At 64.8% G+C, this 110,654-nt stretch carries 108 protein-coding genes, 2 tRNA genes and 2 pseudogenes (1 of these 112 running past the window's edge); 74 read left to right on the top strand and 38 right to left on the bottom strand.

The window, feature by feature from the left end; translation table 11 throughout:
- Together putA and ald are read left to right on the top strand one after the other, a co-directional pair.
- Positions 1 to 3,632: the 3' portion of a trifunctional transcriptional regulator/proline dehydrogenase/L-glutamate gamma-semialdehyde dehydrogenase gene (putA, locus tag AC1DOP_RS24230; RefSeq protein WP_477253819.1), read on the top strand. 16 nt of this gene lie to the left of the window's left edge; 3,632 of the gene's 3,648 nt are visible here — the last part of the coding sequence; its start codon lies off the left edge, out of view; its stop codon occupies positions 3,630 to 3,632.
- Positions 3,633 to 3,711: 79 nt separating this feature from the next.
- Positions 3,712 to 4,827, top strand: coding sequence for an alanine dehydrogenase (gene ald, locus AC1DOP_RS24225; protein ID WP_477253817.1), 1,116 nt, complete (start codon positions 3,712 to 3,714; stop codon positions 4,825 to 4,827).
- Here the strand turns inward: ald and AC1DOP_RS24220 are convergent.
- Together AC1DOP_RS24220 and AC1DOP_RS24215 are read right to left on the bottom strand one after the other, a co-directional pair.
- Positions 4,797 to 5,579: a 5'-methylthioadenosine/adenosylhomocysteine nucleosidase gene (locus AC1DOP_RS24220; protein ID WP_477253815.1), complete on the bottom strand. Its 783-nt coding sequence runs from the start codon at positions 5,577 to 5,579 to the stop codon at positions 4,797 to 4,799. The genes ald and AC1DOP_RS24220 overlap by 31 nt on opposite strands.
- Before the next feature lie 145 nt (positions 5,580 to 5,724).
- Positions 5,725 to 6,156 (bottom strand): hypothetical protein, encoded by a 432-nt coding sequence (locus tag AC1DOP_RS24215; protein ID WP_477253813.1) that lies wholly within the window; start codon positions 6,154 to 6,156, stop codon positions 5,725 to 5,727.
- A 762-nt stretch (positions 6,157 to 6,918) separates the two neighbouring features.
- On the opposite strand from AC1DOP_RS24215, the gene AC1DOP_RS24210 reads away from it, so the two are divergent.
- From AC1DOP_RS24210 to AC1DOP_RS24180, 7 genes are all read left to right on the top strand, one after another.
- Positions 6,919 to 8,580 (top strand): GMC family oxidoreductase, encoded by a 1,662-nt coding sequence (locus AC1DOP_RS24210; protein ID WP_477253811.1) that lies wholly within the window; start codon positions 6,919 to 6,921, stop codon positions 8,578 to 8,580.
- A gap of 75 nt (positions 8,581 to 8,655) precedes the next feature.
- A complete protein-coding gene (locus AC1DOP_RS24205; protein WP_477253809.1) occupies positions 8,656 to 9,423 on the top strand; it encodes an ABC transporter ATP-binding protein in 768 nt (255 codons plus the stop codon).
- Positions 9,423 to 10,139 carry an ABC transporter ATP-binding protein gene (locus tag AC1DOP_RS24200; RefSeq protein ID WP_477253807.1) on the top strand — a complete coding sequence of 239 codons (717 nt, stop codon included), beginning with the start codon at positions 9,423 to 9,425 and terminating at the stop codon, positions 10,137 to 10,139. Before AC1DOP_RS24205 ends, AC1DOP_RS24200 begins: the two co-directional genes overlap by 1 nt.
- Positions 10,140 to 10,168: 29 nt before the next feature.
- Entirely contained in the window at positions 10,169 to 11,380 is a 1,212-nt protein-coding gene (locus AC1DOP_RS24195; RefSeq protein ID WP_442123914.1) for an ABC transporter substrate-binding protein, read from the top strand.
- Positions 11,381 to 11,537: 157 nt separating this feature from the next.
- Positions 11,538 to 12,422 (top strand): branched-chain amino acid ABC transporter permease, encoded by an 885-nt coding sequence (locus tag AC1DOP_RS24190; protein ID WP_442123913.1) that lies wholly within the window; start codon positions 11,538 to 11,540, stop codon positions 12,420 to 12,422.
- A gap of 1 nt (position 12,423) precedes the next feature.
- Positions 12,424 to 13,407 carry a branched-chain amino acid ABC transporter permease gene (locus AC1DOP_RS24185; RefSeq protein ID WP_477253805.1) on the top strand — a complete coding sequence of 328 codons (984 nt, stop codon included), beginning with the start codon at positions 12,424 to 12,426 and terminating at the stop codon, positions 13,405 to 13,407.
- A 15-nt stretch (positions 13,408 to 13,422) separates the two neighbouring features.
- Complete coding sequence (locus AC1DOP_RS24180; RefSeq protein WP_442123911.1) at positions 13,423 to 14,256, top strand: alpha/beta fold hydrolase; 834 nt, start codon at positions 13,423 to 13,425, stop codon at positions 14,254 to 14,256.
- A gap of 55 nt (positions 14,257 to 14,311) precedes the next feature.
- On the opposite strand, the gene AC1DOP_RS24175 is transcribed toward AC1DOP_RS24180, so the two are convergent.
- Positions 14,312 to 15,469: an iron-containing alcohol dehydrogenase gene (locus tag AC1DOP_RS24175; RefSeq protein WP_477253825.1), complete on the bottom strand. Its 1,158-nt coding sequence runs from the start codon at positions 15,467 to 15,469 to the stop codon at positions 14,312 to 14,314.
- Positions 15,470 to 15,581: 112 nt separating this feature from the next.
- Here AC1DOP_RS24175 and AC1DOP_RS24170 point away from each other — a divergent pair, with 112 nt between their 5' ends.
- From AC1DOP_RS24170 to AC1DOP_RS24080, 19 genes are all read left to right on the top strand, one after another.
- Complete coding sequence (locus AC1DOP_RS24170; protein ID WP_477253803.1) at positions 15,582 to 16,352, top strand: sulfite exporter TauE/SafE family protein; 771 nt, start codon at positions 15,582 to 15,584, stop codon at positions 16,350 to 16,352.
- Between the two features lie 555 nt (positions 16,353 to 16,907).
- Positions 16,908 to 18,866, top strand: coding sequence for a tRNA uridine-5-carboxymethylaminomethyl(34) synthesis enzyme MnmG (gene mnmG, locus AC1DOP_RS24165; protein WP_477253801.1), 1,959 nt, complete (start codon positions 16,908 to 16,910; stop codon positions 18,864 to 18,866).
- Positions 18,863 to 19,513 carry a 16S rRNA (guanine(527)-N(7))-methyltransferase RsmG gene (gene rsmG, locus AC1DOP_RS24160; RefSeq protein ID WP_477253799.1) on the top strand — a complete coding sequence of 217 codons (651 nt, stop codon included), beginning with the start codon at positions 18,863 to 18,865 and terminating at the stop codon, positions 19,511 to 19,513. Before mnmG ends, rsmG begins: the two co-directional genes overlap by 4 nt.
- A gap of 87 nt (positions 19,514 to 19,600) precedes the next feature.
- Positions 19,601 to 20,371 (top strand): ParA family protein, encoded by a 771-nt coding sequence (locus tag AC1DOP_RS24155; RefSeq protein WP_442123907.1) that lies wholly within the window; start codon positions 19,601 to 19,603, stop codon positions 20,369 to 20,371.
- A gap of 29 nt (positions 20,372 to 20,400) precedes the next feature.
- Positions 20,401 to 21,282 (top strand): ParB/RepB/Spo0J family partition protein, encoded by an 882-nt coding sequence (locus tag AC1DOP_RS24150; protein ID WP_442123906.1) that lies wholly within the window; start codon positions 20,401 to 20,403, stop codon positions 21,280 to 21,282.
- 308 nt (positions 21,283 to 21,590) lie between these two features.
- Positions 21,591 to 21,932 carry an ATP synthase subunit I gene (locus tag AC1DOP_RS24145; protein WP_442123905.1) on the top strand — a complete coding sequence of 114 codons (342 nt, stop codon included), beginning with the start codon at positions 21,591 to 21,593 and terminating at the stop codon, positions 21,930 to 21,932.
- A complete protein-coding gene (atpB, locus tag AC1DOP_RS24140) occupies positions 21,932 to 22,765 on the top strand; it encodes a F0F1 ATP synthase subunit A (protein ID WP_442123904.1) in 834 nt (277 codons plus the stop codon). The genes AC1DOP_RS24145 and atpB overlap by 1 nt, the downstream gene beginning before the upstream one ends.
- Before the next feature lie 88 nt (positions 22,766 to 22,853).
- On the top strand, positions 22,854 to 23,096 hold the full coding sequence (gene atpE / locus AC1DOP_RS24135) for a F0F1 ATP synthase subunit C (RefSeq protein WP_052234347.1): 243 nt from the start codon (positions 22,854 to 22,856) through the stop codon (positions 23,094 to 23,096).
- A gap of 73 nt (positions 23,097 to 23,169) precedes the next feature.
- Positions 23,170 to 23,640 carry a F0F1 ATP synthase subunit B gene (locus AC1DOP_RS24130; RefSeq protein ID WP_442123903.1) on the top strand — a complete coding sequence of 157 codons (471 nt, stop codon included), beginning with the start codon at positions 23,170 to 23,172 and terminating at the stop codon, positions 23,638 to 23,640.
- Positions 23,641 to 23,642: 2 nt separating this feature from the next.
- Entirely contained in the window at positions 23,643 to 24,176 is a 534-nt protein-coding gene (locus tag AC1DOP_RS24125) for a F0F1 ATP synthase subunit delta (protein ID WP_442123902.1), read from the top strand.
- 71 nt (positions 24,177 to 24,247) lie between these two features.
- Positions 24,248 to 25,783, top strand: coding sequence for a F0F1 ATP synthase subunit alpha (gene atpA / locus AC1DOP_RS24120; RefSeq protein ID WP_442123901.1), 1,536 nt, complete (start codon positions 24,248 to 24,250; stop codon positions 25,781 to 25,783).
- Positions 25,784 to 25,845: 62 nt separating this feature from the next.
- On the top strand, positions 25,846 to 26,727 hold the full coding sequence (gene atpG, locus AC1DOP_RS24115) for a F0F1 ATP synthase subunit gamma (RefSeq protein ID WP_442123900.1): 882 nt from the start codon (positions 25,846 to 25,848) through the stop codon (positions 26,725 to 26,727).
- Positions 26,728 to 26,794: 67 nt separating this feature from the next.
- Positions 26,795 to 28,198 (top strand): F0F1 ATP synthase subunit beta, encoded by a 1,404-nt coding sequence (gene atpD / locus AC1DOP_RS24110; RefSeq protein WP_442123899.1) that lies wholly within the window; start codon positions 26,795 to 26,797, stop codon positions 28,196 to 28,198.
- Positions 28,199 to 28,221: 23 nt separating this feature from the next.
- On the top strand, positions 28,222 to 28,647 hold the full coding sequence (locus tag AC1DOP_RS24105; RefSeq protein ID WP_442123898.1) for a F0F1 ATP synthase subunit epsilon: 426 nt from the start codon (positions 28,222 to 28,224) through the stop codon (positions 28,645 to 28,647).
- Between the two features lie 130 nt (positions 28,648 to 28,777).
- A complete protein-coding gene (gene msrA / locus AC1DOP_RS24100; protein WP_477253793.1) occupies positions 28,778 to 29,290 on the top strand; it encodes a peptide-methionine (S)-S-oxide reductase MsrA in 513 nt (170 codons plus the stop codon).
- Positions 29,291 to 29,482: 192 nt separating this feature from the next.
- Positions 29,483 to 31,141 carry a serine hydrolase gene (locus AC1DOP_RS24095; RefSeq protein ID WP_477253791.1) on the top strand — a complete coding sequence of 553 codons (1,659 nt, stop codon included), beginning with the start codon at positions 29,483 to 29,485 and terminating at the stop codon, positions 31,139 to 31,141.
- A gap of 100 nt (positions 31,142 to 31,241) precedes the next feature.
- Positions 31,242 to 32,750 carry a sensor histidine kinase gene (locus tag AC1DOP_RS24090; RefSeq protein WP_477253789.1) on the top strand — a complete coding sequence of 503 codons (1,509 nt, stop codon included), beginning with the start codon at positions 31,242 to 31,244 and terminating at the stop codon, positions 32,748 to 32,750.
- 3 nt (positions 32,751 to 32,753) lie between these two features.
- Positions 32,754 to 33,500, top strand: coding sequence for a LytR/AlgR family response regulator transcription factor (locus AC1DOP_RS24085; RefSeq protein WP_477253787.1), 747 nt, complete (start codon positions 32,754 to 32,756; stop codon positions 33,498 to 33,500).
- A 129-nt stretch (positions 33,501 to 33,629) separates the two neighbouring features.
- Positions 33,630 to 34,565 (top strand): DUF4189 domain-containing protein, encoded by a 936-nt coding sequence (locus AC1DOP_RS24080; protein ID WP_477253785.1) that lies wholly within the window; start codon positions 33,630 to 33,632, stop codon positions 34,563 to 34,565.
- A gap of 14 nt (positions 34,566 to 34,579) precedes the next feature.
- Here AC1DOP_RS24080 and AC1DOP_RS24075 read toward each other — a convergent pair whose 3' ends face one another.
- Positions 34,580 to 35,194, bottom strand: coding sequence for a peptidoglycan recognition protein family protein (locus tag AC1DOP_RS24075; protein ID WP_477253783.1), 615 nt, complete (start codon positions 35,192 to 35,194; stop codon positions 34,580 to 34,582).
- 70 nt (positions 35,195 to 35,264) lie between these two features.
- Here AC1DOP_RS24075 and AC1DOP_RS24070 point away from each other — a divergent pair, with 70 nt between their 5' ends.
- From AC1DOP_RS24070 to AC1DOP_RS24060, 3 genes are read left to right on the top strand one after another with little or no spacing between them, the layout of a single operon-like run.
- Positions 35,265 to 35,693 carry a CoA-binding protein gene (locus AC1DOP_RS24070; RefSeq protein WP_477253781.1) on the top strand — a complete coding sequence of 143 codons (429 nt, stop codon included), beginning with the start codon at positions 35,265 to 35,267 and terminating at the stop codon, positions 35,691 to 35,693.
- Entirely contained in the window at positions 35,690 to 36,511 is an 822-nt protein-coding gene (locus tag AC1DOP_RS24065) for a PPK2 family polyphosphate kinase (RefSeq protein WP_442123890.1), read from the top strand. The genes AC1DOP_RS24070 and AC1DOP_RS24065 overlap by 4 nt, the downstream gene beginning before the upstream one ends.
- 32 nt (positions 36,512 to 36,543) lie before the next feature.
- Positions 36,544 to 37,134, top strand: coding sequence for a glutathione peroxidase (locus AC1DOP_RS24060; RefSeq protein WP_442123889.1), 591 nt, complete (start codon positions 36,544 to 36,546; stop codon positions 37,132 to 37,134).
- A gap of 7 nt (positions 37,135 to 37,141) precedes the next feature.
- Here AC1DOP_RS24060 and AC1DOP_RS24055 read toward each other — a convergent pair whose 3' ends face one another.
- The 4 genes from AC1DOP_RS24055 to AC1DOP_RS24040 are packed head-to-tail and all read right to left on the bottom strand — an operon-like array spanning position 37,142 to position 41,069.
- Positions 37,142 to 37,774, bottom strand: coding sequence for a DUF6058 family natural product biosynthesis protein (locus AC1DOP_RS24055; RefSeq protein WP_477253778.1), 633 nt, complete (start codon positions 37,772 to 37,774; stop codon positions 37,142 to 37,144).
- Between the two features lie 40 nt (positions 37,775 to 37,814).
- Positions 37,815 to 39,665: a chorismate-binding protein gene (locus AC1DOP_RS24050; RefSeq protein WP_477253776.1), complete on the bottom strand. Its 1,851-nt coding sequence runs from the start codon at positions 39,663 to 39,665 to the stop codon at positions 37,815 to 37,817.
- A gap of 13 nt (positions 39,666 to 39,678) precedes the next feature.
- Positions 39,679 to 40,257, bottom strand: coding sequence for a nucleoid occlusion factor SlmA (gene slmA / locus AC1DOP_RS24045; RefSeq protein ID WP_442123886.1), 579 nt, complete (start codon positions 40,255 to 40,257; stop codon positions 39,679 to 39,681).
- 32 nt (positions 40,258 to 40,289) lie between these two features.
- Entirely contained in the window at positions 40,290 to 41,069 is a 780-nt protein-coding gene (locus tag AC1DOP_RS24040; protein WP_442123885.1) for a pyrimidine 5'-nucleotidase, read from the bottom strand.
- An 82-nt stretch (positions 41,070 to 41,151) separates the two neighbouring features.
- Between AC1DOP_RS24040 and AC1DOP_RS24035 the strand changes: the two genes are divergently transcribed.
- Complete coding sequence (locus AC1DOP_RS24035) at positions 41,152 to 42,075, top strand: TraB/GumN family protein (RefSeq protein ID WP_477253773.1); 924 nt, start codon at positions 41,152 to 41,154, stop codon at positions 42,073 to 42,075.
- A gap of 32 nt (positions 42,076 to 42,107) precedes the next feature.
- Here AC1DOP_RS24035 and AC1DOP_RS24030 read toward each other — a convergent pair.
- The 4 genes from AC1DOP_RS24030 to argB all read right to left on the bottom strand — a co-directional run bounded on the left by AC1DOP_RS24030 (position 42,108) and on the right by argB (position 44,740).
- Positions 42,108 to 43,369 (bottom strand): IS3 family transposase gene (locus tag AC1DOP_RS24030; protein WP_477253771.1). Its coding sequence is split into 2 segments (ribosomal slippage): positions 42,108 to 43,022 and positions 43,025 to 43,369, totalling 1,260 coding nucleotides; the frame shifts between segments, so codons are not numbered across the junction.
- A 244-nt stretch (positions 43,370 to 43,613) separates the two neighbouring features.
- Positions 43,614 to 43,690: transfer RNA gene (locus tag AC1DOP_RS24025), tRNA-Asp, on the bottom strand.
- A gap of 3 nt (positions 43,691 to 43,693) precedes the next feature.
- Positions 43,694 to 43,768, bottom strand: a tRNA-Thr gene (locus AC1DOP_RS24020).
- A 42-nt stretch (positions 43,769 to 43,810) separates the two neighbouring features.
- Positions 43,811 to 44,740 (bottom strand): acetylglutamate kinase, encoded by a 930-nt coding sequence (gene argB / locus AC1DOP_RS24015; RefSeq protein WP_197416498.1) that lies wholly within the window; start codon positions 44,738 to 44,740, stop codon positions 43,811 to 43,813.
- A 108-nt stretch (positions 44,741 to 44,848) separates the two neighbouring features.
- Between argB and AC1DOP_RS24010 the strand changes: the two genes are divergently transcribed.
- The gene (locus AC1DOP_RS24010) at positions 44,849 to 45,058 is read left to right on the top strand and encodes a cysteine-rich CWC family protein (RefSeq protein ID WP_477253768.1); all 210 of its coding nucleotides are present in this window, start codon (positions 44,849 to 44,851) and stop codon (positions 45,056 to 45,058) included.
- Between the two features lie 11 nt (positions 45,059 to 45,069).
- On the opposite strand, the gene AC1DOP_RS24005 is transcribed toward AC1DOP_RS24010, so the two are convergent.
- A complete protein-coding gene (locus AC1DOP_RS24005) occupies positions 45,070 to 46,173 on the bottom strand; it encodes an extracellular catalytic domain type 1 short-chain-length polyhydroxyalkanoate depolymerase (protein WP_442123881.1) in 1,104 nt (367 codons plus the stop codon).
- 149 nt (positions 46,174 to 46,322) lie between these two features.
- Between AC1DOP_RS24005 and AC1DOP_RS24000 the strand changes: the two genes are divergently transcribed.
- The 4 genes from AC1DOP_RS24000 to AC1DOP_RS23985 all read left to right on the top strand — a co-directional run bounded on the left by AC1DOP_RS24000 (position 46,323) and on the right by AC1DOP_RS23985 (position 48,902).
- Positions 46,323 to 46,751, top strand: coding sequence for a thioesterase family protein (locus AC1DOP_RS24000; RefSeq protein WP_442123880.1), 429 nt, complete (start codon positions 46,323 to 46,325; stop codon positions 46,749 to 46,751).
- 2 nt (positions 46,752 to 46,753) lie between these two features.
- Positions 46,754 to 46,945: a DUF1289 domain-containing protein gene (locus tag AC1DOP_RS23995; RefSeq protein ID WP_442123927.1), complete on the top strand. Its 192-nt coding sequence runs from the start codon at positions 46,754 to 46,756 to the stop codon at positions 46,943 to 46,945.
- Complete coding sequence (locus AC1DOP_RS23990) at positions 46,945 to 47,850, top strand: MBL fold metallo-hydrolase (protein ID WP_477253823.1); 906 nt, start codon at positions 46,945 to 46,947, stop codon at positions 47,848 to 47,850. Before AC1DOP_RS23995 ends, AC1DOP_RS23990 begins: the two co-directional genes overlap by 1 nt.
- A gap of 95 nt (positions 47,851 to 47,945) precedes the next feature.
- Positions 47,946 to 48,902, top strand: a complete 957-nt coding sequence (locus tag AC1DOP_RS23985) for an NAD(P)H-dependent flavin oxidoreductase (protein ID WP_442123879.1) — start codon at positions 47,946 to 47,948, stop codon at positions 48,900 to 48,902.
- A gap of 33 nt (positions 48,903 to 48,935) precedes the next feature.
- Here the strand turns inward: AC1DOP_RS23985 and AC1DOP_RS23980 are convergent, their stop codons facing one another.
- Positions 48,936 to 49,541, bottom strand: a complete 606-nt coding sequence (locus AC1DOP_RS23980; RefSeq protein WP_442123878.1) for a hypoxanthine-guanine phosphoribosyltransferase — start codon at positions 49,539 to 49,541, stop codon at positions 48,936 to 48,938.
- Between the two features lie 170 nt (positions 49,542 to 49,711).
- Between AC1DOP_RS23980 and AC1DOP_RS23975 the strand changes: the two genes are divergently transcribed.
- The 7 genes from AC1DOP_RS23975 to AC1DOP_RS23945 all read left to right on the top strand — a co-directional run bounded on the left by AC1DOP_RS23975 (position 49,712) and on the right by AC1DOP_RS23945 (position 54,863).
- Complete coding sequence (locus AC1DOP_RS23975; RefSeq protein WP_477253765.1) at positions 49,712 to 51,541, top strand: aminopeptidase P family protein; 1,830 nt, start codon at positions 49,712 to 49,714, stop codon at positions 51,539 to 51,541.
- A gap of 1 nt (position 51,542) precedes the next feature.
- Positions 51,543 to 51,809, top strand: a complete 267-nt coding sequence (locus AC1DOP_RS23970; protein ID WP_442123876.1) for a hypothetical protein — start codon at positions 51,543 to 51,545, stop codon at positions 51,807 to 51,809.
- Positions 51,810 to 51,835: 26 nt separating this feature from the next.
- The gene (locus AC1DOP_RS23965; protein ID WP_442123925.1) at positions 51,836 to 52,579 is read left to right on the top strand and encodes an MgtC/SapB family protein; all 744 of its coding nucleotides are present in this window, start codon (positions 51,836 to 51,838) and stop codon (positions 52,577 to 52,579) included.
- A gap of 13 nt (positions 52,580 to 52,592) precedes the next feature.
- Positions 52,593 to 53,171: a DUF924 family protein gene (locus AC1DOP_RS23960; RefSeq protein WP_477253763.1), complete on the top strand. Its 579-nt coding sequence runs from the start codon at positions 52,593 to 52,595 to the stop codon at positions 53,169 to 53,171.
- Positions 53,171 to 54,004, top strand: a complete 834-nt coding sequence (locus tag AC1DOP_RS23955; RefSeq protein WP_477253761.1) for a Rossmann-like and DUF2520 domain-containing protein — start codon at positions 53,171 to 53,173, stop codon at positions 54,002 to 54,004. The genes AC1DOP_RS23960 and AC1DOP_RS23955 overlap by 1 nt, the downstream gene beginning before the upstream one ends.
- Positions 54,005 to 54,043: 39 nt before the next feature.
- Positions 54,044 to 54,421: an MAPEG family protein gene (locus tag AC1DOP_RS23950; protein WP_442123873.1), complete on the top strand. Its 378-nt coding sequence runs from the start codon at positions 54,044 to 54,046 to the stop codon at positions 54,419 to 54,421.
- Positions 54,422 to 54,500: 79 nt separating this feature from the next.
- On the top strand, positions 54,501 to 54,863 hold the full coding sequence (locus AC1DOP_RS23945; RefSeq protein WP_442123872.1) for a hypothetical protein: 363 nt from the start codon (positions 54,501 to 54,503) through the stop codon (positions 54,861 to 54,863).
- Between the two features lie 31 nt (positions 54,864 to 54,894).
- Here AC1DOP_RS23945 and AC1DOP_RS23940 read toward each other — a convergent pair whose 3' ends face one another.
- The gene (locus tag AC1DOP_RS23940) at positions 54,895 to 55,482 is read right to left on the bottom strand and encodes a putative pterin-binding protein (RefSeq protein WP_477253759.1); all 588 of its coding nucleotides are present in this window, start codon (positions 55,480 to 55,482) and stop codon (positions 54,895 to 54,897) included.
- Positions 55,483 to 55,543: 61 nt separating this feature from the next.
- On the opposite strand from AC1DOP_RS23940, the gene AC1DOP_RS23935 reads away from it, so the two are divergent.
- Both AC1DOP_RS23935 and AC1DOP_RS23930 read left to right on the top strand, forming a co-directional pair.
- Entirely contained in the window at positions 55,544 to 56,140 is a 597-nt protein-coding gene (locus AC1DOP_RS23935) for an alpha-ketoglutarate-dependent dioxygenase AlkB family protein (protein WP_477253757.1), read from the top strand.
- Positions 56,141 to 56,320: 180 nt separating this feature from the next.
- Entirely contained in the window at positions 56,321 to 56,842 is a 522-nt protein-coding gene (locus AC1DOP_RS23930) for a porin family protein (protein ID WP_442123869.1), read from the top strand.
- Between the two features lie 66 nt (positions 56,843 to 56,908).
- On the opposite strand, the gene AC1DOP_RS23925 is transcribed toward AC1DOP_RS23930, so the two are convergent.
- From AC1DOP_RS23925 to rarD, 3 genes are all read right to left on the bottom strand, one after another.
- Complete coding sequence (locus tag AC1DOP_RS23925) at positions 56,909 to 57,448, bottom strand: REP-associated tyrosine transposase (RefSeq protein WP_477253755.1); 540 nt, start codon at positions 57,446 to 57,448, stop codon at positions 56,909 to 56,911.
- Positions 57,449 to 57,665: 217 nt separating this feature from the next.
- Positions 57,666 to 59,333, bottom strand: a complete 1,668-nt coding sequence (gene ettA / locus AC1DOP_RS23920; RefSeq protein WP_442123867.1) for an energy-dependent translational throttle protein EttA — start codon at positions 59,331 to 59,333, stop codon at positions 57,666 to 57,668.
- A gap of 159 nt (positions 59,334 to 59,492) precedes the next feature.
- Positions 59,493 to 60,374, bottom strand: coding sequence for an EamA family transporter RarD (rarD, locus tag AC1DOP_RS23915; protein ID WP_477253752.1), 882 nt, complete (start codon positions 60,372 to 60,374; stop codon positions 59,493 to 59,495).
- A 177-nt stretch (positions 60,375 to 60,551) separates the two neighbouring features.
- Between rarD and AC1DOP_RS23910 the strand changes: the two genes are divergently transcribed.
- Both AC1DOP_RS23910 and AC1DOP_RS23905 read left to right on the top strand, forming a co-directional pair.
- Positions 60,552 to 62,429 (top strand): potassium transporter Kup, encoded by a 1,878-nt coding sequence (locus AC1DOP_RS23910; RefSeq protein ID WP_477253750.1) that lies wholly within the window; start codon positions 60,552 to 60,554, stop codon positions 62,427 to 62,429.
- A gap of 110 nt (positions 62,430 to 62,539) precedes the next feature.
- Positions 62,540 to 62,998 (top strand): FKBP-type peptidyl-prolyl cis-trans isomerase, encoded by a 459-nt coding sequence (locus AC1DOP_RS23905; RefSeq protein ID WP_477253748.1) that lies wholly within the window; start codon positions 62,540 to 62,542, stop codon positions 62,996 to 62,998.
- A gap of 15 nt (positions 62,999 to 63,013) precedes the next feature.
- On the opposite strand, the gene AC1DOP_RS23900 is transcribed toward AC1DOP_RS23905, so the two are convergent.
- Genes AC1DOP_RS23900 through AC1DOP_RS23885 form a run of 4 tightly spaced genes read right to left on the bottom strand, consistent with a single transcriptional unit; the run spans position 63,014 to position 69,859 of the window.
- Positions 63,014 to 65,428 carry an ABC transporter permease gene (locus tag AC1DOP_RS23900; protein ID WP_442123863.1) on the bottom strand — a complete coding sequence of 805 codons (2,415 nt, stop codon included), beginning with the start codon at positions 65,426 to 65,428 and terminating at the stop codon, positions 63,014 to 63,016.
- 7 nt (positions 65,429 to 65,435) lie between these two features.
- Positions 65,436 to 67,847 carry an ABC transporter permease gene (locus AC1DOP_RS23895; protein WP_477253746.1) on the bottom strand — a complete coding sequence of 804 codons (2,412 nt, stop codon included), beginning with the start codon at positions 67,845 to 67,847 and terminating at the stop codon, positions 65,436 to 65,438.
- 10 nt (positions 67,848 to 67,857) lie between these two features.
- A complete protein-coding gene (locus tag AC1DOP_RS23890) occupies positions 67,858 to 68,538 on the bottom strand; it encodes an ABC transporter ATP-binding protein (RefSeq protein ID WP_442123861.1) in 681 nt (226 codons plus the stop codon).
- Positions 68,539 to 68,575: 37 nt separating this feature from the next.
- Positions 68,576 to 69,859 carry an efflux RND transporter periplasmic adaptor subunit gene (locus tag AC1DOP_RS23885; RefSeq protein WP_442123860.1) on the bottom strand — a complete coding sequence of 428 codons (1,284 nt, stop codon included), beginning with the start codon at positions 69,857 to 69,859 and terminating at the stop codon, positions 68,576 to 68,578.
- Positions 69,860 to 70,165: 306 nt separating this feature from the next.
- Here AC1DOP_RS23885 and AC1DOP_RS23880 point away from each other — a divergent pair, with 306 nt between their 5' ends.
- From AC1DOP_RS23880 to AC1DOP_RS23870, 3 genes are all read left to right on the top strand, one after another.
- Positions 70,166 to 71,536: a sigma-54-dependent transcriptional regulator gene (locus tag AC1DOP_RS23880; RefSeq protein ID WP_442123859.1), complete on the top strand. Its 1,371-nt coding sequence runs from the start codon at positions 70,166 to 70,168 to the stop codon at positions 71,534 to 71,536.
- Entirely contained in the window at positions 71,526 to 72,761 is a 1,236-nt protein-coding gene (locus AC1DOP_RS23875) for a sensor histidine kinase (RefSeq protein WP_442123858.1), read from the top strand. The genes AC1DOP_RS23880 and AC1DOP_RS23875 overlap by 11 nt, the downstream gene beginning before the upstream one ends.
- A 141-nt stretch (positions 72,762 to 72,902) precedes the next feature.
- On the top strand, positions 72,903 to 74,207 hold the full coding sequence (locus AC1DOP_RS23870) for an MFS family transporter (protein WP_477253742.1): 1,305 nt from the start codon (positions 72,903 to 72,905) through the stop codon (positions 74,205 to 74,207).
- 6 nt (positions 74,208 to 74,213) lie between these two features.
- On the opposite strand, the gene AC1DOP_RS23865 is transcribed toward AC1DOP_RS23870, so the two are convergent.
- From AC1DOP_RS23865 to AC1DOP_RS23825, 9 genes and pseudogenes are all read right to left on the bottom strand, one after another.
- On the bottom strand, positions 74,214 to 74,675 hold the full coding sequence (locus AC1DOP_RS23865) for a GNAT family N-acetyltransferase (protein ID WP_477253740.1): 462 nt from the start codon (positions 74,673 to 74,675) through the stop codon (positions 74,214 to 74,216).
- Between the two features lie 31 nt (positions 74,676 to 74,706).
- Positions 74,707 to 75,621, bottom strand: a pseudogene (locus AC1DOP_RS23860) (histone deacetylase family protein); the annotation flags it as partial.
- Between the two features lie 47 nt (positions 75,622 to 75,668).
- Positions 75,669 to 77,264: a glutamate--cysteine ligase gene (gene gshA / locus AC1DOP_RS23855; RefSeq protein ID WP_477253738.1), complete on the bottom strand. Its 1,596-nt coding sequence runs from the start codon at positions 77,262 to 77,264 to the stop codon at positions 75,669 to 75,671.
- Between the two features lie 99 nt (positions 77,265 to 77,363).
- Positions 77,364 to 79,307, bottom strand: a complete 1,944-nt coding sequence (locus AC1DOP_RS23850; RefSeq protein WP_442123854.1) for a DUF885 domain-containing protein — start codon at positions 79,305 to 79,307, stop codon at positions 77,364 to 77,366.
- Positions 79,308 to 79,381: 74 nt separating this feature from the next.
- A complete protein-coding gene (prmC, locus tag AC1DOP_RS23845; RefSeq protein ID WP_442123853.1) occupies positions 79,382 to 80,233 on the bottom strand; it encodes a peptide chain release factor N(5)-glutamine methyltransferase in 852 nt (283 codons plus the stop codon).
- Between the two features lie 13 nt (positions 80,234 to 80,246).
- Entirely contained in the window at positions 80,247 to 80,717 is a 471-nt protein-coding gene (locus tag AC1DOP_RS23840; protein WP_477253735.1) for a disulfide bond formation protein B, read from the bottom strand.
- 72 nt (positions 80,718 to 80,789) lie between these two features.
- Complete coding sequence (gene prfA, locus AC1DOP_RS23835) at positions 80,790 to 81,866, bottom strand: peptide chain release factor 1 (RefSeq protein WP_477253733.1); 1,077 nt, start codon at positions 81,864 to 81,866, stop codon at positions 80,790 to 80,792.
- Positions 81,867 to 81,961: 95 nt separating this feature from the next.
- A complete protein-coding gene (hemA, locus tag AC1DOP_RS23830; RefSeq protein WP_477253731.1) occupies positions 81,962 to 83,248 on the bottom strand; it encodes a glutamyl-tRNA reductase in 1,287 nt (428 codons plus the stop codon).
- A gap of 66 nt (positions 83,249 to 83,314) precedes the next feature.
- The gene (locus AC1DOP_RS23825; protein ID WP_442123849.1) at positions 83,315 to 84,004 is read right to left on the bottom strand and encodes a response regulator transcription factor; all 690 of its coding nucleotides are present in this window, start codon (positions 84,002 to 84,004) and stop codon (positions 83,315 to 83,317) included.
- 214 nt (positions 84,005 to 84,218) lie between these two features.
- On the opposite strand from AC1DOP_RS23825, the gene AC1DOP_RS23820 reads away from it, so the two are divergent.
- Positions 84,219 to 84,764, top strand: coding sequence for a hypothetical protein (locus tag AC1DOP_RS23820; protein ID WP_442123848.1), 546 nt, complete (start codon positions 84,219 to 84,221; stop codon positions 84,762 to 84,764).
- A 28-nt stretch (positions 84,765 to 84,792) separates the two neighbouring features.
- On the opposite strand, the gene minE is transcribed toward AC1DOP_RS23820, so the two are convergent.
- Genes minE through minC form a run of 3 tightly spaced genes read right to left on the bottom strand, consistent with a single transcriptional unit; the run spans position 84,793 to position 86,678 of the window.
- Positions 84,793 to 85,044, bottom strand: a complete 252-nt coding sequence (gene minE, locus AC1DOP_RS23815) for a cell division topological specificity factor MinE (protein ID WP_379777435.1) — start codon at positions 85,042 to 85,044, stop codon at positions 84,793 to 84,795.
- 1 nt (position 85,045) lies between these two features.
- Positions 85,046 to 85,861, bottom strand: a complete 816-nt coding sequence (minD, locus tag AC1DOP_RS23810; RefSeq protein ID WP_442123847.1) for a septum site-determining protein MinD — start codon at positions 85,859 to 85,861, stop codon at positions 85,046 to 85,048.
- A gap of 43 nt (positions 85,862 to 85,904) precedes the next feature.
- Positions 85,905 to 86,678 carry a septum site-determining protein MinC gene (gene minC, locus AC1DOP_RS23805; RefSeq protein WP_477253728.1) on the bottom strand — a complete coding sequence of 258 codons (774 nt, stop codon included), beginning with the start codon at positions 86,676 to 86,678 and terminating at the stop codon, positions 85,905 to 85,907.
- Positions 86,679 to 86,948: 270 nt separating this feature from the next.
- On the opposite strand from minC, the gene AC1DOP_RS23800 reads away from it, so the two are divergent.
- The 9 genes from AC1DOP_RS23800 to AC1DOP_RS23760 all read left to right on the top strand — a co-directional run bounded on the left by AC1DOP_RS23800 (position 86,949) and on the right by AC1DOP_RS23760 (position 95,611).
- Positions 86,949 to 88,124: an acetyl-CoA C-acetyltransferase gene (locus AC1DOP_RS23800; protein WP_477253726.1), complete on the top strand. Its 1,176-nt coding sequence runs from the start codon at positions 86,949 to 86,951 to the stop codon at positions 88,122 to 88,124.
- 63 nt (positions 88,125 to 88,187) lie between these two features.
- A complete protein-coding gene (phbB, locus tag AC1DOP_RS23795; protein WP_442123844.1) occupies positions 88,188 to 88,928 on the top strand; it encodes an acetoacetyl-CoA reductase in 741 nt (246 codons plus the stop codon).
- A gap of 71 nt (positions 88,929 to 88,999) precedes the next feature.
- Positions 89,000 to 89,725, top strand: coding sequence for an AAA family ATPase (locus tag AC1DOP_RS23790; protein ID WP_477253723.1), 726 nt, complete (start codon positions 89,000 to 89,002; stop codon positions 89,723 to 89,725).
- Positions 89,726 to 89,802: 77 nt separating this feature from the next.
- Positions 89,803 to 90,195 (top strand): DUF2750 domain-containing protein, encoded by a 393-nt coding sequence (locus AC1DOP_RS23785; RefSeq protein WP_477253721.1) that lies wholly within the window; start codon positions 89,803 to 89,805, stop codon positions 90,193 to 90,195.
- Entirely contained in the window at positions 90,192 to 91,496 is a 1,305-nt protein-coding gene (locus tag AC1DOP_RS23780; protein ID WP_477253719.1) for an amino acid deaminase, read from the top strand. Before AC1DOP_RS23785 ends, AC1DOP_RS23780 begins: the two co-directional genes overlap by 4 nt.
- Positions 91,497 to 91,556: 60 nt before the next feature.
- Entirely contained in the window at positions 91,557 to 92,525 is a 969-nt protein-coding gene (pip, locus tag AC1DOP_RS23775; RefSeq protein ID WP_477253717.1) for a prolyl aminopeptidase, read from the top strand.
- Between the two features lie 12 nt (positions 92,526 to 92,537).
- Positions 92,538 to 92,987 carry a DUF2721 domain-containing protein gene (locus AC1DOP_RS23770; RefSeq protein WP_442123839.1) on the top strand — a complete coding sequence of 150 codons (450 nt, stop codon included), beginning with the start codon at positions 92,538 to 92,540 and terminating at the stop codon, positions 92,985 to 92,987.
- A 12-nt stretch (positions 92,988 to 92,999) separates the two neighbouring features.
- A complete protein-coding gene (locus AC1DOP_RS23765) occupies positions 93,000 to 93,455 on the top strand; it encodes a hypothetical protein (RefSeq protein WP_442123838.1) in 456 nt (151 codons plus the stop codon).
- Positions 93,456 to 93,565: 110 nt separating this feature from the next.
- The gene (locus tag AC1DOP_RS23760) at positions 93,566 to 95,611 is read left to right on the top strand and encodes a 2,4-dienoyl-CoA reductase FMN-binding domain-containing protein (protein ID WP_477253715.1); all 2,046 of its coding nucleotides are present in this window, start codon (positions 93,566 to 93,568) and stop codon (positions 95,609 to 95,611) included.
- A gap of 71 nt (positions 95,612 to 95,682) precedes the next feature.
- On the opposite strand, the gene AC1DOP_RS23755 is transcribed toward AC1DOP_RS23760, so the two are convergent.
- Complete coding sequence (locus AC1DOP_RS23755) at positions 95,683 to 96,132, bottom strand: hypothetical protein (protein WP_442123836.1); 450 nt, start codon at positions 96,130 to 96,132, stop codon at positions 95,683 to 95,685.
- Here AC1DOP_RS23755 and AC1DOP_RS23750 point away from each other — a divergent pair.
- From AC1DOP_RS23750 to AC1DOP_RS23700, 11 genes are read left to right on the top strand one after another with little or no spacing between them, the layout of a single operon-like run.
- Positions 96,125 to 97,123 (top strand): GHMP family kinase ATP-binding protein, encoded by a 999-nt coding sequence (locus AC1DOP_RS23750; protein WP_442123835.1) that lies wholly within the window; start codon positions 96,125 to 96,127, stop codon positions 97,121 to 97,123. The genes AC1DOP_RS23755 and AC1DOP_RS23750 overlap by 8 nt on opposite strands.
- Positions 97,123 to 98,127, top strand: coding sequence for a GDP-L-fucose synthase family protein (locus AC1DOP_RS23745; protein WP_442123834.1), 1,005 nt, complete (start codon positions 97,123 to 97,125; stop codon positions 98,125 to 98,127). Before AC1DOP_RS23750 ends, AC1DOP_RS23745 begins: the two co-directional genes overlap by 1 nt.
- Before the next feature lie 33 nt (positions 98,128 to 98,160).
- Positions 98,161 to 98,763 (top strand): thiamine pyrophosphate-dependent enzyme, encoded by a 603-nt coding sequence (locus AC1DOP_RS23740; RefSeq protein ID WP_442123833.1) that lies wholly within the window; start codon positions 98,161 to 98,163, stop codon positions 98,761 to 98,763.
- A gap of 9 nt (positions 98,764 to 98,772) precedes the next feature.
- On the top strand, positions 98,773 to 99,309 hold the full coding sequence (locus AC1DOP_RS23735; protein ID WP_442123832.1) for a hypothetical protein: 537 nt from the start codon (positions 98,773 to 98,775) through the stop codon (positions 99,307 to 99,309).
- A gap of 34 nt (positions 99,310 to 99,343) precedes the next feature.
- Positions 99,344 to 100,513, top strand: a complete 1,170-nt coding sequence (locus AC1DOP_RS23730) for a DegT/DnrJ/EryC1/StrS family aminotransferase (protein ID WP_442123831.1) — start codon at positions 99,344 to 99,346, stop codon at positions 100,511 to 100,513.
- A gap of 2 nt (positions 100,514 to 100,515) precedes the next feature.
- Positions 100,516 to 101,256: a nucleotidyltransferase family protein gene (locus tag AC1DOP_RS23725; protein ID WP_442123830.1), complete on the top strand. Its 741-nt coding sequence runs from the start codon at positions 100,516 to 100,518 to the stop codon at positions 101,254 to 101,256.
- The gene (locus tag AC1DOP_RS23720) at positions 101,253 to 101,840 is read left to right on the top strand and encodes a D-sedoheptulose-7-phosphate isomerase (RefSeq protein ID WP_442123829.1); all 588 of its coding nucleotides are present in this window, start codon (positions 101,253 to 101,255) and stop codon (positions 101,838 to 101,840) included. The genes AC1DOP_RS23725 and AC1DOP_RS23720 overlap by 4 nt, the downstream gene beginning before the upstream one ends.
- Positions 101,841 to 101,862: 22 nt before the next feature.
- A complete protein-coding gene (locus AC1DOP_RS23715) occupies positions 101,863 to 102,801 on the top strand; it encodes an NAD-dependent epimerase/dehydratase family protein (RefSeq protein WP_442123828.1) in 939 nt (312 codons plus the stop codon).
- The gene (gmhB, locus tag AC1DOP_RS23710) at positions 102,794 to 103,396 is read left to right on the top strand and encodes a D-glycero-beta-D-manno-heptose 1,7-bisphosphate 7-phosphatase (RefSeq protein ID WP_442123827.1); all 603 of its coding nucleotides are present in this window, start codon (positions 102,794 to 102,796) and stop codon (positions 103,394 to 103,396) included. The genes AC1DOP_RS23715 and gmhB overlap by 8 nt, the downstream gene beginning before the upstream one ends.
- Positions 103,393 to 104,550, top strand: a complete 1,158-nt coding sequence (locus AC1DOP_RS23705) for a glycosyltransferase (protein WP_442123826.1) — start codon at positions 103,393 to 103,395, stop codon at positions 104,548 to 104,550. The genes gmhB and AC1DOP_RS23705 overlap by 4 nt, the downstream gene beginning before the upstream one ends.
- 46 nt (positions 104,551 to 104,596) lie before the next feature.
- Positions 104,597 to 105,673 (top strand): methyltransferase domain-containing protein, encoded by a 1,077-nt coding sequence (locus AC1DOP_RS23700; protein WP_442123825.1) that lies wholly within the window; start codon positions 104,597 to 104,599, stop codon positions 105,671 to 105,673.
- Between the two features lie 73 nt (positions 105,674 to 105,746).
- Here AC1DOP_RS23700 and AC1DOP_RS23695 read toward each other — a convergent pair whose 3' ends face one another.
- From AC1DOP_RS23695 to AC1DOP_RS23685, 3 genes are all read right to left on the bottom strand, one after another.
- Positions 105,747 to 106,193, bottom strand: coding sequence for a hypothetical protein (locus tag AC1DOP_RS23695; RefSeq protein WP_442123824.1), 447 nt, complete (start codon positions 106,191 to 106,193; stop codon positions 105,747 to 105,749).
- A gap of 164 nt (positions 106,194 to 106,357) precedes the next feature.
- Positions 106,358 to 107,479, bottom strand: coding sequence for a beta-ketoacyl-ACP synthase III (locus AC1DOP_RS23690; RefSeq protein ID WP_442123823.1), 1,122 nt, complete (start codon positions 107,477 to 107,479; stop codon positions 106,358 to 106,360).
- 106 nt (positions 107,480 to 107,585) lie between these two features.
- Positions 107,586 to 109,019, bottom strand: a complete 1,434-nt coding sequence (locus tag AC1DOP_RS23685) for a S41 family peptidase (protein ID WP_442123822.1) — start codon at positions 109,017 to 109,019, stop codon at positions 107,586 to 107,588.
- Between the two features lie 144 nt (positions 109,020 to 109,163).
- On the opposite strand from AC1DOP_RS23685, the gene AC1DOP_RS23680 reads away from it, so the two are divergent.
- Together AC1DOP_RS23680 and AC1DOP_RS23675 are read left to right on the top strand one after the other, a co-directional pair.
- A complete protein-coding gene (locus AC1DOP_RS23680) occupies positions 109,164 to 110,228 on the top strand; it encodes a bifunctional UDP-4-keto-pentose/UDP-xylose synthase (protein WP_477253707.1) in 1,065 nt (354 codons plus the stop codon).
- 277 nt (positions 110,229 to 110,505) lie between these two features.
- Positions 110,506 to 110,654 (top strand): annotated as a pseudogene (locus AC1DOP_RS23675) (transposase); the annotation flags it as partial.

Raw genomic sequence — 110,654 nt, 5'->3', positions numbered from 1 at the left:
CCCCGGCCATCACCTTCGTTCCCTTCGACGCCCTGCAGGCCGAGACCAAACGCGAACAGACCCCGCTGCGCGCCGCGATCACCGCCGCCTACCGCCGCGACGAGGCCCAGGCCGTCGAATGGCTGCTGTCCCAGGGCGCAGCCGCTTCCGCCGACGCCTATATGCTGGCGCACCGCCTGGTCTCGGCCGTGCGCGAAAAGCGCACCCGCTCCTCCGGCGTGGACGCGCTGATGCACGAATTCTCGCTGTCGTCGGAAGAGGGCGTGGCCCTGATGTGCCTGGCGGAAGCCCTGCTGCGCATTCCGGACAGCGACACCGCCGACCGTCTGATCGCCGACAAGATCAGCAAGGGCGACTGGAAGAAGCACTTAGGCGAATCACCGTCGCTGTTCGTGAACGCCGCCACCTGGGGCCTGCTCATCACCGGCAAGCTGGTCTCGAGCAGCAGCGAAAAGGGTCTCGGTTCGGCGCTGACCCGCCTGATCGCCAAGGGCGGCGAACCGCTGATCCGCAAGGGCGTCGACATGGCCATGCGCATGCTGGGCAACCAGTTCGTGACCGGCCAGACCATCGCCGAAGCGCTGAAGAACAGCCGGGAGAATGAAACCCGCGGCTACCGCTACTCCTACGACATGCTGGGCGAAGCGGCGCTGACGGAACTCGACGCCGAGAACTACTACGCCTCCTACGAAGCCGCGATCCACGCGATCGGCAAGGCCTCGAACGGCCGCGGCATCAAGGACGGTCCGGGCATCTCGATCAAGCTGTCGGCCCTGCACGCGAGATACAGCCGCGCACAATACGCCCGCGTGATGGGAGAGCTGCTGCCGCGCGTGAAAAAACTGGTGCTGCTGGCCAAGCAGTACAACATCGGCATCAATATCGACGCCGAGGAAGCCGACCGCCTCGAGATTTCGCTGGACATGCTGGAAGCGCTGGCCTTCGACGCCGAACTGGCTGGATTCGAAGGCATCGGCCTGGTGATCCAGGCTTACCAAAAACGCTGCCCCTTCGTGATCGACTACGTGGTCGACCTCGCGCGCCGCAGCGGCCGCAAGTTCATGGTGCGCCTGGTGAAAGGCGCCTACTGGGACGCCGAGATCAAGCGCGCCCAAGTCGACGGCCTGCCCGGCTATCCGGTCTACACGCGCAAGGTGTACACCGACGTTTCGTACCTGACCTGCGCGAAAAAGCTGCTGGCCGCGACCGACGTCATCTACGCCCAGTTCGCGACCCACAACGCGCACACCTTATCCGTGATCTACACCTGGGCCAAGGCCGACGGTGTGTCGAACTACGAGTTCCAGTGCCTGCACGGCATGGGCGAAACCCTGTACGACCAGGTCGTGGGCGCCGATAAGCTCGGTAAGGCCTGCCGCATCTACGCGCCGGTCGGTTCGCACGAAACCCTGCTGGCCTACCTGGTGCGCCGCCTGCTGGAAAACGGCGCCAACTCGTCCTTCGTGAACCAGATCGTCGACGAGAGCGTGCCGATCGACACCCTGCTGGCCGATCCCTTCGAGCAGGCGCGCGCCGCCAAATGCCTGCCGCATCCGCGCATTCCGCTGCCGCTCGACCTGTACGGCGCCGAGCGCAAGAACTCCGCCGGCCTGGACCTGGCCAACGAAGACGTGCTGCGCGCCCTGGCGGCCGAGCTTGCCACGCGGCGCCAGTACCTGGCAGCGCCGCTGGTCGACGGTCCGCTGAATGCCGTGGGCGCCGTCAACGTGATCAACCCGGCGCAATCGGCCGATATCGTCGGCCAGGTGACCGAAGCGACGGTCGCCGACGTCGACACCGCGCTGCAGGCGGCCGCGCAAGCCTTCCCTGCCTGGGAGGGCCTGGGCGCCGGCGCCCGCGCCGACATCATCGCCAGGGTCGGCAGCCTGTTCGAACGCGATATGGGCGAGCTGATGGCCCTGGCTGTGCGCGAAGCCGGCAAATCGCTGCCGAACGCGATCGCCGAGATCCGCGAGGCGGTCGACTTCCTTCGCTACTACGCGAACGAGATCCGCGAAAACGGCGACGCACCGGCACTGGGTTCGGTGACCTGCATCAGCCCGTGGAACTTCCCGCTGGCGATCTTCACGGGCCAGGTGGCGGCTGCGCTGGCCGCCGGCAACGTGGTGCTGGCCAAGCCGGCCGAGCAGACCCCGCTGATCGCCTGGCGCGCCGTGCAGCTGTTCCACGAAGCCGGCGTGCCGGCGGGCGCGCTGCAGCTGCTGCCGGGCCGCGGCGAAACCGTGGGTGCCGCCCTGACCTCCGATGCGCGTGTGAAGGCCGTGATCTTCACCGGTTCGACCGAAGTCGCCCAGCTGATCAACCGCACCCTGGCCGAACGCGCCCAGCGCGAAGGCTATGACATTCCCTTGATTGCCGAAACCGGCGGCCAGAACGCGCTGATCGTGGATTCCTCGGCGCTGCCGGAGCAGGTGGTGCAGGACGTGCTGAGCTCGGCGTTCGACAGCGCCGGCCAGCGCTGCTCGGCCCTGCGCGTGCTGTTCCTGCAGGAAGACATTGCGGATAAAACCATCAAGATGCTGAAGGGCGCGATGCAGGAACTGCGCGTCGGCGTACCGGACCGCCTGGCCACCGACATCGGCCCGGTGATCGACCGCGAAGCCCAGCAAAACCTGCTGGCCCACATCGAACGTACCAAGGCCAGCGCCAAGGCCCATTTTGCGCTGGAGCTGCCGGCGGCGCTCGAGGCCCAGGGCACCTTCGTGCCGCCGACCGTGCTGGAAATCGGCTCGATGGCGGAACTGCAGCGCGAAGTCTTCGGTCCGGTGCTGCACATCGTGCGCTACCGCCGCGCGGACCTGGGCAAGGTGGTCGACACCATCAACGGCACCGGCTACGGCCTGACCTTGGGCGTGCATTCGCGCATCGACGAGACCATCGATTTCATCGTCTCGCGCGCCCACGTCGGCAATATCTACGTGAACCGTAACATCGTCGGCGCCGTGGTCGGCGTGCAGCCTTTCGGCGGCGAGGGCAAATCGGGCACCGGTCCGAAGGCCGGCGGTCCGCTCTACCTGAAGCGCCTGCAGAAGGAAGCCGCATCGCTGCTGCAGCGTGCGCGCCACAGCAACCCGGCGCTGGACGCCCTGATGGGCTGGGCGCAGGCGAACGGCCATGGCGATATCGCCGTGCTGGCCGAGCAATACGCCACCACGACCCTGGACGGCATCAGCCTCACTTTGCCGGGCCCGACCGGCGAGCGCAATGTGCTCGGCTTCGTGCCGCGCGGCGCCATCCTGTGCGCGGCCAGCGAGACGAAAGGCCTGCTGAACCAGCTGGCGGCGGTGCTGGTCACCGGCAACCGCGCCATGGTGCTGGCGGATGCGCGCGACCCGGTGCTGGCGACCCTGCCGGCGGAAGTGAGGGAGCGCCTGCGCTTCATCGGTGAAGCCGAGCTGGACAGCGTCGAGATCCAGATGGCGATGGTCGAACGCGGTTTGAAAGGAAATCTGCAGGCGATACTGGCGGCCCGTCCCGGCGCCATCGTCGGCATCGTCGATACCCAGCCGGACCGGCCGGCCGCCCTGTGGCGGCTGGTGGCAGAACGGGCCCTGTGCGTCAACACGACGGCGGCTGGCGGTAACGCAAGCCTGATGACGCTGAGCTTGTAATCATAAGAAGAAATGACCGGGGCGCACGCCCCGGTTTTCACATGCGCAGTCGTTTGAGTTGTTCAACTTGGAGGTAGACATGCTAGTTGGCGTTCCAAAGGAAATCAAAAACCATGAATATCGCGTCGGCCTGACCCCGCCCAGCGTCCACGAACTGGTGGCGCGTGGACATCAGGTCCTGGTCCAGGCCGGCGCTGGGGCCGAGATCGGCCTGACAGACGAGCAATACGTGGCGGCGGGCGCAAGCATCGTCGCCGGCGCGCAGGAGATTTTTGCGCGCGCGGACATGATCGTGAAGGTCAAGGAGCCGCAGCCACAGGAATGCGCGATGCTGCGCGAAGGCCAGATCCTGTACACCTATCTGCACCTGGCGCCGGATCCGGAGCAGACCGCGGCCCTGGTGAAGTCGGGCGCCGTCTGCATCGCCTACGAAACCATCACCGGCCCCGGGGGCGGCCTGCCGCTGCTGGCGCCGATGAGCGAGGTGGCGGGACGGATGTCGATCCAGGCCGGCGCCAGCCACCTGGAAAAATCGAAGGGCGGCATGGGCCTGCTGCTGGGCGGCGTGCCGGGCGTGGCGCCGGGCCACGTGGTGATCATCGGCGCCGGCGTGGTCGGTACGAATGCGCTGCAGATGGCGGTCGGCACCGGCGCCCGGGTCACCGTTCTCGATAAAAACGTCGATCGCCTGCGCCAGCTCGACCTGGTCTACGGCAACCGCATCGCCACCCTGTACTCGAACGCCCACGCGATCGAGGAAGCAGTGCTGACGGCCGACCTGGTGATCGGCGGCGTGCTGGTGCCCGGTGCGGCGGCGCCGAAGCTGGTGACGCGCAGCATGGTTTCGCGCATGAAGAAGGGCGCGGTGGTGGTCGACGTCGCGATCGACCAGGGCGGCTGCTTCGAGACCTCGCATCCGACCACGCACACCGATCCGACCTTCGTGGTCGACGGCGTGGTGCACTACTGCGTGGCGAACATGCCGGGCGCGGTGGCGCGCACCTCGACCTTCGCCTTGAACAACGCCACCATCGGCCATGCGGTCGCGCTGGCCACCAAGGGCTGGCGGCAGGCGCTGCGCGACGATCCGCACCTGAAAAACGGCCTGAACGTCTGCCAGGGCAAGGTGAGCTATGCGGCGGTGGCGAAAGACCTCGGCTACGACTACGTGCCGGCCGACACCCTGTTGGCCTGATTGCTCGCCTGACAGAACTGCCTGACGATGTAAAAGGCATACTGCGCGGCCACCGACTTCACGAAACGCATGAAGTCGGTGGCCGCGTTTTCATTGGCATTGTCGGAAATCGTGCGGATCACGCCGAAGGGGATGCCCAGCTCGAAACACACCTGCGCGACCGCGGCGCCTTCCATTTCCACCGCCAGCAGACCCGGCAGAGCCTCGCCAAGGGCCCGGATACGCTCCCTGTGGCTGACGAACTGGTCGCCGCTACCGACGAGACCACGGTGCACCCGCGGCGCCTGTAGCCCGAATACGGCCCTTTCCTGGGCATCGATGGCCTGGACGAGATCACGCTCGAGGAAGTACTGGGCGGCATGACCGAGTTCCAGCGCCATCTGGAGGTCGCTGGAAAAATGGCTCAGGCCCGTCAACGGTACCTCGTGACGCGGAAACAGTGGACTCGCATCCATGTCGTGCTGGACCAGGGATTCGGCCACCACGATGTCGCCGACACGCACCGAAGCATCGCCGGAACCGGCCACACCGGTAAAGAGGATGTGCGTAACTCCGAACTTCTCCACAAGCGTGGTGGCTGTCATGGCAGCCGCAACCTTGCCTATACGCGATAGAACGGCCACAGCGTCGATTTCCCAGAGTTTTCCTACCCAGTACTCACGCATACCGTGGATGAGCTTGTAGGGCCCTTCCATGGCTTCTACGAGCCCCTGCTGTTCTTCGTGCAAGGCACTGATGATCCCTAATCGCATGTTTTTTCTGTCCTGGATGGCCTGGATGGCGGGTTGACGGCGGTTTTGCTGCCCAGTGTTTTAATAAAACAAGATGTATATAAAAACTGGTAGTAGATAGTAAACGCCGCTTCTGCTGTGGATAAGAGGAGATTTGTCTACAGCGTCAACGGTTTACGTGCTGCCGGATGAGCTGGAAAAACATTGTATCCAGCTTGAACCGATCTTGGACAAAAACGCTTTGGCCAGCAAAAAACTGGCTTCTGCACATTTGCCGCTGTGGATATGCAGGCGTTTTTCCACAGACGAGGTGGTTTTGCAGCTGATTGGGCAGCTGAACTTGCCAGTTTTGCATGTGGTTCAGCAAAAGCTTCAGCAGAAACGGCTGTGCAGCGGCCGCGTTTGCCTGGTCCGCTGGCGTTCGCGTCGTCTCGTCATCTTTCCTGCTCGCTCTTCCTTGTCTGCAGTCCAGATTCGCCATTCCCTGCGATGGACGCCGCATCTCGTTCTTCCTGTAGACCAATCGGGCGTTTGCCGAGTAGCGGCCTTGCCATCTGTCGCCAGCGACAGCGAAGCGCGATTTTTCCGTCTTGTCCACGCAGAGTCGCTTCTTTGTTTTAGTTAACTTGAATAGATATATAAATTGGTAGTGATAGTAAACGCTGCCGGATCTGTGGATAAGGCCGATTTTCTCCACATGCTCAAGGGTTTACCTGTGATCGAAGCTGCTGAACAAGGCTTGTTTCCGGCGGGGACCAAAACTGGACAAAAAACCGGTTGTGGCCAAGTCGGGTGGTTTCGCACATTCGCTCCTGTGGATATTCATGGGTTTGTCCACAGAGCGGATGGTTTCGGTGTTTGCGGGCATGGTCGAAGCCGGTTTTTTCGGACGCTGAGGCGGCGTTGCCGGAGTCGGAAATTTTTTTAGCCAGGAAATGGTCGGCAAGACTGGATCATTTACCAGTCGTTGCGGTCGAAGCCGGGTGAGTCGTCGTGCTGTGGCCTGGCCGAAGTCGAAAATTTTTTTTTCGGCCAGGGCCGGCTTTTTGGAAAGGGTCCTCAGGTTTACCCCCAAAAGTATGTATACAGAATAGTGGTAATAGTTAACGGGGGGTCTCATCTGTGGATAAACCCGGTTTTGTCCACAAGATCAGGCGTTTACGCGCCGCATAAGGCGGTGGACCTGCCTTGTATGTGCCTGGTGGAAAATATGGATAAAAAATTCCGCTGTGCGGAAAGTGCGGTTTTCGCACATTCCGTACCTGTGGATATACAAAAGCTTATCCACAGTTGCCGCAGCTTGACGATCTGGTAAGCTTGATGAAGCGAAGCATCAACCGTGTGACATGGAGGGGGCAGCGTGGAATCGGCAGGGGAATACGACTACATCATCGTGGGCGCCGGCACAGCCGGTTGCGTGCTCGCCAACCGCCTGACCCGCAAGCCGGATGTCGAGGTCTTGCTGATCGAGGCAGGCGGCAAGGACGACTACCTGTGGATCCACATTCCGGTCGGCTATCTCTACTGCATCGACAATCCGCGCACCGACTGGCTGTTCCGCACCGAATCCGATCCCGGACTGGCCGGGCGCTCGCTGATCTACCCGCGCGGCAAGGTGCTGGGCGGGTCGTCTTCGATCAACGGCATGATCTATATGCGCGGCCAGGCCGGCGATTACGACCGCTGGGCCGAGGTCAGCGGCGATCCGTCCTGGCGCTGGGAAAACGTGCTTCCCCTGTTCCGGCAGAGCGAAGACCATCACGGCGGCGCCAGCGAGATCCACGGCAGCGGCGGCGAATGGCGGGTCGAGCGCCAGCGCCTGTCCTGGGAAATCCTGGATGCCTTCCGCGAGGCGGCCGCCCAGAACGGCATTCCGAAAGTTGCGGATTTCAACGGCGGCGATAACGCCGGCTGTGCCTATTTCGAAGTCAACCAGCGCCGCGGCATCCGCCTGAACACGGCCAAGGCCTTCCTGAAACCCGCTTCGCAGCGCCCGAACCTGACCATCATGACCGGCTGCCACGTGGAAAAGCTGCTCATCGAAGCGACCGAGCAGGGCAAGGTCTGCCGCGGCGTGCAATTTACCGGCGGCGGACGGGCCTTCAGCGCCAGCGCGCGCCGCGAAACCTTGCTTGCCGCCGGCGCGATCGGCTCGCCGCACATCCTGCAGCTGTCCGGCATCGGCCCAGCCGTCAGCCTGGCCAGGCAGGGCATCGAACCGCTGGTCGATTCCCCGGGCGTCGGCGAAAACCTGCAGGACCATCTGCAGCTGCGCATGGTCTACCGCATCACCGGCGCGCCCTCGCTGAACACGACGGCCTCGAGCTGGTTCGGCAAGGCGAAGATCGGCCTGGAATACATGCTGTTCCAGAGCGGACCGATGTCGATGGCGCCGTCCCAGCTGGGCGCATTCGCCCGTTCCGACGCGAGCCAGGTGTCGCCGAATCTGCAATACCACGTGCAGCCGCTGTCGCTGGACAAGTTCGGCGACCCGCTGCACGGCTTTCCCGCCTTCACCGCCAGCGTCTGCAACCTGCGCCCGAGCTCGCGCGGCCACGTACGCGCCGCCTCGAACGACAGCTACGCGCCGCCGAAAATCACGCCGAACTACCTGAGTACGCCGGAAGACCGGCAAGTGGCGGCGCAGGCGCTGGCGCTGACCCGGCGCATCGTGGCCTCGCCGGCGCTGGCCAAGTACCGGCCGGAAGAATTCAAGCCGGGTCCGCACTACCGCACGGAAGAGGAACTCGCCGAGGCTGCCAGCCTGATCGGCACCACGATCTTCCACCCGGTCGGCACCTGCAAGATGGGCAGGCGCGAGGATCCGATGGCGGTGGTCGACAGCGAATTGCGGGTCAAGGGCGTGCACGGCCTGCGCGTGGTCGACGCTTCCGTCATGCCTTTCATCACTTCCGGCAACACGAATTCGCCCACCCTGATGATCGCCGAGAAGACGGCCCAGCTGATCGCCGCGCAGGGTGCGCAAAAATGCACAACGGGTTTGCGTTTGTACAGTACGTGACACGGACGCAGCGGCAAACGATGTGTTGTATCTTGGGGAATCCTGAAAATATGTAAGTTTGGCAATGGAGGAGTGATGGCGGACGTCATTCTGGAGACGCGCGAGCTGACCAAGGAATTCAAGGGTTTTACGGCGGTCAGCAGCGTCGACCTGCAGGTGCAGCGCGGCCATATTCATGCGCTGATCGGCCCCAACGGCGCCGGCAAGACCACCTGTTTCAACCTGCTGACCAAGTTCCTGGTGCCATCCTCGGGCCGGATCCTGTTCAACGGGCGCGACATCACGGGCGCGAAACCGGCCCAGATCGCCCGCATGGGCATCATCCGTTCCTTCCAGATCTCGGCCGTCTTTCCCCACCTGACGGTGCTGGAAAACGTCCGCATCGGCCTGCAGCGCGCGCTGGGCACGAGTTTCCATTTCTGGCGCAGCGAACGCTCCCTCGACCAGCTGAACCAGCGCGCGATGGCGCTGCTCGAGGAAGTCGACCTCGGCAGCTTTGCCGATACGCTGACCGCCGATCTGCCCTACGGCCGCAAGCGCGCGCTCGAGATCGCCACTACCCTGGGCATGGAGCCGGAACTGATGCTGCTCGACGAACCGACCCAGGGCATGGGCCACGAAGACGTGCACCGGGTGACGGAACTGATCAAGAAGGTATCGGCCGGACGCACGATCCTGATGGTCGAGCACAATATGAACGTGGTGTCCGGCATCTGCGACCGCATCTCGGTGCTGCAGCGCGGCGCCATCCTGGCAGAAGGAAACTATGCCGAAGTCTCGCGTAATCCACAGGTGATGGAAGCCTACATGGGCACCGAGGCGCCACTCGAAGGAGCGCACTGATGGCGGCGGCACTGGAAATCCAGGACCTGCAGGCCTGGTACGGCGAATCGCACATCCTGCACGACGTCTCCCTGTCCGTCGACGAGGGCGAGGTCGTGACCCTGCTCGGCCGCAACGGCGCGGGACGCACGACGACCCTGCGCGCCATCATGGGCCTGACCGGCACGCGGCGCGGCTCGATCCGCATCCACGGCCTTGAAGCCATCCACCTTCCCACTTACAAGATCGCCCACCTGGGCATCGGCTATTGCCCGGAAGAGCGCGGCATCTTTGCCTCGCTGTCGACCGAGGAAAACCTGCTGCTGCCGCCCGTGCTGGCGGCCTCGAAGGGCAGGGCGGCCGGCATGTCGCTGGACGAGATCTACGAGATGTTCCCCAACCTGTACGAGCGCCGAAACAGCCAGGGCACGCGGCTGTCCGGCGGCGAGCAGCAGATGCTGGCGGTGGCGCGCATCCTGCGCACCGGCGCGCGGCTGCTGCTGCTGGACGAGATCTCGGAAGGCCTGGCGCCCGTCATCGTGCAGGCCCTGGCCCGCATGATCACGACCCTGAAAGCCAAGGGCTACACGATCGTGATGGTGGAACAGAACTTCCGCTTCGCGGCGCCGCTGGCCGACCGCTTCTACGTGATGGAGCACGGCCAGATCGTCAAGACCATCCACGCGGCCGAGCTGCAGGCCAGCATGCCCGAACTCACCGAATTGCTAGGCGTTTGAATAACAACTTTCATTAACGGAGACGACCCATGAAACGCACCGCCATTGCCACCGCCATCGCCGCCACCGCCGCGGCCGCCTTTTTGTCCATTCCCGCCCAGGCCCAGGTTTCGGGCGACACCATCAAGATCGGCATGATCACCGACCTGTCCGGTGTCTACTCGGACATCGACGGCAACGGCGGCGCCGAAGCGGTGCGCATGGCGATCGCCGACATGGGCGGCGCCATCAACGGCAAGAAGATCCAGTTCATCGTCGCCGACCACCAGAACAAGGCGGACATCGCCGCCAGCAAGGCGAGGGAATGGTTCGACCAGCAGGGCGTCGACATGCTGATCGGCGGCACCAACTCGGGCGCCAGCCTGGCGATGGCCAAGGTTGCCGCGGAAAAGAAAAAAGTCTTCATCGCCATCGGCGCCGGCTCCGCCAGGCTCACCAACGAGGAATGCTCGCCCTACACCGTGCACTACGCCTACGACACCGTGGCGCTGGCGCGCGGCACCGGCGCCACCATGGTCAAGCAGGGCGGCAAGAGCTGGTATTTCCTGACCGCCGACTACGCCTTCGGCCAGTCGCTGGAGAAGGACACCACCGAGGTCATCAAGGCCAACGGCGGCACCGTGCTCGGCAGCGTGAAGCACCCGCTGGGCGCCTCCGACTTCTCGTCCTTCCTGCTGCAGGCCCAGTCCTCCAAAGCCCAGGTGCTGGGCCTGGCGAACGCTGGCGGCGATTTTATCAACTCCGTAAAAGCCGCCAACGAATTCGGTCTGACCAAGAAGATGAAGGTGGCCGGCCTGCTGGTGTTCATCAACGATATCCACACCCTCGGCCTGAACACGACCCAGGGCCTGTACCTGACCGACGGCTGGTACTGGGACCAGAACGACGCCACCCGCGCCTGGTCGAAGCGCTACTTCGCCAAGATGAAAAAGCAGCCCTCGATGCTGCAGGCGGCCGACTACTCGGCCACGACGAACTACCTGAACGCAGTGAAGGCGGTCGGCAGCGATGATGCCGACAAGGTCATGGCCCACCTGAAAAAGACCAAGATCAATGACATGTTCGCCAAGAACGGCGAGATCCGCCCGGACGGCCGCATGGTCTACGACATGTACCTGATGCAAGTGAAAACGCCGAAGGAATCGAAGGGGGCTTGGGATTACTACAAGGTTGTGGCGACCATTCCGGGTTCGCAGGCTTACACGACCAAGGCGGAATCGAAGTGCGCGGCGTGGAAGTAATTCGTTAACTCTGGCGCCGTCGTCCCCGCGCAGGCGGGGACCCAAGTTTGTTGCGACCCACAAAAACTTGGATCCCCGCCTGCGCGGGGATGACGGGCATATGTTCGCGGGAATGACGTGCTTGTGTACGTTGCCGCAATTTTTAGCCTGAACTCATATGGAAATCTTCGGCGTCCCCCTGCAAGCCATGCTGAGCCAGCTCCTGCTGGGCCTGGTCAACGGCTCTTTCTATGCGATGCTGTCGCTGGGCCTGGCCGTCATCTTCGGCCTGCTCAACGTCATCAATTTCTCGCATGGCGCGCTATACATGATGGGCGCCTTTGCCGCCTTCATCGGCGTCACTTCCTTCGGCCTGAACTACTGGGTGATGCTGGTGCTGGCGCCGCTGCTGGTCGGGGTGTTCGGCATCCTGGTCGAGAAGTCGATGCTGCGCTGGCTGTACAAGCTGGACCATCTGTACGGCCTGCTGCTGACCTTCGGCATCACCCTGCTGCTGGAAGGCGTGTTCCGCTCCTTCTACGGCGTTTCCGGCCAGACCCTCGACGTGCCGGAGGCCCTGTCCGGCGCCACCGACCTCGGCTTCATGATCCTGCCGAACTACCGCGCCTGGGTGGTCGCGGCCTCGCTGACGGTCTGCCTGGCGACCTGGTTCGTGATCGAAAAGACGAGATTGGGCGCCTACCTGCGCGCCGGTACCGAGAACCCGAAACTGGTCGAAGCCTTCGGCGTCAACGTGCCGCTGATGGTGACCCTCACCTATGGCTTCGGCGTCGCCCTGGCGGGCTTTGCCGGGGTACTGGCGGCGCCCGTCATCAACGTCACGCCGCTGATGGGCTCCAACCTCATCATCGTCGTGTTCGCCGTGGTCGTGATCGGCGGCATGGGCTCGATCCTCGGTTCCATCGTCACCGGCCTGGGCCTGGGCGTGATCGAGGGCCTGACCCGCGTCTATTACCCGGAAGCGTCGGAGGTGGTGGTGTTCGTCGTGATGGTGATCGTGCTGCTGCTGCGTCCGGCAGGTTTGTTCGGCAAGGAAAAGTGATATGAATCGAAAACTCGGCTACACCCTGGCCCTGCTGGTCGCCCTGGCCGCGCCCTTCGTCGGCTATCCGGTGTTCCTGATGAAGCTGCTGTGCTTCGGCCTGTTCGCCTGCGCCTTCAACCTGCTGATCGGCTATACGGGCCTGCTGTCCTTCGGCCATGCCGCCTTCTTCGGCGGCGCCGGCTACGTGACCGGCTATGCACTGACGGCCTTGGGTCTGCCTTTCGAGGCCGGCCTCGTGCTGGGCGTGCTGGCGGCCGGCGCCATCGGCCTCGTGATGGGTCTGCTGGCGATCCGGCGCCAGGGCATCTATTTCTCGATGATCACCCTGGCGCTGGCCCAGATGGTGTACTTCGGCGCCTTGCGCGCGCCCTTCACGCACGGCGAGGATGGCCTGCAGGGCGTGCCACGTGGCAAGCTGCTGGGCCTGCTCGACCTCGGCAACGATTTGACCATGTACTACGTGGTGCTGGCGCTGTTCGTGGCCGGCTTCGCGCTGATCGTGCGCATCATCCATTCGCCTTTCGGCCAGGTGCTGAAGGCGGTCAAGGAAAACGAGCCACGCGCCATTTCCCTGGGCTACGACGTGGACAAGGTCAAGCTGCTGGCCTTCGTGCTCTCGAGCGCCCTGGCGGGCCTCGCAGGGGCCACCAAGACCGTGGTGCTGGGCTTCGAGACCCTCACCGACGTGCACTGGACCATGTCCGGCCTCGTCATCCTGATGACCCTGGTAGGCGGCATGGGCACGCTGGCCGGGCCGGTGCTGGGCGCCTTCCTGGTGGTCGCCCTCGAAAACAAGCTCGGCGACGTAGGGAACTTCCTCGTCGAAGCGACCCATGTAGAATGGTTTGCGTCACTCGGCGAATCGGTCGGCATCGTTACCGGGCTGATCTTTGTTGCCTGCGTGCTGCTGTTCCGGCGCGGCATCGTCGGCGAGATCGCGGCGGCTTTCAATGCCGCCAAGCGCGGGAGCAGGGCGGCCTAACACACAGGAGGGGCTGTGATCGACGAATCCCTGATGCTGGATGCGAACGGCATCCACATGCACGCCACCACGACCGGGCAGGGGCCGGTGGTCCTCCTCCTGCACGGTTTTCCCGATACCCACATCGTCTGGCGCAAGCAGATACCGGTGCTGGCCCAAGCCGGTTTCCGCGTGCTGGCGCCCGACCTGCGCGGCTACGGCCGCACGGATGCGCCGCCCCACGTGCTCGACTACACCCTCGACAAGATCCGGGCCGACATACTGGGTCTGCTGGATGCACTGAAGATCGACAAGGTGAGCATCGTCGGCCACGACTGGGGCGGCATCCTCGGCTGGCAGCTGGCGTCCATGGTGCCGCAGCGCGTCGAGCGCCTGGTGGTCCTGTCGACCGGCCATCCGAAGGCGATCGCCCACGCCGGCATCCTGCAGCAGTTGCGGATGGCCTATATCCCGCTGTTCTGCATGCCGGGCATTGCCGAAGCCACGCTGCGCGCGGCCGACTGGTTCGCGCTGCGCCAGTTCACCAGCGAGCCGGGCCAGGCCGATTTCTGGAAGCGCGATCTCGGTCCGCCGGGACGGCTGACTGCGGCGCTGAACTATTACCGCGCCAACCTCAAGCTGGCGCTGCCGCAGTCCTATCCACGCGTCAAAGTGCCGGTGATGGGCATCTGGAGCGACCGCGACCCGGCGCTGGGCGAAAAGCAGATGCGCGATTCGGCGCATTACGTGGATGGCGAATTCCGCTTCGAACGGATCCGCGATGCCGACCACTGGCTGCAGCTGACGGCGCATGAGCGGGTGAATGCCTTGCTGCTGGATTTTCTTGGGGCGAAAAGGAGTACCGTTTAGCTCGTCGTTCCCGGCAATTCCGGGAAGTCGTTTCCGGCAATGCCGGGAACGACAGTTAGAGCGCCGCCGCGTAAATCGCCCGCGCATCCTCGCGCGTCAGCTCCCGCGGATTGTTCCCCAGCAACCTGGTCTGCAGCATCGCATCGTCAGCCAAACGATCCAGGTCGCGTTCCGTAATGCCGACCTGCTGCAGCGTCGTCTCGACCCCCGTGATCTTGGCGATCTGCTGCATCGCAACAATCAAGGCCTGGGCGCGCGCCTCTTCGCTGCCGCTGGCGTGGGGCACGACGATGCCGGCCAGTTCCGCATAGTGCCCGCTGGCCGCCGGCAGATTGAAACGCAGCACGTGCGGCAGCACGAGCGAGTTCGACAGTCCGTGGGCAACGTGGAAGATGCCGCCGATCGGGTAAGCCAGCGCATGGACAGCGGCCACCGGGGCGTTGGAAAAGGCCTGGCCGGCCAGGCAGGCGCCCAGCAGCATGGCCTGGCGGGCGTCGAGGTCGTGGCCGTTCTCGCAGGCTTTGACGATGTGTGCCGACAGCAGGGACAGCGCCTGGCGCGCCAGCATATCCGACAGCGGATTCTTCTTGTGGCGGCTGGTATAGGCTTCGATCGCGTGCACCATGGCGTCGATGCCGGTGGCGGCTGTGACCACCGGCGGCAGGCCGACCGTCAGGCTCGCATCCAGCAGCGCCAGGTCGGCGTAGAGCTGGGGAGCGACCACGCCCATCTTGGTGCTCTCGCCGGTGGTGACGATGGCGATGTTGGTGACTTCCGAACCGGTGCCGGCGGTGGTCGGCACCTGCACCAGCGGCAGGCGCTTGCCGGCGACCTTGCCGATGCCGTACATCTCGGCCAGCGGCTGTTCGCTGCCGGCCAGCACCGCGACCAGCTTGGCGACGTCCATCGAGCTGCCGCCGCCCAGGCCGATCACCAGTTCCGTTCCCTGCCTGCGCGCGAAGCGGGCCGCGGCCTCGACCACGGCTTCCGGCGGATCGACGAGCACGTCCGAATAAACCATCACTTGCATGCCCTGGCGTTCCAGGCTGGCGCGCGGCGGCTCGACCAGGCCGGTGCGCAGGAAGCCGGGATCGGTGACGATCAGCACCCGACGCAGGCCCGGGAAACGTTCGGCGACGAGCTGTCCGAGCCTGAGCGAGGCGCCGGCTTCGGACACGATGCTGGACACGGTGCTGAAGCTGAATGCGGGGATGGCGGTACTCATCGACGGCGTCTCCTTGTTGGTTTTGCGTTTGCTCAAGCTTACACCAGCTGGCCTCTTTCATTACCGTACAATGGCGATTTCCCTCTATGCATTTGTTCCCATGTTTGATCTCGTCACCCTGGCCTGCGCGGCCTTTCTTGCCGGTCTAGTCGATGCTGTGGTGGGAGGGGGAGGGTTGATCCAGATCCCGGCGATCTTCGCCGTGTTTCCGAAGGAAGTGCCGGCGACCCTGCTGGGAACGAACAAGCTGGCATCGATGTGCGGCACCACGGTCGCGGCGGTGAAGTATGCGCGTCGGGTGCAGGTGGCCTGGAGCACGGCGGCGCCGGCAGCCGTCGCCGCCTTCGCCCTGGCCTTCATCGGCGCCTGGACCGTGACCCGCGTGCCGGGCGACTTCGTGCGCAGCCTGCTGCCGCTGGTCCTGCTGGCGGTGGCCGTCTACACCTTCAAGAAAAAGGACTTCGGTTCGGTCCATGCGCCGGTCCACAGCGGCATGACGGAGCGCCTGCTGGCGGTCGGGGTCGGCGCCGCGATCGGCTTTTATGACGGCTTCTTCGGTCCAGGGACCGGCAGCTTCCTGATCTTCCTGTTCGTGCGGTTTTTCGGCTTCGATTTCCTCGGCGCCTCGGCGGCGGCGAAGATCGTCAACGTGGCCTGCAATGTTTCGGCCCTGATCTGGTTCGGCTACAGCGGCCACCTGATCTGGAAACTGGCGGCGGTGATGGCGGTGTGCCAGATCGGCGGCTCGCTGGTCGGTACCCGGCTGGCGCTGAAGCACGGCAGCGGTTTCGTGCGCAAGCTCTTCCTGGTCGTCGTGTCCTTGCTGATTGTAAAGACAGCCTTCGATACCTTCCGCCACCTCGGCTGGTAATGTTTCACGTGAAACAGTGCGGCCTCATCATATCGGTTTGACGGTTGTAAGGAGAGTGGGCAACAGCCCGGCGCCGCCGGGCGCGATCAGCCGGCGCCTGCCGGTATCCCAGGCGGCGCTCTAGGCGTAGGCCTTGCCATCCCAGGTCCACCCGGCCATGCACCAGCAATCGCCGGGTCCATGGCCTTTTTGTTCGGACACCAGCTTGCCTTGTCGCAGGCGTTGGCATCGGTGGCGACGGGCAGCGGCGCATACGGCGGGTGGCTGTTGACGATCAAGTAGGTAGCGCCGCTAGTGCAGGCCGCGAGCCGGCAGCGTGTACCGACCAGCGTGCGCACCTGGACCGGCAGGGCCCTGACCTGGGCACCTTACCGGCCGCGATGGCGGGGAGGGCGGCGAACATTCCGTGAGCGGCGAGCAACTGTGGCCTCATCCGCCTTCCTCCAAAAAGGTTTCACGTGAAACAAAATTCTGTGGTTTTCGGGACCGACTTGAAGCTGCACGGAAAAAAGAATCTATAATCCCAGCTTAACTCTCCTCGCAGCACATTCCATCATGTTATTTCCGACAGAATTCGACGTGATCGTCGTTGGCGGCGGCCATGCCGGCACCGAAGCGGCGCTCGCGTCTGCACGCATGGGGCAAAAGACCCTATTGCTTACTCACAACATCGAGACCCTCGGTGCGATGTCCTGCAACCCGTCGATCGGCGGTATCGGCAAGGGCCACCTGGTCAAGGAAGTGGACGCCATGGGCGGCGCGATGGCAATCGCCACCGACGAGGCCGGCATCCAGTTCCGCATCCTGAACTCGTCCAAGGGCCCGGCCGTGCGCGCCACCCGCGCCCAGGCCGACCGTGTGCTCTACAAGGCCGCGATCCGCTCGCGCCTGGAAAACCAGCCGAACCTGTGGCTATTCCAGCAGTCCGTGGACGACCTGATGGTCGAAGGCGACCGTGTGGTCGGCGCCGTCACCCAGATCGGCCTGCAGTTCCGCGCCCGCGCCGTGGTGCTCACGGCCGGTACTTTCCTCGACGGGAAGATCCACGTCGGCCTGCAGAATTACACGGCCGGCCGCGCCGGCGATCCGGCGGCGGTGTCCCTTTCGAGCAGGCTGAAAGAGCTGAAGCTGCCGCAGGGCCGCCTGAAGACCGGCACGCCGCCGCGCATCGACGGTCGCAGCATCGACTTTTCCGCCATGAGCGAGCAGCCGGGCGACCTCGATCCGGTGCCGGTGTTCTCGTACATGGGCAATGTCGCCATGCACCCGAAGCAGGTGCCGTGCTGGGTCACGCACACGAATGCGCAAACCCACGAGATCATCCGTAACGGTCTGGACCGCAGCCCGATGTACACCGGGGTGATCGAAGGCGTCGGCCCGCGCTACTGCCCGTCGATCGAAGACAAGATCCACCGCTTCGCCTCGAAAGAATCGCACCAGATCTTCCTCGAACCGGAAGGGCTGACGACCAACGAGTTCTATCCGAACGGGATCTCGACCAGCCTGCCTTTCGACGTGCAGCTTGCCCTGGTGCGCTCGATGCGCGGCCTGGAAAACGCCTTCATCCTGCGTCCCGGCTATGCGATCGAATACGATTACTTCGACCCGCGCGGCCTGAAGGCGTCGCTGGAAACCAAGGCGATCAACGGCCTGTTCTTCGCCGGCCAGATCAACGGCACCACTGGCTACGAAGAAGCGGCGGCGCAAGGCATGCTTGCCGGTATCAATGCGGCACGCCAGACCCAGGGCAAGGAAGCCTGGACCCCGGGCCGCTCGGAAGCCTATCTCGGCGTGCTGGTCGACGACCTCACCACCCAGGGCGTGGCCGAGCCTTACCGCATGTTCACCAGCCGTGCCGAGTACCGCCTGTCGCTGCGCGAAGACAATGCCGACATTCGCCTGACGGAAATCGGCCGCAAGCTGGGCGTGGTCGGCGATGCGCAATGGGAAGCTTTCGAGCGCAAGCGCGAAGCAGTGGCCCTGGAGCTGGAACGCCTGCGCTCGACCTGGGTCAACCCGCGCATCCTGGCGGCCGTCGAATCCGAACGCGTGATCGGCCAGGCCATTGAACGCGAGTACAACCTGGCCGACCTGCTGCGCCGTCCCGGCGTCGAGTACGACAAGCTGATGACCCTGCAGGGCAACGAGGGCCAGGCCCTGGCCGGTCCCGGCGTCGAGGATCCGGCGGTGAAGGAACAGATCGAGATCCAGCTGAAGTATTCGGGCTACATCAACCGCCAGGCGCGGGAAGTGGAGCGCCACGACTACTACGAGAACCTGAAACTGCCGGAAAACCTGAACTACCTGGAGATCACGGCACTGTCGATCGAGGTGCGCCAGAAGCTCGATAAACAGCGTCCGGAAACCCTGGGCCAGGCGTCGCGCATCTCCGGCGTGACCCCGGCGGCGATTTCCCTGCTGCTGGTGCACCTGAAAAAACGGGGCGCCAAGGGCTTTACCAATGCGCCAGCGGAAGGCAGCGGCGAGGCGCCGCAGCAGGAGCTTGCCGAATGAAGAATTTCGACCGCAATGCCCTTGCTCAGGTACTGCGCGACGGCATCGCCGAGATGCAGCTCGACGTCAGCCCGGCCCAGCAGGAACAGCTGCTGGACTACCTGGCCCTGATGTTCAAGTGGAATTCCGTCTATAACCTGACTTCACTGCGCGATCCGATGCAGATGGTGACTCACCACCTGCTCGATTCCCTGGCCGCAGTACCTGCCTTCGCCGGTGCGAACAACGTGCTGGACGTCGGCGCGGGCGGCGGCTTGCCCGGGATCGTGCTGGCGGTGGTCCGTCCGGACATGAAAGTGTCGATGATCGACACCGTGCACAAGAAAACCGCCTTCCTCACCCAGGTGAAGGCGCAGCTGGGCCTGGCCAACGTCAGCGTGTACACCATGAAGGTGCAGGAGCTGGAGGTGAGCGACAAATTCGACGTCATCACCTCGCGTGCTTTTGCCGACCTCTCGGATTTCGTCGAGTGGTCTGCGCATCTGCTGGCGGAGCAGGGCAGATACATTGCCCTGAAAGGGGTGGCGCCGGAGGACGAGCGGCAGAGGCTGCCGGCCGAATGGAAGGTGACGAAAGTGGAACCCCTGCAGGTGCCCAGGCTGGGGGCGGAACGTCATCTGGTTTTCATCCAAAGGGTAACCAGCTAAACGATATAAACCGTTTATACCGTATTACCAAGTAAATCGTATAAATCGTTTTAATGGTATTAACGGTATGGCTTTTTGAAGGCATACATGGCGAAAATTTTTTGCGTAGCAAACCAGAAGGGCGGCGTCGGCAAGACCACCACCAGCGTCAACCTGTCCGCCGGACTGGCCAAGCTGGACCAGCGCGTGCTGCTGGTCGACCTCGACCCGCAGGGCAACGCCACCATGGGCGCGGGCATCAACAAGGCCGGCCTGAGCTCCTCGATCTATGAGGTGCTGCTCGGCGAGGCCGACGTCGAAAGCAGCAAGCTGCGCAGCGAAGCGGGGCGCTTCGACGTACTGCCGGCGAACCGCGAGCTGGCCGGCGCCGAAGTCGAGATGGTGGAACTGGAAAACCGCGAACGCCGACTGAAGGACGCTCTCGCCAAGGTCGACGCCGACTACGACTTCATCCTGATCGACTGCCCGCCGGCGCTGTCGATGCTGACCCTGAACGGCCTGGTGTGCGCGCACGGCGTGATCATCCCGATGCAGTGCGAGTACTACGCGCTGGAAGGCCTGTCGGACCTGGTCAACACGATCAAGAAGGTGCACGCCAACCTGAACCACGACCTGCGCATCATCGGCCTGCTGCGGGTGATGTTCGATCCGCGCATGACCTTGTCGCAGCAGGTGTCAAGCCAGCTCGAGCAGCACTTCGGCGACAAGGTCTTCAAGACCATCATCCCGCGCAACGTTCGACTGGCCGAGGCGCCCTCGTACGGCATCCCCGGCGTGGTGTTCGATCCTTCGTCGAAAGGGGCGCAGGCGTACATCGCCTTCGGCGCCGAGATGGTCGAGCGCATCAAGACCATGTAATCCACATATAAACAGAACAGTCCAACATCATGGCAACCAAAAAACTGAAGGGACTCGGCCGCGGCCTCGACGCCCTGCTCGGCGGCGACGCCCACGAGACCCCGGCCGCACCAAGCGGCAGCCCGTCCGCCCTGCCTGTCACCCGCATCCAGGCCGGCAAGTACCAGCCGCGCACCCGCATGGACGACGGCTCGCTGTCCGAGCTGGCCGCCTCCATCAAGAGCCAGGGCATCATGCAGCCGGTGCTGGTGCGTCCGATCACGGGGGCAGGGGAGATCGGCTACGAGATCATCGCCGGCGAACGGCGCTTCCGCGCGGCGCAACTGGCCGGCCTGGAAGAGATCCCGGTGCTGGTGCGCGAGGTCGACGACCAGAACGCGGCCGCGATGGCCCTGATCGAGAACATCCAGCGCGAAGACCTGAACCCCCTCGAAGAAGCGCAAGGCATCGCGCGCCTCATCTCGGAATTCGACTTCACCCATGAACAGGCCGCCAACGCGGTCGGCCGCTCGCGCAGTGCGGTGTCGAACCTGCTGCGCCTGGTGAACCTGGCCCAGCCGGTGCAGACCATGCTGATGGCAGGGGATATCGACATGGGCCATGCGCGCGCCTTGCTGGCGGTCGACGCCGCCAGCCAGATCGCGCTGGCCACCCAGGTGATCGCGAAACGCCTGTCGGTACGCGAAACCGAAAAACTGGTCGCCCGTACCCTGGAAGAGCAGAACGCGCCGGCGGCCACCGCGCGCCAGAAGGAAAAGTCGGGCGACATCGTCCGCCTCGAGGAAGAACTGTCCGACCGTCTCGCCACCCCGGTCGCCTTCAAGATGGGACCGAAGGGCAAGGGGCAGATGATCATCGATTTTGCCGACCTCGACGTGCTCGAAAGCGTGCTGACCCGCCTGCGCGACTGATCCCGCATCCGCATCGAAGCTGTGGGCAAGTGTCGAATTGCCCACAGTACACCCCCTCATCGATCGCCGGTATATGCATCTACAGGACTTTTGGTAGATCGCACTATGTTCCCTGTAATAGGCTGAATTTCGTAGGATTTTTCCGGGATTGACGTTAAATTTCTTTGTCGTTTTTACATCGTTGTAGACGCGATATAAGGACGGAAGAGTTTGACTCTGCACTTCATAAGCCCTTATAATCCCGCTGATTCATGTAATTACCATACCGTAACTCGGTTCCACACGGCTGGCGCGAAAGAACAAGAAAAATGCTGCGCTTGGTCTCCCTGCAAATGATGGCAACAATCGTGGCCGGCTTGATCGCCGGACTGATTGGGGGGTGGGCTGCGATGTTTTCGGCGGTACTAGGCGGCTTTTGTTGTGTCGTTCCCAACGGTGTCATGGCGATGCGCCTGTTTGCCGGTACGCAGAAGCCGGGCGGCGCGAATCCTGCCACGTTCTTCATCTGGGAATTTGTAAAGATTGCTTTAACGCTGGCGCTGCTGTACGTGACGGCGCGGCTTTACCACGATCTGAACTGGTTCGCCCTGTTGGGCGGCTTCATCGTGGCGCTGAAAAGTTACATCATCTTAATATTTAGGCAGAAATAATGACGAGTCCAACGGTAGAAACCGCCGCGGAGCATGCGCCCACCGCCGGCGAATACATTCAGCACCACCTGGGTCACCTGACCAATATCCATCAGGATTTCATCGTAAACTTCAAGGTCATCAACTACGATACCGTGTTCTGGTCGATCGTGATGGGCGTGATCGGCGTGTTCGTCATGTGGCTGGGCGCGCGCAAGGCGACTTCCGGCGTGCCGGGCCGCTTCCAGGGCCTGCTCGAAAGCGTCGTCGAGATGGTCGAAGACCAGTCGAAGTCGATCATCCACGGCGACCGCCGCTTCATCGCGCCGCTGGCCCTGACCGTCTTCATCTGGGTCTTCCTGATGAACTGCCTGGACTTCCTGCCGGTCGACCTGTTCGCCGCCATCCTGCGCACCATGGGCCTGGGTGAAATGCACTTCCGTATCGTGCCGACCGCCGACCTGAACGGTCCGATGGGTATGTCGCTGGGCGTGCTGGCCGTGGTCCTGTACTACAACGTCAAGGTCAAGGGCGTCGGCGGCTGGATCCACGAACTGTTCGCCGCACCGTTTGGCATTTACCTGGCTCCGTTCAACTTCCTGTTGAACATGATCGAATACGCAGCACGCACCGTGTCGCTCGGTATGCGACTGTTCGGCAACATGTACGCCGGCGAGCTGCTGTTCCTGTTGATTGCCCTGCTCGGCGCCTTGGCCGGCCCGTTCGGTATCGTCGGCCAAATCGTCGCAGGTTCGGCTTGGGCAATCTTCCACATCCTGATCGTGCTCCTCCAGGCTTTCATCTTCATGATGCTGACGCTGGTGTACATCGGTCAGGCCCACGAGAGCCACTGACCGACGCGATCGCAAGAACGAACAAGATAGTGGTAGTAAAGAAGTTGTAATTTTCTAGCTTTTTAAATTAACTTTTGGAGTAATTCTAATGACTGACTATTCTTACATTGCGCTGGCTTGCGGTCTGATCATCGGCCTGGGTGCAATTGGTGCCTGTATCGGTATCGCTCTGATGGGCGGCAAATACCTGGAAGCTTCGGCACGTCAGCCTGAACTGATGAACACCCTGCAGACCAAGATGTTCCTGCTGGCCGGCCTGATCGACGCGGCATTCCTGATCGGTGTTGGTATCGCCATGCTGTTCGCCTTCGCAAATCCGTTCCACGCCTAATCGACACGTCATTCGATTCTGAGCAGCCGAACCTACCCGGTTCGGCATCCGTTTTTGTGAGAAGGAATTTACCGTGAATCTGAACGCAACTCTGTTTGTTCAGTTCGTGGTCTTCTTCATCCTGGTGTTCGTCACGATGAAATTCGTGTGGCCGCCGGTGATGAAAGCGCTCGACGAGCGCGCCCAGAGGATCGCGAACGGCCTGGCCGCAGCTGACCGCGGCAAGGCAGAAATGGCTGCCGCCGAAAAACGCATCGCCGCCGAACTGGCGTCGACCCGCGAAGAAAGCGCCAAGCGCATCGCCGACGCCGAAAAGCGTGCCCACGCAATCATCGAAGAAGCCAAGCAGACCGCTGCCGTCGAAGCCGCCCGCATCGTCGAAGCTGCCAAGGCCGACGCCGAGCAGCAAGTGACCCGCGCGCGCGAAGAACTGCGCGGCCAGGTGGCAAGCCTGGCGGTGGCCGGCGCCGAGCAGATCCTCAAGCGCGAAGTGAACGCAGCGGCCCACGCCGACCTGCTGAACCGCCTGTCGACCGAGCTCTGATCATGGCTGAATTCGCAACCGTCGCCCGCCCCTACGCCGAAGCGCTGTTCCGTGTCGCCCAGAACGGCGACATGGCGGCCTGGTCCGGCATCGTCTCGGAACTGGCGCAAATCGGCGCCAATCCGGACGTGCAGGCTTTTGCCGGCAATCCGAACGTCACGGCGGCACAACTGGCCGAGACGATTGCGTCGCTGGTCAAGTCGCCGCTGAACGCCGAAGCGAAAAACTTCATCGTGATGCTGGCCGAAAACGGCCGTATCGCGTTGTTGCCGGAAATCGCCGCCCAGTTCACTGTGCTGAAGAATGCGCAAGAAGGTGCTGCCGACGCGACTGTCTACAGCGCCTTCGAGATGTCGGCCGACCAGGTGAATGCGCTGGCCGCCACGCTCGAAAAGAAATTTGGCCGCAAGCTGAACCCCACGGTCGAAGTCGACCCGTCGCTGATCGGTGGTGTGCGCGTGGTCGTCGGTGACGAAGTGCTGGATACCTCGGTCCGCGCGAAGCTGCAGCAGATGCACAACGCGCTGGTGGCCTGAGGATCTTTGCACCGTCTACCGCGTCCAAGCCCTTGCCCTACGCATCAAGAAACTATTAGGAGTTAGCACTCATGCAACTTAATTCGTCTGAAATCAGCGAACTGATCAAGAGCCGCATCCAGGGCCTCGAAGGTTCGGCTGATGTTCGTAACCAAGGCACGGTGATCTCCGTCGCCGACGGTATCTGCCGCATCCATGGTCTGTCGGACGTGATGCAGGGCGAGATGCTGGAATTCCCGGGTAACACCTTCGGTCTGGCGATGAACCTCGAGCGTGACTCGGTCGGCGCCGTGATTCTGGGTGCTTACGAGCACATCTCCGAAGGCGACACTGTCAAGACCACCGGCCGCATCCTGGAAGTCCCGGTCGGCCCGGAACTGCGTGGCCGCGTCGTCAACGCACTGGGCCAGCCGATCGACGGCAAAGGTCCGATCGACGCCAAGCTGACCGCTCCGATCGAAAAGATCGCCCCGGGCGTGATCGCGCGTGAATCCGTCTCGCAGCCGATGCAGACCGGTATCAAGTCGATCGACGCGATGGTGCCGATCGGCCGTGGCCAGCGCGAGCTGATCATCGGCGACCGCCAGACCGGCAAGTCGGCCGTGGCAGTTGATGCGATCATCAACCAGAAGGGTCAGAACATGACCTGCGTGTACGTGGCGATCGGCCAGAAGGCCTCGACCATCAAGAACATCGTGCGCTCGCTGGAAGAGCATGGCGCGATGGAGTACACCATCGTCGTCGCCGCTTCCGCTTCGGAATCGGCAGCCATGCAGTACATCTCGGCCTACTCGGGCTGCGCGATGGGCGAATACTTCCGCGACCGCGGCGAAGACGCGCTGATCGTGTACGACGACCTGTCGAAGCAGGCCGTCGCCTACCGCCAGATCTCGCTGCTGCTGCGCCGTCCGCCGGGCCGCGAAGCTTACCCGGGCGACGTGTTCTACCTGCACAGCCGTCTGCTGGAGCGTGCCGCTCGCGTGAACGCCGACTACGTGTCCGCCTTCACCAACGGCGCCGTGACCGGCAAGACCGGTTCGCTGACCGCACTGCCGATCATCGAAACCCAGGCTGGCGACGTCTCGGCCTTCGTGCCGACCAACGTGATCTCGATTACCGACGGCCAGATCTTCCTGGAAACCTCGCTGTTCAACGCCGGTATCCGTCCGGCGATCAACGCAGGTATCTCGGTGTCGCGCGTCGGTGGCGCTGCCCAGACCAAGGTCATCAAGGGCCTGTCCGGCGGTATCCGTACCGACCTGGCGCAGTACCGTGAGCTGGCTGCGTTCGCGCAGTTCGCATCGGACCTGGACGAGTCGACCCGCAAACAGCTGGACCGCGGTGCACGCGTGACCGAACTGCTGAAGCAGAAGCAGTACTCGCCGCTGCCGATCTCGCTGATGGCCGCATCGCTGTTCGCCGTCAACAAAGGTTATTTCGACGATATCGAAGTCAAGCGCGTGCTGGATTTCGAAGCCGGTCTGCACAACTTCCTGAAGTCCAGCCACGGTGCCCTGCTGTCGAAGATTGACGAGACCAAGGCCCTGGACAAGGACGGCGAAGCAGCGCTGGCCGCCGCCATCGCCGACTTCAAGAAGTCGTTCTAAGCGCGGCTATCTGATGGAATGCGGGACCGGGGCGACCCGGTCCCTATAAGGAGTAAGGGCTCATGGCAGCAGGCAAAGAGATACGTGGCAAGATCAAAAGCGTAGAAAATACGAAGAAGATCACCAAGGCGATGGAAATGGTCGCCGCGTCCAAGATGCGCAAGGCGCAGGACCGGATGCGCGCCGCCCGTCCCTACAGCGAGAAGGTCCGCAACATCACGGCCAACCTCGCCACTGCGAACCCGGAGTACACCCACGCGTTCATGGCGAATGCCAAGGACACGAAAGCGAAAGCCGTCGGCTTCATCGTCGTCACGACCGACAAGGGTCTGTGCGGCGGCATGAACACCAACGTGCTGCGCCAGGTGACGCAGAAGACCCGCGAGCTGGAAGCCGCGGGCAATCGCATTGAAGTCGTTGCAATCGGCAACAAAGGTCTGGGCTTCCTGAACCGCATCGGCGTGAAGGTCGTTTCGAGTGTCACGCAAATCGGCGACACCCCGCACCTGGAAAAGCTGATCGGCCCGATCAAGGTCATGCTCGACGCTTACCAGGATGGTCAGCTGGACGCGGTGTACCTGTGCTACACCAAGTTCATCAACACCATGCGCCAGGAACCGGTGGTCGAGCAGCTGCTCCCGCTGCCGGCCGGGCACCTGAAGGCGGACGAAGGCGGCCACTCGTGGGACTACATCTACGAGCCGGACGCGCAAGTCGTCATCGACGAGCTGCTGATGCGCTACGTCGAAGCGCTGATCTACCAGTCGGTGGCCGAGAACCTGGCGTCCGAGCAGTCGGCGCGCATGGTGGCGATGAAGGCCGCAACCGACAACGCGGGCAACGTCATCGGCGAGCTGAAGCTGGTCTACAACAAGACCCGCCAGGCAGCGATCACGAAAGAACTCTCCGAGATCGTGTCGGGCGCAGCTGCAATCAGCGCTTAAAAGCGGCAGCTAAGCTGAATCAACGACCTCTCGAAACGAAATTAAAACTATATCTGAAGGAACGAACATGGCTGATGGCAAAATCGTTCAGTGTATCGGCGCCGTGGTTGACGTGGAATTCCCGCGCAACGCAATGCCGAAAGTGTACGACGCACTGAAAATGGAAGGCTCCGAACTGACCCTGGAAGTCCAGCAGCAGCTGGGCGACGGCATCGTCCGTACCATTGCGCTGGGCAGCTCGGAAGGCCTGCGTCGCGGCATGATTATCCAGAACACCGGCAACCCGATCATGGTGCCGGTTGGCAACGCGACCCTGGGCCGCATCATGGACGTGCTGGGCAACCCGATCGACGAGCGCGGCCCGGTCAACGCCGAGCGCACCGCATCGATCCACCGCACCGCACCGGCCTACGACGAGCTGTCGCCGTCGCAGGACCTGCTGGAAACCGGCATCAAGGTGATCGACCTGGTCTGCCCGTTCGCCAAAGGCGGTAAGGTCGGCCTGTTCGGCGGCGCCGGCGTCGGCAAGACCGTCAACATGATGGAACTGATCAACAACATCGCTAAAGCGCACTCGGGTCTGTCCGTGTTCGCCGGCGTGGGTGAGCGTACCCGTGAAGGTAACGACTTCTACCACGAAATGGCCGATGCCAAGGTCGTCGATCTGGACAACCTGGGCAACTCGAAGGTCGCGATGGTCTACGGCCAGATGAACGAACCGCCGGGCAACCGTCTGCGCGTCGCGCTGACCGGCCTGACCATGGCCGAAGCCTTCCGTGACGAGGGTAAAGACGTTCTGTTCTTCGTCGACAACATCTACCGCTACACCCTGGCCGGTACCGAAGTCTCGGCACTGCTGGGCCGTATGCCGTCGGCAGTGGGCTACCAGCCGACCCTGGCCGAAGAGATGGGCCGCCTGCAAGAGCGCATCACCTCGACCAAGACCGGTTCGATCACCTCGATCCAGGCCGTGTACGTCCCTGCGGACGACTTGACCGACCCGTCGCCGGCAACCACCTTCGCCCACCTGGACTCGACCGTCGTTCTGTCGCGTGACATCGCTTCGCTGGGTATCTACCCGGCAGTGGACCCGCTGGACTCGACCTCGCGCCAGCTGGACCCGCTGGTCGTCGGTGAAGAGCACTACGCCACCGCGCGCGCCGTGCAGGGCACCCTGCAGCGCTACAAGGAACTGCGTGACATCATCGCGATTCTGGGCATGGACGAACTGGCACCGGAAGACAAGCTGGTCGTCGCACGCGCTCGCAAGATGCAGCGTTTCCTGTCGCAGCCGTTCCACGTCGCTGAAGTGTTCACCGGCGCACCGGGCAAGTACGTTTCGCTGAAAGACACGATCAAGGGCTTCAAGATGATCGCGTCGGGCGAACTGGACCACCTGCCGGAGCAGGCGTTCTACATGGTCGGCACCATCGAAGAAGCGATCGAGAAGGCCAAGAAGCTGGCTGCCTAAGCGGCCTCCTTTAAGGGACACACATGGCAAATACCATTCACGTTGACGTCGTCTCGGCCGAAGAGCAGATCTTTTCGGGCGAAGCCGAGTTCGTCGCGTTGCCGGGTGAATCGGGTGAGCTGGGTATCTACCCGATGCACACCCCCTTGATCACGCGCATCCGTCCGGGCGCCGTGCGCATCAAAGTGCCGGGCCGTACCGAAGAAGAATTCGTCTTCGTCGCCGGCGGCATCCTGGAAGTCCAGCCGAAAGGCGTGACCGTCCTGGCCGACACCGCCATCCGCGGCGCCGACCTGGACGAAGCGAAAGCCCAGGAAGCCAAGCGCCAGGCGGAAGAGCTGATGCTGAACAAGGAATCCGCGATCGACTACGCCAAGGCGCAAGCCGAACTGGCGGCCGCGATCGCCCAGCTGGCGGCCATCGCCAAGCTGCGTCACAAGGGCCGCTGATTTTAGCGGTTTCGTGTGATGAACAAGAAGGCAGCCCGCGGGCTGCCTTTTTTATTGCTGGCGGTTCTGGAAATACGGTCCCTCGTCCTCATCTAGCGTGGATCACAACGATCGCTTGAAAGGACGGACCATGAAACAAGAAACTGCGATCCTCGCAGGGGGCTGCTTCTGGGGCATGCAAGACCTGATCCGCAAGATGCCGGGCGTGCTGTCGACCCGGGTCGGCTATTCCGGCGGCGACGTGCCCAACGCCACCTACCGCAATCACGGCACCCACGCCGAGGCGATCGAGATCGTGTTCGACCCGGACCAGATCAGCTACCGGCGCCTGCTCGAATTCTTCTTCCAGATCCACGACCCCAGCACGGCCAATCGCCAGGGCAACGATATCGGCGCCAGCTACCGTTCCGCGATCTTTTATACCAACGACGCGCAGAAGGAGGTCGCGCTGGACACGATCCAGGACGTCGATGCCTCCGGCCTCTGGCCCGGCAAGGTCATGACCGAAGTGAAAGCTGCCGGCCCGTTCTGGGAAGCGGAACCGGAACACCAGGATTACCTGGTCAAGCATCCGAATGGCTATACCTGCCACTTCATCCGCAAGGACTGGCGCCTGCCTCATCGCGACGAGCGCGCCGCCTGAACCGTGGAGCGCCGGCCTGGCGACGCTGAAAAGGAAGGCAGCCTGCGGGTTGCCTTTTATTTTCAGTCCCATTCGCCCCGCCGATCCGACCGCTCATCTCCGGCGATCACCGCTCGTCGGAAAATCATTGCTTGACGTAATGACATCTCTTATCTTGTCTCGACCACAACCATCGAGAGAGAAGGAGCCGCCATGTTCAAGCCGTCCCCCGTCTGCGCCGCCATCGCCGTCCTGCTGGCGGCGCCCCTCGTCCACGCCGCGCCGGATGGCGGCCAGGATGTGGCGGCGCGCATCGACCAGGTACTGGCCGCCACCTATAAAGCCGATGCGCCGGGGGCCACCGTCATCGTGGTCAAGGACGGCAAGACCATCCTGCGCAAGGCCTACGGGCTGGCCGACGTCGAGCACAAGCAGCCGCTGGCCCCGGATACGCCGATGCGCCTGGGCTCGATCACCAAACAGTTCACCTCGACCGCGATCCTGATGCTGGTCGACGAGGGCAAGATCAAGCTGGACGACGACATCACCGTCTACCTGCCCGACTATCCGAGCCAGGGCAAGAAGGTCACCATCGAGCACCTGCTGACCCATACCTCGGGCATCGTCAGCTATACCGGCAAGCCGGACTACATGGCGAACATGCAGAAGGACCTCACGGTGCGGCAGATGGTCGACTCTTTCAAGAACGATCCGCTGGAATTCGCGCCGGGTTCGCGCTACCGGTACAACAACTCCGGCTACTTCCTGCTGGGCGCCATCATCGAGAAGGTGTCCGGCCAGACCTACGACAAGTTCGTCGAGCAGCGCATCTTCGTGCCGCTGGGGATGAAGCGCACCGCCTACGAGGGCCACGAGCGCGACAAGGCGGCGCGCGCGCTCGGCTATTCGAAGGCGTCGGATGGTTTCAAGCCGGCGGCGCCGCTCAGCATGACGCAGCCCTATGCGGCCGGCTCCCTGGTCTCCACCGTCGACGACCTGGCGCGCTGGGACGCCGCCGTCGGCAGCGGCAAGCTGCTGAAGTCCGCCAGCTGGCAGCGCGCCTTCACGCCCTATACCCTGAGCGGCGGCGCCAGCACCGGCTACGGCTACGGCTGGGAGACCGGCAAGCTGCGCGGCGCCCCGATGATCGGCCATGGCGGCGGCATCAACGGTTTCAATACCTTTGCGCTGCGCCTGCCGGCCGAGAAGCTGTATGTGGCGGTACTGAGCAATGTCGATTCCGGCCTGCCGCCGGCAGGGGAGGCGGCGTACAAGGCGGCCGCGATCGCGATCGGCAATCCCTTCCCCGAGTACAAGGAAGTCAAACTGGATGCGAAGACCCTGGATGCCTATGCCGGCGTCTATCGCGTCGAGGGGAACGACACCCGCACCGTGCGCCGCGACGGCGAGCGCCTGGTGCTGCAGCGCGCCGGCCGGCCGCCGGTGACCCTGCAAGCCTATTCCGAGACCGGCTTCTTCATCCCCGGTTCGCTGCAATCCCTCGAGTTCACCCGCGACGCCCAGGGCCGGGCGACCCAGCTGGTCGTGCACAATCCGACCGCCGACCAGGTCAGCCCGCGCACCGGCGACGCGCCGCCGCCGCGGGTGGCCGTCAAGATCGATCACACGAAATTCGATGCCTACGCCGGCCGCTACCAGCTGGCGCCGAACTTCGCGATCGAACTCAGCCGCGACGGCGACCGCTACTGGACCCAGGCCACCGGGCAGCCGAAGGTCGAGGTGTTCGCCTTGAACGAGCGGACTTTCTTTTCGAACCAGGTGGATGCCGAGCTGCGCTTCGACGATGCGACGCCCGGGCAGCTGGTGCTGGCCCAGGGCGGACGCGAGATCAAGGGGATGAAGCTGCCTTGATGCCGGCCGAATTCCCTGAAATCGGGCATCCGTCGGCATACGGGTGCCCTACGTCGCATCGAAGTGGAAGATAATGTTGCTGCATGCAAATATAGCTTCCATGTCCTCTTCCAAATCCCTTCCGCTCTTCCGGCTCCGCGGCAATACCGCAGTCACCCTTCGCAACGTCGGCCTTCTCACCGCATGGTCGCTGATCGTGGTGGTGGTATGGGGCATGATCATTCTCAGCCTGCGCAGCCTGTCTCCCATCGTCGCCGTACTCGGCTTCGTGCTGGTGCAGGCCGCGTATTTCGCCTTCGCCGTGCGTCTGGGGCGGCCGGCGCCCGCACGGACGGTCTGCCGTTATGCGGCTGCCCTGCAGCTGCAGGCCTTCATCGAGCACACGGCCTTCTGGCTGGTGGCGATCCTGACGCTGCTTGCGATCATCTTCATGAACAGCGATGTCGAGACGGAGGCCCGGATACGCCAGGCCGTCACCGCGCCCGACGCCCTGCAAGGCATGCTGGGCTATCTCGTGACCCTGCCGGCGCTGGCGCTGCTGACCGGCGTATGGCGCCTGCATCATCTCGGCTACACCACCGGCGCGCTGGCCGGTGTCGCCGACGGCAGCCTGCTGCGCAAGTCGGTCCGCCTGGCCGGCGACGCCAGCGAAGTCCACGATACGCTGGTACGCCGGCTGGAGCGCCTGATGGACAGCAGCACCCCCGGCCTCGATCGCCCGCTGACCGGAGGGCTTCCGCGCCTGGTCGCAGTGCGGGAAGCGAACGCGCTGCGCTACGAGCTCATATGGCCGAACTGCAGCCCGAACAAGCTGATGGTCTCGCTCCGCACCGGCGACGACGCGGTGCCGGAAGTGGAGGTGGTGTGCCGGCTGCGCGACGGCATCTATCGCTTCTACCTCTTCGCGCCGCCGGCCGACGCCGTGGCCCAGATGCAGTACATCGAAGCCCACCTGCTGCAGCCCCTGCGCGCCGAGCTCTCGATGCTGTCCGCCGAACGCCAGCGCGACGCCCTGCGCGAGCAGGCGGTGGAGGCCCAGCTGCGCATCCTGCAGGCCCAGATCGAACCCCATTTCCTGTTCAATTCCCTGGCCAACGTGCGCCACCTGTACCGCGAGGATGTCGGCGCGGGCGAGCACATGCTCGATCACCTGATCGCCTACCTGCGCTGCGCGATGGACGACCTGCGGGCCGAGCATTCCAGCGTGCGCAAGGAGATGGACCTGGCGCGCCACTACCTGACGATCATGCAGATCCGGATGGGCGAGCGCCTCGGCTACACCTTCACCGCCACCGACGCGCTGCTCGAGCACCCATTCCCGCCGGCGATGCTGATCTCGCTGGTGGAGAACGCGATCAAGCACGGCCTGGCCGATGCCGAGCGCGGCACGATCTCGCTGGCGGCCGCCGCGGACGACGCCTGCCTGCGCCTGACGGTGGCCGACGACGGCCGCGGCTTCTCGAGCGTCGGCGGCACCGGCGTCGGCCTGTCGAACATCCGCCGCCGCCTGGAAGCCATGTATGGCAACCGCGCCTGGCTGGAAGTCGGCGCGCCGCCATCCGGCGGCTTTGCCGCCACCATCGTCATTCCCCTCGAACCACCTCCGTAATCCATGCCCACAGCCCTGATCGCCGAAGACGAACCTTTATTGCGCGCCGAACTGAAACAGGCGCTGGCCGAACTCTGGCCGGAACTGCACATCGTCGCCGAGACCGCGGACGGCGCCGCGGCCCTGGCGGCGCTGCGCACCCACGCGCCCGACATCGCCTTCCTCGACATCAATATGCCCAAGGCCAGCGGCCTGGACGTGGCGCGCGTGCGGCCGCCCGGCACCGTCATCGTGTTCCTGACCGCCTACCACCAGCATGCCCTGGACGCCTTCGACGTCGGCGCGGTCGACTACCTGGTCAAGCCGCTCAACCGGGGCCGCCTGCTGGAGACGATCGCGCGGCTGCAGCTGCGCCGGCAGCCAACCGTGGCGCCCGCGCCCGCCGCCACCACCGATGCGCCCGCGGCGGCAGCGGCGCCGCGCTACCTGTCCTGGATCCAGGCCTCGGTCGGCAGCATCCTGCGTGTGATCACCACCGATGAAGTGATCTTCTTCCAGTCCGAAGCCAAGTACACCAAGGTCGTCACGCCGCAGACCGAGGCGCTGATCCGCATTCCCGTAAAAGACCTCGTGGAGCAGCTCGACCCGCAGGAATTCATCCAGGTCAGCCGCGGCGCCATCGTCAACCGGCGCCGGATCGATGCCGTCCACCGCCGCGAGGGCCAGATGCAGGTGCATTTGCGGGGCCGTGCCGAGGTGCTGAGCGTGAGCTCCGGCTACCAGGGCCAGGACGCCTTCCGCCAGATGTAGCGCCGCCGAATTCCCGGGAAAGCCGTATCCATTCCCGGGAATGCCGTGTTCGTCGCAAGCCTACTGGTGCCGGAAGTTGTCGGTTGGCAATATGCGGATGTCATCAAAACCAACCGACGAGAGCACACAATGAACTTCCCGCAGCTTATCCGTTCCTCCCTGTTTGCCGCCCTGCTGGGTGGCGCCGCCTCCACGGCCTTCGGCGCCGCCGCCGTGGCCGTCGGCGACGACAACTACACATATACCGTGACCAACGCCGCCAGCCTCGACGAAGCCAAGGCGGAAGCCCTCGAGGAATGCGGCAAACGCGTCAACAACTGCAGGATCCTGACCAGCCGGACCGTCCCCGGCGCGATCGCCCTGGCCAAGGGCGACGACGGCATGTTCTCGGCCACCGACGATACGCCCGAAAAAGCCCGCGCCCGGGCGATGGCGGATTGCCGCAAGAACTACAAGAACTGCAGGTTCACGGCCCTGTACTGGGAGTCGGGCGGCAGCTGGGGCGCCTGGGCTCATGCCATGGACGAGAAAGGACTGCTGGTCGCGACCCAGTTCAGCTACAACTTCGGCAACGAAGCCGACGCCAGGGCCGATGCCCTCGACGAGTGCGCCAAACAGCAGAAAGGCAAGCCGGTCAGGTGCGAAGTAAAGACCCACTTCGGTGAGTGGGGCTATGCGGTGGCCGAATCCGCAAGCTATGCGTCGGTGCGCATGGAAGCGAGCATGGAGGCCGCGGTTGCCGCCGTCATGGCGAATTGCAAGGAGGGGGCGAAACCCGGCGAAACCTGCAAGCTGACCGTTAAGGCCTTCAACAGGGGCATGAGCAATGCTCCCGCTTCCTTCGACAAGCTGGCCGCCCAGACCGAGGTCGCACGCAAGGCCAAGGCGCCTGCGCGCCAGGTCGCGACCCGCGCCGTCCAGGCCCTGAGCTGCACCAACCGCTGCGTGAACGGCAGCTGCGTACGCACCTTCGCCGATGGCCGCACCGAGAAATGGCAGGCGCCGCGCGTGTTCGACCCCTTCACCAACGACTGGAAGTGGAACACCAGCAGCTGCGGAGGCTGAGGCGCAGCGCGGTCCTAGCGCGTGCCGGGCTGCTCCTGCGCCAGCCGCAACGCCACCTTGTGCCGGAAGTAGCCTTCCTGCACATAGCGGTACAGGTTGGCGCCGGGGCACACGGTCTGTGTTGAAAAATCGCGGTGGCTGGCGATGTGGTCCAGCGGCACATCGTATTTATGCGCCAGCATCGCCATCAGCCGCACCACGGCGTCGAGCTGCTGCCGGTTCGGCTCGACCTCCTCGAAGTTGCCGACCACTTCGATCAGCGCATGCCCTGTCGGATCGTATTCCGTGTTGGTGTCGCCGGCGTAGTCGATCTTGCGGCCCTCGTAGATATTGCCGTCGAGGTCGATGATGTAGTGGTAGGGGATGTCCAGCCAGTGCTTGGTGTTGCGCGACCAGGTCTGCAGCTTGCGCAGGTACTGGCGCGGATCGGTGCCCGGCCTGAACGGCTCGCCCTGGTGGTGCAGGGTGATGTGGGTGATGGTCTGGCGATGCGCCAGCGCCGGGTCGGCCGGGGTGCCGCCCCAGGCGGCGACGGGGACGATGCTGCGCTCGACCTCGGGCAAGGTCTGGGCGAAGGCGGCGGTGGCGGCGAGCAGCAGGGAGAAGGCGAGGGCAGGGCGGATCGTCATTGCGGGTCATGCGCCGGAGCGCGATATAAAGCTGATAAGCTAGGCGCGACAATAACATAGCGAGCCCAGCATGCGAACCATCGAACAGATCCTGAAATCCGCCAAGACCGTTGCCGTGATCGGCATGTCGAACAAACCCGAACGCGCCAGCCACGAAGTGGCCGACTACCTGCAATCCCGGGGCTACGAGATCCTGCCCGTGAATCCGGCCTACGCCGGCCAGCAAATCCTCGGCCGCCCGGTCTACGCCACGCTGCAGGAAGCCGCCGATGCACTGGCGAAGGAGGGCCGCCGCATCGACGTGGTCGACGTCTTCCGCAAGTCCGAGGACGTGCCGCCGGTCGCCAAGGACGCCATCGAGGTGCGCGCCGGCGTGCTGTGGATGCAGCTCGGGATCGAGAACCAGGCCGCGGCCGACCTGGCGCGCGCCGCCGGCCTGGAGGTCGTCATGAACCACTGCATGCTGATCGAGCACCGCAAGCTCGACGCCCAGGCATGAACGCCCGCGAGCGCTTCCGCGCGCCGAAGAAGGTCGAGCTGCGCGACGAGGACGCCGGCCTGACGCCGCTGCGCGAGAAGAACGGCAACGGCGGCGCCAAGCAACGCGAGCGAGCGCTGACTGATGAGCTGATCGGCCAGGTGGCCCGCTTCCAGGAGATGCTGTACGCCAGCCGCAAGCAGAAACTGCTGCTGGTCCTGCAGGGCATGGACACCGCCGGCAAGGACGGCACCACGCGCGCGCTGTTTTCTCAGATCAGCCCCATGGGCATCCAGGCAACCGGTTTCAACGCACCGACCGAGCGCGAGCGGGCCCACGATTTCCTGTGGCGCATCCACGCCCATGTGCCCGGCAACGGTCTGATCGCGGTCTTCAACCGTAGCCACTACGAGGATGTGCTGGTGCCGCGCGTGCTGGGCGACATCGATGGCAAGGAGACCAAGCGCCGCTACGCCCACATACGCGACTTCGAGCGCATGCTGGCGGAATCCGGCACCACCGTGATCAAGATCTTCCTGCATCTGTCGAAGGAGGAGCAGAAGAAGCGGCTGCAGGAACGCCTGGATGACCCGGAAAAGCACTGGAAGTTCGACCCGACCGACTTGGCCGTGCGCTCGCAATGGGACGCTTACCAGCGCGCCTACGAGGATGCGATCGCCGCGACCGACCTCGGCCATGCGCCCTGGTACATCGTGCCGGCCGATTCCAAGACCCACCGCAACCTGATCGTCGCGCATTTGTTGTTGGAGACCATGCAGGCCATGAATCTGTCGTGGCCGGCGCCGAAGGCCGACCTCGCGAAGGTCAAGGTGGAATAGAATGGGATTTTATTAATCCTTTTCTCGCCGCCATGTCCAAGACCATCGCACTGCTGCTCTCCCTCGGCGCCGCCGCCGCCGCCACCGCACCTGTCCAGGCCCAGAACGCCGCCCCCGCGGCGGCGCCCGCGGCGGCCGCGGCATCCTGCCCGGCCGTGCTGAAGCACACCTTCAAGCGCCTGCAGGACGAGGCGCCGCAGGACCTGTGCCAGTACGCCGGCAAGGTGGTGCTGGTGGTGAACACGGCCAGCTACTGTGGTTTCACCCCGCAATACCAGGGCCTGGAAGCCCTGTACGCCAAGTACGCGGCGCGCGGCCTGGTGGTGCTGGGCTTCCCGTCGAACGACTTCAAGCAGGAATCGGAAGACGCCAAGAAGATCGCCGACCTCTGCTACAACACCTATGGCGTGAAATTCCCGATGTTCGCCAGCACCCAGGTGACCGGCGCGAACGCGAATCCGCTGTACGCCGAGCTCATCAAGGCAACCGGCAACCAGCCGAAATGGAACTTCAACAAGTACCTGATCGACCGTAACGGCAAGGTGCTCGAGTACTTCCCGAGCAAGGTGACGCCGCAGGATGCGGCGCTGGTGTCGAAGATCGAGCAGGCGCTGGGCGGCTGAGCCCGCGCTAGCGCAGCCAGGCGGCGCGTACCTCGTCGACGCAGCGCCGGCGCGAACTGCGCGCCACCTCGTGCGGGGCGAAGGGCGCGCTGACGCGGTCGAGCAGGTCGACCGCGGCCGCCAGCTGCCGGCGCTGTTCCTCATCCAGCCCCTGCTGCGCGCCCAACGCCGTCAGTTCGCGGATCAGGACGATGGCCGCCTCCTTGGCCGCGATCTCTTCCGGCAGCCCGGCGCGGGTGCACAGGCCATAAGTACCGTCCAGGAAGTGCCGCCACTCCGACGCGATGTGGGCATCGCCGTTCAATTGGTCAGCGGCCGCGGGCAGGCCGTCGTCGCCGAGCCGCGCCAGCCGGCGCCGGTAGCGCGAGGCGAAGATCGCGTAGGCCTCGCGCGGACCGTCCAGCGCTGCCAGCAGGCCGGCCCAGGCGGGCGCACCTTGCGGGTACCAGTCGATCACGTGCTGCTCGCCGTGCGGGCCGAAGAAGGAATCGCAGGAGAGCTCGACACGCAGGCGGTAGGCGGGCCGCGGCATCATGCCGCGTTCCTGCAGCTCGCCCAGGCGGACGTCGTCGATGCCGCAGCGCGCCAGCAGCTGCCCGCGGGTCAGGAAATGGGTGTTCAGGTAATCGATCAGTTTCATGCCCGCCATGCTAGGGCAGGCGGGCAGGACCATGCTTCGGTCAGCGCCGAATCGTTGCCCGCAACGGTCCGCGTAAAGCATTGCAGACCACGATCTCCTGGGCGCGCTCCAGGGTCTCGCGCGAGATCGGGCATTCGATCGCATTCCAGGCAGGATCGTCCAGCAGCACGGCCCGCATCACGCCGGGCAGCACGCCGGACGACAGCGGCGGCGTGTACCAGCGTTCGCCGACCCGCACGAACACGCTGCTGCGGCCGCCCTCGGCCAGTTCGCCGCGCTCGTTGAAGAACAGGGTGTCGAAGGCGCCTTCGTTTTCGGCCTGCTTCCAGGCGGCGTCGTAGCGGCTGCGGATGGTGGTCTTGTGGCGCGCGAACAGGGCATTGGAGTCGACCGGTTCGCTTGATAACAGCACCTCGACCGGGCCTTCCAGCGGCGTCAGCGGCGCCGTCTGCACGACGACCTCGCCGTCCGGCTGCAGCGCCAGGCGCAGGCGGTGCGGGGTGTGCTCGGGCAGCACGGCGCAGGCGGCGATTGCGCCGGCGCGCGCCAGTTCCTCGGCGAAGGGATAGCCGAAGTAGGCGCTGGAAGCCCGCAGCCGCGCCAGGTGGCGTTCCAGGTGGCGGCAGCCTTCCTCGCGGGTGGCGTACATGGTCTCGAAGATCTGGAAGCCGTTCGGCAGCCCGGTCAGGAAGCCCGCCTTCAGCCGGCACTCGGCATATTCGGCGGTGGGATCGCTGTCGTAGACGATGCCGGCGCCGACCCCGAGTTCGCCGTGGCGAACGCCGTTGTGCTCGGGCTGCAGCACCAGGGTGCGGATCGGCACGGACAGGCAGAAGTCGCCGAAGCGCGCGCCGGCCAGGGCAGCCGAGTGGGCGCCGAAGGCCGGCGGATCGATCCAGCCCAGCGCGCCCGTATAGATGCCGCGCGGGGCCGGCTCCAGCTCGTGGATGATCTCCATGGTGCGGCGCTTCGGTGCGCCGGTGATCGAGCCGCAGGGGTAGAGCGCGTCGAAGATGGCGTCCAGCCCGGTGCCGTCGGCCAGCTGGGCCTGGACGGTCGAGGTCATCTGCAGCACGCTGCTGTAGCGGCGCACCTCGAACAGGGCCGGCACGCCGACGCTGCCGGTGCGCGCGATCCGTCCGAGGTCGTTGCGCAGCAGGTCGACGATCATCAGGTTCTCGGCGCGGTTCTTCGGATCGGCCGCCAGCGCCGAGGAACGCACGGCGTCGATGTCCTGGTCGCCGCTGGCCGGTGCGGTACCTTTCATCGGCCGCGCCAGCAGGCGGCCGGCGTCGTGGCGCACGAACAGTTCCGGCGACAGCGACAGCACCGCACGGCCGTCCGGCAGGGCGATCAGGGCGCCGTAGGGCACCGGCTGGCGCTCGCGCAGGCGCGCGTACAGGGCGAAGATCGAACCGAAGGCGTCGAAGCGGATCCGGTAGGTGTAGTTGACCTGGTAGGTGTCGCCGGCGGCGATGTAGTCGCGGATGCGTCCGATGGCGCGGGTGAAGGCCGCCTCGTCGACGTTGCTGCGCACGTCGGCGATCCCGGCCGGGCCGCCGGCGCCGGCGCGTTCGTCCAGCCAGTTCTTCACTTCGCCCGCCGACAGCAGCTCGACGCCGCGGAACAGCAGTACCTGGGCCAGCGGCGCATCCTGGACCGCGGCCGGCGGCACGATGCCGAGCAGCTGTTCGCCGAGCTCATAGCTCAGCACCGGCACCGCGTACAGGCCGGTCGCCAGCGCTTCCTGCAGGCGCGCCAGCAGCGCCGGCCATTCCTGCACCGTGTGGCAGGCCAGCATACCGGCGTAGTCGCGGTACAGGCGCGAGCGGGAAGGCGGATTACCGTCTGCGCTCGCGTCGTCGAGCAGGGCAAAGATGCCGTCGTCCATTCGGGCTCCCGGGTCAGGCGGCCAGCAGCAGCGACAGTTGCAGGGCGCTGTTTTCCGCCGGGTGCTGGCGGAAGCCGCTCTTGGCAAAGCGGTGCCAGCGTCCGGTCACATAGGACACCAGCAGGCTGGCGCGCGCACCCACGTCTTCCTCGCGGCCGTGGCCCTGGGTGACGGCCACCCGCAGCGCGCCCTTGAACGCCAGTTCGACTTTGTCGTAGAACTGGTTCATGCGCAGTTGCAGGCGTTCGTCCTCGCCCACCAGGGCGTCGCCGATCAGTACCCGGGTCATGCCGGGATTATTCGCCGAGAACAAGAGCAGCATCTGCAGCATCGCATGCGCCTGGGCCACGCCGTCGTCTTCGCGTTCCGTGATCTGGTTGCACACGCCGAAGACGCTGGACTCGATGAACTCGATCAGCCCTTCGAACATTTGCGCCTTGCTGGCGAAGTGACGGTACAGCGCCGCCTCCGATACCGCCAGTTTCGCGGCCAGTGCCGCGGTCGTGATCTTCTCCCCCTTCGGGTGCTCCAGCATGGCCGCCAAGGCCTGGAGGATCTGCAGTTTTCGTTGTCCCGGCTTGGTGCTTGCCATGTTCTCGTGGTGCTCCGTATTCAGGTCGAAATTCAGGTCGATGAGCGCAGCCGGCGCAGGTGCGCCGGCAACTGAACTACGGATTTTACTTTGACATCGACATAGGCGGGTCGTTTTAGCATTTTCGGCAGGGGGGCTTTACCGCTCGGATCGGCGTAGCGCAGGTATTGCGTGACCCAGGCGGTGCGCATGCCGACGCGTTTGGCGTGCTTCAGGTTGACCAGGGTGTCCTCGACCAGCACGCAGCGCTGCGGTGCCAGCCGGTGCTTGCGCAGCAGGCGCCGCAGCATCAAGGTCGACGGCTTCGGCCGCAGCTGGCGGTGCACGTGCATGTCCTCGATCGCGATATGGTGGGCAAAGTGGCGCTGCAGGCCGATATGGCGCAGCACCTCGGTCGAATACGCGGTGGGCGCATTCGTCAGCAGGATCTTGCGGCCGGGCAGGCGCTTCAGCACGCGCGACAGGCCGCGTTCCCAGCGCATCATGTCCTGCAGGGCTTTCAGGTCGTGGGTCTCGCGCAGGAAGTCGGCGGCGTCGACCTGGTGGTGGCGGATCATGCCGAGCAGGGTCGCGCCGTAGCGCTTCCAGTAGCCGAGCCGGGCCGCATTCACCGCTTCCTGGCTGGCCGGCGTGGTGCCGTCGCCGAGCACGCGCGCGATATAGGTGTTCATGTTGGCGCTGATTGCCGGAAAGATCGCGTGGGAAGCGTCGTGCAGGGTGTTGTCGAGGTCAAACAGCCAGACGAGGGAGGAGGGAGTAGGCACGGCAAGCTTTGTAAGAGGAGGCAGCCTTGCATTATATCGACACCGCATGTGCGCATGCGCAGAGGGTCACTGTCGGGCAGTTCGATAATCAAATGACAAGTCCGATTATCCATGCCGACGAGGAGAGCGTATGCCTCCGCTCATGTCCCGCGTTGTCCCCGCCATTGTTTCGCGATCCTTCGCCTTGCTGTTCGGCCTGCTCTGGCTGGCCAGTCCCACGGCGACGGCGGCCGAGCGCGGCGCCCTGTTCCGGATCACGCTGGACGGCCACGAAATGCACCTGTTCGGCACCCTGCACGTCGGCCTGCCCGAGTTCTATCCGCTCGAGCCGCGCATCGCCGAGGCCCTGGACCAGTCGTCCACCCTGGCGCTCGAGATCGATCCCGCGCAGCCGCAGCGCGAACTGCTGCGCGCCCTGCACGAGCACGGCATGCTGGAAGCCGGCAGCGCCGGCTACGAGGGCATGGATCCCGAGCGCCGCGCCCTGCTCGAACGCCTGGTCGCGGAAGGCGGACTCGATCCCGCCAACGCCAGGACTTTCAAGCCGGTGCTGCTGGCAACCCTGCTGGCGATGGCCGAGTACACCAGGCAGGGCTACCGCAGCCAGCTGTCGAGCGAGGCCTGGCTGGCGCGGCAGGCGCGCGCGAAGGGCACCCGCATCCTCGAACTCGAATCCCTGGACCGCCAGCCGTCGCTGCTCGACCGCCTGAGCGAGCCCGAGCGCTGGCGCTTCCTCGACGAGACGATGGGCACGATCGTCTCCGGCGCCCAGCGCCGCGAAGCGCGCGCCATGGTGCAGGCCTGGCGCAGCGCCGACCGCGCCGCCCTCGACGCGATCGCCGCGCGCGGCGATGCGGACGCCAGCGTGTCCGGGAAATTCGTGAACCAGGTGCTGCTCAAGGAACGCAATGCCGGCCTGGCCGGGGGCCTGCTGCACTTGCTGCGTCAGGAAAGGAAGACCTTTGCCGCGGTCGGCGTGCTGCACCTGCTGGGAAAAGGGAGCGTGACGGCGCTGTTGCAGGAGCAGGGCGCGCAGGTGGAGCGGGTTTATTGAAGTGAATGACTAGTCCTGAAATAGGTTGACAGTCAAATGTAGCAAGATTCGCTAGATTCTTGCGCTCTTAAAGACGCCCGATGTACTTCATCGGGCGTTTTGTATTTCAAGGCCAGGTGTGGTCGTTCCTTGTTGTAGATATCGACTGACTGTTCCACCATGCGCCTTGCCTGGTCCAGGTCTCGAGGACGGGCTAGCAGATACTCTGTCTTGAGGATGCCGTTGATCCTTTCAGCCAAGGCGTTCTGGTAGCAGTCGTATCCGTCGGTCATCGAGCACGTCAGGCCATGTTTTTGATGCAGGGCCTGATAGCTGCTTGCACAATGCTGGAGCCCGCGATCGGAGTGATGAATCAACGGTAGACGGCCGTGTCGTGAGCCCAGTGCCATCTTCAAGGCCTTGGCTACCTCCTCGGTTTGCAAGGTGGCGTGGACGTGGTGGCCGACGATCTTGCGGGAGAATGCATCCGTAATCAGGCTCAGGTACACGCATTGCTGCTGTGTGGGGATGTAAGTGATATCGGCGACCCAGAGTTGCTCGGAACGCTGTGCCACCTTGATGGCTGTTGCAGGCTTGAGCAGATTAGGATGCTTGTGAAACCGATGAAAACTGTCAGTCGTCTTGTGGTACGCCTTGGCCCGCGCTACCAGCAGGTGAACGCGCTTCAACGTCGCAAACAAAGCGTCGCGTCCCAGTTTGATGCCAGCAGCTGAAAAGCGATCGTGCAAGAGATAATGCAGCTTTCGCCCACCTATCCGCGGCTGGCGCCGACGCACTTCCCGCACCAACTTCTCGACCTTGCCATCACGCTCCTGCAAGGCCGCTTCGGCACGGATCTGCTGGTAGTACGCCTGTCGGCTTATACCAATGAATTTGCATGCCTTGGCGAGACTCAAGCCCGCTACCTGCCCTTGCTCGATGACTCGCCTGAAGGCTTTTTTGGCAGCTTGACCCCGTACTCTTTCCGGATCACCTCCAGCATCGCCTCAAACAACTGCGCCTTCTGATTGGCATCCTTGAGCTGCGTTTCCAGTTCCTTGATGCGCTGCTCTGGCGTCTGCGGTTTAGCTTGCTTGCTCACGGGATCGCTCCTGCGCTGGTTCGGTCCCTTGAGGCTACCCCAATCCTGGCGCCCATGCTTGCGCAGCCACTTCAGCACTGTCGAACAGCCCTGAATCCCATATCGCTGCTGCGCTTGCTTGTACGTCAGTTCGCCCCTTTCCACCTCATCAACTACAGCAAGTTTAAAGGCCAGGGTGTAGTCGCGTTGTGTACGTTTTACCCTCTCGTCCATGTCGACACTCCTTGAAAGTGTCAATCTATTCCAGGACGGGTCATAAAAAGAAAAAAGGCCCGACAAGTCGGACCTTTTCTCTTCGATTCTGGCGGAGCGGACGGGGCTCGCCCACGTCCCGCGGGCCGCGGAATCGCTTGCAAGCGATTCCCTTCGAGCCCGAAACCGGGTCTCCCGCAGGGGAGACCCTCCTGTAGCTAAAAAGAAAAAAGGCCCGACAAGTCGGACCTTTTCTCTTCGATTCTGGCGGAGCGGACGGGGCTCGAACCCGCGACCCCCGGCGTGACAGGCCGGTATTCTAACCAACTGAACTACCGCTCCAGATGGTGCCCTTGACGTGGATTGAACACGTGGCCTCTCCCTTACCAAGGGAGTGCTCTACCACTGAGCTACAAGGGCATCGTTCTTCCATTTTGCAGCGACTTGAACCGCTGCAAAATTTCAGTGAGACCGGATCATAGTGCCAAAGGCCTGTTCGGTCAAGACTTCCAGCAACAAACTGTGTTCGATGCGCCCGTCGATGATGTGCACGGTATTGACGCCGGACTTGGCGGCGTCCAGTGCCGACGAGATTTTCGGCAGCATGCCGCCGGAAATCGTACCGTCCGCGAACATCTCGTCGATCTCGCGCGCCGACAGGTCGGTGACCAGATTGCCCTGCTTGTCCTGCACACCGGCGATGTTGGTCATCATGATCAGCTTTTCGGCCTTCAGGATTTCCGCGATCTTGCCGGCGACGACGTCGGCATTGATGTTGTAGGCCTGGCCATCCTGGCCGAAGCCGATCGGCGAGATGATCGGAATGAAGGCGTCGTCCTGCAGGGCCTTGACCACGGCTGGATTGATCGCCTCGATTTCGCCGACGAAGCCGATGTCGAGGAATTCGCCCGGCTTTTCCTTGTCCGGCATCGCCATGCGGCGTGCGCGGATCAGGCCGCCGTCCTTGCCGGTCAGGCCGACCGCCTGGCCGCCGTAGTGGTTGATCAGCATGACGATGTCCTGCTGGACTTCGCCGCCCAGCACCCACTCGACCACTTCCATGGTCTCTTCGTCGGTGATGCGCATGCCTTGCACGAAGGTGCCCTGCTTGCCGATCTTTTTCAGGGCGTTGTCGATCTGCGGACCGCCGCCATGCACCACCACCGGGTTCATGCCGACCAGCTTCAGCAGGATGACGTCGCGCGCGAACCCGTGTTTCAGGCGTTCGTCGGTCATCGCGTTGCCACCGTATTTGATGACGATGGTTTTTCCGTGGAAGTTGCGGATATAGGGAAGTGCTTCGGCCAGGATCTGCGCCTTGATCTGCGGCGAGACCGCAGTCAGGTCGTTCTTCTGGTCGTCGCCCGTCATTGTGCTCAGCGTAGCGTTCATTGGGGGTCCAAAAAGAATTTGCGAGATTTTACAGGCAATGGCCCGTCGCAGTGCGCATTATAAAGGCAGCTTGTTGTATTTTCCGGCCCATGCGGCTAAGGTGGGCCCATGAGCATTTGTACACGTTGCGGCGCCGCCTTCGGCTGCGCCATGGTGGACGGCGGCGACGGCCCGTGCTGGTGCACCGCCTTGCCGCCGGTCGTACCGGTTCCCGTCGCGCAATCCGGCGCGGAACAGCCCGTGCCCGGCTGCTGGTGTCCGGCCTGCCTGGACCAGCATATCGCGCAACAGCAACAGGCGTCGTCCGGGAAGGTTTAAGGCCTGCATCGTCAGCGCCGGGTGCGGAAGAAGCGCATCATTTCGCGGCTCGCGTCCGGGCCTTTGCCGTCGGTATAGCTGCCGCGCGCATCGCCGCCCGACCAGGCATGGCCGAAGCCGTGCACCAGCCAGTGTTCCGCATGAATCGTCCCGTCCGGATGACGGTGCACCGTGCGCGTGTAGGCGTGGCCGTCGGGCACCTGGCCCGGCTCGACCGCGACCTGTTCGGCCGCATGGCGCCGCCGGCGCCGGATCAATTCTTCGCCATTCGCCGGGTGCACGGTCGTGTCCTGGTCGCCGTGGAACACGATGATCGGCAGCTCGCGCACCTTGCCGCTTTTCGGACGGCGGAAATCGCCCTTCATGGCGGCCATCGCCGTCGGCAGGTCGTGCGCGGCCGCGAAAGGCAGGCCGGAATGCACGCCCACCGCCGCATACAGCTCCGGATACAGGGTGCCCATGATGGCCGACATCGCGCCGCCGGCCGACAGCCCCGCCACGTACACCTGCTGCGGATCGACGACGTAGCGCGCCATGATGTCGCGCGTCATTCCGGCGATGATGGACGGCTCGCCCTGGTCGCGCTTCTGGTCGATCGCATTGAACCAGTTCCAGCAGCGGTGGGCATTGGCCTGCTGCGACTGGGCCGGATACAGGACCAGGCAATTCCACTCCTCGGCCAGCACGTTCATGCCGGTACCGAGCGCGAAGTCGTCCGGATTCTGGGTGCAGCCGTGCAGCATCACCAGCAGCGGAGACGGCTGGCCGGCATAGGTGCTCGGCACGTAGAGCTTGTAGTCGCGCGTGCCGGCGTCGGCGGTGAACGATCCGTCGATGAAGTGGCCGGGCAGGCCGATCGCGGCCGCGCCGGTGGACAGCGGCGGCACATTGAAGGGATTGACCGACTGGCCGATCCGGCTCAGGTCGGCCAACATGTCGGAGACGGGATCAAAGCTCATCTGGTTCGAGGCCGCTTTCTGTTTTGCCGCCGGGTGCATGCTGGAGGCGGTCTTGATCGATTCGCGCATCACGGTGCGCGCCACGGACGGGCCGCGGCGCATCAGGGAACGGGTCGCGGCGCGCATTTGCGCCAGCAATTTATTACTTAGGGACATCAGCCCTCCTTTGTCGGCGCCATGGCCGGGTTCTCAGTCTTGGTCGGCAAACTTGCATCAACCTTACTGTGCGGGCCAAAGGGTCGAACTCTACGCCCATGAGCTTTCTGGTCAAGCGCGATTCGTCCGGATACGTTAATCTGCCCACCATGCGTCCCGAATTTCAGCCCGGCATCCGCTTCGAGTGGTACTACACGGTACCTGCACGCGCCACGGTGCCTCAGCTCTACCACGATACTCCATTCTGCCTCGACATGCCGGACGTGCTCGCTACCGGCTATATGGTCGGGATGATGGAACTTGCCTGTTTGCATGGCATGATGCCCTATATGGACTGGCCGAACGAACAGAGCCTGGGCACCATGGTCAGCTTCCAGCACGTGGCGCCGACCCCGCCCGGCATGACCCTGCACGTGAAGGGCGAGGTCCTCGAGGTCGACGGCCGCCGCGTGCGCTTCAGGGTCGAAGCCTGGGATGACGTCGAACGCATCTGCGAAGGCATCCACGAGCGCGTCGTGATCGATCCGGCGCGCTTCAATGCCAAACTGGCAGGCAAGATCGAGAAAGCTTCAGCATGACCATGAATCCGGAACAGCAAACCCCCGTCCCATCCCCCTGCATCAACATCTGCCGCATGGTCCCCTCGACCGGCCTGTGCGAAGGCTGCATGCGCACCATCGACGAGATCGTCGCCTGGGGCCGCGCCGACGACGATTACAAGCGCGCCGTGTGGGCCGAGATCCGCCGCCGCGAAGCGCAGCTCTTCGAGTGATGCGGCTGCCGGCCTCGATGCGGGTGTTCGAGCGCGGCTGGCTGTCCGCCAACAACGTCCTGTTCAGCGGTCGCTCCGGGACGACCCTGGTCGACAGCGGCTACGTCACGCATGCCGATCAAACCCTGGCGCTGGTGCGGCACGCATTGGACGGCCGCCCGCTGGACCGGATCGTCAACACCCACCTGCATTCGGATCACTGCGGCGGCAACGCGGCCTTGAAGGACGCCTTCGCTTGCCGCATCGCGATTCCGGTCGCCGAAGCCGACAAGGTCCGGGCCTGGGACGAGGAGGCGCTGAGCTATCGCGCCACCGGCCAGCAATGCACGCGCTTCAGCGTCGACGAGACCATCGCGCCCGGCGATGCGCTGATCATGGGAGACTTGCAGTGGCAGGCACTGGCCGCGCCCGGCCACGATCCGCACGCGCTGCTGTTCTGGTGCGAAGAAGAGGGCATCCTGATCGCCGGCGACGCCCTGTGGCAGAACGGCTTCGGGGTGATCTTTCCTGAACTGGCGGGCGAGCCTGGCTTCGACGAGGTGAGGGCCACGCTCGACCTGATCGCCTCGTTGCGGCCAGGTCTCGTCATTCCCGGCCATGGTGCGCCGTTTGCCGATGTCGACGCCGCTTTGCAGCGGGCTTACGGCCGCCTTGATTATTTGGCTGCCGATCCGGTGCGCAACGCCGAGAATGCCGTCAAGGTGCTGCTGAAATTCCTGCTGCTGGAGCGCCGCAGCATGCCGCTGGCCGAGGTGGAAGCCCTGTTCGGGACCGTGCCGCTGCTGGTGCTGGCGCGTGGCCGCTTCCTGCCGCGTCCGGCCGCCGAACTGGCGCGCTGGGCGGTGCAGGCGCTGGAAAAGGCCGGTGCGGCGCGGCTGCAGGGCGACCAGCTGCTGGACAGTTGAGTGCCGGAATTAGAGCCGAAGATCTAGCACGGTCGTGCTTTTTTGACCCTATAATCGGAAAACTGGTCCGATCAACCCCATCCGCGAGAATATCCATGGCGCTGCCTACCGTCCTGCAAGATCTTTCCTTACCCGTCATCGCGTCGCCGATGTTCATCGCCAGCGGCCCCGCGCTGGTCGCCGCGCAATGCAAGGCCGGCATCGTCGGCTCCTTCCCGGCGCTGAACGCACGCCCGGCCGAGCAGCTGGACGTCTGGCTGACCGACCTGCAGCGCGAGCTGGGCGATTACCAGGAAGCGCATCCGGATAAGAAGGTCGGGCCGATCGCCGTCAACCAGATCGTCCACCAGTCGAACGACCGCCTGGCGCATGACGTCGAGGTCTGCGTGAAGCACCAGGTGCCGATCATCATCTCCTCGCTGCGCGCGCCGCCGCAGGAGATGATGGACGCGGTGCACGCCTACGGCGGCATCGTGATGCACGACGTGATCTCGATCCGCCACGCCGAGAAGGCGCTGGAGGCGGGCGTCGACGGCCTGATCCTGGTCGCGGCCGGTGCCGGCGGCCATGCGGGCGCATTGTCGCCGTTCGCGCTGGTGGGCGAGGTGCGCAAATTCTTCGATGGCCCGATCGCGCTGTCCGGCTCGATCGCCACCGGCGACGCCATCCTGGCGGCCCAGGCGATGGGCGCCGACTTCGCCTACATCGGTTCGCGCTGGCTGGCGACGAAGGAATCGAACGTCAGCGATGCCTACCGCGAGGCGATCGTGGGCTCCGCCGCGGCGGACGTCGTGTACACCAACCTGTTCACCGGCGTGCACGGCAACTACCTGAAAAAATCGATCGTGGCGGCCGGGCTGGATCCGGAGAACCTGCCGGTGTCGGACAAGAGCAAGATGAGTTTTGGTTCCGGCAGCGCCAAGGCCTGGCGCGACATCTGGGGCGCGGGCCAGGGTGTCGGGCTGATGGATGACGTGCCGACGGTGGCGGAGATGGTGGAGCGGCTGAAGGCGCAGTATCAGGCGGCTCGGGAGCGCTTGTGCATCAAATGAACGTCGTTCCCGCTTTCGCGGGAATGACCTTGATTACGCCGCAGGTGGTTCTTCCTCCACCTGCTTGTCCTCTTCCTTAATCACCCACAAGCCCGGCAGGTTACGCCAGTAACCATGCGCATCCATCCCGAAGCCCACCACGAACTTGTTCGGGATGGTCAGCCCGACGATATCGGCCTGCACCGGCTTGGCGCGGCCCAGTTCCTTGTCGGCGAATACGGCCAGGATCACTTCGGCCGCGCCCATGTCGAGCAGGCGCTGCTTCACATGGGCCAGGGTCTCGCCTTCGTCGAGGATGTCGTCGACCACGATGATGGTGCGGCCGGCCACGTTCTGGCGCGGGATCACCTTCCACACGACTTCGCCGCCGCGGTCCAGGTCGCCGTAGCGGGTCACGTGGATGTAGTCGAATTCGAGCGGGAAGCTCAGCTGGGGCAGCAGGTGGCCGGTGAAGACCACCGCGCCGCCCATCACGCCCAGCACCAGCGGGAATTCGCCGGTGGCGTCGGTGTCGAAGCGCTGGTTCAGCACCTCGGCGACGTTTCGCACGGCGGCTTGCACCGTATCGGCGCTGACGAGTTCCTCGGCGCGGGCGAGGAGTTCGCGGGCGCGGGTGTAATGAAAGTCCTGTTCTTGCATGGTTTATTGTGAGAAAAAGAATGCAGCTTCGATTATCCGTCAGAATGCCGCGGACGGTGTTCCTCTTGGCTTGGCGCAGTTGCCGACTGCGCCACATCCTGACAGAGGGGCGTATCATACGCAGCTTGGAGAATCCACAACACACCCGCATCCCCAACATGCCAGCAAATATGCCAGCCAATCAGCCAGCAATCGACACCACCGGCCAGCGCGCCGAACGCCTTGCCCAACTGCGCGCCGCAATGGCGCGCCACCAGGTCGACGCCTTCATCGTTCCTTCCGCCGATCCCCACCTGTCCGAGTATCTGCCAGGCCGCTGGAAGGGCCGTGAATGGCTGTCGGGCTTCACCGGCTCGGTCGGCACCTTCATCGCCACCGGCGATTTCGCCGGCGTCTGGACCGACGGCCGCTACTACACCCAGGCCGAGCAGGAACTGGCGGGCACCGAGGTCCGCCTGATGAAGATCCCTTCGGGCGCCAGCCTCCTGCACATCGACTGGCTGGCCGAGACCATGCAGCCGGGCCAGACCGTCGCCGTCGACGCCCGCGTGCTGGGCCTGGCCGTGGCGCGCCTGCTGGAAGACGCGCTGAAGGCGCGCGGCATCCATCTGCGCACGGACCTCGACCTGCTGGACGAGATCTGGAGCGTCCGTCCGGGCCTGCCGCTCGAACCGGTCTACGAACACGAGGCGCCGTACGCCACCATGGCGCGCGCCGACAAGCTGCACGCCGTCCGCAACGCGATGGCGAAACTCGGCGCCGAGCGCCATTTCATCTCGACCCTGGACGACATCGGCTACCTGTTCAACCTGCGCGGCGCCGATGTCAGCTACAACCCGGTATTCGTCGCGCATGCGCTGGTCGAACCGTCCGGCGCCACCATCTTCGTCGCCGAGGGCAAGGTCCCGGCCGCGCTGCGCGAGCGTCTCGAGCGGGACGGCGTGCGCGTCGCCCCCTACGAGCAGGCGGTCCAGGCCCTGCAGGCGCTGCCGGCCGGCTCCAGCCTGCTGCTCGATCCGCGCCGCGTCACCGCCGGCATGCGCGCCGCCGTGCCCGCGAACGTGCGCGTGGTGGAAGCGATCAATCCGACCACCTTCGCCAAATCGCGCAAGCTGCCGGCCGAAGCCGATCACGTGCGCGACACCATGGAGCAGGACGGTGCCGCCCTGTGCGATTTCTTCGCTCAGCTCGAAGCGCAACTTTCGGATCCGAAGCGCGCGCCGCTCACCGAAGTCATGATCGACGAGCAGATCACGGCCGCGCGTGCGCGCCGTCCGGGCTTCGTCAGCCCCAGCTTCGGCACCATCGCCGGCTTCAACGCCAACGGCGCCATCATGCACTACCGCGCCACCCCGGAGAATTGCGCGACCATCGAAGGCGACGGCCTGCTGCTGATCGACTCCGGCGGCCAGTACCTGGGCGGCACCACCGACATCACCCGCGTGGTCCCGGTCGGCACGCCCTCCGCCGCGCAGAAGCGCGACTTCACCCTGGTGCTGAAGGGGATGATCAACCTGTCGGTGGCGCGCTTCCCGCGCGGTACCAAGGGGCCGATGCTGGACGCCCTGGCGCGCGCCCCGATCTGGGCCGCCGGCATCGACTACGGCCACGGCACCGGCCACGGCGTCGGCTACTTCATGAACGTGCACGAAGGCCCGCAGGTGATCTCGCCGACCGCCATGCCGGAGCCGCACACGGCGATGGAGCCGGGCATGATCACCTCGAACGAACCGGGCATCTACCGCCCGGGCCGCTGGGGCATCCGCATCGAGAACCTGGTGCTGGCCCAGGTGGTCGAGAACACCGAGTTCGGCGAATTCCTCGGCTTCGAGACGCTGACCCTGTGCCCGATCGACACCCGCTGCATCGACATGACCCTGATGCGCGGCGACGAGGTCGCGTGGCTGAACGACTACCACCGCAGCGTGCGTGCGCGCCTGCTGCCGCTGGTCGACGGCGCCGCGCGCGACTGGCTCGAACTGCGTACGAAGGAGATCTGAGATGGCGGCCGGCGTCCGTTCCACCCGCGCCAGCGCCGCCGTCGAGCGCCTGAAAAGGCGCACCGGCACCACCACCTATTCGATGGCGCGTACCGGTGACGGCCACTTCTTCCTGTCCGAGAAGGCCGGCGCGCCGCCGCTGTGCCCGCCGATGGAGCTGGACGACTTCGTGAAATTCGTCGATGGCCTCGGACCGCAGCCCGAAAAGCGCATCACCAAGAACGATGCCGCTTTCGAAAAGCAGCTGGTGAGGAAGAAGCAGCCTTGAATCCAACCGTCGTGCACGACCCGGTGATGACCGTGTCCGAGGTGATCCGGGCCTACTGGTCGCATGCCGAGCTGCTGACCAACGCCCTGGTGCTGCTGCACCTGCTCGGCGCGTTGCTGCTGGGCCTGATGGTCGGCTACGAGCGCTCCTATCACGGGCGCGCGGCCGGCATGCGCACCTATGGCCTGGTGTGCATGGCCTCGTGCGCGCTGACCGTCATCGCCGGTTATCCGAACTCCTGGTATGGCGGACATGGCGCCGCGGTGGCGCTGGTCGATCCGACCCGCGTGATCCAGGGCGTGGTCACCGGCATCGGCTTCCTCGGCGCCGGCGTGATCATGCGCTCGGGCTTCAACATCAGCGGCCTTACGACGGCCGCTTCGATCTGGGCCTCGTCGGTGATCGGCATCATGGTCGGCGTCGGCTTCTACATGGCGGCGATGGGCCTGGCCTTTTTCTCGGCCATGATCATGATCTACCTGAACCGCGCGGTGAGTACGCTGCCGTCGCGCCAGGCGGTGGCCGTGACCTTGCGTTTCAAGCCCGGCGTGCGTCCGCAGGAAAACGAGCTGCGCAAACAGGCCCTGGACCGCGGCTACGAGATCGCCGGCGGCTCGCTCACCATCGGCAGCGACAAGGGCTGCCAGGAGTGGCGCTTCGTGGCGCTGGCGCTGGCCAACCACGCCGGCGCGCCGCTGTCGTCGCTGGCCACGGAACTGTCGAACTTCGAAGGCGTGGACGGCTTCTTGCTCTCGCACGCCCGCAACTGATATGGAAAACAAGATGAAAGCCCAGGAAGTACTCGATTTCTGGTTCGGTCCCCCCGGCAGCGAGATTGCTTGCGGACCGCGCCGCGAATGGTTCGTCAAGAGCGACGCTTTCGACGACCGGATCAGGCAGCGCTTCGGCACGGCCATCGACCAGGCCATCGCCGGCGGCCTGCGCGAGTGGGATGCAGAAGGACCGCAAGGCGTGCTCGCGCGCCTGCTGGTGCTCGACCAGTTCACGCGCAATGCCTGGCGCAATACGCCGCAATCCTTCGCCGGCGATACGCTGGCCCTGGCTTGCGCGCGCCAGCTGGTCGACAGCGGCGCGCACAAGGAGTTGCCGCCCCTGCAGCGCGCCTTCGTCTACATGCCCTTCGAGCATGCCGAGGATGCGTACATGCAGGAGCGCGCGGTCGAGCTGTTCACCAACCTGGCCGCCGAACACCCGGGCTTCGACGAGATGCTCGACTATGCGCACCGTCACCGTGGCGTGATCGCGCGCTTCGGCCGCTTCCCGCACCGTAACGAGATCCTCGGCCGCGCATCGACGCCGGAGGAGTTCGAATTCCTGCGCCAGCCCGGCTCGCGCTTCTGATGACAGCCACCCTGAACATCGTCGGCGGCGGCCACGTCGGCCGCGCGCTGGGCCGCCTGTTTTATCAACGCGGCGTATTCGAGGTGCAGGATGTGCTGGCCCGCTCGCAGGCCAGCGCGCAGGCGGCGGTGGATTTCATCGGCGCCGGTCGCGCCGTCGCGTCGTCCGAGGCGCTGCGTCCGGCTTCCGCGTGGATGCTGGCCGTATCCGACGACAGCATCGGCGAGGTCGCGCGCCTGCTGGCTTCACGTGGCGGGTGGCAGGGCGCGGTGGTGTTCCACTGCAGCGGCGCCAAGGCCTCCACTGAACTGGAGCCGCTGCGCGCCGCCGGCGCCGTGGCCGCCAGCGTGCACCCGGTGCGCAGCTTCGCCGATCCGCGCCAGGTGGCCGAGGCTTTCGACGGCACCTTCTGCGGCGTCGAAGGAGACGCCGATGCGCTGGCAGTACTGAACCCGGCCTTTGCGAGCATCGGCGCGCGCATGGTGGCGATCGATGCCAGCGCCAAGACCGTGTATCACGCGGCTTCGGTGTTCGCCTCGAACTACCTCACCACGGTGCTCGACGCCGCCCTGCGCGCCTGGCAGGCGGCCGGGATTCCGGAGGACGTGGCGCGCGAACTGGCGCGGCCGCTGGCCACCGAGACCCTGGCCAATGTGTTCCGGCTGGGAGCGGAGACCGCGCTGTCCGGACCGATCGCGCGCGGCGACGCCGCCACCGTGGCGCGCCAGCAGGCCGCCGTCGAGGACTGGGACCCGGCCACCGGCGTGCTCTACGAAGCTCTGGCCGGCGCTACCTGGGACCTCGCGCGGCGCAAGCACGCTGGCCGGGCCTGATATTAAGCATAAGTTTTTCTTATTCATGGAGAAGGTGACATGCATCTGACCGCGTGGGCCACGCTGGCCGTGCTCGGCGTCTATTTCTGGACCGGCGTGATGGCCGGTGTGGCAAGGGCAAAATACAAAGTGCCGGCGCCCGGCATGGACGGCCCCTTGCCCTTCCAGAGCGCGCAACGGGTACAGGCCAATACCCTCGAGCAGCTGCCGCTGGTGCTGGCGCCGCTGTGGCTGTGCGGGACGTATCTGGGCGATACCTGGGCGGCGGCCGGCGGCCTGCTGTGGTGCCTGGGACGCGTCCTGTACGCGCTGGGCTATTACCGCGATCCGAGCAAGCGCGAAGCCGGTTTCGTCATCGGCATGCTGGCCTGCGGCGCCCTGGTCGCGGGCAGCGCGGTCGGTCTGCTGTTGCACTAGAGCAAAAATTCAACATCGTTCCGTCGACAAAGTTCCCATAGTGCAATAAGCTGGGCAACCTACGACCATGGAGGATCGCATGCTGTTTTTGAAGAGTACCAGCGTCACCAAAGCGCCGGGCATTTACGAAGTCGATGTCGCCGCCAAACCGCCGGGCAAGACCTTCGGCGTCTTCCTGGCCACCGACCCCGACAATCCGCCGAATGCCGTGCTGGCTGCGCTGCAGGAACTTGGTTTCCAGAATACCTTCCAGCAGAGCTATATCCATAAAGACAAAGGCAAGGTGCTCGACCTGCACTTCCAGAAAGACGGCACCGATCTGTTCAAGGGCTGGAAGATGGAGGAATGCACCGGCAACCTGGCGGCGCTGGATACTTTGTTTGGTAACTTCGGCATTACCGTCACGCCGCGTGTGATGAGCCTGGCGGAAGCCTACGCCTGACCGACCTTCCCGCGAAAGCGGGAATGACGCGTCAGCGCACTTCAACGTGATACAAAGCCCAAGGGCAAGCCGCAAAGCGCTGCGGCAGCGGCAGCGCGGCCATCTCCGGCACCCGGTCGGCGTCATACACCGCCCATAGCGGTCCCAATCCCCCCAGCGGCATCGGTTTCCCATCCACGTGCGTGGCGAGGATGAAGCGCCGTGCGCGCGCCTGCGCCAGCGGCAGCTCGACGTTGTAGCCGTCCACCGCGCGCAGCACCAGCACCGTCTTGTCCTCCAGCCTGGCGCCGGCGCGCGCCAGCACGTCCGTCAGCAGCGGACCGCGCAGCGCATGCGTCCTGCCGTCGTATTCCAGGGTCGGGCGGATCGTGAGCGCGGGCAGGGCGCGCAGGGCGGCCTCGTCGAACACCCAGGCCTTGCGGAAGCCGACCCCGTGCTTGTGCATCATCTGGTCGAGCACCGGGTCGAAGGGGCCGCGGTTGCTGTGGGCCAGCGCGCCGGTGACCGTCAGCAGGGCCGGTCCATCCGGCAGGGCCGGCAGGGAAGCGGCGGCGGCCCGGCCGGCGAGCGGGAAGGCGCCGGCCGCTGCCGCCGCGCCGAGGAACTGGCGTTTGTTCATGCGAAAATGTCCTGTCGATGGGATCCCGCCATCATAGCTTTCACATTGTCGTATTGTCTCGATGGACCTGTTTTCTCCTGATACCGGCCTGCAGCCGATTCCGATCGAGGATGGCGAGCTGGCGCTGCTGTCCCGGCTGCCCCTGCCGATCCCGAATGCCGAGGTCTTCACGCGCCTGTTGCGCGAGACCGCCTGGCGCCACGAAACCATCGTCGTGTACGGCAAGCGCCACCTGCAGCCGCGCCTGACGGCCTGGTATGGCGAGGCCAGCTATACCTATTCCGGCCTGCGCCTCGAGGCACTGCCGATGACGCCGCTGCTCGAGCAATTGCGCAGCGCAGTCGAAGCCGCCACCGGCCACCGCTACAACAGCGTGCTGCTGAACCATTACCGCGACGGCGACGACAGCATGGGCATGCACAGCGACGACGAACCGGAACTGGGCCCGCGACCCGTCATCGCCTCGCTCAGCTACGGTGCCACCCGGACCTTCATCCTGCGCCACAAGCGCAGCAAACGCACCGTCAAATTCGATCTCGCGGACGGCAACCTGCTGCTGATGGCTGGTTCCCTGCAGCAGCACTGGCTGCACGGCATCAACAAGACTGCAAAACCGATAGGACCCAGGCTCAACCTCACTTTTCGTTACATCGCCTAATTTATATACAACCGCTGTCAATATCGCCCATTTTATTACTGAATAACGGGTCATTTAGTAACATCTGATTACAGTTCTTACGAAATGGGCACTGACTTGAGGATTTGGCACTGTTATCTTGGCTACATCGCGATGCACTTTACATCGCGAATCAGACGAACCAGATAAAGGATGCCGAATATGAAAAAGCTCATCGTTGCACTGATCGCAGGCGCTGCCGCCATGTCCGCAGCACAAGCCCAGAACTTCACCGACAACCCGCACGCCTACGTCGGCGTCGGTGTCAGCTCCGCCAAGAACAAGCAGCTGGACGACTACAAGGCCAACGGCAAGATCTACGGCGGCTACGAATTCAACCGCACCTGGGCTGCTGAAGCCGGCTACACCGATTTCGGTACCAACACCTTCGCCAACGGCAACACCAAGGGCGACAGCTACTACGTGGCCGCCAAGGCAACGATGCCGATCAACGAGCAGTTCTCGGCATACGGCAAAGTCGGTGTCGAACACAGCGAGCGCAAGCTGAACACCGCCGGCCTGAACCTGTCGAGCAACGATACCGGCGCCTACGGTGCCCTGGGCGTGCAGTACAAGCTGAACCAGCAAGTTGCCCTGACCGCCGAATACGAGCGTTATGGCAAGGAGAAGGATATCGGCGCCAAGTCGAACGTGTGGACTGTTGGCGCGCACTACAACTTCTAAACTTGTAGTTGCAGTTCCTAGGGTAAGAACGGGGCCTTCGGGCTCCGTTTTTTTATTGTGCGCCGCTCAGAGCGGCACCCGTGCCGGCGCATGCAGCGGCGGCATCCAGGGCGGCGGCGCTAGCGGCGGCTGCGGCGCATCGAAGCCGGCGGCGACGAAGCGGTGCAGCGAAGACCACGGCCACTCGGCCGCCTGCTGGCAGAAGCCGTGCCGCATCGGGTTGCTGTGCACGTAGTCGACCAGGGCCGCGTACTCGTCGTCGTCGCCGACGCGGTAGTCGCGGTAGTGGCGTTCCCAGATCGTGGCGTCGGCCGCGCCGGCCAGTGCCAGTCCGGTCTTGTGCAGGGCCTTCGAAAAGGTGATCTTGACCGCGCGCCAGCGGGTGGCGCAATCGTGGTCGCCGGGAGGCAGGGTCCAGATCGCGTGGGCGTGATCGGGCAATACTACCCAGGCATCGACGTGGAAGGGCTTGCGGATCCGTGCCTGGCGCATGGCTTCGCCAAACGCCGAGAAATGGTCTGTCAGCAAAGTGCTATTCCGGTCCAGCAGCCGTACCGTAAAAAAGTAGGTCATGCCGGGAACGCGGTTATCGCGGTAACGTGTCATGAATGATCGTGGCGTGAGCCGATCTCAAGGACGCCCGATTCTACACATGAGATGTGCATAGGGCCGATCCATTTCCGCGCGAAAATTGCGGCGCGCGCACTGCGACAATCAAGCGCCAGCATGGCCCAAAACGTCGTCCGCACCTGTTTGCGGACGAAAAAAAGCTCCCCGTAGGGAGCTTTTGTGGCGCAAATACTACTGATTCGACGCAGTTAGCTTAAGCGCTGAGCGGCTTGTAGCGGATACGCTTCGGCTTCGCGCCTTCCTCGCCCAGACGCTTCTTCTTGTCGGCTTCGTATTCCTGATAGTTACCGTTGAAGAAGGTGACTTGCGAGTTGCCCTCGAAGGCCAGGATGTGGGTTGCGATACGGTCCAGGAACCAGCGGTCGTGCGAGATCACCATCACGCTGCCGGCGAATTCCAGCAGAGCATCTTCGAGCGCGCGCAGGGTTTCGACGTCGAGGTCGTTCGACGGTTCGTCCAGCAGCAGGACGTTGCCGCCTTGCAGCAGGGTCTTGGCCAGGTGCAGGCGGCCGCGTTCGCCGCCCGACAGGTTGCCGACCACCTTCTGCTGGTCCGCGCCCTTGAAGTTGAAGCGGCCGAGGTAGGCGCGCGACGGCATTTCGAAGCGGCCGACGCTCAGCATGTCGGCGCCGCCGGTGACGTCTTCGAACACGGTCTTGTTGTTCGCCAGCTCGTCGCGGTGCTGGTCGACCAGCGACACCTTCGCGGTCTGGCCGATCACGACTTCGCCGCTGTCCGGCTGCTCCTTACCAGCGATCATCTTGAACAGGGTCGACTTACCGGCGCCGTTCGGGCCGATGATGCCGACGATCGCGCCCGGCGGAACGGTGAAGGACAGGTTGTCGATCAGCAGGCGGTCGCCGAAGGCTTTGCTGACGTTCTTGAACTCGATGACTTCGTTGCCCAGGCGTTCCGCGACCGGGATGAAGATCTCCTGGGTCTCGTTGCGCTTCTGGTATTCGTATTCGCTCAGCTCGTTGAAGCGGGCCAGGCGAGCCTTCGACTTGGCCTGGCGGGCCTTCGGGTTCTGGCGCGACCATTCGAGTTCCTTCTGCAGCGCCTTCTGGCGCGCCGATTCGGTCGCTTCTTCCTGCTTCAGGCGCGCCTGCTTCTGGTCCAGCCAGGACGAGTAATTGCCCTTCCATGGGATGCCCGAACCGCGGTCCAGTTCCAGGATCCATTCGGCGGCATTGTCGAGGAAGTAGCGGTCGTGGGTGATGCCGACCACGGTGCCCGGGAAGCGCAGCAGGAACTGCTCCAGCCACTCGACCGATTCGGCGTCCAGGTGGTTGGTCGGCTCGTCCAGCAGCAGCATGTCCGGCTTCGAGAGCAGCAGCTTGCACAGCGCCACGCGGCGCTTTTCACCGCCCGACAGCACGCCGATCTTCTGGTCCCACGGCGGCAGGCGCAGCGCGTCGGCGGCCATTTCCATCTGCAGGTTCAGGTTGCCGCCGTCGGCCGCGGCGATGATCGATTCCAGGCGCTCCTGCTCCTTGGCGAGGGCGTCGAAATCGGCGTCTTCTTCCGCATAGGCGGCGTACACAGCTTCCAGCTTGGCCTGCGCTTCGAAGGCTTCGCCCAGGCCGCTTTCCACTTCCTGGCGCACGGTCTTTTCCGGATCCAGCTGCGGTTCCTGCGGCAGGTAGCCGATGTTCAGACCCGGCATCGGGCGCGCTTCGCCCTGGATATCGGTGTCGATGCCGGCCATGATCTTCAGCAGCGTCGATTTACCGGAGCCGTTCAGGCCCAGCACGCCGATCTTCGCGCCCGGGAAGAAGGACAGCGAGATGTCCTTCAGAATCTGGCGTTTCGGTGGGACGATCTTGCCCACGCGGTTCATGGTGTAGACGTAATTGGCCATGTAGTAATTGAGTAATGCGTTGAGAGGACGACAGGATACTGTAAAAAATCGGGGTCAGAACACATTTTCGGCTGGGCGTCACTCGGAAGCCGGCCTGATAATGTGCTCTGACCCCGAATTCAGGAAATTGCTCGAAAAAGTGCTCTGACCCCGAATTATTCAGGCTTTTGCCGCGGTGGCCGGGCGGCGCAGCAGGCCTTCGGCTGCGAACAGGGCCAGCGCCAGCCAGATCAGCGCGAAGCCGACCAGGCGGTCGGCCGTGAAGGCTTCGTGGAAGATCCACACGCCGAGCAGGAATTGCAGCGTCGGCGACAGGTATTGCAGCAGGCCCAGCACGGACAAGGGGATCTGGCGCGCGCCCGAGGCGAACAGCAGCAGCGGGATCGCGGTGATCGGCCCGGCCGCCATCAGCAGCAGGCGGGTGGTGTTCGAGTCGGTGTTGATGAAGGCGTTCTGGCCGTGCATGGTCAGCCAGACGACGTAGGCGCCGGCCAGCGGAAACAGCACCATGGTCTCGAAGGACAGGCCTTCCAGCGCGCCCAGCGCCGCCGTCTTGCGCATCAGGCCGTAGCCGCCGAAGGACAGCGCCAGCGCCAGCGCGATCCAGGGCACGGTGCCGGCCTGCCAGGTCAGCCAGGCCACGCCCAGCGCGGCGACACCGATGGCCATCCACTGCGTGCGCCGCAGGCGTTCCTTCAGCAGCAGGTAGCCCAGCGAGATATTGACCAGCGGATTGATGAAATAGCCCAGGCTGGCTTCGATCACGTGGCCGTTGTTGACCGCCCAGATATAGATCAGCCAGTTCACGCTCAGCAGCAGGGCCGAGGCGACGAAGCTGCCGAACACGCGCGGCTTGCGAACCAGGTCGAGCCAGGCCCATTGCCGGCGCATGGCCAGCACGATGACCAGGAACAGCAGCGACCACAGCATGCGGTGCGCCAGGATCTGCACGGGCGGAACGTCGCCGATGGCGTGGAAATACAAGGGAAACAGACCCCAGCACAGGAAGGCAAGGGCGGCGGACAGGATGCCGGTACTCATGGATCGTGCGGACAGGTTACGGGGAAGTCATTATCCTTGAACTCGTCGGAGCCTGCTGACGACTTGCCATTTTCCTATTCGCTGAGACAATAGCGGCCTTGGAAGACGGAATTTCGCTTGTCTTTCCATGTTCATTATTCTATTGTGCAACGCACCAAAACAAGCAACGGTGAAATCTTGAGTGAGCAACACAAGAAAAGCAGCCTCGCGGCGCTGACCCTGTCTGCGGTCGGCATCGTCTACGGCGACATTGGCACCAGCCCGCTGTACACGCTGAAGACCATCTTCGACCCCACCCACGGCCTGGCCCTGACGACCCCGAACCTGCTGGGCATCGTGTCCCTGATCTTCTGGGGCCTGACGATGATCGTCTCGCTCAAGTACGTGACCCTGGTGTTGCGCGCCGACAACCGCGGCGAGGGCGGCATCATGGCCCTGATGGCGCTGGCCCTGAATTCGGTGGCACGCACATCGCGCTGGCACTACGTGCTGATGCTGCTCGGTGTGTTCGGCGCCACCATGTTCTACGGCGACAGCGTGATCACGCCGGCGATTTCCGTGCTGGGCGCGATCGAAGGCCTGGAAGTGGCCACGCCGGGCCTCGAACAATGGGTGGTGCCGCTGACCATCGTGGTGCTGGTGATCCTGTACAGCGTGCAGCGCCACGGCACCGCCGGCATCGGCCGCTTCTTCGGTCCGGTGATGGTCGTCTGGTTCGTGGCCCTGGCCATCATGGGCATCATTAACATCGTCGCGGCTCCGGTCATCCTGCAGGCCCTGAACCCGCTGCACGCCTTCGAATTCATGCTGCGCGAGCGGATGATCGCCTTCATCGCGCTGGGCGCGGTGGTGCTGGCCTTTACCGGCGCCGAAGCCCTGTATGCCGACATGGGCCACTTCGGCAAGAAGCCGATCCGCTTCGCCTGGTTCATCGTCGTGTTCCCGGCGCTGGCCCTGAACTACCTCGGCCAGGGCGGCCTCCTGATCACCCATCCGGAAGCGCTCGAGAATCCCTTCTTCCGCCAGCTCGGCAGCTGGAGCGTGCTGCCGCTGGTGCTGCTGTCGACCATGGCTACCGTGATCGCCTCGCAGGCCACCATCTCCGGCACCTTCTCGATGACCAAGCAGGCCATCGCCCTCGGGCTGTTGCCGCGCATGCGCGTGCTGCACACGTCGGAGAGCGAGATCGGCCAGATCTACATCCCGGCCGTCAACTGGCTGCAGCTGGCCGTGGTACTGGCCGCGGTAGTCGGCTTCGGCTCCTCGGACAAACTGGCCGGCGCCTACGGCATCGCGGTGACGGCGACCATGGCCGCCACCACCTTCCTCACCTTCTTCGTGATCCGCTACCGCTGGCACCTGCCGCTGTGGGTCTGCCTGGGCGCGACCGGCCTCTTCATGGTCATGGACGTGATGCTGTTCTCGGCCAGCACCCTGAAGCTGCTGCACGGCGGCTGGTTCCCGCTGCTCCTGGGCGCGATCCTGCTGACCATCATGCTGACCTGGAAGCGCGGACGCGAGCTGGTGTTCGAGAACCTGGAAAAGCACGCGATCCCGCTCGACGACTTCCTGCAGTCGCTGTTCGTCGGCCCGCCCACGCGCGTGGGCGGCACCGCGATTTTCCTGCGCGGCGAAACCGACGGCGTGCCGCACGCCCTGCTGCACAACCTGCTGCACAACAAGGTGCTGCACGAGCGCGTGGTGTTCCTGACGGTGCACATCCGCGAAGAGCCCTACGTGCCGGAATCCGAACAGGTCGAGGTGATCGCGCTGGGCCACAACTGCTTCCAGCTGAACGTCAGCTACGGCTTCAAGGACGAAGCCGACATCCCGGACATCCTGCGCCTGTGCGCCGTCCAGCACCTCGAATTCGAGATGATGGAAACCTCCTTCTTCATCGCGCGCCAGACCGTGATCTCGGTGCCGGGATCGGGCATGATGCCGTGGCGCGAGCACCTGTTCGTGCTCATGCAGCGCAACGCGCGCACGGCGGCCGACTACTACCAGATCCCGGCCAACCGCGTGATCGAGCTGGGTACGCAAGTCGAAATCTGAGGACGGCGCGACGACAAAGCCGTACAAATTTCGCATAGACAGCCATGGCGACTCCTTGGTATGGTCGAAGTTTCCTTAGTTAAACTTCAACCGATTCTGCAAGGAGCACCATGAAACTGTCCTTCCCGCTGGCCGCCACCTTCGCCGCCATGTTGAGCCTGACCGCCTGCGGCGGCGGCGGTGGCGATTCCGGCAGCGGCAACACGACCAACCCGGCCGCCACCATCAAGATCGTCGCCGAGACTGCCGGTACCGGCGCCGAAGCGGCCAAGGGCAGCCACGTGCTGGTCAATTACACGGGCTGGCTGTACAGCGCCACCGCCGCCGGCAACAAGGGCACCCAGTTCGACAGCAGCGTCGGCAAGGGGTCCTTCGAATTCATCGTCGGCGCCAACGTGATCGAAGGCTTCAGCCAGGGCGTGCAGGGCATGAAGGTGGGCGGCAAGCGCACCATCGTGATCCCGGCCGTCATCGGCTACGGTTCCTCCGGCTTCGGCGCGAGCATCCCGCCGAACGCCGACCTGGTATTCGACCTCGAGCTGGTCAAGGTCTGCGGCGTCACCTGCTGACACCACCTCCCCGTCTCACTCGCGCAGCGCCCGCGCCGGCCGGATCCGCACCGCGGCCAGCGTGTGGCGCAGGGTCGAGCCCAGCGTCACCAGCAAGGCCAGCAGCAGCGCCGCGAGGATGGTCCAGGCGCCGACCGGGGCCCGCTCCGTGAAACCGGCCAGGTAGCGCTGCAGGGCGATCCAGGCCGGCGGCAAGCCCACCAGGGCACCGGCGCCGACCAGCAGCGCGAACTCGCGCAGCACCAGGCCGCCGACTTCCGCACCGTTCGCCCCGTACAGCTTGCGCAGCACGATCTCGCGTTCGCGCCGCTGCACGCTGTAGGCCGCCAGCACATAGATGCCGAAGGCGGCGATCGCGGTCGCGATCACGCTCGATGCGGCCAAGAGCTTGGCCAGGCGCAGGTCGTCGGCATAGAACTGGTCGACGATGAAGCGGTCCATGTGCACGACGTCGACCGGCTCGTTCGGGAAGTGGCGCGGCCAGAGGTCCTGGACCGCGTGCCGCACCGCCACCGGATCCCCGCTGCAGCGGATGGTCAGGATCCGCACCCGGTCGCGCAGGTAGAACACGCTCGGCTGCTCGCCTTCGCGCGCCGAACGGTGCCGGATGTCCGGCGCCACGCCCACGATCTGCATCTGCTGGTCGTCCTTGTCGCTCCCTCCCAGCATCTTGCCGACCGCTTCCTGCGGGCTGGCGAAGCCGAACTTGCGCGCCGCCGAGGCGTTGATCACCACCCTGTCCGTTTCGTTGATCCGGTCCAGCGCAGGGCTGTACAGCCGGCCGGCCAGCGGCTTCAGGCCATACACATCGAAGAACTCCGGGCTGACCGCGTAGAGATTGAGATCGATGGCCTGGCCGCCCTCGCGGCGCAGCGAAGTGATGTTGTTGCTGGAGGTGACCGGGATGTTCGCTTCCGCCACCCCTGCCACGCCGGGCAGGCGCAGGACTTCGTCGCGGAAGGCGCGCATGCGCGGGTCGCGCATGTCGTTCCCGGCGGGTAGCGTCAGCAGCGGGCGCGGATCGAAGCCGGGGCTGAGGGTGCTGGCGTAATGCGTCTGCCAGGCCACCGCCAGCGTGGTGCCGGTCAGGCCCATCGCAGCGGCGAACTGCAGCGCGGTGAGCGAGCGCCGCATCCACAGGCCGCCCACGGTTTCGCTGCCGCCGCGGCCGGCCAGCGCGGCGCTGGCGCGCACCCGCAGCGCCGACCAGGTCGGCCAGGCGCCGGCCGCGACGCCCAGCAGCACCCCGAACAGCAGCGCCGCCGCCAGTGCGCCGGGGCTGAACATCGTGTCGAAGCGGCGCTGTACCAGGTCGGAAAACAGCGGCAGCACCAGCCAGGCCAGCAGCAGCCCGAGCAGGGTGGCGATCAGGCATACCAGCACGGATTCGGCCAGGAACTGGCGCGCCACCGCCTGCGCCGACGCGCCCAGCACCTTGCGCATCGCGATTTCGCGCTGGCGCGCCAGGGTGCGGATGGTGGCCAGGTTGACGTAATTGACCGCCGCCAGCAGCAGGATCAGCAGCGCCACCGCGGCCAGCCCCAGCATCGCCCGGCGGTCGCCGTGGATCTGCGAGCTTTCCTTCAGGTCGGGATCGAGATAGGCGTCGGCGATCGGCCCGAGCTTGTACTCGATCAGGTCGCGCCCACCGAGCGCCGCCACCTGGTCGGCGTAGTCGCGTCTGACCAGCGGCGACTGGTTCAGGCCGCGCCGCACGGCGTCGAGCACGGCCTGCGGATCGGCGCCCGGCAGCAGCTTCAGGTAGGCGCGGCCAGCCACGCCGCCCCAGGCATTCCTGAAATTCTTCAGAGACGGCCAGATCGTGCCGGAGGTCGAAGCCAGCCCATCGTAGGGCAGGGTGGTGGCGGCCGGCTGGTCGGCCAGCACCGCCGCCACGACATAGGTCCGGCGGTCGTTCTGCACGGTCTTGCCGACCACGTCGGCGCGTCCGAACAGTTTGATGGCGGCCTCCCTGGTCAGCGCCAGTGCGTCGGGCCGGGTGAGGGCGGCGTGCAGGTCGCCGGCGAGCACCCTGGGCGCGAAAATCTTCGGGAAGTCGGGGTCGACCAGGGCCACCATGACCGTGCCGACGACATCGCCGGCGCGCACATCGAGGTTGTAGTCGATGAAAGCGCTGGCCAGCAGCGGCTGGCCGCTCGCGAGCGCCGCGTCGCGCGCCGGCAGGCTGATGGAATCGGACCAGTCGTTGCCGACTGCGGCCACGTTCCAGCGCTGCATCAGCCGCATCACGCGCTCCCGTTCCGGCACGTTCTCGTCATAGGAGAACGAATGGGCTACGTACCCGAGCAGCAGGAAGCACACGGCGATGCCGACCGCCAGGCCGAGGACCACCACCGCCGAATATGCCGGCTCCTTGACCAGCTGCCGCCAGCCGATGCGGAAATCGCGCAGGTTCATTTTCATGTGCATGCCGCCCTTATCCTTCGCGCAGCGCCAGCGCCGGCCGGATCCGCACCGCCGCCAGCGTATGCCGCAGGGTCGAGCCGAGCGCCACCGCGCCGGCCACCAGCAGGGCGCCGACGATGGTCCAGGCGCCGATCGGCGCGCGCTCGGTGAAGGCGGCCAGGTAGTGCTGCATCGCCAGCCAGGCCGGCGGCAGGCCGAGCAGGGCGCCGGCGCCGATCAGCACCAGGAATTCGCGCATCACCAGGCCGCCCACCGCGGTATTGCCGGCGCCGTACAGCTTGCGCAGCACGATCTCGCGGGCGCGCCGCTGCACGCTGTAGGCCGCCAGCACGTAGATGCCGAAGGCGGCGATCGCGGTCGCGATCACGCTCGAAGCGGCCAGCAGCTTGGCCAGGCGCAGGTCGTCGGCATAGGTGCCGGCGTAGATGCTGTCCATGCGCTCCGCGTTCAGCACGTCGTTCGGGAACCAGCGCGGCCACATGTCCTCGATCGCGTGGCGTACCGTCTCCAGGTCGCGGTCGCTGCGGATGGTGAAGGTGCCGGTGCGCGGCGACACGTAATAGACGTAGGCCTGCATCGGCTCGTGCGCCGAGCGGTGGCGGATGTCGGGGGCCACGCCGATCACCTGTTTGGCGCGCTGGCCGTCGGGTTCCCGGATGATCTTGCCGATCGCATCCCGGGCGCTGGAAAAGCCCAGCTTGTGCGCAGCCTCTTCGTTGATCACCACCTTGTCGCGGTCGTTGACGGTGTCGCGTGCCGCGTCGTACAGGCGGCCGGCTACCGGCTTCAGTCCGTACACGCCGAAGAACTCGGGGCTGACGTTGAGCCAGTTGAGCTGGGTCGGGGCGCCGCCCTCGCGCTGCAGCGAGGTGCCATTCATGTTGACCGTGACCCGCGTGCCGCTTTCGGCCACGCCGCTCACGCCCGGCAGGCGCGCCAGCGCGTCGCGGAAGGCGTGCACGTTCGGGTTGCGCATGTCGTCGGGGGCTTCCACGATCAGCAGCGGCGCGGGATCGAAGCCCGGGTCGAGGCTGCTGGCGTAGCGGGTTTGCCAGGCCACCGCCAGGGTCATGCCGGTCAGGCCCATCGCGGTGGCGAACTGCAGCACGGTCAAGGTGCGGCGCAGCCACAGGCCGCCGGCGGTTTCGACGTTGCCGCGCCCGGACAGGGCCGAGGTCGGGCGTACCTTCAGCGCCGACCAGGTCGGGTAGGCGCCGGCCAGCACGCCCAGCAGCACGCCCAGCAGCAGCGACAGGCCCAGCGAGACGGGAGTGAACATGTGGTCCAGCTTGCGCTGCACCAGGTCGGCGAACACCGGCAGCAGCAGCCAGGCCATGAGCAGGCCGATGGCGGTGGCGATCAGGCATACCAGCACGGATTCGGCCAGGAACTGGCGGCTGACGGCGCCGGCGCTGGCGCCCAGCACCTTGCGCACCGCGATCTCGCGCTGGCGGCGCAGGGTGCGCACGGTGGCCAGATTGACGTAGTTGGTGGCGGCCAGCGCCAGGATCAGCAACGCCACCGCGGCCAGGCCGAAGATGGTCTTGCGGTCGCCGTGGATGTCGGAGCGCTCGCTGACGTCGGGGTCGAGGTAGGCGTCGGGCAGGGAACCCAGGCGGAACTCGATCAGGTCGTGGCCGTTCAGCGAGGCCACCTGTTCCGGCGTCATCTGCTTGAAGAAGTTCGAGGCCAGCATGGCGCGGCGCACCGCCTCCGTCACCGCCTGCGGGTCGGCGCCCGGCGCCAGCTTGACGTAGGTGGGACCGTGCGAGGACCCCCAGTTCTTCGTCACCAGCTGCCGGTATTCCTCGGTCCAGATCGTGGTACTGGTGCTGGCCAGGGCATCGTAGGGCAGGGTGGTTGCGGCCGGCTGGTCTTCCAACACCGCCAGGATCAGGTAGGGGCGGCCGCCCACCTGCACGCTCTTGCCGAGCGCGTCGGGCGTGCCGAACAGCTTGATTGCGGTTTCGCGGCTCACGGCCAGCGCGTCCGGACGCGCCAGCGCGGAGGCAAGGTCGCCGGCCAGGATCCGCGGCTGGAAGATGGTGAGGAAGTCGGGGTCGACCGCGGCCATCGTGATGGTCTGTACGTGGTTGCCGATCCTGACGTTGATGTCGCGCTGCAGGAAGGCGCTGGCCTGCAGCGGCAGGCCGCTGGCAATGGCGGCGTCGCGTGCCGGCAGGCTGACGGCGTTGCTCCAGCCTTCCCCGACGGCGCTGATGTTCCAGCGCGACATCAAACGGTAGACGTTGTCGCGCTGCGGCACGTGGCGGTCGTAGGACAGCGAGTGATTCACATAGCCGAGCAGCAGGAAGCAGGCGCAGAAGCCCACCGCCAGGCCCAGGATCACGACCGCCGAGAAGGCCGGTTCCTTGACCAGCAGGCGCCAGCCGATGCGGAAGTCCCGCAGGTTGATCTTCATGTTCCGCTCCTTACGCCGCCTGCAGGGCGTCGACCACCACGCGGCCGTCCAGCAGGTGCAGGGTGCGCGAGGCCTGGGCCGCATGCGCCGGCGAGTGGGTCACCATCACCACCGTCGTGCCTTCGGCGTTAATCTGACGCAGCAGGCGCATGACTTCGTCGCCGTGCGCGGTGTCGAGGTTACCGGTCGGTTCGTCGGCCAGCAGCATGGCGGGGCCGGCCACCAGCGCGCGCGCGATCGCCACGCGCTGCTGCTGGCCGCCCGACAGCTGCGAGGGACGGTGGCCGGCGCGGTGCGCCACGCCCAGGCGCTGCAGCATCTCCTGTACGCGGCGCTTGCGTTCGGCCGCCGGGGTGCCGGTGTATTCGAGCGCCAGCTCGACGTTCTCGTACACCGACAGTTCCTCGATCAGGTTGAAGCTCTGGAAGATGAAGCCGACCTTCCCGCGCCGCAGCGCATTCAGGCGCGCCTCGCTCCAGCCGGCCACGTTCTGGCCTTCGAACCAGTATTCGCCGGAGGACGGCACGTCCAGCAGGCCGAGCACGCTGAGCAGGGTCGACTTGCCGCAGCCGGACGGTCCGGTGATGGCCACGTATTCGCCGGCCGCGATGTCGAGGTCGATGCGGTCGAGGGCGGTGGTCTGGACTTCGCCCGCGTGGTGGATCTTGCTGACGCCTGAGAGTTTGAGCATCTTGGATTCCCTGTTCTGTTCAGTGTTGGGTTGGAGTTTACTTCGTCAATTGCAGCCGCTCGGCCTTGCCGAACGGCGTATAGCTGGAAATGATGACCTGCTCGCCCGGGGCCAGGCCGGACAGCACCTCGACCTGGGCATTGTTGCGGCGTCCCAGTTTCACGCTGCGCTTCGCGACGCTTTCGCCGTCGCGGCCCACCACGAACACCCAGCTGCCGCCGGTGTCGTTCGCGAACGCGCCGTTCGGCAGCAGCATGGCCTTGGCCGGCTCGCCCAGGGTCAGCTGGGTGTCCATGCTCTGGCCCGGGCTGATCACTTCGGGCTGGCCGTCGGTAAACACCATCTCGGCGGTGAAGCGGCCTTCCTTGATTTGCGGGTAGACGGTGGCGACGCGCAAACCATAGGTCTTGCCGTCCTGGGTCACGCTGCCGATCCGGCCGACCGTCAGGCGGCTGAGATAGAACTCGTCGACCTGGGCGCTCAGCTTGAAGTGCCGCGGGTCGTCGATGCGGCCGATGTGCTGGTCCGTGCGCACGGTCTGGCCGACCAGCATGCGGAAGTCGGTCAGCACGCCGTCGCTTGGTGCGCGCACGGCGAGCGCGTCGACGGTGGCGCTGACCAGCTGCAGGCCGGACTGCAGGCCGTGCAGGGCGGTGTCCATCTGGCTCAGCGCGCGGCCGCGCACCTGTTCCTCGGTGGCGACGGCGCGCTTCTCTTCGTCCAGCGCGCGCTTCTGCTGCGCCAGCTTGTCGGCCGACTCTTCCAGCGCCACCGCGGAAATGAAGCCCTGGGCCGCCAGCCGCCTGTTGCGCGCATGCTGCTTGTCGGCCTGGCTCAGCGCGTATTCGAGGTCGGACAGGCGGCGCTGGTGGTCGGTGCGCACCGCTTCCTGGGCCACCCGCAGGTTGGCCGCGTTGAAGATCTGCTGCGAGTACTCGGTCTGGCGCGCCAGCAGCTCCAGGTTGCGCTGCGGGTTCGACAGGCGGAACAGCAAATCTCCCTTCCTGACGGCCTGGCCGTCCTTGGCGAACACCTCTTCCACGCGGCCGCTTTCCACCGAGTCGAGGATGATCGAATTCAGCGGCTCGGCGGTGGCGCGCACCACGATGTCGTCGCGGAACACGCCCTGTTCGACCCGGGCCAGGCGCACGTCGCGCGTGGCCACCTGCAGCCCGTGCGGGACGAACTGCCAGCCGGCCCAGGCCAGCGCCGCCGTCACGGCGACGGCGATGCCGATGCGCGCCAGCAGGCGGCCGCGCCGTTTGGGGACGACGGTGTCCATGGCGGCGCCGGTGACGGCGGGAGGAGGAATGTGATCCATGACGATGCGCTTCTGTGAACGATGATGTGATCCCTTTTGCAAGCGCCGTGCCAGGCCTGTTTCGGCCTGTTTTCGGCCGTTTGTCCGCTTGTCCGGTGCCTGGCTGTCCGGATTCGGACAGCTATGCATGTGCGCTTGCGGACAGGTGGCCGCGGCTGGTCGCCTGTCGAGTGTGGCGCTGCTAGAATGGCAACTACCTCGTCGTCCCCGCGCAGGCGGGGATCCAAGTTCTGTCAGCGTTCCGTTAGCGCATGCAAACTTGGATCCCCGCCTGCGCGGGGACGACGGATCATCCTTTACAGATCAATGGCCGATACCGCCCACATCCTGATCCTCGACGACGACATCGACGTCGCCTGCGCCGCCCAGATGCTGCTGCGCCGCCGGCATGGCCGGGTGACGACGCTCGACGATCCCGCCCGCCTCAACGCCCTGCTCGAAGCCGGCGTGCCGGCGCAGTTGCCCGATGTGGTGCTGCTCGACCTGAACTTCACCCCCGGCCGCATCGACGGCGCCGAGGGCCTGGCGGTGCTCGACCGCCTGCGCGGGCTGGCGCATCCGCCCGCCGTGATCGCCATGACCGCCTATGCCGACGTGCCGCTGGCGGTCGAGGCGCTGAAACGCGGGGCCGGCGACTTCATCACCAAGCCCTGGGACAATGCGCGCCTGGCCGCCGCCGTCGACAGTGCGCTGGCGCGCCGCGCCGCGGCCGCCGGCGGTGGCGCTACCAGTGGCCTGATGGGCGATTCGGGCGCGATGCGCGACGTGAAGGCGATGATCGCCAGCGTGGCTCCCACCGAAGCCAATGTGATGGTGCTGGGCGAGAACGGCTCCGGCAAGGAACTGGTGGCGCGCGCGATCCATGCGGCATCCGGCCGCGCCGACGCCACTTTCCTGGCCGTCGACATGGGCGCGCTGCCGGAATCGACCTTCGAGAGCGAACTGTTCGGCCACCGCAAGGGCGCCTTCACCGATGCCCGCAGCGACCGCGCCGGACGCTTCCAGGCGGCGCGCGGCGGCACCCTGTTCCTCGACGAGATCGGCAACATGCCGCTGGCAAGCCAGGCCAAGCTGCTGACGGCGCTGGAGCGGCGCGAAGTCACGCCGATCGGCGCCGACCGTCCGGAGGCGATCGACGTGCGCATCGTCAGCGCGACGAACCTGGATGAACGCCGCCTGTTCGATCCGGGCAGCTTCCGTCCCGACCTGCTGTTCCGCCTGAACACCATCGTGATCCGGGTGCCGCCGCTGCGCGAACGGCGCGGCGACGTGCCCGGCCTGCTGCACCACTACCTGTCGCTGTACGAGAACCAGTACCGGCGCCCGGTGCGCGAGCTGGCGCCCACCGCCCTGGAGCGCCTGTGCGAATGGCACTGGCCGGGCAATGTGCGCGCCCTGCGCCATGCCTGCGAGCGCGCCGTGATCCTGGCGGCCGGGGACGAGTACCGCTACGAGGATTTCGGCCTGGCGATGCCGGCGCCGGCGGAGCCCCCGCGAGTCGCCACCGCCGCCGCCGCGGGCGATGACGACGAAGGCGCATTCCGCCTCGGCGCGCTGGAACGCGAGACCATCGCCGCCGCCCTCGACAAGGCCAAGGGCAATATCAGCCTGGCGGCGCGCATGCTGGGCCTGAGCCGCGCCGCGCTGTACCGCAAGCTGGGCAAGCATGGCATCTGAAGGCCGGCTGAAGGCCGGCGCATTGCTGTCCGCCGCCGGCATCGCCCTGCTGGCCTTCGGCGCCGGCGCCATCCACGAGTCGCCACGGCTGGCGGTGCTGTGCGCGCTGGCCGCGCTGCCGCTGCTGCTGCAGCTGTGGCGCTGCATGGAAGGCCTGGCCGCCCTGCGGCGCACTTCGCCGCAGCCCGCGCCCGGCCTGCCGATCGAGCAGCAGGCCCTGGTCGACAACGCGCTGGTGCTGGAAGCCCGCCTCGAACACACGCCGGTGGCGCTGTTCCGCATCGACGGCGCCGGCGGCGAAGGCCAGGTGGCGCCGCTGAACGGCAATGCGCGCAAGCTGGTGGCGCCGGGCCGCGCCAGCGATCCGGCCGACCTGTATCGCCAGCTGGCGGCGCAGCCGGGCGAGCGCCGCGCGCTGATCGACTTCGACAGCGAACGCGGTACCGAGCGTGCGCTGCTGGCGGTGTCCTCGATCACGTTGCAGGGCAGGGCCCAGCGCCTGGCGGCCCTGATGCCGGTCGAGAGCGAACTCGAAGCCGAAGCCCTGCACGCCTGGCGCCAGCTGGTGCACGTGCTGACCCACGAGATCATGAATTCGCTTACCCCGGTGGCCTCGCTGTCGCACACGGCCTATGGCCTGCTGGGCGAATTCCGCGGCGCGCTGCCGGAAGACGTGGGCCTGGACCTGAGCACCGCGCTGGACGCGATCCGGCGCCGCGCCGACAGCCTGGTCGACTTCGTGGCCAGTTACCGCAGCCTGTCCAACGTGCCGGCCGCGCGGCCCGAGCGGGTGCGGCTGGATGCGCTGTTCGAACGCGTCGCCGCGCTGGTGGGCCCGGGCTGGCGCGCGCGCGGCGGCGAGGTCCGCCTCTCGGTCGAACCAGCGTCGCTGGAACTGATGGCCGACCCCGGCCAGCTCGAGCAGGCCCTGATCAACCTGCTGAAGAATGCCTTCGAGGCCACCGGCGGCCAGGGCGAGCCCGGCAATGCCTGGGTCACGGCGCGCCTGGTGCGCGGCGCGCGCCTGCGCATCGAAGTCAGCGACGACGGTCCCGGCGTGCCGGACGGCCTGGCCGCGCACATCTTCACGCCCTTCTTTACGACCAAGAAACAGGGCGGCGGGATCGGCCTGGCGATGGTGCGCCACCTGGTGCACGAGAACGGCGGCACGGTGCGCCACGCCCGTTCGGTGGGGCGCGGGGCGCGCTTCGTGATCACCTTCTGATCGGGCCGCCTGTCTCCTGCGCGCCACGATTTGCGGATAGCTATTATGCTAAGTTTGCCTGGCCGCGCTGGCCTTGGCGGACCCGTCCGGGAAGTCGTCCAGCTGCTGCCAAGGTTTCGATGGACCATCCCGGAGGAAGCAATGACAACAATGGACACATCAGAAGCGCATGCAATCCACGACCTGACCTCACGCCAGCGGGTCTTCGCCATCGTCGGCGCCTCGTCGGGTAACCTGGTCGAGTGGTTCGACTTCTACATCTATTCCTTCTGCGCGCTGTATTTTTCGTCGGCGTTTTTTCCGAAAGATAATCCCACCACCCAGTTGCTGAACACCGCCGGCATCTTCGCCGCCGGCTTCCTCATGCGTCCGGTGGGCGGCTGGCTGTTCGGCCGCGTCGCCGACCGCTACGGCCGCCGTAACTCGATGATGATTTCAGTGCTGATGATGTGCGGCGGCTCGCTGCTGATCGCGATGCTGCCGACCTACAAGACGATCGGCACGGCGGCGCCGGCGCTGCTACTGGTGGCGCGCCTGTTCCAGGGCCTGTCGGTGGGCGGCGAATATGGCACCAGCGCCACCTACATGAGCGAGGTGGCCGAGCCGGGCCGGAAGGGCTTCTTCGCCTCCTTCCAGTACGTGACCCTGATCGGCGGCCAGCTGGCGGCCCTGCTGGTGCTGGGCATCCTGCAACTGTTCCTGTCGCACGACGAACTGGTTGCATGGGGCTGGCGGATTCCCTTCGTGGTCGGCGCCGCCGCGGCCCTGGTCTCGCTCTACCTGCGCCGCTCGCTGCACGAGACCACCACCGAATCGGAGCGCAAGAGCGAGCAGGCCGGCAGTGTCGCCTCACTGCTGCGCCACCACGGGCGCGCCTTCGTCACCGTGCTGGGCTTCACGGCGGGCGGTTCGCTGATCTTCTACGCTTTCACCACCTACATGCAGAAGTACCTGGTCAACACGGTCGGCATGACTACCCTCACGGCCAGCCGCGTGATGACGGTCTGCCTGCTGATCTACATGCTGATGCAGCCATTGTTCGGCGCGCTGTCGGACCGCATCGGCCGGAAAACCTCGATGATCGCCTTCGGCGGCCTGGCCACGATCTTCACCGCGCCCATCATGTTCGGACTGCGCGGCGTCGGCAGCCCGCTGATGGCCGGGGTCCTGATCCTCTGCGCGCTGGCGATCGTCAGCCTGTACACCTCGATCTCGGGACTGGTCAAGGCGGAGATGTTCCCGGTGGAGGTGCGCGCGCTCGGCGTCGGCCTGTCGTATGCGATCGCCAACGCCATCTTTGGCGGCTCGGCCGAATTCGTGGCCCTGTGGTTCAAGCAGGCCGGCCACGAGCCGTATTTCTACTGGTACGTCAGCATCATGTGCGCGATTGCCTGCGTGGTCGCCTTCCTGATGCCGGACCCGGCCAAGTCGGGCCACCTCAAGTAGCCGGCCTCAGGCTGCGGCCAGCAGCATGTCGATGTGCGCGATGCCGTCTTCGTCATACGGTTCGGAGACGGTGACGAAGCCGAAGCCGGCATAAAAGCGCTCCAGGTGGGCCTGGGCGCCGATGCGGATCGCGTGGCCCGGATGCAGCTGCCGCGCCAGCGCGATGCCCTGCGTCACCAGCTCGCCACCGAGGCCGCCGCCGCGCGCAGCCGGGCTGGTGACCACACGGCCGATCGACATCTCCTCATACTTTGCGCCCGGCGCCAGGCAGCGCAGGTGGGCCACCAGTTCCGGCTTGCCGCCGGCATCGCGCCAGCCGAGCAGGTGATGGGCGCCTGGGTCGAGGCCGTCGATGTCCGGGTACAGGCAGGACTGCTCGAGCACGAACACTTCCTGGCGCAGCGCCAGCATTGCATACAGCTGCGCGACCGTCAGGCCGTCGAAGCCGCTCCATTGCCAAGTAATCATTTGTTTGTCTGGATGAACAATTGTTTGGAATTCAGGCCGCGGTCTCGAAGCCTTCGAGGACGTTGACCACGTTGATGCCGAGCTCGGGCACGACGGAACCGCCTTCGAACACGAACACGGTGGGCAGGCCGAGATAGCCGATGCGCTCGCCGATGCGCAGAAAATCGGCACTGCCGAGGGCGAAGTGCGAGCGCGGATCAGCGCCGAAGCCGTCGACGCCCAGCGACACCACCAGCGCCTGCGGCGCGAACATCGACATTTTCAGGCAGGCCGACTCCAGCGCCGCGAACCATTGGGCGGCGCCGGCGCCGCGCGGCAGCGGCAGGTTCATGTTGTAGCCCAGGCCTTCCGCCTCCCCCAGCTCGTCGGCGTGGCCGAGGTAGTAGGGATAGTCCTGGCGCGGATCGGCGTGGATCGAGGCGAACAGCACGTCCTTGCGGCGGTAGAAGATGCTCTGGGTGCCGTTGCCGTGGTGGTAGTCGAGGTCGAGGATGGCGACGCGCTGCAGGCCGTCGTCCAGCAGGTGCTGGGCCGCCAGCGCGGCATTGTTCAGGAAGCAGTAGCCGCCGAAAAAATCGGCGCCCGCATGGTGGCCGGGCGGACGGGTCAGCGCAAAGCTGCCGTGCTCGCCGAGGCGCAGCGCGTGGGCCGCGTTGACGGCGCAATCGGCGCCGGTCTTGGCCGCGACCCAGGTGCCGGCGGTGAGCGGGGTGTTTGCATCCATCGAGTAGAGGCCGAGGCGGGCCGCGAAACTGTCCGGCTCGACGTCGTGGCGCAGGGTGCGGATCGGCCATACCGAGGGCAGGGCGTCGCGCTCGGCATTGCGCGGATCGAGGTGCAGCCACTCGCTCCAGGCGCTGCGCAGGAAGTGCAGGTAGCGCGGCGTGTGCACCCGCTCCAGCGACACCAGCGGCACCCCGTGCGGCGTGACGATCTGGCCCAGGCCGCCTTTAATTTGTGTTTCGGGGATTGGCCGGCAACGACGGCATTGCGTCAGCTATTACAGCACAGTGTACTGCTGTTATAAGCAGCAACAAAATCATCGAAGCTGCCGGTATCGACCTGCTCGATCTGGCGCTGCTCGTCCAGCGAAGCCTGCGCCATCTCGTCGAACACGGCCACCTCGGCCGGCATCAGCGGCTCAAGGCGGAAGGCCTGGGCGTGCAGTTCGCTCTGCTGCAGGCCGAATCTGGCGAAGGAGCCGAGTTCGCGCACCGCTTCCAGCACCTTGTGCGAGGGCGTCAGCGCCGGGTTCAGCACCTTGGCCTTCTGGGCTTCGAGCGAATCGAGGTGGGCGCCCTTGTAATTGTGCTCGTTGTCCAGCAGTTCGGACAGCGGGCGGATGCGCTCGATCAGCTCCAGCGCCCAGTCCTGCAGCGAGATTTCCTGGTCGTCGCGGGTCAGGGTCAGGCCCGGGCGGCGGCCTTCCTTCACGGTGCGGGCGAAGTTGCGCGCGTGGACCTGTCCTTCCATCGCATTGATCTTCGGGCTTTCCTCGAGCGCGCAGAACAGCAGGAAGGCGTCCAGGAAGCGGCCGGTTTCCAGCGCGATGCCGACCGGCTCGAAGGGATCGACGTCCAGGCAGCGCACTTCGATGTACTGCACGCCGCGGTTGCACAGCGCCTGTACCGGGCGCTCGCCGGTGCGGATCACGCGCTTCGGACGGATCGTCGAATAGTATTCGTTCTCGATCTGCAGGATATTGGTCGACAACTGCACCCATTCGCCATCCTTCTTGGTGCCGATCTCGGCGTAGGGCGGGTAGGGGCGGTTGACCGCGTCCATCAGCGAAGTGACGTAGCTTTCCAGGCTGTTCTCGTGCGGGCGCAGGCCGGACTGGGCGTCGTTCTGGTAGCCCAGGTCGCTCATGCGCAGGCTGGTCGCGTACGGCAGGTACAGGGTGTCGTCGGACAGCGTTTCGAGCTGGTGCGGACGGCCGCGCAGGAAGCCCTTGGCCAGCGCCGGCGAGGCGCCGAACAGGTACATCAGCAGCCAGCTGTAGCGGCGGAAGTTGCGGATCGTCGCAATATAGCTCTCGGACTGGAAGTCGCGCAGCGCATGGCGGCGCTCTTCCATGATGCCCTCACTCTGGGCGATCAGGGTCCACAGCTGTTCCGGCAGCGAGTAGTTGTAGTGGATGCCGGCGATGCATTGCATGGCCTTACCGTAGCGCAGCGCCAGGCCGCGGCGGTAGACGTGCTTGAGCATGCCGATGTTCGAGGTGCCGTACCAGGCGATCTCGATCTCTTCCTCGGGCGGCAGGTCGCAGGGCATCGACTGGCTCCACAGCATCTCGTCGCCCAGCTTGCTGTAGGCGTAGCGGTGGATGGCGTCCAGGCGGTTGATCGCCAGGCCGATGTCGTGCTCGGCCGGGGTGATGAATTCGAGCAGGGTTTCGGCGTAATCGGTGGTGATCTGCGGATTCGTCAGGGCCGAGCCGAGTTGCACCGGATGAGGCGTGCGTGCCAGATGGCCCCGGCTGTCGACGCGCAGGGTTTCGCGCTCGATGCCGCGCAGGCCCTGCAACAGCAGGCCGCGGTGGGCATCGTCGTCCAGCAGGGCCAGGCGGCGTGTTAGTTGATTCGACACGGTGTTTCCTTTCTTATACTGCAGATGAGGTGCAGAGATTAACCGAAAAATGCCAAGCGCGCCGGGCACCCCCCAATTCCGCAGTATGTGGTGTTTTTATTACTGAAATGTGTCGCTGGGCTTGGCCGGAGCGGCGGCTGGCGGGGGGGCCGGAGGCGCTGCCGGGGGTGTCGCCGCGGGTGCGGCCGAGGGTGCTCCCGGCGCGGCCGGCGCCGGCGCGGCTTGCTGCGGCGCCGCGCGCTGGGCGGCGATCCAGCGCCTGAGCTGGCGCTCCAGCACGCCCAGCGGCAGGGCGCCGTTTTCCAGCACCGCGTCGTGGAAGGCACGCAGGTCGAAGCGCTCGCCGAGCGCGGTCTGGGCCTCCAGCCGCAGCGAGGCGATGCGCAGCTGGCCGAGCTTGTAGCCCAGCGCTTCGCCCGGATGGGCGATGTAGCGGTCGACCTCGACTTCGTTGTCCGAGGGCGGATTGGCGGTGTTGGCGTTCAGGTAGTCGAGCGCCTGCTGGCGGCTCCAGCCCATCGCGTGGATGCCGGTATCGGCCACCAGGCGGGCGGCGCGCAGCAGCTCGTCGGCCAGGTAGCCGAAGCGCGAGAAAGGATCGCGCAGCAGGCCCAGTTCCGGTCCCAGGCTTTCCGCGTACTGGGCCCAGCCTTCGCCATAGCCCCCATACCAGCCGTAGCGCCTGAAGGCCGGCAGCTCGCTGTTGTTCTGGGCGCGCGCCACCTGCAGGTGGTGGCCGGGTACGGCTTCGTGCAGGGTGAGGGTCTCGATCTCCCACATCGGCCGCGTGTTCAGGCGCGAGGTGTTCACCACCAGCGCCGCCATCCGGTCCGGGCTGCCGGCTTCGTAATAGGCCGCGCCCTGGGTCTCGGCGCCCAGCGCCTGCACCGGCTTGACCGCCAGTTCGTCGGACGGGATCGCATTGAACAGCTGCGGCATGCGGCTGTAGGCGCGCGCGATGGTGCGCCGGTAGCGGTTCAGCAGCGCATCGGTGTCGCTGAAGAACAGGCGCGGATCGTTGTGCGCGAAAGCGATGAACTGGTTCAGGTTGCCGCGAAAGCCGGTGCGCGGCACCAGCGCCGCGATCTCGGTGCGGATGCGCGCCACTTCCTTCACGCCCAGCGCGTGGATCTCGGCCGGGGTCAGGTCGGTGGTGGTGGCGCTCTTGACCAGGAAGACGTACCAGGCCGGGCCGCCGGGCAGGCTGGAGGCGGAAATCGTCGCCCGCGCGGCCGGCAGGTAGACGTTGCGCACGAAGTCCTCGAGCTGCTGCAGGCTGGGCGCCAGGGCGGCGACGGCGGCCTGGCCGTCGAGCGCCAGTTTTTCGCGCGCTTCCTGGGGGATGGTGGCCGGCAGGCGGCGGAAGGGTTCGGACAGGGCGCCGTCGCCCAGGTGTTCGCGCAGCGCGCGCAGCTGGGCCGGCAGGCCGGCCATCACGACTTTCGGCGCGGTCCAGCCGGTGCGCATCCCTTCGCGCATCTGTTCGATGATGCCTTCGATGTGGCGCGGCACGGCGTTCAGGCGCGCGATATAGTTGCGGTAGTCGTCTTCGCTCACGAACGGCATCTGCGCGGCCAGTTGCGGCAGGCGGATGTGGATGCCGTCGCGCGTCGTGATCGGCTGCGGGTCGAAGGTGACGAAGCCGGCCCGGGCCAGCCGCCTTTCCTGGTCGGCGGCGAACAGGTCGAGCGACAGCAGGTCCTGGCCGTTCAGCTGGCCGCGGTCGAGCTGGCGCGCCAGCTCCAGCATGCGCAGCTCGTGCGCCAGCACCTTGGCGTTGCCGGCCAGCGAGGTATCGCTCAGCTGGGCGTCATAGCGGTGGTCGCCGACCGAGGTGGCGAATTCCGGCTGGTTCTTCAGCCGCCATTGCCAGTCGCGCTCGAACAGGGCGCGCGCCTGTTCCTTGGGCGTCTGCTCCTTGGGATTGTCGGCCGCCAGCGCGCGCGGCGGCGCCAGCAGGACCGTGGCGGCCAGCAGGGTTGCAGCGAACAGGGGAAAGGTCAGCCGGGCCGCGAACAGCCGGGGCGCGGGCAGTCGAGGCATCGCAAGCTCCGGGAAGTGGGCCGGCCATTGTAACAAACGGGGCCGGCGGGCCGCGCCGGGCTGGGTTCGGGGGCTCAGCCGGGCCGCCGGCCGCCGGTGACGCGCTCGATGCCGGCCAGGTCGCGCCAGCTCTGCACCTCGCGGTAGCCGCCGGCGTCCAGCAGGGCGCGCACGCTCGCCGCCTGGTCGTAGCCGTGTTCCATCAGCAGCCAGCCGCCCGCAACCAGGTGGGCCGGGCTGCCCTGGATGATGGTGCGCAGGGCCGACAGGCCGTCCGCGTGGTCGGTCAGGGCGCCGGCGGGTTCGAAGCGCAGGTCGCCCTGGGACAGGTGTTCGTCGCCGGCCGCGATATACGGCGGATTCGAGGCGATCAGCTCGAAGCTTTCGCCGGCATCGAGGGCGCCGAACCAGTCGCTGTGCAGGAAGCGCACGCCGGTCCGCTTATTTACCGCATTATTTGCCGCATTCTTGGCCGCATTGCGGCGCGCCACGGCCAGCGCCGCTTCGCTGACGTCCAGCGCGGTCACCGCGGCATCCGGACGGGCGTGGGCGACGGAGACGGCGATCGCGCCGCTGCCGGTGCCCATGTCGAGCAGGCGTCCCCGCTGCGGCAGGCGCTCGATGGCGAGTTCCACGATCAGTTCCGTGTCCGGCCGCGGGATCAGCACCGCCTCGCTGACCTCGAAGTCGAGGCCGAAGAATTCGCGCTTGCCGACGATGTAGGCGATCGGCTCGCCGGCCAGGCGGCGCCGCAGCAACTCCTGCAGGCGCGCGGCCTCGTCTTCGCCGAGGGGCTGGTCGCCGCGGGTGATCAGCTGCACGCGGCTCAAGCCGGTCGCGTGGCACAGCAGGATGCGGTTTTCCAGCGGATCGAGCGGCAGCGCGGCCTGCAGGGCGCCGATGGGGGTGCCGGGCTGGATAATCATGCTGCGATGAGCATCAGCGTGCGCGGCGCACCAGCACCCAGATCAGCGCCAGGGTCAGGATCGCGAACCAGACGGCCGACCACTGAGGCACGTTCAGGCCCAGCACCGTGTCCTGGGCCGCTTCGCACAGACCGTCGGCGCGGAACAGCCAGGGCAGCAGGGTGGCGGTCGGAATCTTGTTCAGCACCGTCTCCATCGGGTCGATCCCGCAGGAGAAGCCGGGGTGCGCCAGCACGTACAGGTGCTTGCCCACCACGCCCAGGCCACCCAGCGCGCACAGCAGGGCCAACGTACCCAGGGCCTTGATCTTGTTGGCGAAGGCGCCGATCAGGCTGAAGACCGCGATGCCCAGGAACAGGTAGCGCTGGATCACGCACAGCGGGCAGGGCAGCATGTCCTTCACGTGCTGAAGATAAAGGGCGGCGCCGACCAGCGCGATACTGACGGCGGCGATCAGGAGCAGGGCGTTGCGGGACGTGGGCATAGGGTCTTCCTGTGATGACGAATCTTGCGATTTTCGCATGAACCGACTTAATCGGGCCTGAACCAAAAGGTTTCAATCGCCGAGGGCGGCCAGCAGTTCGGCCTGGTGTTCGGCTTGCAGGGCGCCGACGAGTTCCGCCAGGTCGCCGTCCATGATCATGTCCAGCTTATACAGGGTCAGGTTGATGCGGTGGTCGGTCAGGCGGCCTTGCGGGAAGTTGTAGGTGCGGATGCGTTCGCTGCGGTCGCCCGAGCCGATCAGGCTTTTACGGGTTGCCGCTTCCTTGCTCTGCTGCTCGCGCAGCTGCACGTCCTTGATGCGCGCCGCCAGCACCTTCATCGCCTGTGCCTTGTTCTTGTGCTGGCTGCGGTCGTCCTGGCACTCGACCACGATCCCGGTCGGCAGGTGGGTGAGGCGCACCGCGGAATCGGTCTTGTTGATGTGCTGGCCGCCGGCGCCCGAGGCGCGGTAGGTGTCGATGCGCAGGTCGGCCGGGTTGATCTGCACGTCCTCGACCTCGTCCGCCTCCGGCATCACGGCGACGGTGCAGGCCGAGGTGTGGATGCGGCCCTGGGTCTCGGTGGCCGGCACGCGCTGCACGCGGTGGCCGCCGGACTCGAATTTCAGCTTCGAATACACGCCGTTGCCGATGATGCGCACGATGACTTCACGGTAGCCGCCCAGGTCCGACGGCGATTCCGACACCACCTCGACCTGCCAGCGGTTGCGTTCGGCGTAGCGGGTGTACATGCGCAGCAGGTCGCCGGCGAACAGCGCCGACTCGTCGCCGCCGGTGCCGGCGCGGATCTCGAGGAAGATGTTGCGCTCGTCGTTCTCGTCCTTCGGCAGCAGCATCTTCTGCAGTTCCAGGTCCAGCTCGGCCAGGCGATTCCTGGCGGCCTCGATCTCGTCCTGGGCGAACTCTTTCATGTCCGGATCCGCCAGCATCTCCTGGGCCGCGACGATGTCGCCCTGGGCCGTCTGGTACTGGTGGTAGACGGCTACCAGCGGGCCGAGTTCGGCGTGCTCGCGGCTCATCTTGCGGAAGCTGTCCATGTTCGCGGTGGCGGCCTCAAGCGCCAGCAGTTCGTCCAGTTCGACAAGGCGGTTGGCCAGTTGGTCCAGCTTGAACAGCATGGATGGTTTCATAACGTTTTAACCAGATAGGGATGAGGGAGATGCCGGAGGGCGGCAGCATACACGACACGGCCGGAAAAAAGCCGTGCCCGGAGGGAAGCGGGCCGCTAACGGCGGCCGCGGAACAGCTGGGGCAGCAGGGCGGCCAGGCGCGCGCGTTCGTCGCCCTGGGCACGGTGCAGGGCCTGTTGCGGGCCGTGCAGGAATTTGGCGGTGAGGCCCTTCGACAGCGCGTCCAGCACGGCGTCGATGTCCTCGCCCTTGGCCAGCAGCTTGCGGGCGCGTTCGAGTTCGGCCAGGCGCAGGCTTTCGCTGGATTCGTGCAGGTCGCGGATCACCGGCACCACGGCGCGGTCGCCGATCCAGTGCATGAAGGATTGCACGCGGCTCTCGATGATGGCTTCGGCCTGGGCCACCGCCGCCTGGCGGTGTTCGACGCCGGTGCGCACCACGTCGGCGAGGTCGTCGACGGTGTACAGGAACACGTCGTCGAGCTTGCCGACTTCGGGCTCGATGTCGCGCGGGACCGCCAGGTCGACCATGAACATCGGACGGTGGCGGCGCGCCTTGATCGCGCGTTCCACCAGGCCCTTGCCGATCAGCGGCAGGGTCGAGGCCGTCGAGGAGATCACGATGTCGAATTGCGGCAGCAGTTCGGGCAGGTCGGCCAGGCGGATCGCGCGGCCGGAAAAGCGGGATGCCAGGCTTTCGCCGCGCTCCAGGGTGCGGTTGGCGATCGTGATCGATTTCGGGTTGTGGGCCGCGAAGTGGGTGGCGCACAGCTCGATCATCTCGCCGGCGCCGATGAACAGCACGTTCTGGCTGCTGACCGAATCGAAAATGCGTTCCGACAGGCGCACCGCGGCGGCGGCCATCGACACGCTGTGGGCGCCGATCTCGGTGGTGCTGCGCACTTCCTTGGCCACCGCGAAGCTGCGCTGGAACAGCTGGTGCAGATAGGTGCCCAGGCCGCCGGCTTCGTCGGCGACGCGCACCGCGTCCTTCATCTGGCCCAGGATCTGGGCCTCGCCCAGCACCATCGAATCCAGGCCGGAAGCGACGCGGAAGGCGTGGCGCACGGCGTCATGCTGGGGCAGCATGTACAGGTGCGGACGCAGTTCGGAAAAATTCAGGCGGTGGTAGTCGGCCAGGAAATGGGCGGAGGCGTCGAGCGGCTCCGGCGCATCGCTGGCGGCATACATCTCGGTGCGGTTGCAGGTCGAGAGCAGGGCCGCTTCGTGTTCGCCGTGGCTGCTCGGTTGCGGATCCAGACGGGCAAACCAGTTGCGCGCCGCCGACACCGCATCGCCCAGATGCTCGGGCGCCAACGCCAGTTGCTCGCGCAGCGAGACCGGTGCGGTGGTGTGATTCAGGCCGACGGCGAGCAGTTGCATGGGTGGTCAAAAAATGGGCAGCGCGCTCATTATACCCTGATGGCGTCAGGGTTTCACGGCAGTGCTTCAGGCGCCCAATTTCTCCAGCCGATAGCCGTAGCTGTACACCGGCACCAGGCGGAAACCGTTCTCCGGACGCAGGCGCAGCTTGTTGCGTACACGCGAAACGTGGGTGTCCATGGTGCGCGAAGGCACGGCGGTTTCGCGCACCCAGATCGACTCGTGGATGTAGGCGCGCGACAGCGGACGGCCGAGGTTGCGGAAGAACAGCAGCGCCAGGTTGAATTCCTTGTGCGTGACGTCGATCTGTTCGCCGCCCATGGTCAGGCGGCCCGGACGGGTTTCGAAGGTATAGGGGCCGAACTGCAGCTGTTCGGCGCCGTTCTGCGACGGATACGCACGGCGCAGCAGGGCCTGCACCCGCGCCACCAGCTCGCCGCGGCGCAGCGGCTTGACCAGGTAGTCATCGGCGCCGGCGGTGACGCCGGACACGATGTCGTCTTCGGAAGCGCTGCCGGCCAGGAACATGGTCGGGGTGTTCGGCGCCATTTTTTCCTTGGCGCGGCGCAGCAGTTCCGCGCCCGGTACGTCGTTCACCTGCCAGTCGAGGATCAGCAGGTCGGTGCTGTCCTTGCGCAGCTGCCCCAGCAACTCCTTACCGCTATCGAAGGGCTGGCATTGATGTCCAGCACCTGTGAGGACCTGGCAGATCAGTTCCGCCTGGGAAGTATCGTTATCCAGTACTGCAATTCTCATGATGAAGCGGTCTCGGCGGGGGTGGGACTATGTGCAATATTACTGTAGGAACACTCCTACAACTTATTTCCGAATATAACAGACTTTTTAAAACTAAATCTACACATGCTTCAGATAAATTTACATTTTCGTTGGGGAATAACGTCACGGCCGTAACAGTGGGCCAAGGCGCAGGCGGCTACACTGTGCTTACGAAAGCAAACCGGGGAATGCGATGTTCAAAAAGATCTTCACGAAAAATTCACAAAGCAGCAGCGCGGTAAGCTTGCTGCCGCTGAGCGGCGACGACCTCGGGCGCGTGCGCGAGCGCTGCCGGGCCCTGGTGCGCAAGCGCGCGGCGATCTCCGCCGGCATCTCGGCGGTGCCGATCCCGGGCGTGGACATGGTGTCGGACCTGGCCAGCTTCGCTTCCATGGTCGAGGACATCAACAAGGACTTCGGCCTGACGCCGCAGCAGATCGAGGCGCTGCAGCCGCACATGCGGGTCGCGGCCTACCAGGCGATGGCGGCGCTGGGCGGCACGCTGGTGGGCAAGATCGTCACCAGGGAGCTGGTGCTGAAGCTGTTACGGAAGTCGGGTGCCAAGCTGGCGGCCAAGTCGGCCGCCAGGATCGTGCCGCTGGCGGGGCAGCTGGCCTCCGCGGCGATCGGCTTCGCGCTGTTCCGGCAGATGGGTTACCAGCACGTGGAAGCCTGCGCCAGGGTGGCGCAGGAGGTGGGGAAAGCCGTATTGGACCAGGAGCAGCCGGCCCAGGGCTGAACCCCGCGGCCGCCCCTTGCCGGGATGCTCAGGCGTCCGGCAGGACGACGTTGACGTCGAGGACTTCGAGGTTGCCCTGGCGGTCCAGCGAGATCTTGATGTCGTCCGCGTTGACCTTGGTGTACTTCGAGATCACTTCGATCAGTTCGCGGTGCAGGGCCGGCAGGAAGTCCGGGCCGCTGCGGCCGCCGCGTTCGCGGGCGATGATGATCTGCAGCCTTTCCTTGGCCGCACCCGCACTTTTCTGCTTCTGGGGAAACAGGAATGAAAGCAGAGGCATATCACTTTGCTCCAAACAGACGCTGCAGGAAGCCCGGCTTGTCGTAGTTGGTGAAGCGCAGCGGGATTTCCTCGCCGAGGAAGCGTCCGACCACGTCCTGGTAGGCCTGGGCCACGTCGGTTTCCTTGAAATGGATGGCCGGGTTGCCCTGGTTCGAGGCATGCAGCACCGCTTCCGATTCCGGAATGATGCCGATCATCGGGATGCGCAGGATTTCCTGCACGTCCTCGTAGGACAGCATTTCATCGTTTTCCACGCGGCGCGGCGAATAACGGGTGATCAAGAGGTGTTCCTTGACCGGTTCGCCGCCGCTCTGGGCGCGGCGCGACTTGGCCTGCAGGATGCCGAGGATGCGGTCGGAGTCGCGCACCGACGACACTTCCGGATTGGTGACGATGACCGCTTCGTCGGCGAAGGTCAGGGCCATCAGCGCGCCGTGCTCGATGCCGGCCGGCGAGTCGCAGACGATGAATTCGAAGTCCATCTTGACCAGGTCGTTCAGCACGCGCTCGACGCCGTCTTCGGTCAGGGCGTCCTTGTCGCGGGTCTGGGAGGCCGGCAGGATGAACAGGTTTTCGCAGTGCTTGTCCTTGATCAGCGCCTGGGTCAGCGTCGCTTCCTTGTTCACGACGTTGATCAGGTCGTACACCACGCGGCGTTCGCAGCCCATGATCAGGTCGAGGTTACGCAGGCCGACGTCGAAGTCGATGACGGCGGTCTTGTGGCCGCGCAGCGCCAGGCCGGTCGCAAAGCTCGCGCTCGAAGTGGTCTTGCCCACGCCGCCCTTACCGGACGTTACAACGATAATTCTTGCCATGAAAAATATCAGTCCTATTCAGTATCTGGTCAGTGCTGGAAGCTCAGGCGCGAGTCGCCGAGCCCAGCGATGATATATCGATCCGGTCGCCAACCAAACGGATTTGTGCCGGCTGGCGCGACAGTTCGCTTGGAAAACCTTCGTCGAAAGTGCGGTAAACGCCGGCGATCGACACCAGTTCCGGCTGCATCGACAGGCCGAAGATGCGCGCATCGGCATTGCCCGAGGCGCCGGCCAGGGCGCGGCCGTGCAGCGGCGCATACACGTGGATGCTGCCGTCGGCGATGATTTCGGCGCCGTTGTTCACCACCGCGGTGACGATCAGGTCGGTACCGCGCGCATAGATGCGCTGGCCGGCGCGCACCGGGGTGTCGACGACCATGGCCTGGACCGGCGCCGCCGGGGCCGGCGCTGGGGCCGGCGCGGCGGGCGCCGGCGCGGCCGGGCTTTCCTCGCGTGCGACGGGGGCGCGCGCCTCGCTTGCCTTGAGGCCGCTGGAACCGTCGTCCAGGAACAGGCCGTGGCTGCGGATCGCTTCGTGCAGCGCGGCCGGCGCGCCGCGTACCGCGACCGCGTTCAGGCGGTAATGCTTCAGCAGCGCCACCAGCGCCGGCCAGTCGACCTGGGCGGCATCGTCGGCGATGCCGGCGACGTCGATGACGGCAAATTCATCTTCGAAAAAATCCGACACCCCACCGGTCATCTGCTTGAGTGCGGCATCGATCGCGATCGGATCGGCCGAATGCAGAATGGTCGAAATGGCCACGACCGTGGAAATCTTTATTTCGATAGGCAGGGAACTCGGGCTCTTGGACATAAAACGTTCTGGTTGGCACTAGCCCGAGCATTCTACTGTGAAATTTCCTTGAAAGGTAAAGGGTTTAGGATGGATCGTTATTAACAGCAATAGGTATTTCCATAGATAAAAAACTGAACAATAAAAGATGCTCTGCAATACCACAATTCAGTGAGACGTCGTCTCTTCGTCATAAATAAACTGATAAGATTGATTTTGCTTAAACTCGCTATTAGGTAGAAATCTAAAATTGTTGGCTTTCAGCTAAACGTCCACTCAAGGGAGCAAGTTATGGAAGACGTCGTCATCGTGGCCGCAGGCCGCACCGCCATCGGTAAATTCGGCGGTACTCTCTCGAAGATCCCTGCCACCGAACTGGGCGCGCAGGTGATCAAGCAGTTGATGGCCAGGACCGGGATCGATCCGGCCTCGGTCAGCGAAGTCATCATGGGTCAGGTGCTGACCGCCGGCGTCGGCCAGAACCCGGCGCGCCAGGCCACCATCAAGGCCGGCCTGCCGGACAGCGTCCCGGCCTCGACCCTGAACGTGGTCTGCGGCAGCGGCTTGCGCGCGGTCCACCTGGCGGCCCAGGCCATCAAGTGCGGCGACGCCGAGATCGTCATCGCCGGCGGCCAGGAAAACATGAGCGCCTCGCCGCACGTGCTGAACGGTTCGCGCGAAGGCTTCCGCATGGGCGACGTCAAGATGACCGACACCATGATCGTCGACGGCCTGTGGGATGCCTACAACCAGTACCACATGGGCGTGACCGCCGAGAACGTCGCCCGTAAATTCGAGATCTCGCGCGCCGAGCAGGACGAATTCGCGCTGCAGTCGCAGAACAAGGCCGAAGCCGCCATGAAGGCCGGCAAGTTCAAGGACGAGATCATCCCGGTCGAGATCGCTTCCAAGAAGGGCACCACGGTCTTCGATACCGACGAGTATCCGAAGCATGGCGCCACCCTGGAAGGCCTGGCCAGCCTGCGCCCGGCCTTCAACAAGGAAGGTTCCGTCACCGCCGGCAATGCTTCCGGCCTGAACGACGGCGCCGCCGCCGTGATCCTGATGTCGGCCTCCAAGGCGAAAGAGCTGGGCCTGACCCCGATCGCCCGCATCAAGGCCTACTCGCTGTCGGGCCTGGACCCGACCATCATGGGCATGGGCCCGGTGCCTGCCGCGCGCGCCTGCCTGGAAAAGGCCGGCTGGACCCACGAAGACGTCGACCTGATGGAGATCAACGAAGCCTTCGCCGCCCAGGCCGTCGCCGTCAACAAGCAGATGGGCTGGGATACCTCGAAGATCAACGTCAACGGCGGCGCGATCGCGCTGGGCCACCCGATCGGCGCCTCGGGCGCCCGCGTGCTGGTGACCCTGTTGCACGAAATGGTACGCCGCGATGCCAAGAAAGGGCTGGCCAGCCTGTGCATCGGTGGCGGCATGGGCGTGGCGCTGGCGGTCGAGCGCTGAGCAGGGCGGCAAAGCAGGGAATAACAAGCGGTTCCGACAGGTTCGTAAAACTAGGAGAAAACAATGGCTAGAGTGGCATTAGTGACCGGCGGCATGGGTGGCTTGGGCGAAGCAATCTGCATCAAACTGGCCGCACTCGGTTATACGGTCGTGACCACGTACTCCCCCGGCAGCCAGAAAGCCGAAGGCTGGCTTGCAGCCATGCGCGAACAGGGCCACAACTTCAAGGCCTATGAATGCGACGTGGCCGACTACGATTCGGCCCAGGCCTGCGTGAACAAGGTGGGCCAGGAAATCGGTCCGGTCGATGTGCTGGTCAACAACGCCGGCATTACCCGCGACATGACCTTCAAGAAGATGGACAAGGTCAACTGGGATGCGGTGATCAAGACCAACCTGGATTCCGTGTTCAACATGACCAAGCCGGTGGCCGACGGCATGGTCGAGCGCGGCTGGGGCCGGATCATTAACATCTCGTCCGTCAATGGCTCGAAAGGCGCGTTCGGACAGACCAACTACTCGGCGGCCAAGGCCGGCATCCATGGCTTCACCAAGGCCCTGGCGCTGGAAGTGGCGAGAAAAGGCGTGACCGTGAACACCATCTCGCCGGGCTATATCGGCACCAAGATGGTGATGGACATCCCGTCCGAGGTGCTGGAATCGAAGATCCTGCCGCAGATCCCGATGGGCCGCCTGGGCAAGCCGGAAGAAGTGGCCGGCCTGGTCGCCTTCCTGGCCTCGGACGATGCCGCCTTCGTGACCGGCGCCAACATCGCCATCAACGGCGGCCAGCACATGCAGTAAGCTGCGCCTCGTCGCGTGTAAAACACCGCCTGCGGGCGGTGTTTTGTTATCCACGTTACCGGAAGGCCAACATGTCTATTGCCGCCAAGCCCTATCTGCGTTCGGTGAGCATCGATCCCGCCGTCGAGATCGATCCCGAGCGCTATCCCTTCTCGATTCCCGCCGTGCGCGAACTCGGCGTACTGGAGCCGCATCCCGACGTCACCTTCTTCGTCGGCGAGAACGGCGCCGGCAAGTCGACCGTGCTGGAAGCGATCGCGGTGGGACTGGGCTTGCCGGCCGAGGGCGGCACGCGCAACGTGCACCGCGAGCAGCAGGCGGTGTCGCCGCTGCACCGCCACCTGCGCATCGCCAAGGGCTTCCGGCAGCCGCGTTTTTCTTATTTCCTGCGCGCCGAAAGCCTGTTCAATGTGTTTACTTACCTGGACAGCCTCGGTCCTTCCCCGAACGGCGAGCCGTCGCTGCACCTGAATTCCCACGGCGAAGCCTTCATGCGCGTGCTGCAGGGTTTCAGCGGCGACGGCCTCTACCTGCTGGACGAACCGGAAGCCGCGCTGTCGCCGAACCGCCAGCTGGCCGCGCTGGCCGTCATCGACAAGCTGGTGAAGCAGGGCGCCCAGTTCCTCATCGCCACCCATTCACCCATCCTGCTGGCCTATCCGCGCGCCAGGATCCTGCTGTTCGACGAGTGCGGCATCAGCCACGTCGACTATGAAGACACCGAGCACTACGCGGTCACGCGCGATTTCCTGAACCACTATCCGCGCCGCCTGCAGCAGCTGCTGGAAGAGGACTGAGAAACTGCGGGACCGGGCGCCATGCCGGCGCCCGCTATCGTATCCTCGACCCATCGACCACACGAGAGGCGGCAAGCATGGCAATCGATACCAGGCAGGTGCAGGAAACGGTGATGCTGTCCGGTCCGCAGCGTTACGAATACTTCATCAGGCGCGTGGCGCAGACCGGCACCGTATGGAGCCTGTACCGCAACGGCTGGGCGCTGGCGAAGAAGGAAGACGGCAGCCTGGTGTTTCCGCTGTGGCCGGACCGCGAATTTGCGACAATATGCGCCGATTACGAGTGGACCGGCTACGAACCGCAGTCCTTCTCGCTGGACGAACTGGTCGACGAGCTGCTGCCCCAGCTCGAGCAGGACGGCATCGCCACCGGCGTCTTCTATACGCCTGGCGCGCGCGACGTCATGCCGAGCGCCGGCCTGCTGCAGCGCGACCTGGACGATGAATTGAAAGCTCAGAGGAATCCATGAATGCCTTGCCCCACGGCGGCCTTGCGCTGTCCAGTCTTGAAGAACAGATCCTGCAACCCGGCGTGAAAGGCTTGCCGATCACGGCGCCGCTGCGCCAGGGCGCGATTCGAACGCAGGGGTGGAATGTGCTGCACGGCGACACCAGCTTCCCGGTCGCGGTGCTGAAGACCTCGGCGCTCCGGCACAACCTGGACTGGATGCGCGCCTTCTGCGAGCGCTACAAGGTGCAGCTGGCGCCGCACGGCAAGACCACCATGAGCCCGCAGCTGTTCGGCGCCCAGCTGGCCAACGGCGCCTGGGGCATCACGCTCGCCAATGCCGTGCAGGTGCAGGTGGCTTACCGTTTCGGCGTGCGGCGCGTGCTGGTGGCGAACCAGCTGGTGGCGCGCAGCGACGTGCGCGCCGTACTCCAGCTCATGCATGGCGATCCGGACTTCGAATGCTTCGTGCTGGCCGATTCGCTGGCCGGGGTGGCGCGGCTGGCCGAAGAAGTCGATGCCCATCCGCTGGCGCGGCCGCTGCCGGTGCTGGTCGAACTCGGCCTGTCCGGCAAACGTGCCGGCTGCCGCACGCTGGACGAGGCGATGACGGTGGCGCGCGCCATCGAACATGCGCCGGGCCTGCTGCTGGCCGGCTTCGAAGGCTATGAAGGCTTGCTGGACGAGCCGGAAGCAGTTGAGGCCTTCGTCGGCAAGCTCTGTGCGCTGGTGCTGGAAGCCGACGACGAAGGCCTGTTCGGCGCCCCGGAAATCCTGGTCACGGCCGGCGGATCCGGCTTCTTCGACCTGGTCGCGCGCGGCTTCCAGGGCTTGCATGGCCTGTCGCGGCCCCTGCGGCCGGTGCTGCGCAGCGGCTGTTACCTGACCAGCGACCACGGCATGTACCAGGTCCAGCTGCAAAAGCTCGACCGGCGCGAAGGTGTGGTGCCCGGCGAAGGGCTGCGGCCGGCGCTGGAGATCTGGAGCGTGGTGCAGTCGCGTCCCGAGCCCGGCCTGGCCATCCTCACCATGGGCAAGCGCGATGCCTCGCACGACGCCGGCCTGCCGGTGCCCTTGTGGACCCACCGGCCTGGACCGGGCACGCCGCGCGGGCTGCCGGCCGGCTGCGAGATCGTCAAGATGAACGACCAGCACGCCTATCTGCGCCTGCCGGAGAACGACCCGATCAGGGAGGCGCTGACGGTGGGCGACCTGGTCGGCTGCGGGATCTCGCATCCGTGCACGACCTTCGACCGCTGGCCGCTGCTGCTGGCCGTGGACGACGATTACGCGGTGCGCGGGGCCCTGAACACCTTCTTCTGACCGTTGATACGGCCGGGCGGTGCGCTACAATCGGTTGTCGCTTCATAAATCCAGATGCCCATGCCCGCCATTCCGCAGTCGCTGTTCCCGCCCATCCTGCCCAACCGCCACGGCATGCTGGCCGTCGACGACCTCCATACGATCTACTGGGAGGAGGTGGGCAACCCGAACGGGATCCCGGTGATCTTCCTGCACGGCGGTCCCGGCGCCGGCCTGTCGCCCCAGCACCGGCGCTTCTTCGACCCGTCCGCCTACCGCGTGATCCTGTTCGACCAGCGCGGCGCCGGCAAGTCGACCCCGCTGGGCGAATGGCGCAACAACACGACCCAGCTGCTGATCGAGGACATCGAACGCCTGCGCGAACTGTTCGGCATCGAGCGCTGGCTGGTGTTCGGCGGCTCCTGGGGCTCGACCCTGGCGCTGGCCTACGGACAGGCGCACCCCGAGCGCTGCCTCGGCTTCGTGCTGCGCGGTATCTTCCTGTGCACGCCGGCCGAGATCGAGTTCTTCCTGTACGGCGTGCAGTGGTTCTATCCCGAGCTGTACGACGAATTCGTCGCCCCGATCCCGGTCGAGGAACGCGGCGACCTGCTGAAGGCCTATACCCGCCGCCTGCTGTGCGACGATCCCCAGCAGTACTGGCCGGCCGCGCGCGCCTGGAGCCGTTTCGAGGGCCGCCGCGTGTTCCTGCTGCCGCAGGAAGAAGAGACGTCGTCCGACACCCTCGACCTCGGCGTCGGCCGCCTCGAATCGCACTACATGGCGAACGGCGCCTTCCTGGAGGACGACCAGCTGATCCGCGACCTTGGCCGGATCGCCCACCTGCCGGCCGTGATCGTGCAGGGCCGCTACGACGTGATCTGCCCGCCGCTGTCGGCCTACCGCCTGCACCAGGCCTGGCCCGGCTCGCGCCTGCGCATGATCGCGGACGCCGGCCACGGCGCGCTGGAGCACGGCATCGCGCGCGCCCTGGTCGCCGCCACCGAGCAGTTCAAGCGCCACGGCCGCTTCGAACGCGATGGATCCTGAGGCCTGCGACGAATGAATATCCAGACCCAAGATATCGGCCATGTCATCCAGCTTGCCATCGCGCCCGTGTTCCTGCTCACCGGCGTGGCCACCAAGCTGACCGTGCTGATGAACCGCCTGGCGCGCATCATCGACCGCGCCCGCGTGCTCAAGGAGGAGCTGCGCAAGGCGCCCAGTGCCGAGTGCCATGAAGAGCTCGATGTGCTGTATGCGCGCTGGAAACTGATCAACTACGCTCTGACCGCCAGCACCGCCTGCGGATTGCTGATCTGCGTGATCATCTCTTTCCTGTTCCTGGACGATACGGCCAACCTGCCGCTCGACCGCTACATCGCCGGCATGTTCGTGCTGGCGATGGTGGCCCTGATCGCCAGTTTCATTTTCCTGCTGCGCGAGGTGTTCCTGTCCTTCCGCTACATGCGCATGCACCTGCACGACACCGCGCCGCAGCCTCCACGATAGAAAGCTTCATTCATGCACGACTACCAACGTCCCCCCACCCTGCATCGCTACGGCATGCGCACCGAACTGGAGCAGGCGCTCAGCGCCGGCCAGTTCCGCCTGCTGCCGGCGAACGGTTTCCTGACCCTGTCCTTTTCCCAGGTCTGGGACAAGCAGTTGTTCGATATACTCGGCCCGGCCGACGCCTGCCTGGTGATCCACAACACCGAGGAATTCGGCGAGCGCCTGCACCGCGCGGTCCAGCGCACGCTGCCCAACTGGGCCGGCATCGACGGCCCGGTCGAATACGGCGTGCGCTCGCGCCTGGGCCTGGCCTTCAGCAAGTCCCCGGCCGAGGCCATCGAGAAGGAATGGCAGTTCGCCTGGCGCTCGATGTCGCCGCAGGCCAGCCTGAATCCGGTGACGGTGCGGATCGGCAGCATCGAGCAGTTTGCGGAGTTGCGTTCGCCGGAGAGTTATCCCGTCTGAGCTGCTTGTTTAGAAGCACTTTAGAAACACGGGTCTAGGAAAAGCCGGTGTAATGAGCACCGTCGTTCCCGCGAAGGCGGGGACGACGGTTAACTTAATCGACCGGCCGAATGAACTCACCCATCCCCATCACCACCTACCCCCATCTCCTCGCCCCCCTCGATCTCGGCTTCACCACGTTGAAGAACCGCGTCATCATGGGCTCGATGCACACCGGGCTCGAAGACCGCTTCTACCACTACGGCAAGCTGGCGGCCTTCTACCGCGAGCGGGCGCGTGGCGGGGTCGGGCTGATCGTCACCGGCGGCATCTCGCCGAACCGCCAGGGCTGGCTGCTGCCTTTCGGCGGCACCCTCAACTTCCTGGGCGACGTGCCGAACCACCGCCGCGTCACCCGCGCCGTGCACGAGGAGGGCGGCAAGATCCTGCTGCAGATCCTGCACGCGGGCCGCTACGGCTACCAGCCGCTGGTGGTGTCGGCCTCGCCGCAGAAGTCGCCGATCTCGCCGTTCCGCCCGCGCGCGCTGACGGAAAGCGGGATCGAATCGACGATCAGGGCCTATGTCCGCTGCGCCAAGCTGGCCAGGCAGGCTGGCTACGACGGCGTCGAAGTGATGGGCAGCGAGGGTTATCTGCTGAACCAGTTCCTGTGCGCGCGCACCAACCGCCGCCAGGACCGCTGGGGCGGGCCGATCGGGAACCGCATGCGTTTACCGGTCGAGGTGGTGCGCCGCATCCGCGAAGCCGTCGGCCGCGATTTCATCATCATGTACCGGCACTCGGTGCTCGACCTGGTCGAGGGCGGCAATACCTGGGAGGAGATCGTGGCGGTGGCCAAGGCCCTCGAGCAGGCCGGCGCGACCATCCTGAATACCGGCTACGGCTGGCACGAGGCGCGCATTCCCACCATCGTCACCTCGGTGCCGCGCGCGGCCTTCGCCGAGGTGGCGGGGCGCCTGCGCAAGGAGGTCGGCATTCCGGTGGTGGCATCGAACCGCATCAACATGCCGCTCGATGCCGAGAACCTGCTGGCGCGCGGCGACGCCGACCTGGTGTCGATGGCGCGTCCCTTCCTGGCCGATCCGGATTGGGTCAACAAGGCGGAGTCCGGGCGCAGCGACGAGATCAATACCTGCATCGCCTGCAACCAGGCCTGCCTCGACCACACCTTCTCGAACAAGCGCGCCACCTGCCTGGTGAATCCGCGCGCCTGCCACGAGACCGAACTGGTGTACCGCCCGGCCGCCCGCAAGCGCCGCATCGCCGTGGTCGGCGCCGGACCGGCCGGGCTGTCGGCGGCCACCGTCGCCGCCGGGCGCGGCCACGACGTGACCCTGTTCGATGCGAGCGACAGCATCGGCGGCCAGTTCAAGGTCGCGATGCGGATTCCCGGCAAGGAGGAGTTTTCGGAGACCATCCGCTACTTCGGCCGCCAGCTGGAACTGACCGGCGTGCGGCTGCGCCTCGGCCAGCGTGTCACCCGCGACGAACTGGTCGCCGCCGGCTACGACGAGGTGATCGTGGCCACCGGCGTCAGCGTGCGCATGCCGCGCATCGAGGGCATCGATCATCCGAAGGTGCTGTCCTACCTGGACGTGCTGCGCGGCGGCGCGGCGGTGGGCAAGCGGGTGGCGATCATCGGCGCCGGCGGCATCGGCTTCGACACCGCGGAGTTCCTGCTGCACGACCCGCGCGAAGCGCTGCCGCTGCCGGTGGCGAAATGGATGGGCGAGTGGGGCATCGATCCCAAGGTCGGCGCACCGGGCGGCCTGGCCGAAGCCGGCAAGCCGACGCCGCTGCGCAGCATCTGGCTCCTGCAGCGCAAGACCACGCGGCCGGGCGCGGGCCTCGGCAAGACCTCGGGCTGGGTGCACCGCGCCACCCTGGTGCGCAACGGCGTGACGATGATGGCGGGCGTGCAGTACGAGCGCATCGACGACGCCGGCCTGCACATCACGGTGGGCGGCGAACGCAAGCTGCTGGAGGTCGACAACGTGGTCATCTGCGCCGGCCAGGAGAGCCTGGCGGAGCTCATGCCTTCGGATGAGCCGAAGGCTGGACCGCGCTTCCACAAGATCGGCGGCGCCGCGCTGGCGGCCGAGCTGGATGCGAAGCGGGCAATCCGCGAAGGGGCGGAACTGGCGGCGAGTTTGTGATCGCGGCGACAAGGGTTTTCTTGTCCGCCCTCCAATTATTGCAAAATAAACAGCTTTTACGACTTAAAAGGCTAGCAATATTTGTACCAGATTTTCGACACTCTAAGACGGTAGTTTATTTTGGGAAATTGTTTTGGTACAGAAAAACGAGGATTGCATGTAGACTGCCGTTTGTCATTGCCTGCAAGCATCTGCTGGCATAGCAAATCGTCTGCTTGCCTTGCCCGTTCGATGCACGCTCGAACCGTCTCGCTGATCGCATTGCAGGCGCCATTCAGGAGAGTGTCAACGTGCCAGAAGCCCAGAATATCGATGTAGTGCTCGTCAACCCCGGCAGCCGCGCCGCCCTCTACCAGAAGCTGGGCGATGAACTGTTGGCCGTCGAACCGCCTGGAATGCAAGTTCGGTAGAGATGTGGTCCAGCATCTCCAGGAAATGACCCGGATCAAGCTGCAGCGCAAGATCCTGGGCGATTGACGACGCCAACCAGGCTTATTCCAGCCGATAAACAAGATGATCATTACCCGTACTCCTTTCCGCATGTCCTTCTTCGGCGGCGGCACAGACTATCCGGCCTGGTATGCCGAGCATGGCGGCGCCGTCTTGGCGACCAGCATCAACAAGTACTGCTACATCACCTGCCGCCACCTGCCGCCCTTCTTCGAACACAAGCACCGCATCGTCCATTCGCTGATCGAGAACGTCCAGTCGATCGACCAGATCAAGCACCCGGCGGTGCGCGCCATCCTGGGTTGGGCCGGCTGCGAGCGCGGGCTGGAAATCCACCACGACGGCGACCTGCCGGCGCGTTCGGGCCTGGGATCGAGTTCTTCGTTCACGGTCGGGCTGCTGCACGCGCTGGCCGCGCTCGAAGGACGCTACGCTTCCAAGGAATACCTGGCCAGCACCGCGATCCACGTCGAACAGAACGTGATCGGCGAGAACGTCGGATCCCAGGACCAGGTGTCGGCGGCCTATGGTGGCTTCAACCTGGTTGAATTCCATCGCAACGGCAGTTTTACCGCCTCGCCCCTGATCCTGCGCCAGGAACGGCTGGCGGAGTTCGAAAGCCACCTGATGCTGTGCTTTACCGGCTTTTCGCGCATCGCCTCGGAAGTGGCGAAATCGCAGATCGCCAACCTGCGCGAACGCCAGGCGCAATTGCACAGCATGCGCGAGATGGTGAACGAAGCCATCGCCATCCTGCAGAGCGCCAACACGCCGATCGAGGAGCTTGGCAAGCTGCTGCACGAAAGCTGGCTGTGCAAGCGCTCGCTGTCCGACAAGGTGTCGACCAGCGACATCGATTACCTGTACGAGGAGGCGATCAAGGCCGGCGCCATCGGCGGCAAGATCATGGGCGCCGGCGGCGGCGGTTTCCTGATGCTGTTCGTCAAGCCGGAACTGCAGGACAATGTGCGCGAACGCCTGAAACACCTGATTCACGTGCCGTTCAAGTTCGAAGACGGCGGCAGCCGTGTCGTCATGTACCAACCCAACGGATTGTCCTGATGAGCCTTATCACACCGACCGCGCTGCCTGCCGACATGCCGCCACGGGATGCGCCGATTTTCGTCGCCGGCCACGCCGGCCTGATCGGCTCCGCCATCGTGCGCGCCCTGCAGGCTGCCGGTTATCGCAATCTCATCCTGCGCACGCGCGCCGAACTGGAGTTGCGCGACAAGCAGCAGGTGGACGCGTTTTTCGACGAACAGCGCCCGCACTACGTGCTGCTGGCGGCAGGGAAGGTGGGCGGGATCCTGGAAAACACCAATTTCCCGGCCGACTTCATCGATGCCAACCTGGCGATCTCGCTGAATGTGCTGGGCGCCGCGCATCGCACCGGCGTCAAGCGCCTGGTCATGTTCGGCTCGTCCTGCATGTATCCGAAAGAGACCGCGCAACCGATGCCGGAGACGGCGCTGCTGTCCGGCCATCCCGAGCCAACCAGCCTGCCCTACGCGATCGCCAAGCTGGCGGGCGTGCACTTGTGCCTGGCCTATAACCGGCAATATGGCCAGCAGCGCTTCATTCCGCTGATTCCGAATAGCGCCTACGGCCCCAACGACAATTTCGATCCGAAATCCGGACACGTGCTGTCGGCCTTGCTGGCGCGTTTTCATCAGGCGAAGGCCGACGGCGCGCCCGCGGTGACCTTGTGGGGCAGCGGCACTCCGCGCCGCGAGTTCATCCATTCGAGCGACATCGCGGCGGCCTGCCTGCTGATGCTGCGCGACGAACTGCCGCCCCTGGAATTGCCCTTGAACCTGGGCTCCGGCAGCGATATCTCGATCCGCGAGCTGGCCGAGAGCATCGCCCGCGTGGTCGGCTATGCGGGCGAACTCGCCTGGGACAGCAGCAAACCCGACGGCGCCATGCGCAAACTGCTCGACAGCAGCCGGATGCAGCATCTCGGCTGGCGCGCCGGCGTTTCTCTGGAAGATGGGCTGCGCGATACCTATGCCTGGTACGTGCGGCAACAGGGCGCGGACCGTAATGACTCCGCCCTTCAATAGGACCGGCGCCCCGCGCCATTTTGATTTGGTGAAATGATGACGAAAGACGAACTGATTGCCTTCGAAGAAGAGATCGCCGCGACCTTCAACAGCGGCAAGATCCGCGCGCCTGTGCATCTGTACTACGGCAACGAAGAACAGATCATCGAAGTATTCAAGAAGATCCGGCCGCAGGACTGGGTCTTCTGCTCGTGGCGCTCGCATTACCAGTGCCTGCTGAAGGGCGTGCCCCCGGAACAGGTGCGCGACGAGATCCTGGCCGGCCGTTCGATCTCGCTGTGCTTCCCGGAACAGCGCATCTACTCGTCGGCCATCGTCGGTGGCGTGCTGCCGATCGCGGTGGGCGCCGCGATGGCCATCCAGCGCAGCGGCGAAGACGCCAGGGTCTACTGCTTCATGGGGGAAATGACCTCGGAAACCGGCATCGCCCACGAATCGATCAAGTACAGCCGCAATCACGCGCTGCCGATCCACTTCGTGGTGGAAGACAACGAGAAATCGGTCTGCACCGATACCCGCGAAGCCTGGAACCAGCCGCGCCTGAGCTACGAAGGGGTGAATGACGACTACATCACCTACTACCGCTACCAAACCAAATATCCGCATGCCGGCGCCGGCGTGCGCGTCCAGTTCTGAGGGCAGACCATGAAATATTTTGACGAACTCAAACGCTCGATGGACTTCCTGGCCCAGGATCCGCGCACCGTTTTCATGGGACAAGCCGTGGCCGTGCCCGGCACCGCCATGAGCAATACGCTCAAGGATGTACCGCGCGAACGCCTGATCGAATTGCCGGTAGCGGAAGAAATGCAGATGGGCATGACCACCGGCATGGCGCTGACCGGCGCCGTCCCGGTCAGCATCTTCCCGCGCTGGAACTTCCTGCTGTGCGCCATGAGCCAGCTGGTCAGCCACCTGGACAAGGTCGATGTCATGTCGAACGGCAGCTACAAGGCCAAGGCGATCGTCCGCACCGGCATCGGTTCGCAGCGCCCCATGCATCCCCAGCACCAGCATATCGGCGACTTTACCGACGCCTTGCGCCTGATGTGCAGCACCATCGAAGTGATCCGCCTGGATGAGCCGGAAGACATCTTCCCGGCCTATGAACGCGCCTTGCTCCGCGACGACGGACGCAGCACGATCATTGTCGAATACGGCGATTACTACAACGAAAAATAACCGACGCAACGAACAATAAGCGAACGAGCTCCCGATGAAATATCCCTTAATGAGGAACAATATCCTGCGTGAAGACCTGGACGCAGTGATCGAACACCTGCGCCAGGACGACCCGATCCTGACCAACGGCCCGAATGTGCGCGCCTTCGAGAAGGAATGGTCGGAATGGCTGGGCGTGAAATACAGCGTCTTCGTGAACTCGGGAGCCTCGGCCAACCTGTTGAGCATGGCCGTGCTCAAGCTGCGCCATCCGGAGGGCGGCGAAGTCATCGTGCCGCCGCTGGCATGGGTATCGGACGTGGCCTCGGTGCTGCAAAACGGTTTTACCCCGGTATTCGCCGACATCGATCCAAGCACGCTGTCGATGGACCCGCAGGAAATCATCAACAAGCTCACCGACCGCACGCGCGCCGTCTTCCTGACGCATGTGCAAGGCTTCGACGGCTTGACCGACGAACTGCTGGCCGAGTTGGAACGCCGCAATATCCCGCTGATCGAAGACGTCTGCGAATCGCACGGCGCCACGCACAACGGCAAACGCCTGGGCAGCTTCGGCTGGATGTCCAACTTCTCGTTCTATTACGCCCACCACATGAGCACCATCGAGGGCGGCATGGTCTGCACCGACGACCCGGAGGTGTACCAGCAGGTGCGCATGCTGCGTTCGCACGGCATGGTGCGCGAGTCGACCGACGATGCGCTGAAGCAGGACTATCGGGAAACCTATCCCCAGCTCAACCCGGATTTCATCTTCGCCTATCCGGCCTACAACGTGCGCAATACCGAAATCGGCGCCATCATGGGCCGCAGCCAGCTGAAGCGCCTGGACGCCAACGTCGAGCGCCGTACCGCCAACCTGATGCGTTTCCTCGGCAAGATCGACAGCCGGCGCTACCGGGTCGACTTCAAGACCGAAGGCTCCAGCAACTACGCGTTCAACCTGATCCTCAAGGAGGCCGACGACGCCTTCACCGAACGCCTGATGCAGGCCATGCGCGGCGCCGGCATCGAGTTTCGCCGCGGCAGCGCGGGCGGCGGCAACCAGGTTCGCCAGCCCTATCTGAAGGGCATCGTTCCGGCCGACCATCACCTCGCGTTCCCGCATACCGAACACGTGCATTTCTACGGCTTCTATATCGGCAACTTCCCGGATCTCTCCGATGCCGAGGTCGATGACATCTGCGCCATCCTGAACGCCGTCTGACGATGGAAATCCAGTCTGCCGTCATTCTGGCCGGAGGCCTCGGCACCCGCCTGCGCAGCGCAGTTCCGGACCTGCCCAAGCCGATGGCGCCGGTCGATGGCCGCCCCTTCCTCGAGTACCTGCTCGATTTCTGGATCGCGCAGGGCATCGGGCATTTCATCCTGGCGGTCGGCTACCGGCATGAGCTCATCAGCTCGCACCTGGGCCGGAGCTACCGCGGGGCGCGGCTGGACTATGTCGTCGAGCAGACCCCGCTGGGCACCGGCGGCGGCGTGCTGCTGGCCTTGCAACAGCTGCCGGCCGACCAGCGCTTCCTGCTGCTCAACGGCGATACCTATTTTTCCGTGGACGGCGAACGCCTGGAGGCCTTCGCCCGCAGCCATGACAGCGACTGGTGCTTCTCGCTGTTCCGCACCGGCGAAACCAGCCGTTATCTCGGCATGGGCGTGGCGGCGGACGGCCGCATCACCGAACTGAAGTCGAGCCAGGACGGCGACGAATGCCTGGCCAACGGCGGGGTGTACTGCATCCATCCGCGCGCCTTTGCCGGCTTGACGCTGGCAGGCGGCCAGCCCCTTGCCGCCGGCGCCAGCGCGTCGCTGGAAAACGACATCTTCCCGGCCGCTTTCCATGCCGGCCAGCGGATGACCGGCGTCGAGTTCGACGGCAGCTTCATCGATATCGGCATTCCCGCCGACTATCGCCGGGCCGGCGCCGTCCTCAATGCAAAGGACAAGCCATGACATCCATCATCGATCGCCTGCAACGCAACCTGGACGCCTCGATCCGCGCGATGCAGGAACTGAAACAGCGGGACGGCGCGCTCGCCACCTTCGAGGCCGCGGCCGCGGCGACCGTTGCCGCCTATCGCAAGGGACGCCGCATCTATATCGCGGGCAACGGCGGGTCGGCCGCCGATGCCCAGCATCTTGCGGCCGAATTCGTCAGCAAGCTGGCGCGCGACAGGGCGCCGCTGGCGGCCGAGGCGCTGACCACCGACAGTTCGATCCTCACCGCCATCGGCAACGACTACGGCTATGAACAGGTGTTTGCCCGCCAGCTGGCCGGCAAGGCGATGGCGGGCGATATCTTCCTCGGCATCACCACGTCCGGCCAATCTCCCAACATCCTGCGCGCGCTGGAACAGTGCAAGCGCATGGACGTGCCCAGCATCGTATTCCTCGGACGCGATGGCGGTCCGGCCCTGCAGCTGGCCGACTACGCCATCGTCGTGCCCGGGCAGGCGACCAGCACCATCCAGGAATTGCATATCGTATTAGCCCACACTCTATGCGAGTGCGTGGAAGCGGCCATCTTCGGCGATTAACTCTTCTCAAGGACGACCCCTCATGTCTTACAACATCCTCGTTACCGGCGGCGCAGGCTATCTCGGTTCCATTCTCGTGCCGGCCCTGCTGGCCGATGGTCACAAGGTGACCGTGCTGGACAACCTGATGTACGGCCAGGCCAGCCTGTCGCATGTCTGCTATCACGACAATTTCACCATCGTGCGTGGCGACATCCGGCTGGAGAAGACGATCGTGCCGCTGCTGCAGAAGGCCGACATCGTCATCCCGCTGGCGGCCTACGTGGGCGCGCCGCTGTGCAACAAGGACCCGGTCGGTGCGACCACCGTGAACCACGATGCCATCCTGATGATGCTCAAGCACCTGAGCCCCAACCAGATGCTGCTCATGCCCACCACCAACAGCGCCTACGGCTCGGGCGACGAGAACAACTTCTGCACCGAAGATTCGCCCCTGCGTCCCATCTCGCAATACGCCATCGAGAAAGTCGAGATCGAAAAGGCGATCATGGAGCATCCGAACGCCGTCAGCTTCCGCCTGGCGACCGTATTCGGCATGTCGCCCCGCATGCGCATCGACCTGCTGGTCAACGATTTCACCTACCGCGCCGTGCATGACCGCTTCGTCGTGCTGTTCGAGCCCCATTTCAAGCGCAATTACGTGCACGTGCGCGATGTCACCCGCGCTTTCCAGCATGGCATCGCCAACTTCGACAGCATGAAGGGACAGATCTACAACGTCGGCCTGTCGGATGCCAATGTGTCGAAGATGGAGCTGTGCCAAGTGATTTCGCGCCATGTCCCGGATTTCATCTTCCCCGAGGCGGCGATCGGCAAGGACCCCGACCAGCGCAACTACATCGTCTCCAACGCCAAGATCGAGGCCACCGGTTTCAAGACCGCTTTCTCGCTGGACCGCGGCATCGCCGAGCTGGTCAAGGGCTTTACCATGTTGAAGAACACCAAATACGGCAATGTCTGAACGCGCCAGGCCCTGCGTATTCATCGACCGTGACGGCACCCTGAACGTCGAAAAGAACTACCTGCACCGTTACGAAGACTGGGAATGGATTCCCGGTTCGGTCGACATGCTCGGGGCGCTCCGCGAGGCCGGGTTCCTGGCCATCGTGGTCACCAACCAGGCGGGCGTGGGGCGCGGCTATTACGAAGAGGCCGCGATCGCGCGCCTGCACGCCCTGGTGGACCGGGACCTGCTCGCCGCCGGCAGCGGCATCGATGCCTACTATTACTGTCCGCACCATCCGGAACACGGGGAAGTGCGCGACTGCGATTGCCGCAAGCCCGCGCCGGGCATGCTGCTCGAGGCGCAGCGCGAGTGGAATATCGCGCTGGAAGACTCCTGGATGGTCGGCGACAAGCTCAGCGATATCAATGCGGGCCTGGCAGCCGGCACCCGTTGCATCCTGGTGCGTACGGGCTACGGGCACGAGGAAGAAGACCGCTGCCCGCCGGGTGTTTTCGTGGTCGACGATTTTGCGGAAGCCGCCGCCCTGATCCTGCGGGACGCCGGCGCCGCGCATCGGCAGTCTCAAAACGTTGGCAAAAATATACTATGAACGGCTTGAATATGGCTTCTCCACGCATCCTGTTTATTTTCATCGAGTTCGCGGACTGGCGTCTGGCCCGCAGCACGTCCTATCCGACGCTGGTGGGGCTCCAGCATACCTTGCGCCAGAGCGGCGCCGATGTATTCAGCGTGCCCTGTCTGTTCCGTATGGACAACAATTCTCGGGGAAACTGGCTTTCTCGCCTGCAGGAAATGGTGGGCGAGCGCAAGTACGATCAGGTATGGATCGAAGCGGTCCATTCCGATTACGACGAACAGTTTCTTTCATGGGTTGCAAGCCTGGCGCCGGTGCGCTTGGGCATGGTGATGGAATCCTTGCAGTACGAGCCGTATGTCTACGACCTGCAACCCAACCTGAGGGAGCGCAAGGAAAGAGTGCTTCGACGGCTGGCGTACATGACGCATACGCTGATGGTCGATGAAGTCGATGTCAGCGATGTCAACCAGGATGGCAATATCAAAGCCATGTGGTGGCCGCAGACAGCGCCACGTGCCAGCATCCAGGACGCCCCGTCGGTTCCCAACCCTTACGCTGTGTTCTATGGCGTACCGTACGGAAAACGTGGAGGCTGGCTCAGGCATCCCGCCCTTGCAGGCTTGCTGGTGCAGCCGGGTCCCTCGCTGGAATATCAAACCCCTTATCCGGCATTGTTCGATCGCCTGCAGCAAATGACCGCACAGGCCCTGGAAGACGGCCTGCCCGCCTCGCCTCACATGCTGCAGCGTTACATGGATGTGCTGCTCAGCCTGCGGCAAAACATTTTTGGCTTATGGCTCCGCAGCCTCCAGCAAGGTACGGCTGTCGTCAATCTGCCATCCATGTTTCAGGGATTTCCTAGCCGCATCTATGAGGGCATGGCTGCGGGAAGACCTATCATCTCCTGCAGCGTACCGGGCCGTCCAAGGACAAATACGCTGTTTGCCGACGAACAGGACATCCTGCTTTATGACCCCGACTCTCCCGAACATCTGGCACACCAGATCCGACGCGTTCAAACCGACAAGGCGCTCGCAGCTCGCCTGGTGAGGAATGCCGGAGAGAAGATGCGTGCCCTGCATACGACGGAGTTCAGGGTGGCTCAGATCCTGCGGTGGATGGAAGACGGCGTCGAACCTGATTTCAGCCGTTTGACGTCAGCATGAATATCGGAAGACCTTTCCTTTCCAAGTTTTTCCTATAGGGACAATCGTGACTGCAACAAACTTCTTCATCAAACCTGGCTACCGAACTCGCAGCCAACCCGCGTATTTCGCCGACATCCATGATGATGGCGTCATCTGGCAGCCGGAAGTCTATCCGCTGGCGGCTACCCTGGCTTACCAGTACGAATGCCGCTATATCATCGATATCGGTTGCGGCAGGGCGCGCAAGCTTGTCGCGCTCCATCCGCAATTCGAGATCATCGGACTGGACTTCGGTAGTAACCTCGAATATTGCCGCACCCAATATCCGTTCGGGAAATGGATTGAAGTCGACCTGGAAAACTACGCAGGCACGGACATTCCGCCCGAGATCCTGTCCAACGCGGTGGTCGTCAACTCCGACGTGATCGAATGCCTGGTCGATCCGACCAAACTGATGCAGCTGATTCGCACCTATCTGGTTCATGCCAAGGTCGCATTGATCTCGACCCCGGAGCGCGACCTGGAACGCGGTTATCAGGATATGGGCCCACCGGCCAATCCAACCCACGTCCGCGAATGGAATCGGATCGAACTGACCGCCTTGCTCAGCAGCGAGGGCTTGCGCCCGGCTTACTGCGGATTGACCATGAGCAACGATAAAGACAAACTGCGCAAGACATCGCTGGCAGTGATTCCCGGATCTTCTTTGAATCCATCTGAAGTGCGTGACCTGGGCGCCTTTTGCGAACAATGGTTGGCCGCTTCTCCCGAAATGCGTGAAGCCGCCAACCACAAGTATCTGCACGATCTGGCACAAATGGAGGCAGAGGTCGCGCTGGTAAATACGGCCGTGCAAAGTATCACCGCGGCCCCCAGCCTGCTGGAGATCGGCACACGCCATATCGACAATGGCCGGTATGATGAAGCATTTGAGATACTCACCGGCGCTTTACGGAACAAAACCGAAAGCACCCCCATCCCCGCCATTCTGTTCCAGCTTGGCCGGCTGGCGGACGCCCGCAAGCTGAACGACGACGCCAAGGAGTTGTTCTATCAGGCGGCCGTGCGGGATGTCGAGGTGGTCAAGAACGTCATCGATTTTTACATCGATCAGGTGGCGCGGGCACGCTCCGGACAGTGATAAAACAGCGCTTCTAAAAAAAATGCCGTTCAGTCGGCACTGAACGGTATTTTTTTCTGCTTACGGGATCGAACTATTGCCCGGAACCGGAACTGCCTTTCTTGCTCTTCTTGCTGGCGTAATCCGAAGGTTTCTTTTCGCTCTGCATCGAACCCGATGCGCTCGCCTGCTTCTGTTCCATGCCGCCGTAGCCCGACTGGCGCGAGGCGTTCAGGCGGTCTTCCTCGCCGCGCGCCTGCATGCGCTGGGCGCTCTGGCGTGCGCTCCAGCCCGCCTGCTGGGCACTACCGCCACCGCGCTGGCTGCCGACATTCTGGTCGCCGACGCCATTGCCTTGCAGCGAACCGCGCGAGCGCAGGGCCGCGCCTTGCTGTTCGATATTCGCCGACTGCACGTTGGCACTGCCCGGCGCGACCCAGCCCGGCGCCCGCGGCTGCTGGCTGCCATTCGCGACAGGGACGGTTTTTTCCTTGGCGATACCGCGGGCGCGGACGCTGTCCGGTCCTTTTTGCTTGGTCATATTGATCCTCCTCGGGTGCTGCGCATGCAGATGCGCTGAAAGGGAGATCATGCGCGCAGGGAAGCTTGTATTCCAGAGGAATCGGGAGGGTGGGCTTGTAGGACTGGAACTACCAAGATTCTTTTTGTTATCAAGAATCTTGGTTGCTGATGAGTTTTCCAGCTTTATTTCTTGCGCACCACCACGCAACCGATCGAATAACCGGCGCCGAAGGAGCAGATCACGCCATTGCTGCCGGACGGCAGGTCGTCCTGGTAGCTGTGGAAGGCGATGATGGAACCGGCCGACGAGGTGTTGGCGTAGCGGTCCAGGATCACCGGCGCTTCTTCCGGGCTGGCGTCGCGCTCGAGCAGCATGCGCACGATCAGCTGGTTCATGTTCAGGTTAGCCTGGTGCAGCCAGAAGCGGGAGATGTCTTCGATCTTCAGGCCGGCACCCTCCACCGTGTTGCGGATGGTCTCGGCGGCCATCGGGCAGACTTCCTTGAACACCTTGCGGCCCTGCTGGCGGAACAGCTTGTCCGGCTGGCCGATGCCGGCTTCGTCGAAGCGGTTCATGAAGCCGTAGTTGTTGCGGATATTGTTCGAGAACTTGGTCTTCAGCTTGGAATCGAGGATCTCGAACTGGTGCTCGCTGGTGGCGGTATCAAGCGCTTCGATGACCATCGCGGTGCAGGCGTCGCCGAAGATGAAGTGGCTGTCGCGGTCGCGGAAGTTCAGGTGGGCGCTGGTGATTTCCGGGTTCAGCACCAGCACGGCGCGCGCCTGGCCGGTCTGCACGGCGCCGGCCGCGGTCTGGATCGCGAAGGTGGCCGAGGAACAGGCCACGTTCATGTCGAAGCCGAAGCCGTCGATGCCGAGGGCGTCCTGGACCTCGACCGCCATTGCCGGATATGCACGCTGCATATTGCTGGCGGCGACCAGCACCATGTCGATGTCGGCCGGGGTACGGTTGGCGCGCGCCAGGGCCTGGCGGGCGGCGGCGACGCAGATTTCGGCCTGCAGCGACAATTCCTCGTCGGCGCGTTCCTTGATGCGCGGGGTCATGTGCTTCGGATCGAGGATGCCGGCCTTTTCCATCACGTAGCGCGACTTGATGCCGGAGGCTTTCTCGATGAAGGCGCTGCTGGACGCTTCGAGGGCGGTGACTTCGCCGGCCGCGATTTTTTCCGCGTTCTCGGTGTTGAACAATTCGACGTAGGCGTTGAAGGCCGTCACCAGCTCGTCGTTGGAGATCGAATTCGGTGGCGTGAACAGGCCGGTGCCGCTGATGACGACAGGTTTCATGATTGGCTTTCCAAGGTGGTAACGGGGAGAAACTTCCCGCGAATCTGCCGATTCTACACAATCGTACAGACCGTGGGAACGCCGCCGGCAATGCGTCAAAAGTGCGTCAGTGCGCCTGCTGCGCCAAGGGCCCTGGCGTGTCGCCGCTGCCCACGCGCTTCGACAGCTGTACCGGCAGGCCCTGCAGGTGGCGCAGGGCCTGGGCCAGCTGGAAGTCGGTGGCGCTGCCGAATTCGAGGGGCTTGCGGTGGCGTTCGGCGGCCAGGATCCGCATCTGTTCCTCGATGTCGTCCTTGCGCGTGGCTTCTTCGCGGTCGCGGTCGTTCGACAGATGGCGCTTGAGGTCGGCTTCGCGCATGCGCAGGGCGTTCAGGCCGTCGCCGTCGGCGTTTTCGTCGACCGGGAAGTCGGGCAGCACGCCGCGCGCCTGGATCGAGCGTCCGCTCGGCGTGTAGTAGCGCGCCGTGGTCAGCTTCACCGCGGTCTCGCCCGGCAGCGGGCGGATCGTCTGCACCGAGCCCTTGCCGAAGGTCGGGCTGCCGACGATCGCGGCGCGCTTGTGATCCTGCAGGGCGCCGGCCACGATTTCCGAGGCCGAGGCCGAGCCGGTATTCACCAGCACCACCATCGGGATGGTCTTGAACAGCTCCGGCACCTGCTTCAGCGGGTCCTCGCCGCGGGCCAGCATATAGTATTCGGGGCGGCCGTAGAAACGGGCCTTCGATTCCTCGAGCTGGCCGTTGGTCGAGACGATTTCGGCCCCGGCCGGCAGGAAGGCGGCGGCGGTGCCGATCGCGCCCTGCAGCAGGCCGCCCGGGTCGTTGCGCAGGTCCAGCACCAGGCCTTTCAGCTTCGGTTCTTCGCGCGCCAGCGCGGCCAGCCTGGCGGCCAGGTCGTTCACGGTCGGTTCCTGGAACTGCGACACCCGCACCCAGGCATAACCGGGCGCCACGATCCTGCCCTTGACGCTCTTCTGCACGATCTCGTCGCGCACGACCGCGATCTCCAGCGGCGCGGCTTCGCCTTCGCGCACGATGGTCAGCACGACCCGGGTGTGCGGCTCGCCGCGCATGCGCTTGATCGCATCGTCGAGTTCCATGTTCTTCACGAGCGCGCCGTCGATGCGCGAGATGACGTCGCCGGCCTTGATGCCGGCGCGCCAGGCCGGCGAATCCTCGATCGGGGACACGATCTTGATGTTGCCGTCGTCGGCCTGGCCGATCTCGATGCCCAGGCCGACGAAGCGGCCCTCGGTGCCTTCGCGCAGTTCGCGGTAGGCCTTGCGGTCGAGGTAGGCGGAATGCGGGTCGAGCGCGGCCACCATGCCGGCCGTGGCCTGGGTCAGCAGCTTGCGGTCCTCGACCGGTTCGACGTAAGCGGACTTGATCAGGTTGTAGGTATTGGCGAGCTGGCGCAGGCTGTCGATGGGCATGCCGTTCTCCACCGGCTTCTGGGCCAGGGCGGAAAATTGCATGGTGACGGCGACGCCGAGAATGACACCCAGGGTGAGGAGGGCGGAGTGCTTGATTTTCGAGCCCATGTGCTGTCGGTCCTTCGCAAACGTTATGCCTGAGCGTAGGGAAGTATAACCGTCCGGCGTCCCGAACAGGCGCCCGGCGCCGGTTTGTGTGAATACTCGCGATGGTATAATCGCCCGTTCACGTGCATATGTTGCTTATTTAAAATGAAGAAAGTTCTCATTCTCGGCGTCAACGGTTTCATCGGCCACCACCTGTCCAAGCGCATCCTCGAGACGACCGACTGGGAAGTCTACGGCATGGACATGAGCACGGATCGCATCACCGAGCTCCTGGATCATCCGCGCATGCACTTCTTCGAAGGCGACATCACGATCAACAAGGAGTGGGTCGAGTACCACGTCAAGAAATGCGACGTGATCCTGCCGCTGGTCGCAATTGCGACCCCGTCGACCTATGTCCAGGCGCCGCTGCGCGTGTTCGAACTCGACTTCGAAGCCAACCTGCCGATCGTGCGCTCGGCCGCCAAGTACGGCAAGCACCTGGTGTTCCCGTCGACCTCGGAAGTGTACGGCATGTGCCACGACGAGGAATTCGATCCGGAGAATTCGGAGCTGGTCTACGGCCCGATCAACAAGCCGCGCTGGATCTACGCCTGTTCCAAACAGCTGATGGACCGCGTGATCTGGGGCTACGGCATGGAAGGCCTGAACTTTACCCTGTTCCGCCCCTTCAACTGGATCGGCGCCGGCCTCGATTCGATCCACACCCCGAAGGAAGGCTCTTCGCGCGTGCTGACCCAGTTCCTGGGCCACATCGTGCGCGGCGAACCGATCCAGCTGGTGGACGGCGGCGCCCAGAAGCGCTCCTTCACCTATGTCGACGACGGCATCGACGCGCTGATGCGCATCATCGAGAACAAGGACGGCAAGGCGACCGGCAAGATCTACAACGTCGGCAATCCGTCGAATAATTATTCGATCCGCGAACTGGCCCACATGATGCTGGAATTGGCCGCCGAATACCCGGAATACCGCGACACCGCCAAGGACGTGAAACTGGTCGAGACCAGCTCTGGCGCCTACTACGGCACCGGCTACCAGGACGTGCAGAACCGCGTGCCGAAGATCGAGAACACGGTCTCGGAACTGGGCTGGACCCCGCAGGTCAATATGCGCGACGCCCTGGCCAAGATCTTCGACTCCTACAAGGACAATCTGGGCGATGCGCAGGATCTGATTCCGGAGCGCAGGCAGCTGCAGCGTAATTAATTCGATTCATCGTCAGCTTCAAAACGCCGTTCCTGCGAAAGCACGAACGGCGTTTTTGTAGGCGCTGTTCGCGCCAAGTGTGGAATCTTTTCTGCAAGCCTGCGGTCCAACGTCGATCTGAACCGTTGACGGAGGCGCCATGCAAGCACGGCAGTTCGAACAGTTCCTGCAACGCCTGTCCTCTCTAACGCGGCGCCAGCGCGACCACCTGCTCGACCTGCTGCAATCGGCGGCCGGCCTCGACCGTGTACTCGAGATCGTCGAGCAACCCGCCACACCACTCTGCTGCCCGCACTGCCAGGCCGACAAACCCTATCGCCACGGTCACGCGCACGGACTGCAGCGCTACCGCTGCCGCAGTTGCCATCGCACCTTCAACCTGCTCAGCGGCACGCCGCTGGCCCGGCTGCGCCACAAGGCGCACTG

It is taken from the genome of Massilia sp. 01N410 (assembly GCF_056399665.1).
Note: the sequence above shows the minus strand (reverse complement) of the source record. Positions and strands in the feature narration are given on the sequence as shown.

Excerpts from the sequence above, each read along its gene's own strand:
- ald (WP_477253817.1), top strand. The coding sequence starts at position 3,712 with ATGCTAGTTGGCGTTCCAAAGGAAATCAAAAACCATGAATATCGCGTC.
- AC1DOP_RS24220 (WP_477253815.1), bottom strand. The coding sequence starts at position 5,579 with ATGCGATTAGGGATCATCAGTGCCTTGCACGAAGAACAGCAGGGGCTC.
- AC1DOP_RS24205 (WP_477253809.1), top strand. The coding sequence starts at position 8,656 with ATGGCGGACGTCATTCTGGAGACGCGCGAGCTGACCAAGGAATTCAAG.
- AC1DOP_RS24200 (WP_477253807.1), top strand. The coding sequence starts at position 9,423 with ATGGCGGCGGCACTGGAAATCCAGGACCTGCAGGCCTGGTACGGCGAA.
- AC1DOP_RS24195 (WP_442123914.1), top strand. The coding sequence starts at position 10,169 with ATGAAACGCACCGCCATTGCCACCGCCATCGCCGCCACCGCCGCGGCC.
- AC1DOP_RS24190 (WP_442123913.1), top strand. The coding sequence starts at position 11,538 with ATGGAAATCTTCGGCGTCCCCCTGCAAGCCATGCTGAGCCAGCTCCTG.
- AC1DOP_RS24185 (WP_477253805.1), top strand. The coding sequence starts at position 12,424 with ATGAATCGAAAACTCGGCTACACCCTGGCCCTGCTGGTCGCCCTGGCC.
- AC1DOP_RS24170 (WP_477253803.1), top strand. The coding sequence starts at position 15,582 with ATGTTTGATCTCGTCACCCTGGCCTGCGCGGCCTTTCTTGCCGGTCTA.
- mnmG (WP_477253801.1), top strand. The coding sequence starts at position 16,908 with ATGTTATTTCCGACAGAATTCGACGTGATCGTCGTTGGCGGCGGCCAT.
- rsmG (WP_477253799.1), top strand. The coding sequence starts at position 18,863 with ATGAAGAATTTCGACCGCAATGCCCTTGCTCAGGTACTGCGCGACGGC.
- AC1DOP_RS24155 (WP_442123907.1), top strand. The coding sequence starts at position 19,601 with ATGGCGAAAATTTTTTGCGTAGCAAACCAGAAGGGCGGCGTCGGCAAG.
- AC1DOP_RS24150 (WP_442123906.1), top strand. The coding sequence starts at position 20,401 with ATGGCAACCAAAAAACTGAAGGGACTCGGCCGCGGCCTCGACGCCCTG.
- AC1DOP_RS24145 (WP_442123905.1), top strand. The coding sequence starts at position 21,591 with ATGCTGCGCTTGGTCTCCCTGCAAATGATGGCAACAATCGTGGCCGGC.
- atpB (WP_442123904.1), top strand. The coding sequence starts at position 21,932 with ATGACGAGTCCAACGGTAGAAACCGCCGCGGAGCATGCGCCCACCGCC.
- atpE (WP_052234347.1), top strand. The coding sequence starts at position 22,854 with ATGACTGACTATTCTTACATTGCGCTGGCTTGCGGTCTGATCATCGGC.
- AC1DOP_RS24125 (WP_442123902.1), top strand. The coding sequence starts at position 23,643 with ATGGCTGAATTCGCAACCGTCGCCCGCCCCTACGCCGAAGCGCTGTTC.
- atpA (WP_442123901.1), top strand. The coding sequence starts at position 24,248 with ATGCAACTTAATTCGTCTGAAATCAGCGAACTGATCAAGAGCCGCATC.
- atpG (WP_442123900.1), top strand. The coding sequence starts at position 25,846 with ATGGCAGCAGGCAAAGAGATACGTGGCAAGATCAAAAGCGTAGAAAAT.
- atpD (WP_442123899.1), top strand. The coding sequence starts at position 26,795 with ATGGCTGATGGCAAAATCGTTCAGTGTATCGGCGCCGTGGTTGACGTG.
- AC1DOP_RS24105 (WP_442123898.1), top strand. The coding sequence starts at position 28,222 with ATGGCAAATACCATTCACGTTGACGTCGTCTCGGCCGAAGAGCAGATC.
- msrA (WP_477253793.1), top strand. The coding sequence starts at position 28,778 with ATGAAACAAGAAACTGCGATCCTCGCAGGGGGCTGCTTCTGGGGCATG.
- AC1DOP_RS24095 (WP_477253791.1), top strand. The coding sequence starts at position 29,483 with ATGTTCAAGCCGTCCCCCGTCTGCGCCGCCATCGCCGTCCTGCTGGCG.
- AC1DOP_RS24090 (WP_477253789.1), top strand. The coding sequence starts at position 31,242 with ATGTCCTCTTCCAAATCCCTTCCGCTCTTCCGGCTCCGCGGCAATACC.
- AC1DOP_RS24085 (WP_477253787.1), top strand. The coding sequence starts at position 32,754 with ATGCCCACAGCCCTGATCGCCGAAGACGAACCTTTATTGCGCGCCGAA.
- AC1DOP_RS24080 (WP_477253785.1), top strand. The coding sequence starts at position 33,630 with ATGAACTTCCCGCAGCTTATCCGTTCCTCCCTGTTTGCCGCCCTGCTG.
- AC1DOP_RS24075 (WP_477253783.1), bottom strand. The coding sequence starts at position 35,194 with ATGACGATCCGCCCTGCCCTCGCCTTCTCCCTGCTGCTCGCCGCCACC.
- AC1DOP_RS24070 (WP_477253781.1), top strand. The coding sequence starts at position 35,265 with ATGCGAACCATCGAACAGATCCTGAAATCCGCCAAGACCGTTGCCGTG.
- AC1DOP_RS24065 (WP_442123890.1), top strand. The coding sequence starts at position 35,690 with ATGAACGCCCGCGAGCGCTTCCGCGCGCCGAAGAAGGTCGAGCTGCGC.
- AC1DOP_RS24060 (WP_442123889.1), top strand. The coding sequence starts at position 36,544 with ATGTCCAAGACCATCGCACTGCTGCTCTCCCTCGGCGCCGCCGCCGCC.
- AC1DOP_RS24055 (WP_477253778.1), bottom strand. The coding sequence starts at position 37,774 with ATGAAACTGATCGATTACCTGAACACCCATTTCCTGACCCGCGGGCAG.
- AC1DOP_RS24050 (WP_477253776.1), bottom strand. The coding sequence starts at position 39,665 with ATGGACGACGGCATCTTTGCCCTGCTCGACGACGCGAGCGCAGACGGT.
- slmA (WP_442123886.1), bottom strand. The coding sequence starts at position 40,257 with ATGGCAAGCACCAAGCCGGGACAACGAAAACTGCAGATCCTCCAGGCC.
- AC1DOP_RS24040 (WP_442123885.1), bottom strand. The coding sequence starts at position 41,069 with ATGCGGTGTCGATATAATGCAAGGCTGCCTCCTCTTACAAAGCTTGCC.
- AC1DOP_RS24035 (WP_477253773.1), top strand. The coding sequence starts at position 41,152 with ATGCCTCCGCTCATGTCCCGCGTTGTCCCCGCCATTGTTTCGCGATCC.
- argB (WP_197416498.1), bottom strand. The coding sequence starts at position 44,740 with ATGAACGCTACGCTGAGCACAATGACGGGCGACGACCAGAAGAACGAC.
- AC1DOP_RS24010 (WP_477253768.1), top strand. The coding sequence starts at position 44,849 with ATGAGCATTTGTACACGTTGCGGCGCCGCCTTCGGCTGCGCCATGGTG.
- AC1DOP_RS24005 (WP_442123881.1), bottom strand. The coding sequence starts at position 46,173 with ATGTCCCTAAGTAATAAATTGCTGGCGCAAATGCGCGCCGCGACCCGT.
- AC1DOP_RS24000 (WP_442123880.1), top strand. The coding sequence starts at position 46,323 with ATGCGTCCCGAATTTCAGCCCGGCATCCGCTTCGAGTGGTACTACACG.
- AC1DOP_RS23995 (WP_442123927.1), top strand. The coding sequence starts at position 46,754 with ATGAATCCGGAACAGCAAACCCCCGTCCCATCCCCCTGCATCAACATC.
- AC1DOP_RS23990 (WP_477253823.1), top strand. The coding sequence starts at position 46,945 with ATGCGGCTGCCGGCCTCGATGCGGGTGTTCGAGCGCGGCTGGCTGTCC.
- AC1DOP_RS23985 (WP_442123879.1), top strand. The coding sequence starts at position 47,946 with ATGGCGCTGCCTACCGTCCTGCAAGATCTTTCCTTACCCGTCATCGCG.
- AC1DOP_RS23980 (WP_442123878.1), bottom strand. The coding sequence starts at position 49,541 with ATGCAAGAACAGGACTTTCATTACACCCGCGCCCGCGAACTCCTCGCC.
- AC1DOP_RS23975 (WP_477253765.1), top strand. The coding sequence starts at position 49,712 with ATGCCAGCCAATCAGCCAGCAATCGACACCACCGGCCAGCGCGCCGAA.
- AC1DOP_RS23970 (WP_442123876.1), top strand. The coding sequence starts at position 51,543 with ATGGCGGCCGGCGTCCGTTCCACCCGCGCCAGCGCCGCCGTCGAGCGC.
- AC1DOP_RS23965 (WP_442123925.1), top strand. The coding sequence starts at position 51,836 with ATGACCGTGTCCGAGGTGATCCGGGCCTACTGGTCGCATGCCGAGCTG.
- AC1DOP_RS23960 (WP_477253763.1), top strand. The coding sequence starts at position 52,593 with ATGAAAGCCCAGGAAGTACTCGATTTCTGGTTCGGTCCCCCCGGCAGC.
- AC1DOP_RS23955 (WP_477253761.1), top strand. The coding sequence starts at position 53,171 with ATGACAGCCACCCTGAACATCGTCGGCGGCGGCCACGTCGGCCGCGCG.
- AC1DOP_RS23950 (WP_442123873.1), top strand. The coding sequence starts at position 54,044 with ATGCATCTGACCGCGTGGGCCACGCTGGCCGTGCTCGGCGTCTATTTC.
- AC1DOP_RS23945 (WP_442123872.1), top strand. The coding sequence starts at position 54,501 with ATGCTGTTTTTGAAGAGTACCAGCGTCACCAAAGCGCCGGGCATTTAC.
- AC1DOP_RS23940 (WP_477253759.1), bottom strand. The coding sequence starts at position 55,482 with ATGAACAAACGCCAGTTCCTCGGCGCGGCGGCAGCGGCCGGCGCCTTC.
- AC1DOP_RS23935 (WP_477253757.1), top strand. The coding sequence starts at position 55,544 with ATGGACCTGTTTTCTCCTGATACCGGCCTGCAGCCGATTCCGATCGAG.
- AC1DOP_RS23930 (WP_442123869.1), top strand. The coding sequence starts at position 56,321 with ATGAAAAAGCTCATCGTTGCACTGATCGCAGGCGCTGCCGCCATGTCC.
- AC1DOP_RS23925 (WP_477253755.1), bottom strand. The coding sequence starts at position 57,448 with ATGACACGTTACCGCGATAACCGCGTTCCCGGCATGACCTACTTTTTT.
- ettA (WP_442123867.1), bottom strand. The coding sequence starts at position 59,333 with ATGGCCAATTACGTCTACACCATGAACCGCGTGGGCAAGATCGTCCCA.
- rarD (WP_477253752.1), bottom strand. The coding sequence starts at position 60,374 with ATGAGTACCGGCATCCTGTCCGCCGCCCTTGCCTTCCTGTGCTGGGGT.
- AC1DOP_RS23905 (WP_477253748.1), top strand. The coding sequence starts at position 62,540 with ATGAAACTGTCCTTCCCGCTGGCCGCCACCTTCGCCGCCATGTTGAGC.
- AC1DOP_RS23900 (WP_442123863.1), bottom strand. The coding sequence starts at position 65,428 with ATGCACATGAAAATGAACCTGCGCGATTTCCGCATCGGCTGGCGGCAG.
- AC1DOP_RS23895 (WP_477253746.1), bottom strand. The coding sequence starts at position 67,847 with ATGAAGATCAACCTGCGGGACTTCCGCATCGGCTGGCGCCTGCTGGTC.
- AC1DOP_RS23890 (WP_442123861.1), bottom strand. The coding sequence starts at position 68,538 with ATGCTCAAACTCTCAGGCGTCAGCAAGATCCACCACGCGGGCGAAGTC.
- AC1DOP_RS23885 (WP_442123860.1), bottom strand. The coding sequence starts at position 69,859 with ATGGATCACATTCCTCCTCCCGCCGTCACCGGCGCCGCCATGGACACC.
- AC1DOP_RS23880 (WP_442123859.1), top strand. The coding sequence starts at position 70,166 with ATGGCCGATACCGCCCACATCCTGATCCTCGACGACGACATCGACGTC.
- AC1DOP_RS23875 (WP_442123858.1), top strand. The coding sequence starts at position 71,526 with ATGGCATCTGAAGGCCGGCTGAAGGCCGGCGCATTGCTGTCCGCCGCC.
- AC1DOP_RS23870 (WP_477253742.1), top strand. The coding sequence starts at position 72,903 with ATGACAACAATGGACACATCAGAAGCGCATGCAATCCACGACCTGACC.
- AC1DOP_RS23865 (WP_477253740.1), bottom strand. The coding sequence starts at position 74,675 with ATGATTACTTGGCAATGGAGCGGCTTCGACGGCCTGACGGTCGCGCAG.
- AC1DOP_RS23850 (WP_442123854.1), bottom strand. The coding sequence starts at position 79,307 with ATGCCTCGACTGCCCGCGCCCCGGCTGTTCGCGGCCCGGCTGACCTTT.
- prmC (WP_442123853.1), bottom strand. The coding sequence starts at position 80,233 with ATGATTATCCAGCCCGGCACCCCCATCGGCGCCCTGCAGGCCGCGCTG.
- AC1DOP_RS23840 (WP_477253735.1), bottom strand. The coding sequence starts at position 80,717 with ATGCCCACGTCCCGCAACGCCCTGCTCCTGATCGCCGCCGTCAGTATC.
- prfA (WP_477253733.1), bottom strand. The coding sequence starts at position 81,866 with ATGAAACCATCCATGCTGTTCAAGCTGGACCAACTGGCCAACCGCCTT.
- hemA (WP_477253731.1), bottom strand. The coding sequence starts at position 83,248 with ATGCAACTGCTCGCCGTCGGCCTGAATCACACCACCGCACCGGTCTCG.
- AC1DOP_RS23825 (WP_442123849.1), bottom strand. The coding sequence starts at position 84,004 with ATGAGAATTGCAGTACTGGATAACGATACTTCCCAGGCGGAACTGATC.
- AC1DOP_RS23820 (WP_442123848.1), top strand. The coding sequence starts at position 84,219 with ATGTTCAAAAAGATCTTCACGAAAAATTCACAAAGCAGCAGCGCGGTA.
- minE (WP_379777435.1), bottom strand. The coding sequence starts at position 85,044 with ATGCCTCTGCTTTCATTCCTGTTTCCCCAGAAGCAGAAAAGTGCGGGT.
- minD (WP_442123847.1), bottom strand. The coding sequence starts at position 85,861 with ATGGCAAGAATTATCGTTGTAACGTCCGGTAAGGGCGGCGTGGGCAAG.
- minC (WP_477253728.1), bottom strand. The coding sequence starts at position 86,678 with ATGTCCAAGAGCCCGAGTTCCCTGCCTATCGAAATAAAGATTTCCACG.
- AC1DOP_RS23800 (WP_477253726.1), top strand. The coding sequence starts at position 86,949 with ATGGAAGACGTCGTCATCGTGGCCGCAGGCCGCACCGCCATCGGTAAA.
- phbB (WP_442123844.1), top strand. The coding sequence starts at position 88,188 with ATGGCTAGAGTGGCATTAGTGACCGGCGGCATGGGTGGCTTGGGCGAA.
- AC1DOP_RS23790 (WP_477253723.1), top strand. The coding sequence starts at position 89,000 with ATGTCTATTGCCGCCAAGCCCTATCTGCGTTCGGTGAGCATCGATCCC.
- AC1DOP_RS23785 (WP_477253721.1), top strand. The coding sequence starts at position 89,803 with ATGGCAATCGATACCAGGCAGGTGCAGGAAACGGTGATGCTGTCCGGT.
- AC1DOP_RS23780 (WP_477253719.1), top strand. The coding sequence starts at position 90,192 with ATGAATGCCTTGCCCCACGGCGGCCTTGCGCTGTCCAGTCTTGAAGAA.
- pip (WP_477253717.1), top strand. The coding sequence starts at position 91,557 with ATGCCCGCCATTCCGCAGTCGCTGTTCCCGCCCATCCTGCCCAACCGC.
- AC1DOP_RS23770 (WP_442123839.1), top strand. The coding sequence starts at position 92,538 with ATGAATATCCAGACCCAAGATATCGGCCATGTCATCCAGCTTGCCATC.
- AC1DOP_RS23765 (WP_442123838.1), top strand. The coding sequence starts at position 93,000 with ATGCACGACTACCAACGTCCCCCCACCCTGCATCGCTACGGCATGCGC.
- AC1DOP_RS23760 (WP_477253715.1), top strand. The coding sequence starts at position 93,566 with ATGAACTCACCCATCCCCATCACCACCTACCCCCATCTCCTCGCCCCC.
- AC1DOP_RS23750 (WP_442123835.1), top strand. The coding sequence starts at position 96,125 with ATGATCATTACCCGTACTCCTTTCCGCATGTCCTTCTTCGGCGGCGGC.
- AC1DOP_RS23755 (WP_442123836.1), bottom strand. The coding sequence starts at position 96,132 with ATGATCATCTTGTTTATCGGCTGGAATAAGCCTGGTTGGCGTCGTCAA.
- AC1DOP_RS23745 (WP_442123834.1), top strand. The coding sequence starts at position 97,123 with ATGAGCCTTATCACACCGACCGCGCTGCCTGCCGACATGCCGCCACGG.
- AC1DOP_RS23740 (WP_442123833.1), top strand. The coding sequence starts at position 98,161 with ATGATGACGAAAGACGAACTGATTGCCTTCGAAGAAGAGATCGCCGCG.
- AC1DOP_RS23735 (WP_442123832.1), top strand. The coding sequence starts at position 98,773 with ATGAAATATTTTGACGAACTCAAACGCTCGATGGACTTCCTGGCCCAG.
- AC1DOP_RS23730 (WP_442123831.1), top strand. The coding sequence starts at position 99,344 with ATGAAATATCCCTTAATGAGGAACAATATCCTGCGTGAAGACCTGGAC.
- AC1DOP_RS23725 (WP_442123830.1), top strand. The coding sequence starts at position 100,516 with ATGGAAATCCAGTCTGCCGTCATTCTGGCCGGAGGCCTCGGCACCCGC.
- AC1DOP_RS23720 (WP_442123829.1), top strand. The coding sequence starts at position 101,253 with ATGACATCCATCATCGATCGCCTGCAACGCAACCTGGACGCCTCGATC.
- AC1DOP_RS23715 (WP_442123828.1), top strand. The coding sequence starts at position 101,863 with ATGTCTTACAACATCCTCGTTACCGGCGGCGCAGGCTATCTCGGTTCC.
- gmhB (WP_442123827.1), top strand. The coding sequence starts at position 102,794 with ATGTCTGAACGCGCCAGGCCCTGCGTATTCATCGACCGTGACGGCACC.
- AC1DOP_RS23705 (WP_442123826.1), top strand. The coding sequence starts at position 103,393 with ATGAACGGCTTGAATATGGCTTCTCCACGCATCCTGTTTATTTTCATC.
- AC1DOP_RS23695 (WP_442123824.1), bottom strand. The coding sequence starts at position 106,193 with ATGACCAAGCAAAAAGGACCGGACAGCGTCCGCGCCCGCGGTATCGCC.
- AC1DOP_RS23690 (WP_442123823.1), bottom strand. The coding sequence starts at position 107,479 with ATGAAACCTGTCGTCATCAGCGGCACCGGCCTGTTCACGCCACCGAAT.
- AC1DOP_RS23685 (WP_442123822.1), bottom strand. The coding sequence starts at position 109,019 with ATGGGCTCGAAAATCAAGCACTCCGCCCTCCTCACCCTGGGTGTCATT.
- AC1DOP_RS23680 (WP_477253707.1), top strand. The coding sequence starts at position 109,164 with ATGAAGAAAGTTCTCATTCTCGGCGTCAACGGTTTCATCGGCCACCAC.